Origin of the sequence: Aestuariivirga sp., from assembly GCF_020252395.1 — a bacterium.
Classification (GTDB): domain Bacteria; phylum Pseudomonadota; class Alphaproteobacteria; order Rhizobiales; family Aestuariivirgaceae; genus Aestuariivirga.
Window position 1 is genome coordinate 55,179 of record NZ_JADCDB010000021.1, and the last position, 103,897, is coordinate 159,075.

Below are 103,897 nucleotides of genomic sequence, written 5' to 3' on the forward strand. Positions count from 1 at the left end.
GCCCCCGACGGCGCATGGGACTATTATTCGAGCTACGTCACCGGCGGCCAGCACCCGCGCTATTGCCGCAAGCCCCGCGGCCAGGATGGGCCGGAGCAAGTGCTGCTTGACGGCAATGAACTCGCCGGGGGCCGCAGCTATTTCCGCTTCGGCGGCATCGACCTCTCGCCTGACCAGACCCTCATCGCCTGGTCCTTCGACGGCAATGGCTCCGAGTTCTACGAGCTTCACGTGCGCGATGCTGCGACGGGCGCCGAGCACAAGGACGTTCTCGAAAACACCGCGGGCGAGGCGACATGGGCCGACGACGGCAAAAGCTTCTTCTACACGCTGCTGGACGATAACCACCGCCCGCTGAAGACCTTCCGCCATGTTCTGGGTACGGAGCAGTCGGCCGACCAACTGATCTACGGGGAAAAGGACACCGGCAAGTTCACCGGCGTGGGCAAGACCAATTCGGAAAAGTGGATCACCATCGACATCCACGACCATGACACCTCCGAGATCTGGCTGATCGACGCCGGGAAGCCAGACGACAAGCCGCGCCTCGTGGCGCCCCGCGTCGAAGGCATCGAATATCACATCGAGCACCGGGGCGGCCAGTTCATCATCCGCACCAACGAAGGCGGTGCTGAGGACTACAAGCTCGTCACTGCGCCTGTTTCCGATCCACGCAAGGAGAACTGGCGGGACCTGATCCCGCACCGGCCCGGCATCTTCATCGTCAGCTACATCGTGCTGAAGGACTGGCTGATCCGCATGGAGCGCGAGAACGCGCTGCCGCGGATCGTGGTGCGCAACATGGAGTCGGGCGAAGAACACGCCATCGCCTTTGACGAGGAAGCCTATTCGCTGGGCTTCGGCGAGATGCGCGAGTTCGACACTGGCACGCTGCGCTTCACCTATTCCTCGCCAACGACCCCCACCCAGGTCTTCGACTATGACATGCGGAGCCGCAGCCGCGTGCTGCGGAAGACACAAGAGGTGCCGAGCGGCCATGACCCGTCGCAATACATCACCCGCCGCCTGATGGCGCCGGCCCATGACGGCGAGACGATTCCGGTGACGCTGCTCTATCGCAAGGACGCGAAGATCGACGGCTCCGCGCCCGTCTGGCTCTATGGCTATGGCTCCTACGGCATTTCCATGCCGGCCGGCTTCAACGCCAACATCCTCTCCCTGGTGAACCGCGGCTTTATCTATGCCACCGCCCACATCCGCGGCGGGCAGGAGAAGGGCCGCCGCTGGTACAAGACCGGCAAGATGGAGATGAAGCAAAACACCTTCCGCGATTTCATCTCGGTGGCCGAATTCCTCATCAAGGAGGGCTTCACGCGCAAGGGCAACGTCGTGGCGCAGGGCGGCTCGGCCGGCGGCATGCTGATGGGTGCGGTGGCCAACATGGCGCCGGAGCTGTTCCGCGGCATCATCGCGGAGGTCCCCTTCGTCGACGTGCTCACCACCATGCTCGACGACACGCTGCCGCTGACGCCTCCTGAATGGCCCGAGTGGGGAAACCCCATCGAATCGAAGCAGGCCTACGAGAACATCATGGCATATTCTCCTTACGACCGGGTGGAGGCCAAGGCCTATCCGAACATCCTCGCGGTCGGCGGCCTCACCGACCCGCGCGTCACCTATTGGGAGCCGGCCAAATGGGTGGCAAAACTCCGTGAACTGAAGACCGATGACAACCTGCTCCTGCTCAAGACCAATATGGGGGCAGGCCACGGCGGCGCTTCCGGCCGCTTCGACCGGCTGAAGGAAGTCGCTTTCGTTTATGCCTTTGGCCTCAAGGTGGCGGGGCTGGTTTGACGAAGTTTGCCTCCCCCTTATGGGGAGGGGAAATACAACGGACAGATGAGGAAACGCCCAATGCTCGCCGAAGCCAGCAAATCCACCCTTCTCCTCGTTGACATGCAGGAGCGCCTGCTGCCCGCCATGACGGGGGGAGCGGAAGCGGAGGCGCGCTGCGCCATCTTGCTCAAGGCGGCGCAGGCGCTTGCCGTGCCCGTCACGGTCTCCGAGCAGTATCCCAAAGGCCTTGGCCGCACCGTGCCAGGCCTCGCGGCCGAACTGGGCAATGCGCCGGTCTTCGAGAAGACCGCTTTCTCCTGCTGGCGCGACCAGGGGCTGAAGGACCACATGATCGAGCACTACGAGGCCGGGCGCCCGCTTGTCATCCTGGCCGGCATCGAGGCCCATGTCTGCGTCATGCAGACCGCCGCGGACCTCTCGGCCGCGGGTTTCGGCGTGATGGCGGTGGCGGATGCCATGGCGTCCCGCAGCCCCTCCTCCCACGCCCTGGCGCTGGAGCGCATGCACCAGCACGGGGTGCAGGTGGTGAACACCGAAATGGTGGTGTTCGAGCTGCTGGGCCGGGCCGGGACGGCGGAATTCAAGGCGCTCTCGGCACTTGTGCGCTGAGCGCCAAGAACCCGGTCATTTCGCCGAATTGACAATTCGGCCCGCCGTTGCTCATTAGACGCTGATCCAAGGGAGTTTGTTATGGCCACCGCCGAATTCAACTGGGAAGACCCGCTCGACCTCGAATCCCAGCTTACCGACGAAGAACGCATGATCCGCGACGCTGCCCGCGCCTTCGCGCAGGATAAGCTGTTGCCGCGCGTCAAATCCGCCTTCCGAGAGGAGCGCTTCGACCGCGAGATCATGAACGAGATGGGCGAGATGGGCTTCCTCGGCGTCATGACCTCCACCGGCTTCGGCGGCTCCGGCCTGGGCTACGTCGCCTACGGTCTCGTGGCGCGCGAAGTCGAGCGCGTCGACTCCGGTTACCGCTCCGCCATGAGTGTCCAGAACTCGCTCGTCATGCACCCGATCGAGGCCTATGGCGCCGATGCGCAGAAGAAGAAATACCTCCCCAAGCTCGCCACCGGCGAATGGGTGGGCTGCTTCGGCCTGACCGAGCCCGATGCCGGATCCGACCCCGGCGGCATGAAGACCCGCGCCAGAAAGGTCGGCGGCGGCTATGTGCTGAATGGCGCCAAGATGTGGATTTCCAACTCGCCCATCGCCGACGTGGCCGTGGTGTGGGGCAAGACCGAAGACGGCGTGATCCGCGGCTTCATCGTGGAGCGCGGCATGAAGGGCTTCTCCACCCCCACCATCGAAGGCAAGATTTCGCTGCGCGCCTCGATCACCGGCGAGATCGTGCTCGACAATGTGGAAGTGCCGGACGCCAACCTGCTGCCCAATGCCAAGGGCCTGGGCGGCCCCTTCGGCTGCCTCAACAAGGCACGCTATGGCATCGCCTGGGGCGTCATGGGTGCGGCGGAAGACTGCTGGCGCCGCGCACGGCAATACACGCTCGACCGCAAGCAGTTCGGCAAGCCGCTGGCCGCCACGCAGCTGGTGCAGAAGAAGCTCGCCGACATGCAGACCGAAATCGCCTTGGGCCTTCAGGGTTGCATGGCGCTTGGCCGCGGCCTCGAGCGCGGCACGGTGGCGCCGCCCGCGATCTCGCTGATGAAGCGCAACAATTGCGGCAAGGCGCTGGACATCGCCCGCATGGCGCGCGACATGCACGGCGGCAATGGCATCTCGGAAGAATATCACATCATGCGCCACATGGTGAACCTCGAGACGGTGAACACCTATGAGGGCACGCATGACGTTCATGCCCTGATCCTGGGCCGCGCCCAGACCGGCCTCCAGGCCTTCCAGTGACCAGAGCCGTCATTACCATCGCCGACCCGGCGCACCCGCCTGTTCGCGCGATGGTGGAGCAACTCGATGCCTATCTCGTGCCGCTCTATCCGGCCGGGTCGAACCACCTCCTGGACATCGAGACGTTGCGCCAGCCCGAGATGCGCTTTTTCGCCGCGCATCGTGGCGACGAGGTCATCGCCATCGGCGGCTGCTGGCTGCATGACGACTATGCCGAGGTGAAGCGCATCTACGTGACGCCCTCGGCGCGCGGGCTGGGTCTCGCCAAGCTGATGATGCAGCGGATCGAGGAAGAAACCCTCGCCTGCGGCCGCCTGCTGGCGCGATTGGAAACGGGTATCCACCAGCCGGAGTCGCTGGGGCTTTATCGCCGGCTTGGTTACGTCGATCGCGGCGCCTTCGGAGATTATCCGGCGGATGACCCGAACAGCGTGTTCATGGAGAAAATTCTCTCCCCTTAGCTGCGTCACCCGGGGGGAACTTCAGCCCCTTGAAGGCCTTCGTCTGTTCCACCAGCGCCACTTCCGCTGGCAGCCTCTCCATGGACGATGCCCCGTAGAAGCCGTGGCAGTTCTTCGTGTTGCTCAGGATGAACTGCGCATCTGCCGGCATGGAGACGGGGCCTCCATGGACGATGATGATAACGTCCTTGTTCACTTTCAGCGCGGCCTCCGCCCACTCGTCCACCAGCGCGGGGCATCCGGCAAGCTTCAGCGCCGTCTGGGAACCGATGGAGCCGCCAGTGGTAAGGCCCAGATGGCAGACGATCATGTCCGCCCCGGCCCTGGCCATCGCCTCTGCCTCGCCAGCGTTGAACACGTAAGGCGTCGTCAGCATGTCTTTGGAGCGGGCGAGCCTGATCAGGTCCACCTCGAGGCCATAGGACATGCCGGTCTCTTCGAGATTGGCGCGGAACACGCCGTCGATGAGGCCCACGGTGGGGAAGTTCTGGATACCGGAAAAGCCCATAGCCTTGAGCTGATCGAGGAAGGGATCGAAAAGGCAGAAGGGATCCGTGCCGTTGACGCCCGCCAGCACCGGCGTGCGCTTCGTCACCGGCAGCACTTCGCGCGCCATATCCATGACGATCTCGTTGGCATTGCCATAGGCGAGAATGCCGGACAGCGAGCCGCGGCCTGCCATGCGGTAGCGCCCGGAGTTATAGATGACGATGAGGTCGATGCCCCCCTCTTCTTCGCACTTGGCGGAGAGGCCGGTTCCCGCCCCGCCGCCCACAATGGGGATTCGGCGGCGCTTCATATCCTGGAACTTGTCCACCAGCTCTTTGCGGTCGAAGCGCGGCACGTCAATTCCTCCCGTTTTTCGATGACTATGATGCAAGCCCGTCGCGCAGCGCAACGAAGTAATCGCCGCCGCCCAATTGGCCGCCCTTCATGGCGATCTCGATGCCATCGAGCCGGGCGTCGGAGCTGGCCGCGGTGCAGAGCGGTGAACCGGGCGTTGCAAGCAGCGGAAAGCGGGTGGTGAGAGCCAAGATGTCGAGCTCGCCCAAGGCGTGGCTCGACGTGTCGCCGCCAGCAAGAATGGCGCGGCGGAGCCCGAATTCCTCGATGCAGGCGCGCGCGATGCGGCCCAGCCCCTGCCCCACGCGGTGGCGGCCGCCGGGAATGGCATCGAGCGCCCCGCCGCGATCGCTCTCGGGATCGAGTGCCGTATAGACCAGCACGCTGCGCCCCTCGCCCATCAGGCGCTTGGCTTCAGACGAGAGATGCGCAACGGCGGCATCCGGCATGCGCGCGAGGTCGAGCGGGTCGGCATGGAGGCCGGTGAATCCGTGGGCCAGCGCGTGGCGGATCTGCCGTGCGGTGGTGGGCGAGCAGCTTCCCGAAACGGCAATGGTGCGCTCGACCCTGGGCAGCGCGGGGAAGCTGGCGGTGCCGGGAATTTCGCCCGCCGCCGCCAGCGCCTTCACCAGCGCATAGTTGACGCCCGACGAGCCCGCGATGAAGGGGCCGACGCGGCCTGACATGCGCAGCACCTGGCGGCCCACCTCAAGCTGCGTTGCCTTGTCGAAGACGTCGAAGAGCACGATGCCCTTGGCTGCATCGATCACCTGATCGACAGTTGGGTCATTCAGGGCATTGGCCGGCACGAGGTCGACGGGCAGCTGCGTCTGCCGCGCGAGGTGAAGCCTCAGGTCCGCCTCGTCCATGGGCGTCACCGGATGGCGGCTCATCACCGGGTGGCGGTCGATGCGGTAGACCTGTCCCTGATAGCCGGCGAAGAGATGGCCGAAGGCCGTGTAGCGCCTGAGCTGCGGGGCGCCGACGACGAGCGGCGTCACTTGCTGGCGGAAGACCCGCCGCCCGATCTCGATGGCGCGCCCGATGTTGCCGGCATGCGGCGCCGAGTCGAAGGTGGAGCAGACCTTGTAATGGCAGAAGCGCGCGCCGAGCTGCTGGAGCCAGATGAAGTGCCGCGGCAGGTTTTCGTCCATCCACTCCGGCGTCTGGCTGCGGCTGGTGCCGGCGATGCCCACCGCGTCGACGCCCGCGAAGCGCGCCTGCTCTTGCAGTGTCGGAATGCGGGTGAACAGCACTGTCTTCACGCCGTGCAGCGCCAGAGACTCCATGACATCGGTGGAGCCGGTGAAGTCGTCACCGTAATAGGAAAGGAACATCAGCCGGCTTTCCGGTCACCGAAGAAGGCAAGCGACTGTGCAAGTTCCGTGTGGTCCTTTGCATAAGTCTCGAGCGGAATGCCGGCCACCGCCGCTTCCCAGGCTTGGCTTACCGCGCGCGCACCGGCGGCGGGGCCGGACGGATGGCTGACGATGCCGCCGCCACAGAGATAGAGCAGATCCACCGTCTTTCCTGTGCGCTCGTAAGTCTCCGGCGCCTGGCCGCCCCATTGGCCGGAACCGGCCACGGGCAGCGGGCAATCGGCCTCGGAAAACAGCGGTTGCCTGAGCGCCTTGAACGAGGCGGCGAAACTTTCATCCGGTTCCCAGTACTTGACCTTGATGCCGTTGATCTGGAACTGGTCGACGCCGAGCAAGCGCCAGAATTGCTGGTAGACGGCGAAGTCCATGCCGATGCCGGGATGGCGCGTGAGCAGATCCCAACCGTTGCGGTGGGCATGCAGAACAAGGCCGGAGCGCTTGCGCAGGAAGCTCATGCCGCCGAAGCCAACAGAGTTGATGTTGATGACGGCGCAATTGCCGCCGTGCTTCAGCACGAGATCGTGGTTCCTCATCATCACGTCCGGGTCGGCATGGCTGATGCCGAAGGCATACATGACTTTCTTGCCGGCCTTCTGCTCATGGTCAAGGATCAGCGGCATGATCGCCTTCACGCGCTCCGAGAGCGGCGAATAGGACGGGCTCGCCAGCTTCTCGTCGTCCTTGATGAAGTCGACGCCGGCCTCGATCAGCTCCTTCACGAGCGCGGCCGTCTCCGGCGGGCGGAGGCCCAGCGCGGGCTTGACGATGGTGCCGATGATCGGGCGGCCCTGAACCCCCGTCAGCCCGCGGCTGCCAGTTATGCCGAACTGCGGGCCGGGGTGCGCGCCCCGGAATTCCTGCGGCAGCTGCATGGCCGTGACCCGAATGCCGGTGAAGCCGCGGATCGACCAGACGCCGCCCATGGTGATGGTCATCAGGGCCGCGAGGTCAGTGCCGATGGCCGCGAAGGGGAAGTCGATATCCGCCTCGGCGCGGTTGAACGGGCCGGGACGATCCGATGGAAAGGAGGGCGTCTTTGTGGGCGGCAGGGGCCGCAACGCCACCATACGCGCCGCCACCCGCGCCTTCAGCTCTTCCGTCTCGCCCGGCACGGGGACGAAGGTGCCGGTCGACTGGTCGGCGGCGATCTTGGCCGCCAGCCTCTCCGGACTTCCATCCGTTTCGATAAGATAGGTGAGGCGGATCATGTGAGGCGGCACGTTGCGCATTGGTGAAGAACTGGTATGATGAGTTAAACTCAGGTCAAATTAGCAGCCAAAGCGATGGCGATGCAAACCGAGCGTATCACCCGCCGCAAATTGTCCGACGAGGTGCTGGAGCGCCTGCTGCGGCTGATTTCGAACGGAAACCTCAAGGCGGGCGACGCCATGCCGTCGGAGCGCGAGTTGATGGAGCGCTTCGGGGTGGGCCGGCCGGCAATCCGCGAGGCGATGCAGTCGCTGGCCAACATGGGGCTCGTGTCGATCAGCCATGGCGAGAGGGCGCGCGTTCAGGATCTCACCGCGCAGTCAATCATCCGCCAGGTGGACGTTTCGGCGCACCTCATGCTGCAACGGTCGCCGGATTCGCTCGAGCACCTGAAGCAGGCGCGGCTCTTTTTCGAGCGCGGCATGGTGCGGGAAGCGGCGGTGAAGGCGACGGCCGAAGACGTGGCGCGGCTGCGCGCCAACGTGGAGGAGCAGCGCGCGGCGCTCGGCAGGGCGGAGGCCTTCATGGAGGCCGACATGCGGCTTCACACACAGATCGCCGCCATCTCCGGCAACCCGATCTTCGTCTCGGTCAGCGAGGCGATGCTCGGCTGGCTCAAGGCCTATCACACGGAACTGCTGATCTGGTCCGGCAAGGAGAATTACACGCTGGCCGAGCACATGGTGATCGTCGACGCCATCGCGAAGGGTGACGCCGATGCCGCGGAGGCCGCGATGGTGCAGCATCTGCAGCGGTCCAGCGGTTTGTATGGGTTGAAGGGATAGGCGTTCCCAGTCCCCTCCAAACTCATCACACGCGGGCCTGACCCGCGTGTCTTTTTTGCCGGCAACCATCGGATGCCCGGGACGAGCCCGGGCGTGATGATGGAGTGGGAGACTAAGCTGGAGCCAAGCCCAATATCTCCCGCGCTTCGGCCGCACTCGCCGCGTGCCGCCCATATTCCGGGCACATCTTTGCCACGCGTGTCACCAGTTCGGCATTCGATGCCGCGAACCTGGTCTCGTCCCAGCGGATGTTGTCTTCCAATCCCGTGCGGCAGTGGCCGCCGCGTTCGAGGCACCAGCGGTTGACCTCGAGCTGGTGCTTGCCGATGCCGGCGGCCACCCAGGTTGCCTCGGGTGCGAGTCTCGTCACCTCGTCCACCATGAAGTCGAAGGCCTGGCGCACCACGGGCATGGCGTTCTTGACGCCCATGACGAACTGCACGTGCAGCGGCTTCCTGAGTACGCCCTCGTCCGCGAGGCGCAGGGCTTGATAGAGCATGGAGAGATCGAAAACCTCGATCTCCGGCTTGACGTTGTATTCCATCATCTTGCCTGCGAGCTCGCGGACCAGGTCCGGGTGGTTCTCGTAGATGATGGTGGGGAAGTTGCAGGAGCCCGTCGACAGCGAGGCCATGTCGCAGCCCAGATGCAGCATGCCGCCGCGCTCCGAGCCCTTGCCGGAGCGGCCGCCGGTGGAGAACTGCACGATCATGCCGGGGCAATGCTTGCGCAAGCCTTCGAGCAGCGCCGCGAAGCGGTCGGGGTCGGAGGTCGGCGTCTGGTCGTCCTTGCGCACATGCACATGCGCGATGCTGGCGCCCGCCTCGAAGGCAGCCTGTGTGGATTCCACCTGCTCGGCGATGGTGATGGGGACGGCCGGGTTATGCTCCTTGCGTGGAACGGAGCCGGTGATGGCGACGGTGATGATGCACGGCGTGGTCATGCCGCGAGCTTACGTCAATCCCAGCTCCGCATCCAAGAGGGATTGATGAGGCGAAGGTTGCGGCTGCCGAGCGCCGAGATAGCGTCCATCTCGTCCGGCGTGAGCGTGAACTCCGCGGCGCGCAGGTTGGAGGCGGCATTCCCGCGCTTTCGCGTCATGGGGATCGCCGCAACGCCCTGCTGTATGATCCAGCGCAGCACGATCTCGGAGGCCGGCCGCCGGTGGCGCGCGGCAATCTCCTGCACCACCTTCTCCTCCATGCACTTGCCGCGCGCCAGCGGGCTGTAGGCGGTGATCACCATGTTGAGCTCCCTCGCCGTGGCGAGCCATGCCGACTGGTCGAGCAGCGGGTGGAATTCGATCTGGTTGCAGATCAGCTTGCCGCCCGCCAGCGCTTGCGCGCGGCGCATCAGGCGCGGGCTGAAGTTGCTCACCCCCAACTGCTTCGCCATCGCGCGCTCGCCCGCGTGCAGCAGGCGCTCGACGGGACCGTCGATTTCACCATCCGCCGGCGGCCAGTGGATGAGCAGCAGGTCCGGCGCCGTGCCGAGCTTATCGACCGAACGCTTCACCGAGTCCGCGAAGCGGTCCGCGCCGAGGTTGGACGGATCGACCTTGGTGACGAGGAAGATGTCGCCGCGCGCGACACCCGAAGCGGCGATGCCGCGGCCAACCTGGGCTTCGTTGCCATACATCTGCGCCGTGTCGACGTGGCGGATACCCACCTCGAGCGCGGTGGCAACACAGCGTTCTGCCTCCGCGCCCGACAGCGGATAGGTGCCGAGGCCGATGGCCGGAATGCCGTTGAAGCGGTCCATGGTTATTCTCTCCCATAGGTCACATTCTGGTATAGCGCGCGGGCAAGGCCTGCAAGGGGAAGAACGGCCAAATCCGCGGCTGTTTGCGCCGGTGGCGGCGAGGGCTGGCGTTACACTTTCGCCGGCAGCGATTCCACTCGCTTGCACGGTGTTCTAAGGTCTACGCCAATCGCCTGTGAGTCGCAGCGGGGAACGCCCATGCCGAAATTTGCCGCCAATCTTTCGATGATGTTCACCGAATGGGACTTCCTCGACCGCTTCGCCGCCGCCGCGGACCATGGCTTCACCGCGGTCGAATTTCTGTTTCCCTATGCCTTTCGGCCAGAGGACATCGCGCGGCGGCTTGCGGCAGCGGGCCTCACCCAGGCGCTGTTCAACCTGCCGCCGGGCGACTGGGACAAGGGCGAGCGGGGCCTTGCCTGCAGGCCGGAGCGCGCGGCGGAATTCAGCGCTTCGCTGGAGAGGGCGATCCCCTATGCCAAGGCCACCGGCGTCAGGCGCCTGCACCTGATGAGCGGCCTTGGCGACCGCAACGACCCGCATGCGCTCGCGGCCTACAAGGCGGCGATCCGCCATGCCTGCGCCACCGTAGAACTGTTCGGCATCGACATTCTGATCGAGCCGATCAACGGGCGGGACATGCCAGGCTATTTCCTCAACGACTTCCCCTTCGCGGCCGCCCTCATCAGCAAACTGGCGTTGCCCAATCTAAAGCTCCAGTTCGACATCTATCATCGCCAGATCCTGCATGGCGACGTGACCGAGGGACTCGGCGCGCTATTGCCGGTCACCGGTCATGTGCAGGCCGCCTCGGTGCCGAAGCGCAACGAGCCCGGCACCGGCGAGCTGGACGATGCGCGGATCTTCCGCCACCTCGATCAGCTGGGATATGAAGGCTACGTGGGCTGCGAATACCGCCCCGCGGCGGGCACCGTGGAAGGGCTTGGCTGGTTCAGGAATGCCTGAGGGCCACACCATCCACCGCGCCGCGCGTGACCAGCGGCCGATGCTGGCGGGCAAGGTGCTTGACGTGTCTTCGCCGCAGGGCCGCTTCATGGAGGGCGCGGCGCAGCTCGATGGCCGGCGCTGCACCGCCATCGATGCCTATGGCAAGCACCTGCTCTACCGCTTCGGCGAATTGAGCCTGCACATTCACTTAGGCCTCTTCGGCCGCTTCCGCTGCGCCAAGCGCCCCGCGGCCGAACCGAAGGGCGAAGTGCGCGTGCGCATGATGAGCGACACGCATGTGGTTGACATCAACGGACCCAACAGCTGCGAGGTGATGGACCCCGCAGAGGCCGCAGCCCTGGTCCGGCGCATCGGGCCCGACGTGCTGCGGCCCGATGCCGATCCGGAGCGGGCGTGGCAACGCATCTCGCGCAGCCGCAGCTCGGTCGGGCAGCTCATCATGGACCAGTCGGTGATGGCGGGGATCGGCAACATCTATCGCAGCGAACTTCTTTGGCGCCAGAAGATCCACCCGGACTTGCCGGGCAATCGCCTGCCGCGCGAGGCCTTCGACCGCATCTGGGCCGATGCGGCGGACCTGCTGGCGCTGGGAGTCAGGACCAATGCCATCATCACGGTCGACGGCGCGAAGAAATCGAAGAGCCGCTATGGCGAGCGGGTGAACATCTTCGCCAAGAACGCCTGCCCTGCCTGCGCGGGCAAGATCACCGCTTTCGAGATTGCCGGGAGGCGCGCCTTCGCCTGCAAGCGCTGCCAGCCGAAGGCTTAGGTAACGCGCGTGCTGACGGCTGCGGTGGCGACCAGTTCGTCGAGCAGCGCCATGGTGGCGGAGCCGGAGCCGGCGAAGGGATCGAGCACGGCGCGCTCGCCATATTTCAGCAGCAGGCCGGGATTGACCTTGGAAAGGTCGACGTGGCCCATGGTCCAGTTGCAGAACTTGCGCTCGCGGATTTCCTCGAAAACCAGGAGCCGCACATGGGTGTGGCGGCCGTCGCGGACGATGGCGTTGTAAAGCTCGCACACCTCGTCGCGCCCGCCTTCCAGCACCTGAATGAAGACGTCGCCGCTGTAACAAAGGACTCCGGTGATACCGCTCGCCGGGTTGTGGCCGCGCGACTTTTCGAGGATGTCCTCCACCATGGAACCGGTGAGGCTCGTGGCGGCACGGCTGGCATAGACACAGCGAACGATCATCTGGGAATTCAGTCCTTGAGATTGACGAGGGCGAGGAATTCGCGGCGCAGCGAGGCGTTCTTGAGGAAGGCGCCACGCATCACGCTGTTGATCATCTTGGTGGCGTTGTCCTTCACGCCGCGCCAGTGCATGCAGAAATGGTCCGCCTCCATCACCACCGCGAGGCCATCGGGCGCCACCTTGCTCATCAGCAAGTCCGCCACCTGGGCGATCGCCTCTTCCTGGATCTGCGGACGCGACATGATCCATTCGGCGAGACGGGTGTATTTCGACAACCCGATGAGGTTCGAATGCTCGTTGGGCAGAAGCCCGATCCACAGCCGCCCCATGATCGGGCAGAAGTGATGGCTGCAGGCGCTTCTCACCGTGATGGGGCCAACGATCATCAGCTCGTTAAGATATTCGGCATTGGGGAACTCGGTGACAGGCGGCTGGCCCACGTAGCGGCCGCGGAACACCTCGTTCAGATACATCTTGGCGACGCGGCGCGCCGTGCCCTGCGTGTTGTGGTCGTGATCGACGTCGATGACCAGGCTTTCGAGCACGCCCTGCATCTTGCCCGCAACCTCGTCGAGCAGCGCCTCGAGTTCGCCGGGTTCGATGAAGGCGGAGATGTTGTCATTGGCGAAATAGCGCTTGTTGGCCTTTTCGACCCGGGCGCGGATCTTGGCGGAGACGGGCCCGGCCTGTCCGTCCTGCTGTGCCTTCGGCGGTTTGTCCATTGCCATCCGATCCATATGGGACTTCCGTGTTGTAGCAGGCCGTTCTGCCCGAGACAACCGAAGGCCATGATCAACCGGCACGCGCGGCGCGGGGCCGTGGACCAGTGGACCTCAGTATCCCGTCATCTCCACATACCCCACGCCCGGATGCGTGCCTTCGATCCGCACCGGCCCTTCCCAATAGGCGACCTGCGTCGCCATCCACGCATCCTCGTTCACCGGCGCCGTCGTCACCTCGATCCCCTTCGCCGGCAAGGACACCTTCCACCGCACCGGCACGCGGTGGCCCTTCACCTCTGCCCAGGCGAGCGGGCTTACCTTGAGTGCGCCCGGCAACTGCGGCTCGGGCGTGCCCCCGGCATTGATCCAGGTGGCCGATGTGAAGCCCTCGCCCGCATCGCGCAGGCGGAAGCCCATCAGTTTCGCGCCACTCGCGAAGTGGAAGGAGAACCAGTCCCAGCCCGTCTGGTCCTTGGCCAGGGGCTGGGAGGACCATTCATGGTCAAACCACGCCTGCCCCGTCACCGCGATGTCCCTGCCCCCGGCGGCGATGGTGCCCGTCACCGCATAGAAGGGCTGCGAGTAATAATAGCTCGCCTGTCCCTGGGCGGACTTCACCGAGTAACCTTCTTCGCCCTGCCGCACGAGCGGCCCATGAGAATCGAGCGTGAGGGCGTAGGAGAAGTCCTCGCCCGCGGCGGTGATGGCGAGTGCGGAGAGTTCATCCGCCGGCGGCGCGGCGCGGCTTGTCATGCTCCAATCGTCGATCGTTGCGCTGAAGGGCGAAAGCGTCACGCCCGCCTGCCCAACGCCGCCGCGCGCCACGCGTTCGGCGGAATGATGCCGCTCCGCCGTGGTAATTGCGGCGTGGCCCATCCACAGCTGCGGGCTTTGCCAGCCGGGCTTCTCTTCCGGCGCCAATGCCGAGCGGAACAGCGTCCACTGCGCGCCATAGTCCTTGCCATCCGCGCCCTTGAGGTTGGCGGTGAGGTACCACCACTCGATGCGATAGTCCGGATGCGCGCCATGATCCTGCGGGAAGGACAATGCGACGCCCCGCTCCGGCGCCGCAAAGCCCTGCGCATCGCCGCCCAGCCCTGCGAAGCCCTGGGCCAGTGCGGGCGCCGCCATCATCAGCAGCATCAGGAAGATCGCTCTAACGTTCATTGGCGAACACCTTCACGAGATCGGCGGGGGAGCGGTGGGTGAGCCACAGCGCGGGCAGCAGCGCCGCCAGCACCGCGCTCGCCACCGCGAGAATGAACAGCCGCAGCCAGTCCAGCGGGAAGAGATGCATCGGCAGCAGCCAGCCGAAGGCCTCGACATTGATGACGGCCAGCAGCATCCAGGCGAGGCCCAGCCCCACCGGCACCGCCGCCAGCATGGTGAATGACGCGAGTGCAGCGCTCCTCAGGATTTCGAGCAGCGCCAGCTTCCTCAGCGTCAGTCCCGTGGCCCAGACGGGCGCGAGCTGCGCCAGCCGCATGCCGGACAGCGTGAGCAGGCTCGCGAAGATGGCGAGTCCCGCCACGCCCAGCGTCAGCACGTTGAGTGCCGCCGTCACCGCAAAGGTGCGCTCGAAGACTTTCAGCGAGAAGGCCTTCACCGCCGCCTGGTTCACCACGTTCTCGGGCGCCAGTCCGAACGCGGCGCGCAAATCCCCTGCCAACTGCGGCGCCCTGTCCGGGGCGATGCGCACGGCATAGCGCAGGCGGCTGGCATCGGGGAAGAGCTTCACCAGCGCGTCCACGCCGAGGATCACCTGCCCCTTCGGATTGCCATAGTCGGAGAAAACGCCGACCAGCGGCAGGCTCGCGCTCCCTTCCAACGGAATGACGTCGCCAAGCTTCAGCTTCTGGCGGCGCATCAACTGCTCGTTGGCGAGCACGCCTTCGCCTTTCGCGACGCGGTTCCATGCATCGGGCACGGACTCCAGCATCGGCCAGTGGTCGCGATAGGTGGCGTGATCGGCCACGCCATAGACCTGCACCGGCTGGCCGGACGTCCGGAGTTCCGCATTCCAGATCGGCAGCACCGCATCGCTGCGGCGGCTGAGCCAGTCGCGCACCTTCTGCGATTCCTCCAGCGAGCGCGTGGTGACATAGAGTTCCGGCGCCAGCCGCTGGTCGAGCCAGCCTACGAAGGTCTCGCGGAAGCTCTGCACCATGGTGCCCACCCCGGCATTGGCGGAAAGCGCCAGAAGCAGCGCCATCAGCGCCAGCGACAGGCCCGGCAATTGCTGGCGCGTATCGGCCCAGAACCATTGCGCCACCACGCCCCTCGACAGCCTGCCGCCGAGATCCAAGAGCAGCGACAGCGTCAGCGGCAGGATCAGCGCCGCGCCCAGCAGCATCGCGCCCAGCGCCGCGAAACCCGCAACGAGCCCGGTTCCCAACTGCGCGGCCAGCCATGCCACAACGAGCAGCAGGAGGCCGCCCACGGCCTGAAGGCGCAGCGCGCTTTCCGAGGCGAGGCTCCAGGCGCGTGGTCTCGCGGGCGCCAGCAGCGGCATGGAGGCGATGCGCCACAGCCGCGAGGCCGCCGAGGCCAGCGTGCCCGCCACCGCAATCGCCAGCCCCAACCCCCACACCGAAGGCCGGATTGACAGCGCGCCCGGCACCTCCGCGCCATAGAGCCCGCGCAGGCTCGCCGCCACATCGGGCAGCAGCAGCGAGGCCACGCCATAGCCCAGCGCCACGCCGGCCAGCCCCGCGGCGGTGGACAGCACGAGAAGCTCCGCCACCATCAGGGCGATCAGCGCGTTGAGCGGCAGGCCCACCGCGCGCAATGTGCGGATCGCCGGCAGGCGCTGCTCGAAGGCAAGCCCGATTGCCGAATGCACGATGAAAAGCCCCACCGCGAAGGCGAGGAAGCCGAAGGCCGTGAGGTTGAGGTGAAAGCTGCCGGTGAGGCGCGAGAGATCGCTCTCCACTGCCGGCGCGCGCCGCACGAGATCCGGCGCCACCGCCGCCAGCGGCCTTGCATGTGGCGGCTGGCGGGGCACAATCAGCAGGCGCGAGACCTGCCCCGGCGCATCGAGCAATGTCTGCGCGATGCCGATGTCGGTCAGCGCCGTGCCCGGCGGCAGCGCATCGCTGATGCGCAAGGGAGGCGTATCCATACCCTCCAGCCGCTTCGCCGTCTCGGGCGAAACGATGAACACGCCGGGCGGGGTGATGAAGCGTTGAAGGCCAATGCCGGCCGCGCCCACATTCACCTGCGCGGCCTCGGAAGGCAGTGTCACCGGGTCGACGCCCAGAATGCGCAGGCGTTCAGCCCCGAAGCGCTTCTCGCCTTCGATGACGGGCGAGACGAGCCAGCCCGCCTTGCGCAGCGCGATGTAGCCGGATTGCGGAAAGCGCGCGCCATCGGCGCGGACGAGCTGCTCCAGCCGGTCCTGCCCCACCACGGCGGCGGCGCGCGCATAGCTGGCGCGGGCCTCCTCATTGATGGCCTGCACGGCAGACCACAGGGCGGTGGCCAGCGCCAGCCCCGAGAGCAGCATGGCGAACTGCAGCTTGTGCCGCCACCAATGCGAGAGGAGAACGGCGAAACCCTGTGCGAGCATCAGGAAAGCTTTCCGGCCGCAAGATGCAGACGCCGCCCGAGGCGCGACGCAAGCCTCGTTGAGTGCGTCACCATCAGCAGCGCTGCCCCCGTCTCGCGCATCAGCGCCAGCATGAGGTCCAGCACCGCATCCCCCGTCGCCTCGTCTAGATTGCCGGTGGGCTCGTCGGCAAGGATCAGCCGCGGCCGTCCTGCCAGCGCGCGCCCGATGGCGACACGCTGCTGCTGGCCGCCGGAGAGTTGCTCGGGGTAGCGGTCGAGGAGGCTCGCCAGCCCCAGCCGCTCCGTCAGGCGCCCGGTCCACGCCGCATCGTATCGGTCTCCTAGCCGCGCCTGGAAGGCCAGGTTGGCGCGCACATCGAGCGACGGGATGAGGTTAAACTGCTGGAAGACGAGGCCCACGCTCACCCTCCGGAAGGCCGCCAGCTCCTTGTCGCCCAACCGGGCAATGTCTTTTTCCTCAAAGCGGATCGCGCCTGAATCCGGCCGGTCGAGCCCGCCCGCGAGGTGCAGCAGCGTGCTCTTGCCGCTGCCGGACTCGCCCGTGAGCGCCAGGCTCTCACCCGCGTCGAGCGCCATGCTCACGCCGCGCAGCACCTGCAGCACGCCTTCGCCGGTGGGGTAAGACTTGCTGACTTCCTGGAGGGCTAGAAGCATCACGGTTCCTGTTGTCGTGCGCTGTACTTACGCATGAGGCGCGGCTTCGGACCCGTGGTTCCTTGCCGCAAGCATTGCCGGTCCGTCACTTCCGCCATCATCCGGCATGGTCTAGTCTTGTGGCATCGACAAGGGGGAATTCCGATGCCGGCCGAGCCAGACCAACACGCGCGCATGCCCTACCAGCTGCCATTCCCGCCCGATGCGCTGGCCGAGATCGTGGTGCCGGACGCCATTCCCCAGGACGAGCGCTTGTGGGTGCCACAAGCCGAAAATGTGTGGTTCCGCCCGCTCTGCCTCAATCGCAGCCAGGGCTATTGGATGAACCTGCTGAAGGTGCGGAAGGCCGGCGTTCTCTCCCGCCACCGCCATCCCAATCCGGTGCACGGCTTCGTGCTCAAGGGCCGCTGGCACTATCTCGAGCATGACTGGGTGGCCACCGCCGGAAGTTATGTCTTCGAGCCGCCGGGCGAGACGCATACGCTGGTGGTGCCAGACAATGTGGAGGAGATGATCACCCTCTTCCAGGTTCACGGGATCATGTATTACGTCGACCCTTGGGGAAGGAACCTTGGGTATGAGGATGTTTTCACTAAGATCGACATGTGCCGGGCACATTTCGAGAAGGTGGGGCTGGGAGCGGACTACGTGGTCCGCTTCATCCGATGAGCATCTGGCCCAGCGGCTGCTTTGCCGGGAAACAGGTGCTCGTCACCGGTGGCACCTCCGGCATCGGTGCGGCCATCGCAGCGGCTTTTCTCGATGAGGGCGCCATCGTCACCGCCACGGGTGTCTCGCTCGAAGAGCCAGCGCTGGCGGCCCAGTCCATGCCCGGTCTGCGCACCACCGTGCTGGACGTGCGCAATGCCGCCGATATTGAAAGCCTCGTCGCCTCGCTTCCCGCGCTCCATAATGTCGTGAACTGCGCCGGCGTCATCAGGCGCGGCGCCGAGCATGATCTGGACGTCTTCGCCGACGTCATTGACATCAACCTCACCGGCGCCATGCGCATCTGCACGGCGGCGCGCACCAAGCTCGCGAAAACGAAGGGAACCATCGTCAACACCGCCTCGGTGCTGAGCTTCTTCGGCGGCGGGCTGGTGCCGGGCTATGCGGCATCGAAGGGTGGTATTGCGCAGCTCACCAAGTCGCTGGCGATTGCCTATGCGCCGGACGGCATCCGCGTCAACGCAGTGGCGCCGGGCTGGATCGAAACCCCGCTCACCGCCGCCCTGCGCGAGAACGCCGAGCGCAACGCGTCCATCCTCGCCCGCACGCCCTTGGCGCGCTGGGGAAAGCCGGAGGATATCGCGGGTGGCGTTCTCTACCTGTCCTCCCCGCTCGCCAGCTTCGTCACCGGCACGGTGCTGGCGATCGACGGCGGGTATATGGCGGCGTGATTCGCGGAGGTCTCCGCCCCTGCCCCCGGTCTCAACACCCGCGAGGGGTTTTGATTCACGGCGGCCTCACGTCTCCAGCAGCAGTTCCGCCATGGTCTCGTTGGTGATCAGTCCATTGATCAGCTTGCCGCGTATCGCGCCCTTCACCGCGCGCAGGCGCGGAGTTGCCATGGCGACGCCGATCACCTTTTTTTGCGCCGGCTGGTCCAGCGGCACGCTCAGCACGCGGTCATTGGTGAGGCCCTCGATCAGGGCCCCTTGCGCATCGAAGGCCCAGCCGGTGATCTCGCCCACCGCGCCTGCGCGCATCAGGGCGCGTATCTCGTCATGGCGCACGAAGCCGTCGCGCAGCAGGGCGGCTGTTTCGTCCACAGTGCCGATGCCGATGAAGGTGACATCGGCCTGGCGGGCGAGCTCGATCACGTTCCTCAGCGTCTTCTGCGACAACAGCAGCGTCTTTTCATGCACCGTCGGCGCGATGACGGGTAGCGGCATCGGGTAGTGCGGCGCCTTCACCCGGTCGCCGATGCGGCTCACCACGTCGAACAGCGAAGCCGATCCATCGGGCGCGATGTTTCCGACAAGGGAGACCATCTTGTGCTGCGGGCAATCCATGGGGCTCACCTGCTCCACCATGGCGCGCAGCATGCGCCCCGTGCCCATGGCACAGATCACCGGGTGCTGGGAGACGAGATAACGCTCGAGTTCGGCCGCGGCTGCTTCGGCGACACCCAGCGTGTCGGACGTCGAGGCGGGGTCGGCTGGCGCCACCTCGCACATGATGAGACCGTAGACCTGCTTCAGCCGGCCGGAGAGTTCGATGCAGCGGCCGATGGGATGATCGAGCCTCACTTTGATCAGCTTCTCGCTCACCGCGAGCGACACGAGGCGCTGTGCGGTCTGGCGGGAGACGCCCAGCTTCTTCGCGATCTCGTCCTGCGTGTTGCCGGCGATGTAATAGAGCCAGCCGGCGCGTGCCGCATCGTCGAGCCTGTCGCTGTCCGCGTCGATCTTCCGGGTCATGCCGTCACCTTTCAGCGCTACAACTAAGGCGAGGCGGCGGAAGAGGAAAGCCCCAATTCGCGGAACGCCGCGCCCAGCTCCGGCATGCCCGCCACCACGCGTTGCGGCGTCACGCCGCCGGGCAGGCGATAGCCCGCCAGCACGTGGCAGCCACCGGCGAAGTGCCACACCTCCATTCCCGCCGCGAGTCCGCCCCTCACGCCCAGCTCGCTGTCCTCGATTACAAGGCACTGCGCGGGCGCAACGCCCATCCTCGCGGCGGCATGCAGGAACAGGTCCGGCGCGGGCTTGCCCCTCGGCACCTCGGATGCCGTGAAGCAACGCCCCTCGAAATAGGAAGCGAGGCCGGACGCGTGCAGCGACAGCGCCAGCCGCCGCGGGCTCGAACTGGTGGCGAGGCAGAAGGGCACACTGAGCGCCCCCAGCACCTCCGCAACTCCGTCCATCGGCTTCAGCCCGGCCGCGAGCGCCGCGAACAACCGGTCGCGGTAGCGCGCCTCGAAATCCTCAGGCAGCGGCCGCCCGAAGCGCTCCTTCGCGCGCAGCGCAGCGGCGGCGAAACTGCGGCCCAGGAAATCGCTGCGGAAGGCCTCTTGCGACAGCGGGAAGCCCTCCTCCGTCATCATGGCCATCAGCACGCCGGCGCTCAGCATCTCGCTGTCGACCAGCACGCCGTCGCAATCGAAGATGACGAGCTCCGCCGCGCTCACCGCGCCCTCATGCGCCGCCCTGCGCCGCAGCGATGCCGCGGGTGACGCCGATCACCGCTCTGACCGGCAGGTGGTCGGAGGCGATGCGCGAGAGTTCCGTCTCCACCGCCTGCATCTCATAGACCGTCACATGCCGGTTGGTCAGCACGCGGTCGAGCGGCCACAGCGGAAAGCGCGAGGGGAAGCTGGCGATGGTCATGTCGACGTCGGAGAGATGCGGGTCGAACGGCCTCAAGGCCGAGCGCCCGCCGGTTCGCCACTCGTTGGTGTCGCCCAGCAGGATCACCGCGCGGTCGTCCACCGGGTGCGCCGCATGGAGGATTGCCTCCGCCTGCCGCGCGCGGGAGGACTTTAAGAGCCCCAGATGCGCGCCGATGATGCGCAGCGGCAGGCCGGAGAATTCGAAATCGACCAGCACCGCGCCGCGCGGCTCGAAGCCCGGCAGCGTCATCTTGTGGACGTTGGCGACGTTCCCCGCAGTCTCGCGATAGAGGATCACATTGCCATGCCAGCCGTGGCTCAGCTTGCGCGAGCCCTGGTCCAGCACCGAGCGGTAGCCGCCTTTCTCGTACAGCGCCTTCAAGTCCAGCAGGCCCTTGCGGCTGCCGAAGCGCTGGTCCGCCTCCTGCAGCGCCACGATGTCGGCCCCGAGTTCCAGCACCACATTCAGAACGCGGCCTGGGTTGAATACGCCATCGGTGCCCACGCATTTGTGCACATTGTAGGAGGCAACCGAAATGGTGAGAGCAGGCTCATGCCCGTCATGAGTGGGGCGCTTCTGGCCCTTGGGCGCGGGCTCCCGGCCGGCCGCGTGTGTGAGGTTCCGGCGCAGTGCAGGAACGATATGTTTCATCGTTTATTCATCCTTGCCATCAGGACCCTGCTCCGTCCCGGATGACATATGTTTCGCAGCCTGACAAGGTGCCTAACCGCCACTGCAGGTTCAAGAGCCTTCTTGGCGCAATGATGACGGCAGCGGGCCGCGGGTCACGCTATCGCCGGGGCTCCCAGCAGCCACAAGCCGAAGCCCGTGTAACCTACCATGCACAGCGCCAGCGGCAGTTCGAGCCGCATCACGCGCGGCGCGGAGAGCCCCTCCTGCACCGCGGCCGAATGCGCCACGGCCACGCCGATCACGTGGCCGATGACCAGTGCCGAGGTCTGCGTGGCATAGATCGCGAAGGCGCCCGAGGCCGTGTTCTGGAATGACATTATCACATGCGCATGCCCGATGCCGAGGAGATCGGCGCCGGTTTCCAAAGGATCGTTCAACGCCAGCAGCAGGTATTGCGACTTCACGATCGTGTCACTCAGATAATGCGCGGCGTGATAGGCGATAGAGATCGGGATCAGCGAATAGACCAGCCGCCCGCATAATCTCCCCAGCGAATCCGGCTTTCCTGACCATACCCATCCGGCCCACACCGCCGCGAAGAAACCCGCCGCCAGCACGCCGCTCACTAGCAGGATTCCTGCCGTGTTCGCACCCATCAGCGGCGTGCGGCCGGGATAGTCGAGCGGGTTGATGCCGATCATCGAGAGCCACAGGAAGGTGTTGGCGAAACCATCGAAGGTGATGGCGCCGAGCGTCAGCAGCACGAAGATGACGCCGCTCACCGGCAGCACGGGAAGCGACAGCAAGCCCGCGCCAGGCCAGCGCAACCCACCGCGCCCGAAGGGTGCTGCCGCACCGAGCTGGGCGAGGAACACCGCGAAGGGGTCGGCCTTGCCCAGCCAGTCCTTCACGCCGAACACCAGCAAGCCCGCAAAACTCACCGCAAGATAGATGCAGACGGCCGCCGCCAGGATCGCCGGGTCCTCGGGCGCGGGCCACACCAGCTGAAACCACGCGAAGCCGAAAAAGATCAGCACCGCGGGCCAGTATGAGGCCCATGCCGGATAACGCAGCGGCGGCGGGCCCTCCTCGCGTCCGAAGCGCCCCGTCAGCAGCGCGTGAGGCCCGGTGAAGGGATTGAGCGCCTCCCACAGATTGCCGAACAGCGGATGCAGCATCACGATCCCCACCCACCACAGCGTCCAGATGGCGAGCGGCAACAGGTTCTCGACCGGGTCGCGCGGCCCTGCGAAGCCCAGCACGATCAGTCCGCCAAGCATGAGCGCCGAGATCAGGCTCACCCCTTGCGCCACGGCCGGCCACAGCGGCAGCACGGGCGGCGGGGCCTTCATGGCCAGCCGCGGCAGCAGCGTGACGGCGATGAAGGAGACGAGCACGGCGGCGGCACCGCCCGCGATCACCCAGCCCGTCGGCAGCAGCATCACGAAACCGCGCCCCGCGGCATGGGCGAAGGCGGGCAGCGTGAAGAGGCAAAGCGCGGCAAGGGCGAGGACCAGCCGACGCATGATCAAATTCCCACGTAGCGGTCGATGAGCGCGCGGTCCTTGGCGAGGTCCGCCGCACTCTCGAGCCCCGTGACGCGGCCGTTCTCGACGAAGGCCACGCGGTCGGCAACCGGCAGCACCGCATCGACGCGCTGCTCCACCAGCAGCGTCGTAACGCCATGTTCTTTGAGGTCCAGCACGGATTGCCGGATACGCGCGATCATCGCGGGCATCAGGCCCTCGGTGGGTTCGTCGAGCAGCAGCAATTTCGGTGCAATGCAAAGCGCGCGCGCCATGGCCAGCATCTGCTGTTCACCGCCGCTCATGGTGCCAGCGCGCTGGGTCAGGCGGTCCTTCAACAGCGGGAACAGGCTCAGCACATGTTCCAGAACCTCCGGTCCCGAATTGCGCGTCATCAACCCGACGCGCAGGTTCTCCATCACGGTCAATTCCGAGAACAGCCGCCGCCCCTGCGGCACATAGCCCACGCCATGGCGCGGAACCTCATGCGCCGGCAGGCTCGAAAGCTCCGTGCCGTCGAGCACGATCGACCCGCCACGCGCCGGAACGAGCCCCATGATGGCCTTGAGCGCCGTGGTCTTGCCCGCCCCATTGCGCCCGAGCAGGCACAGGATCTCGCCCTTCCCGGCGGCAAGCGAGAAGGAGCGCAGCACCTGCGCCTGTCCATAGAAACAGTCGACGCCACACATCTCGAACATTAGCCGGTTCCCAGATAGGCAGCCTGCACGGACGGATTGGCGCGGACCTCCTCCGGCGTCCCCTCGGCGAGGATCATGCCGCGGTCCAGCACGGTGATTCGGCTGGCGAGTTCCATGACGAGTGGCATGTTGTGCTCGATCAGCAGCACCGTCCCGTCCTTCGCCAAATCGCGCACCAGGCCGATGAAATCAACGATCTCGGCATCGGAGAGGCCCTGCGTGGGCTCGTCGAGAATGAGCAGCTTCGGCTTCAGCGCCAGGCCCATCGCCACTTCCAGCAGGCGCTGGTGGCCGTAGGCCAGTGTCCCGGCGATCTGCGAGGCGCGACCCGCCAGCCCAACCCGCTCCAGCGGCTCGAGGCTCGCCCTGCCGCCAGGCTGGTGCGCAGCGAGCGCCACGTTCTCAGCCACCGAGAGGTTCTGGTAGATCGAGGTGATCTGGAAGGTATAGGCAATACCCTTTTGCACGCGGCGGAAAGCGCGAAGAGCCGTGATGTCATCGCCCTCGAACAGGATTGTCCCGGCACTGGGTGCGATGCGGCCGGATATGAGGCTCACGAATGTGGTCTTGCCCGCGCCATTGGGCCCGATCACGGCGCGCACCTCGCCCTTCTCGACGCGGAAGTCGACACCGCTCACGGCCTTGAGCCCGCCGAAGCTCTTCGACAGCCCACGCGTTTCGAGCAGCACCGTCATGGCAGCCATCGCCAGTATCGCTGCCGCAATGTGCCGAGAATCCCCTTGGGAAAGAACAGCACCAGCAGGATGAGCGCCACGCCGACGAAGAGAAGACTGGCCGAGGTGAAGCCAGACGCGAAATCGACGAGCAGGAACATCAGCGCCGTGCCCAGAACCGGACCCAGTACGGTGGCGGCCCCGCCCAGCAGCGTCCAGAGCAGCGGGTGGATCGAATACTGGATCGAGGCCAGTGTGGAGCCCGCATAGGCGAAGAGCAGCGCATAGGCCGCACCCGATACGGCCGCGAAGCTCCCCGACAGCACGAAGGCAATGAGCTTGTAGCGCTTCACGTCATAACCCAGCATCGCTGTGCGGCTCTCGTTCTCGCGGATCGCCACCAGCACGTGGCCGATCTTCGAGCGCACGGCGATCAGACACAGGACAATCGCCACCGCGAGGAAGGCCAGGGCGATGTTATAACGCAGCACCGGGTCCGCGAGGTTCATAGGCACGCCGAACAGCGGGAACATGCGCTGGCCGTCCTTGATGACGATGCCCTCGTCTCCGCGCGTGATATCGCCGAAATAAAGTACCGCGAGGAAGGCGGCCTGGCTGAACATCAGCGTCACGATCATGAAGGCCACCCCGCTTGCCCTGAGCGCGACGAAGCCGATCACGATGGAGACGATGACGCCACAGAAGGTAGCGAACAGAAAGGCCTCCGGCGCCGCCATGCCGAGCCGCGTGACGCCCAGAGCTGCGCCGTAAAGCCCGGTGGCGAAGAACATCGCATGGCCGAGGCTCAGCAGCCCCGCATAGCCGAACAGGATGTTGTAGCCCAGCGCATAGACCGCCAGCACCATGATGCGGGTGATGGTCAGCACCGCATAGTCGCTCGCCACGAACTGGGCGAGGAACAGCGCCACGATCACCGCGCCATGCAGAGCCACGATGCGCGCGGTCATCGGGCCGGAACCCCGAACAGGCCTTGCGGCCGGAACACCAGAACCAGCGCCACGGCGAGTGTCGCGATGATCGAGGCCAGTGTCGGCGAGAAGAAAATGGAGATCACGCCATCGCTCAAGCCGATGATGACGGCGGCAATAACGCTGCCCTTGATCGAGCCCAGCCCGCCGATGATGACGACAATGAAGCTCATCAGAAGGGGATCGAGCCCCATCAGGTAATGCGCCTGCTGGATGGGCACGATCAGCACCGCGGCGATGGCGACGAGCGCCGCCCCCGCCACGAAGACAGCGGAATATACCTGGTTCACCGGAATGCCGAAGGCCGTCGCCGTCTCGCGGTCGAACTGGGTGACGCGCATGATGAGGCCGAGCTTGGTCTTTGCCAGCACCCACCACACGCCGAGCAGCAGCGCCACGGAGGCCACCACCACGAACAGCTTGTAACCCGAGAAACCGAACCACGGCAGTGCGATGCGATAGCTGAAGGGCGCCGGCACCGCCTTGGCATCGGCGCCGAACACGCTGAGCGCCAATTGCTGGATCACGAACATCAGCCCGATGGTGGCGACGATGGTTGCCTCGGGGTCATAGTTGATCCGCCGCAGCAGCAGACGCTCGGTCACAAAGGCCAGCGCACCCACCAGCAAGGGCGCCACGATCAGCGCCGCGAGGAAGCCCACCGCCGGCCCGCCCGGCGCCATTTTCGCCACGAACCAGGCCAGCATGGCGCCCAGCATGAAGAATTCGCCATGCGCCACGTTGACGACGCGCATGACGCCGAAGACCAGCGACAGGCCCAGCGCCGAGAGCGCGAGGACGGCAGCGGCCACCGTGCCTTCGAGAAGGGCGAGCAGGAGGTGCGGGAAGAAGGCCAAGCTTTACGCCGTGCGCGAGGAAAAGGATGGCCGGGGCAACGCCCGGCCATGATGACCGTATCAGAGAGGCATCGCCGTATAGTCGGCCTCGGGCTCGTACATGCCTTCCTCAATGGTCGTGCGATAGACCAGTTCGCCCACGCCGCCCTTCACCTGGGTGATGTTCTGGTGGCCGAAGACCTGGTGGATCTTGCCGTTGAAGACCTTGTCGCCCTGCGGGTGCTCGTTGCCCTCGGGAATGGTGGTGATGGCTTCCGCGGCCTCGATGAGCTTGGCGCGATCATCCGGCCCCTTGTAGCCCGCCGCCTCCATCGCCTGCTTGATGATGTAGAGCGTCTCCCAGCAGCCGAACATGTGGGAATAGGTCGAAACATCGTTGGGGTCGGACACGCTCGAACCATACTGGTCAACGCCCACCTTGCCGCGATAGAAGGTGTCGGCGTCGGCCGGCTTGGCGCCGGCATTACGCGGATACGCCTCCCAGAAATAGGAACCCTCGAGGAATTCGAGGCCCGGACTCTTGAGGCTCACTGCCTCGAGGCTGTCGATGAAGCCGAAGAGCGGCGGGTGGTTCGAGCCATAGAACTCGCCCAGTTCCTTGACGAAGGTCAGCACCGCGGGACCCACCATCACGTGGTAGATCACTTCGGTGCCGGACGGGATCTGCGCGAAGTAGCGCGAGAACGAGGTTTCGGTCGGCGGAATGGGGATCAGCGCATTCACCTCGCCGCCTTGCGCCTTGATGGCGGCGGAGAAATAATCGCGGTGGTCATAGCCGAAGGCAAAGTCCGGGAAGATCATGGTGACCTTCTTGCCCAGGTTCTTGGCGATCCACGGCGCCATGGAGATGACCTGGCTCCGCACATCGGTGATGCCCGGCTGGAAAGTGTAGCGGTTGAGCTTGCCGGACGCCACGTGATGGCCCTCGGACACGACGAAATAAGGGATCTTCAATTCGCCGGCGCGCGGCGCGGAGCCCATCACCACATGACTGAACAGCGTGCCGAAGGCGACGTCGCATTTGTGCTGCGTGGCGAATTTCTCGACGACTTCAGCACCGCGGCCGGGGTCTGTCGCATCGTCCTCGGCGACGATCTCGACCGGCCGGCCGCCGATGCCGCCCGCCTCGTTGATGAGTTTCACCGCGGCATTGGTGGTCTGCTCATACCACTTTCCGTAGGCAGCGCCGATACCTGTCTTGTGCACCTGGAAGCCAATGCGGATGGGTTCGGAAGATTGCGCCTGCGCATAGCGCATGAAGCCAGGCCCCATCGTCGCGGCAGCAGCACCCGCGCCTGCAAGCTTCAGGGCGGAGCGGCGCGAGATGAGCTTCTTGTCAGGCACGATCAGCTTACGTTCCGGCATGATTTCCTCCAGTGATGTGTTTGCCCCCAAGGGGGTCCGGTCTGACGCCGGGCAGGATCATATCAAAAGAAACGCGGGCGGATAGGGGCTTGCTCAGCCAATGCGTTTCAGCAATTCCACCAATCGGCGGCGCTCGGCGGCGTCCAGCGGCTTCAGCGTTTCGGCTGTTATGGCGGTTGCGGCGGGAGCGCCGCGTTCCACCGCCGCGAGCCCAATGCGGGTGATCGACACGCGCATGCGCCGTGCATCGTCGGGGTCGGGGGAGACGGCCACAAAACCGCGCTTCAGCAGGCGGTCGACGACCCCCTTGATGGTGGCGGCATCCATGGCCGTTTCGCGGCCGAGCAGGTTCTGGGAGAGCGACTCGAATTCGGCAAGCTTCACCAGGGCGGCCCATTGCGTGGGCGTCAGGTCGTCGGTGATGCGGCCGGCGAAGATCGCGGCGTGGCGCTGAGCCGCACGGCGCAGATGAAAGCCCACCTGATCTTCGAGGCGGTAGCCGCCAAGGGCGGCCGCCTTCGCTCGCGCCCCGGCCATGGCCTATTTCTCCACGAAGGCTTTTTCGATGACGTAGCTGCCCGGCCCGTTGCTTGAACCCTCGCTGAAGCTCATGCCCTTCAACAGGCCCACGATGTCGGCGAGGAAGGCAGGGCTTCCGCAGATCATCACCCGGTCATACACGGCATCGACGGGCGGAAGCCCCAAATCCTGAGCCATCTTGCCGTTGCCCATCAGCAGCGTGATGCGGCCACGGTTGCGGAAATCCTCGCGCGTCACGGTCGGGTAATAGAGCAGCTTGGCGCGCACCAGTTCACCCAGCAACTCGTCGTTCGGCAGATGGTTCTCGATCTCGCCGGCATAGGCCAGTTCCGCCACGGTGCGGCAGCCATGGACGAGGATCACCTTCTCGAAACGTTCATAGACGGCGGGGTCCTTCACCAGGCTCATGAAGGGCGCAAGCCCCGTGCCCGTGCCGAGGAGATAGAGGTTGCGGCCCGGCAGCAGGTTATCGAGCAGCAGTGTGCCCGTCGGTTTCTTTCCCACAAGGATCTTGTCGCCCACCTGGATGTGCTGGAGCTTGGAGGTGAGCGGACCATCCGGCACCTTGATCGAGAGGAACTCAAGCTCGTCGGCGTAGTTCGGGCTTACCAGCGAATAAGCGCGCAGCAGCGGCTTGCCGTTCACCTCGAGGCCGATCATCGTGAATTGGCCGTTCTCGTAACGGAAGGCTGGCGAACGGGTGGTCTTGAAGCTGAACAGCCGGTCGGTCCAGTGGTGGACGCTCAGCACTTCTTCCTCGTACAACGCACTCATGGGCTGCCCCGTCCTGAAATTTGTTTGTATACATACAAAAAATATGGGATCATAGGAGTCCTGTCAACAGCCGTTTCGCAGTTGCGAAGGATTGCCATGGACACCCTGACGGACAAGATCCGCTGCGATGCCTGCCCCGTGCTCTGCTACATCCGGGAGGGCATGTTGGGTGCCTGCGACCGCTATGCCAACAAGGGCGGGGTGCTGACCCGTGTCGACCCCCACGTGCTGCTGGAGCGCACGGTGCAGAAAGGCGGCAGCCTGGCGCCCTTCCTCCCCGCCTCGCAGGACTGGGACGGCCGCGTGGTGCGCGAGCCTGAAACCTTCGTCACTGCCGTCGGTGCGGGCACCACATACCCCGACTACAAACCCGCGCCCTTCATCGTCTCCTCGGAGGTTGATGGCGTCGACATGGTCACCGTGGTGACGGAGGGCATCTTCAGCTACTGCGGCCTCAAGGTGAAGATCGACACCGACCGCCACCTCGGCGCGGAGACCGCCGCCGTGCGCGTCGATGGCGAGCAGATCGGCCATGTCACCACTGCTGAATACGGCTCGCAGATGCTCTCGCTCGGCGGCGTGCGCCACCTCACGGGCGGTTCCAAGAAGGAGGGCCGCGTCACCTGCGAGGCCATGCTGGCGCTTGCCAATTGCAAGCCTGTGGAAGTCTGCGTCGATGGTGGCGCCACGCTCATCATCGAGGCGGGCAAGGCGCCGATCATCAATGGCGTCAAGGAAGAGCGCATGCGGGTGGGCTGCGGCTCCGCCACCATCGGCATGTTCGCGAAACAATGGATGGGCCTCGTCGATGAGGTCGTCGTGGTGGACGACCACATCACCGGCGTCCTCTCGGAGCACCAGGCCGGCAAGTTCCTTGGGCTTCCGGACACCGGCATCAAGATGAGGGGCCACCGCTCCACGCCGGGCCGCTACTTCAAGGTGGCGCAGCCCGGCGCCGGATGGGGCGGCACCGACCTCACCGACCCACTCGCCATCCTCAAGCCCTTCGACCCGAAGGAGGCATGGCCGGGCCTGCGGCTGCTGATGGTCTCCACCACGGGCGAGCATTACGCCTACTTCGAACTCGATGGGGCGCTGGCCCCTATCGAGAAGGACCTGCCGCCGGCGCTGAAGCTCTCTATCGACCGCATCCAGGAAAACTGCGAGCCGGCCCTGTCCTCCGTTCTCTTCATGGCGGGCGCCGGCGGCTCGCTGCGCGCCGGCGTCACCGAGAACCCTGTGCGTCTGACGCAATCGGTGAAGCAGGCCGTCACCCGCGTCACCGCCGGCGGTGCGCCCTGCTACGTCTGGCCCGGCGGCGGCATCACCTACATGGTGGATGTCACCACGCTCCCGGAGAATGCCTTCGGGTCGGTGCCCACGCCCGCCCTCGTCGCCCCCATCGAGTTCACCATGACGAAGACTGCTTACGGGTCGCTCGGCGGCCACATGAACGAGCTGCGCGCGCTGGCCGACATTATACGCGACGGCACGAAGAAGCGCATCGCCGTCTGAGGCGCGAAGGGCCGATCGTTCAAATGTAATCGATTTGCTCAGCAGGCCCTAACCACCCGCCCAGCTGCCACTTGCCCGTTTCGTCAGGAAACCGTCAGCTTGACCCATCTAATTGGCAGCCGAGACGAGAGGTTGCACCGCCGCAGCCGGTCCGGTGCGGCACGGCGAAACGAAGGGACAGGCATTGATGGCGCAGATTTCATTCAAACTGAACGGCGTGGCGAAGACCGTCACGGTCGACTCACCGGAAACGCCTCTGCTCTGGGTGCTGCGCGACCAGCTCGGCCTCACCGGAACCAAATATGGCTGCGGCATTGAGGTCTGCGGCGCCTGCACCGTGCTCATCAATGGTGAGCCTGAGAAATCCTGCGACGCATCCATCGGCGAAGTGGCGGGCAAGTCGGTGATGACCATCGAGGCCCTCAAGACCGATCCGCTGGGCGCCAGGCTGCAGGCGGCCTGGCTCGAGCACCAGGTGCCGCAATGCGGCTTCTGCCAGTCCGGCATGCTGATGGCGGCTTTCGGGCGCCTCAAGGCCGGCGAGTCGCGCGCCTCGACCGCATCCTCGCTCTCCAACATCTGCCAGTGCGGCACCTTCCAGCGCATGAAGGAGGCAATCCTCGGCCTCCCCGGCGTCGCCTGAACCACCCCAGCGGGAGATCACACCATGTCCGCCAAGCGCACCACTGACACAATGGTCCTCGACCGCCGTAGCTTTCTCGGGGGCGCGGCTGCCGCCGTCCTGATGCCGGTCACGCTCGGCTTCGCCGCCGGGCGGGCCGATGCCGCCGCCGCGGTCGGCGCCTATATCCGCATCGACGCCTCGAACACTGTGACGCTCATCACCGGCCAGACCGAAATGGGCCAGGGCATCGGCAGCGGACTTGCCCAGATCATGGCCGAGGAACTGATGCTGGACTGGGCGCAGGTGCGCTTCGAACATGCCCCCGTCAACCCCGCGCTCTATGGCTTGCCCGGTTGGGGCCTGCAGCTCACCGGCGGCTCGACCTCCACCATGATGTGGTACGCGCCGCTGCGCAGTGCCTCCGCCATCGCGGCCTGGCGGCTGCGCGCCGCGGCCGCCCTCACCTTCGGCGGCCTGGTGGAGCAATGGACTCTCGTCGCCGGGGGCAATGTGAAGCACGCGAGCTACGGCGTCAAAACCTTCGCCTCGGTCCTCGGCAAGGTGGCCAGCACGCCCGTCCCGGGCAGCGCGCCCTTTGCCGGCACCAAGCGCATCGTCGGCCAGCGGGTGCGCCGCATCGACCTCGCGGCCAAGGTGGACGGCTCGGCCAAGTTCGGCATGGACGTTATGCTGCCGGGCATGGTCTTCGCCAGCGTGGTTCATTGCCCCGCCCTCACCGGCACGGTGAAGAGCTGCCCCACCAGGGCCAGCGGCGCGCTGGCCGTGGTCAATCTCGGGAACGCCGTGGGCGTGGTGGCCAGCAACACATGGAACGCCATGCGCATCGCCAGTACGTTGCAGTCCAAGATCACCTGGACACTGCCCGCCAACCCCGCCTTGCTCGATTCCGGCTCCCTCGCTAGCGCCGCGCAGGCGCTGCAGGCGGCGGCCACCCCCGCCAACCTGAAGGTCTTCGAAACCGCCGGCAGCCCCGATGGCAAAACCGGCACGATCGACGCCACCTATATCGCTCCCTTCCTCGCCCATGCCTGCATGGAGGTGATGAACGCCACCGTGTCAGTCACCAAGACCAACGGCGCAGTCACACTGGTAGAATTGTGGCTGCCGACCCAGGGCCAGAGCTTCGTGCCGGGCACCGTGCGCAGCGTGCCGGGCCTCGCCAACCTCGCCGACGCGCAGATCAAGGTCAATTCCATGCTCTGCGGCGGCGGCTTCGGCCGCAAGATCGAGCAGGACTACGTGCTGCAGGCTGTGAAGCTGGCGCTCACCGTGGGCAAGCCCGTCAAGCTCACGTGGTCGCGGCCGCAGGACTTCAAGAACGACAAATACCGCCCCTATGCCTCGATGCGCGTACGCCTCGGCGGCGACGCCAATGGCATCGGCGGCCTCGTCTACCGTAACGTGTCGGCCTCGATCAGCTTCCAGCAAGGCGCCAACCCGGAGGACACGGGCGCCGTGGCGGGCGCGGTGAAGCTGCCCTATGCCATTGCCAACCGCCGCATCGAATTCGCGCCGCTGCCCACCGCGATCCCGCTTGGCTACTGGCGCTCGGTTGGCGAATCCTACAACACCTTCGCCATCGAGAGCGCCATCGACGAACTGGCGCTGGCGCTGAACCAGGACCCAATCGACTACCGCCTGCGTATGCTCGGCGCCGACCCGCGCGCTAGCCGCGTGCTGCAGACGCTGAAGGCCTCGCCGCGATACACGGGCATGGCGGCGGCAAAGCGCGGGGCCGCTTTTCTCAAGGGCTTCAACAGCTATGTGGCGCTGGCACTCGAGATCGCGCCCGACAATGGCTCGCGAATCCGGGTGACGAAGGCGCATTATGTTATCGACTGCGGCCTCGTCATCAACCCGGATGCGGTCGAGGCGCAAATGCAGGGCGGCCTCGCCCACGGCCTCTATTCCGCGCTCTACAACCGCGTGACCTTTGCCAACGGCGTGCCGCAGGTGCAGAATTTCTCCAATTACCGCGTGCTCACCGCGCGCGACATGCCGCAGGTGACGGTCGACATCATCGAGGGCGATCCCACCACTACAATGCCGGGCGGCGTGGGCGAAACCGGCGTGCCCTGCGTGGCGCCCGCCCTCGCCAATGCCTATCACCGCCTGAGCGGCACAAGGGTGCGGGAGCTTCCCTTCTACCCCGGCGCCACAATGTCGGAAGACTGACCGGGGGACCGGGGGACCGGAACCCGCTCGCGCTGCGCGCGCTCAGGGCGCCTCGGCCGGCGGCAGCACATCGACATTGACCGCCAGCACCACTGCCACCACCGCCCCGCCGATCACCAGCCCGTTCTTGCCCAAGCGATTCTTCCCGAGGCCATGTTTCAAACGGCGCGACACTCCTAATTGCGGAGCAGACGTGTCATCATCGCAAGACGCGCGCACCGCCCCTCTTGCGAAGCTTGACACAAATTTGATGCAACTTAACGTATAGTTTGATAGCGTTACAGAATGAATACCTCACGGAGCCCGCAAAATGACTTGCTTCCCGCGCCCTCTTGCACTGCCAGCCGCCCTCTCCGCACTGGTGCTGGCTGCCGCCAGCCTGCCGGCGTCGGCAGGCACCCCCGCCCCGGTGAGCGGCCCCAGCCCATTCGCCGCCTGCAAGATCAGGGGCGAGAAGGGCAAGAACTACCTCAATGCCGTGGTGGAGCCGTGGGTTGACGTTCACCCAACCGATTCCACGCGCCTCGTGGCGGCCTGGCAGCAGGACCGCTGGAGCAATGGCGGTTCCCGGGGCATCGTTTCGGCCAATTCCACCGACGGCGGCGCGAACTGGACCAGGGTGGTCGTGCCCGGCATCAACAAGTGTTCCGGCGGCACGGGAGACTTCGCCTATAACCGCGCCAGCGACCCCTGGACGGCCATTTCGCCCAACGGCAACGCCTATGTGATGAGCCTCACCTTCACGGATCCCGTAGGCAATAAGCCGGGCGTCAACGCCATGCTGGTCAATCGCTCCACCGACGGCGGCGCCACTTGGGGCAACCCCACCGTGCTGAGGCGCGACACCGACCCCACAATCTTCAACGACAAGAACGCCATCACCGCCGACCCGGCGGATTCGCGCTATGTCTATGCAGTCTGGGACCAGTTGAAGGGCGGCGTGGACGCCGATGGCGGGGAGGGGGCTGGCGGCGCAGCCGGCGTGGCCGGCGCGCCTGACGGCTACCCAGACGGGGTGGTGATTGCCCGCGAGCGCTTGCGCGCCAAAATGGCCGCAAAGGCCAGCGGTATGACGCCCGCCACAAGCGCCTCCACCTTCGGCCCTACCTTCTTCACGCGGACCATCGATTCCGGCCAGACTTGGGAAACTGCCAGGATCATCTATGATCCCGGAGCCAATGCCCAGACGATCGCCAATCAGGCCGTGGTGCTGAACAATGGGGATGTGCTGGTGTTCTTCACCGACATCCCAGAAACCGGCCCCGTCAAGATCCGCTACGTCAAGTCGACCGACCATGGCGCCAGTTTCGGCGCGCCCGTCGATGCCGCGGCGATCAATGGCAGCCTCACCGGCACCATCACGCCCGACCGCAAGAAATCGGTGCGCGACGGAAGTATTCTCTTCGATGTCGCCTATGACCGCAACAGTGGCCGGCTCTATCTGACCTGGCAGGACACTGGCGGCGGCGGCGTCGAACGGGTCGCCTTCGCGATGTCGTCCAACTCCGGCGCCAGCTGGTCGCCGCCGGCGATTGTCAACAAGACACCGCCCAGTCCCGACAAGTACCGCACGCAGGCCTTCGTGCCCTCGATCGCGGTCGATGGCAATTCCCGCGTCGTCATCACTTACTATGATTTCCGCAACGATCCGCCCAGGAGCAGGAGTAAGGAATTGGCCGACTACTGGGCCATTTCCTGTATGCCCAGCGAGGCGGATTGCCGTTCGGCCGGAAGCTGGGGCAACGAGACGCGCCTCACCTCAACCTCCTTCAACATGCTGAATGCTCCCTATGCCAATGGCCTTTTCGTGGGGGATTACCAGGGCCTCGTCAGCCAACCCGCCAGACTCCGCGCTGTCTTCGGCATTGCGACCAAGCTGAACAAGACGAGCATCGTGACCAGCGTTGTTCCCTGACACGTTGCCTCCCTGCGCGTCTTTATCTTTCCCATCCCTCCCACACGTGTGTATAGACGGGGAGATGGCGGGAGTGCTTGCCAGGTAGGGCAATCACGTGCATTCCGGCGCCATAACTCCGGAGTGCCGTGTTCATGTTCACGCCCGCCCTACTCGATACTGTCCGCGCCCGTTTCGCGCATGTCGAGGCCTGCCCCTTCTCCGGGCCCCGCGTGTTTTTCGAGAATGCCGGGGGCGCCCTCACACTGAAGTCGGTGGTGGAGACCTCCGCGCTCTATGCCGCCATCCCCGACAATCAGGGCCGCGACAACCCGGCGTCCAAGGCCCTGATGGCGGCGATCGACAAGGCCAAGGCCGACATGCGGCTGTTTTTCAATGCTTTTTCCGGGCAGGTCTTTGTGGGCGAGAGCGGCACCGAAGTGCTGTTCCGCCTCGTCCGCACGGCAGCGCTGGGTGCGGCCCCCGGCGGTATCCTGCTGTCGACGACACTGGAGCACCCCGCCTCGCGCAGCGCCATGGCGCGCTGGGCGGAGGTGACGGGACGTGCCCATGTGCTTGTGCCGCATGAAGATGCCACAGGATGCGTCGAGGCTGCCGCCTATGCACGCTACATCACGCCGGATGTCCGCGTCGCCACCCTCGTCCACACCTCGCCGGTCACCGGTATGACCGTGGATGCCGGCGCCATCGCTGCAGCCATCCGCAAGGTATCGCCTGATTGCTTCATCATCGTCGATGGCATCCAGCATGCGAGCCATGGGGCAGTGGACATTGCCGCCCTCGGCATCGATGGCTATGCGATTTCGCCCTACAAGGTGTTCTCGCGCCACGGCTATGGCGTGGGCTGGGCGTCGGACCGTCTCACGGCCTGCACGAAGGAAACCGTCATTGGCGGCCCCGCGACCAGCTGGGAGATGGGCACGCGCGACACGGGGAGCTATGCCACCTTCTCCGACGTCGTCACCTACTTCGACTGGCTCGGCAGTCACTTCACCAAGAGCGATGACCGCCGCGCCCGCCTCGAGGCCGCGGCGCAGGCCATCCACGGTCACGAGCATATGCTCGCTGAGGCCATGGTCAACGGCACCGGTAACCTGCGGGGACTGAAGGACATTCCCGGCCTCCACATCATCGGCGGGGCGGATAATGCTCGGCGCGAGGGCGTCGTTTCGGTATGGCTCGAGGGCATCACCAGCGAGGAGGTGGTCAGCTTCCTCAACGGCCGCGGCATCCGCACCCACACCCGCAAGGCTGACCATTACAGCGGCAATGTGCTGGCCCCGATGGGCCTCAAGGACTGCATCCGCATTTCCTTCAGCCATTACAATTCGCCGGCCGAGGTGGGGCAGTTCCTCACCGCAATCGACGAGTTCACCTCCGCCCGGTGATGGGCTAGCCTGCCCGGAGCAACCGGGACGGAGCGCCATGATCGATTTTCCCATCACCGATACCCATGTCCACCTGCTCGACACCTCCAAGTTCAAGTATGGCTGGGCGAGCGGCGCGCCCAAACTGGGGCGCGACTGGACGATCCACGATCTCGAACAGGCGGCCAAACCCTATGTCATTGAAAACATGGTCTTCGTCGAGGTCGACGTCGACTATCCCCAGCACATGGAAGAGGCCGCGTGGGTGCAGGAGTTGGCCCGCAGCGACTTGCGGCTCAAAGGCTGTGTCGCCTCCCTGCCGCTCGAAGAGGGGCTGAAGCTCGAGGCCGATCTCGAAAAGCTCTCCCGCTTGCCCGTCGTGCGCGGCATCCGCCGTCTCATCCAGAACAAGTCCGACCCCGAATTCGTGTTGCGTCCGGACTTCATTGCAGCAACAAAACTACTGCCTAAGTATAACTTTAGCTTCGATATTTGCATTTACCATCATCAGTTCGGCAACGTCATCGAGTTCGTCCGCCACTGCCCCGAGGTGTCTTTCATCCTCGACCATATCGGCAAGCCAGGCATCAAGGACGGTCTGATGGAACCGTGGAAGCGACACATCCGCGAGCTCTCGCAACTGCCCAATGTGATGTGCAAGCTCTCTGGCCTAACCACCGAAGCTGACCACGAAAACTGGAACCGCGAACAGCTGCGGCCCTACATCGACCACGTCATCGGCAGCTTCGGGTTCGACCGCATCATGTATGGTGGCGACTGGCCGGTGGCGGAGCTGGCAGGAAAATATACCGATTGGATTCAGGTGCTTGACTGGGCAACCGCGGGCTGCACTCCCGAAGAAAAGCGCAAGCTGTTCCGCGACAATGGGAGACGGGCCTACCGGCTCTGATCAGTTCGACGGCGGCGGCGATGCGAGGGTTACGTCCTTGCCGGTGCAGATGGGCGGCAAGTCCTTGTCGCCGAACCAAATTTCGAAGGTGTTGGGGCGCACTTTCCTGGCGCCGTCCCAGATCTTGGTGAGGTTGACCACCTGGATGTCGAAGCCGATGTTGCGGAGCCATTCGGCAATGGCCTCGGCCTTCGGCACGTCATGGTCGTTCATGGCGCGGATTTCATTCACCTTTCCGTCCCACTTCGCCATGGCGATGGAGGGCACGGTGATGGCGGCTCCATCATTGTCCTTGAGGCCAGTCAACAGCTTCGAGAAACAGGCGCGCTGCTGCTCGTTGAGAACATTGACGAAAACCCGAGACGGCAGGCGCTCGACCGCTTCTTTGAAGACGGCCTGAACATTGGCGTTGGACTGCGCCGCCTTGGTCAGCGCGCGCTCCATGGCGGGCAGCAGCTGCGGGTCGGAGGCGTTGTTGGCATAGTCAAGCTGAGCCGCCACGAACTCGACCGGCACCTTGTCGTTCTTCAGCAGGTACTCGAACATGGCGATGCCGTATTTCTGGCGCTCCGGCTTGTTGTCCGAGACCAGATCGATCATCGTCTTCAAATCATTCACATTCTGCTGCCAGCGGGTGTAGTAGAGGCCCATCCCGGCAATGGTCAGCGGGATCATGATGGTGGCCGTCATCTGCAGCATGATGTCACGCCAGGCGCGGGCGCGCTCGCGGATCTCGGATGCCTTCTGCGATTCAGCCATGGTGATCCCTGATATTCCCGGCCGCCGTAACACCAAGCCATTGCAGCGAAAACGTGACGGAACCCCGACTCCTGGGCTCCGGCCACAGGCTTACACGGTTTGCGGGCGCATGTCCTTGGCGTCAATGCCGGCGACCGCGACCGGCTTCTTCATGGCGTCGCGGCGGAAGGGCTCGCCCAGTTCCTGGTTGATCATCGCCTCGATCAGCGTGGTCTTGCCGTGCTTCATCTGGTCCTCGACCGCCTTGGCGAGGGCATCGCGCAACTCGTCCATGGTATAGGCGGCAACTCCTTGAAGTCCGCAGGCTTTTGCAATGCCGGCGTAGCTCACCTGTGTGTCGAGTTCGGTGCCCACGAAATTGTCGTCATACCAGAGGGTCGAGTTGCGCTTCTCGGCGCCCCACTGGTAGTTCCGGAACACGACCTGGGTGATGGCCGGCCATTCCTTGCGGCCAATGGCGGTCAATTCCGTCACCGCGATGCCGAAGGCGCCGTCACCGGAGAAGCCCACGACCGGCACGCCGGGACAGGCGATCTTGGCGCCGACGACCGATGGCAGGCCGTAGCCGCAGGGGCCAAAAAGGCCTGGCGCCAGATACTTACGGCCCTGCTCGAAGGTCGGGTAGGCGTTGCCGATGGCGCAGTTGTTGCCGATGTCGGAGGAGATGATGGCCTCCTTGGGCAGCGCCGCCTGGATGGCGCGCCAGGCCATGCGCGGGCTCATCCAGCCGGGCTTGGCCTTGCGGGCACGCTCGTTCCAGGTGGTGCCCGGATCGTCGTCCTCGTGGTCCATGGAGGAGAGCTGCTGGGCCCAGCGCGACTTGGTCTGGGCGATCAGGTTCTTGCGCTCTTCCCGGCCGGAGTCGCCGGCGGAGGGGGACAGCTTGGCCAGGATACCTTCCGCCACCTTCTTGGAATCGCCCACGATTCCGACCGTGACCTTCTTGGTGAGGCCGATGCGGTTGGGGTTGATGTCGACCTGGATGACTCGTGCCTCCTTGGGCCAGTAGTCCAGGCCATAACCGGGGAGGGTCGAGAAAGGGTTGAGGCGGGTGCCGAGTGCGAGCACCACGTCGGCCCGGCCGATCAGTTCCATGGCGGCCCTGGAGCCGTTGTAGCCGAGCGGACCGGCGAAGAGCGGGTGCGAGCCCGGGAAGGCATCATTGTGCTGGTAGCCCACACAGACCGGGGCAGAGAGCCGCTCGGCCAGCGCCTTCGACGCTGGAATGGCATTGCCGAGGACGACGCCCGCGCCATTGAGGATGACCGGAAACTTGGCCTCCGACAACTGCTTAGCGGCAGCCGCAATAGCGTCCTCACCGCCCGACGGGCGCTCGAAGACGACAACGGCGGGAAGCTCGATGTCGATGACCTGGGTCCAGAAATCGCGCGGCATGTTGATCTGGGCCGGGGCCGAGAGGCGCTTGGCGTTCATGATGACGCGGTTGAGGACCTCCGCCACGCGGGAAGCGTCACGCACCTCCTCCTGGTAGCCCACCATGTCCTTGAACAGGTCCATCTGCTCCACTTCCTGAAAGCCGCCCTGGCCGATGGTCTTGTTGGCGGCCTGAGGCGTGACCAGGAGGAGTGGTGTGTGGTTCCAATAGGCTGTTTTTACAGCGGTAACGAAGTTGGTGATGCCCGGGCCGTTCTGGGCGATTATCATGCTCATCTTGCCCGACGCCCGGGTGTAGCCGTCGGCCATCATGCCGCCGGAGCCTTCGTGGGCGCAGTCCCAGAAGGTGATGCCGGCCTTGGGGAAGAGGTCCGAGATCGGCATGAAGGCGGAGCCGATGATGCCGAAGGCATGCTCGATGCCGTGCATCTGGAGAACCTTGACGAAAGCCTCTTCGGTGGTCATGCGCATGGGGTCAGTCCTCGCGTGAAATCGGGTTGGGTGCCTTCTAGCGCCACCGTCCACCTGGAGCCTAGAACCAGAGGGCGGGGACACCGGGGTCCATAACCGGGGAGATCGGGTGATGCAAATGCGGTGCTGCGTGTTGCCGGCGGACGCTTTTTGGGATGCAAAAGCGTTGTCGCCGTTGACACGGCTCCGGCGCGCACGGTGCAACCGCGGAGGGTTGCGAAATTTTGTTGCGCGACGCGGGAAGCCGGGATGCGGACACGAAAGGGACATAATTGGGCAAGCGTTGCGGAATTTTGTTGCCCAACCAGGCGGCCACACACTCCCTGCCGTCAGCCCGGCGAAAGCTGGGATCCAGCTCTCCGCAGGGCCGATGCCCGAAGCTGGACCCCAGCTTTCGCTGGGGTGACGGTTCTTTGGTAAGAGACTGGCCCTATTGCCCTGCCCCGCCCCCTGGCCTAGAGGTGAAGTCGCGTCGATGCCGTCACCGGGTCCGCTTGGGGCCGGCGCGATCTTGCACAGGAGTTTTCCGATGACCTTCGATCTGCGCGCCGGCGGCCTGGCGCTTGCCATCATGGCCGCCTCGAGCGGTCTGGCCTGGGCCGATGCCTATCAGGACGGGCTCACCGCCTTCCAGGGCGAGGACTATGCCAAGGCGCTGTCGCTGCTGCTGCCCTATGCCAAGGATGGCAATGCGGAAGCCGCCTACCTCATCGGCGAAATGTATGGGCCGCGCAGCTGGGGCCAGAAGGGCGAGAACCGCAACGGCGTGGAGCTGGACAACAAACAGGCCATCTTCTGGTGGGGCGAAGCCGCCAAGACGGGCAATGTGGAAGCCCAGCTGAGGCTCGGCTGGTGGCTGATGAAGGGCCAGGACGTGGTGAAACAGGACGAGGCGGCGGGCATGAACTGGCTGCTGCTGGCGGCGAACCAGGGCGAGCCGCAGGCCCAGTACGAGGTGGGGCTTGCCTATTGGAAGGGCCGCGGCGTGAAGCCGGACCCGATCGCCGCCTACATGTGGCTCGACCTCTGCGCCAACGAGCCGGGCTTCGACAATGCCGCCAGTTACCGCGACCAGATCGCCCAGGGCATGACGGAAGACCAGGTGAAGCAGGCCAGGCTGATGGTGCAGGCCTTCACGCCGAAGATCGCGAAGTAATGATCCTGCATCAGTTCACCGCCAGGCACTGGGTGATCGCCTGCATCATCATCCTGATCGCGGTGGGAGCGTTTGCGGCGAGCTGGGCGTAATCATCTTCTCCAGCGCCAGCGGGAGAAGACCCCGCTGCGATCAGCAGCGGGAGATGAGGGGGAGTGAAGCCTGCTGCTGGTGACTGCCTGACTTCCCCTCACTGGCCCCAACTGCGTTGGGGCGTTCTCTCCCGCTTTGCGGGAGAGATTGTTGTGGGGGGCTCAGGGCAGCGCCGGTGTGCGATAGAGAGAGACCCGCAGGCCGCCGTTGAGGACGGGCGGCGCGATAGGAAGAAATGGCAGCGCCGTGGCCCGCGCCAGCGCGGCATCGGCGGTGATGAGGCCCACGCGCCAGCCGGAGAAGCGCTGCTTCAGCACCTTTCCCAGCGCGCCGTAGAGCGCGAACAAGGGTTTCTTGTCGCCGATGCGCGCGCCATAGGGCGGGTTGACGATGACGAGGCCGGGCGGGCCTTGCGGGGCCACGAGATCGCTCACCGATTGCTGCCTGAATTGCGTGAAGGCGGAGACGCCGGCGCGCTTCGCGTTCTCCGTTGCCATGCGGATGGCGCCCGCATCGCGGTCGCTGCCGAAGAAGGTGAAGGTTGGCTGGCGGGGCGAGGCTGCTGCCTTCATCGAGTCCCACATCGCGGCATCGAAGGTGGCGAGCTTCTCGAAGGCGAAGGACCGCGTGCGGCCGGGAGCGAGATGAGCCGCGATCTCCGCGGCCTCGATGACGAAGGTGCCGGAGCCGCACATCGGGTCCACCACCGGCTCATCTCCGGTGAAGCCGCATTGGCGCAGGAAGAGAGCCGCGAGCGTTTCACGCAAGGGCGCCTTGCCCACGCCCGCCTTGTGGCCGCGCTTGTGCAGCGACTCTCCCGAGCTGTCGATGCTCAGCGTGCACAGATCGTCCTCGATGCGGGCCTTGACGATCACCTCCGCATCGTCACGGAGCGGTGCGTCGAACTCCTCCGCGATGGCGCGCGCGATGCGCTGGACCACCGCGCCCGAATGATAGATCTTCGAGCGTGAGCAGCTGGCCTCGACGCGCACCGGAACATCCTTGCGCAATACATTGCCCCAGGGAAATGCACGCGCCAGCCGGTCGAGCTCCGCCAGATGCTGGACGCGGAAGGACCCGATGCGGGCCAGCACATGGCCGCAGCCGCGAAGCACGAGATTGGCGCGCCACACGTCCTTCCACGCGCCCTTGATCATGACGCCGGCCGCCACCTGTTTTGCGGCCTTGAAGCGGTGCTGGCGCACTTCCTCGTAAAGTGCTGCCTCAAGCCCGGGCGGGGCCATGAGGAAGATGTCGAAGTCTGGGGGCGTGGCCATGCCGAGCGCTTATCGCGAAAGCCCCGGCGGGGCGACTGTTTTTCAAATGGGATTGAACGGGCAGCTGCGTCAATCGCGGGGCGGCAACCCTAGCATGCGGCGCATGTGGGCGAGGATCAGGCCGCGGCCGCGCGCGCCCGTTTCGGCAGAGGCGTCATGGGCGCTGGCGGTGTACCAGCGCTCGGTGTCGCGTTTTTCCATGTCCACCGCCTCCGGGCACAGGGCGAGCATCAGCGAGGTCTCGCCCTCGCCCGCGTGGTCGAAGGGATATTGGTCGATGGTCTCGCGCGTCATGAGGGGGTGGATCTTGATCCAGTTGAAGGGATCGCTGCCCCACGCCTGGTGGGCGTAGTAACCCGCCATCTTCGCATCGCCCCACCAGCCTTCGCCGCGCGTCTTCTCGAGGAAGGCAAAGATCGCCTGGCGGGCGCCGAATTTGAAGGCAAGATCAGTGGGCATGCCGGTGGCGAAATTCTCCGTCTGGTGATGGATGAAGGCATGGATGTTGCGGAAGCCGACGCGCATGAGACCGGTGAACAGCTCGCGCGCGAAGAGATGAAGGGCAGTCGAATCGACCTGCACCGAACCGGTGCCCTCCGGCGGCTCCACCGCATAGCTCGCCGCGCCATAATAGAAGGGCGGCAGAATGACGATTTCGGCCTCCTGTTCGAGGAGGTCCAGCGCGCGGGTGACGGCCAGCGTATCCATGCCGACGGCCATATGCTCGCCGTGATATTCGAGCACGCCCAAGGGCAGGACGACGGGTGTATTGGCCGCGATCGCCGCGCGGATCTGGTGGGGGAGCATCATTTCATAGCGCATGGAAATCCTTTGGCGAGGAAGCACTCGACGGAGTGGAAAAGCTGCCCTAGTCTCCGCCCTCGGCAAGCGGGGCGCAAGACCCCAGGCAGGTTCAAGGGGGGCGTGACTTGGCTTCGGTCGAAATCATAGACGTGCGCAAGAGCTATGGCGACCAGGCGGTCATCCATGGCGTGTCGATCCCCATTGCCGATGGCGCGTTCGTGGCCCTCGTCGGGCCCTCCGGTTGCGGCAAATCAACCCTGCTGCGCATGATCGCGGGGCTGGAGGAGATCACCGGCGGCGACATCAAGATCGGCGACAAGGTGGTGAACGCGCTGCCGCCCAAGGACCGCGACATCGCCATGGTGTTCCAGAACTACGCGCTCTACCCGCACAAGACGGTGGCCGAGAACATGGGCTTCGCGCTGAAGCTGCGGAAGACGCCCAAGGCGGAGATCGATGCGCGGGTGAAGCGCGCGGCCGAGATCCTGGACCTCATGCCCTATCTCGCGCGCTATCCGCGCCAGCTTTCGGGCGGGCAGCGCCAGCGCGTGGCCATGGGCCGCGCCATCGTGAGGGCGCCCCAGGTGTTCCTGTTCGACGAGCCCTTGTCCAACCTCGACGCCAAGCTGCGCGTGCAGATGCGCGCCGAGATCAAGGAGCTGCACCAACGGCTGAAGACCACGACGATCTACGTTACCCACGACCAGGTGGAGGCCATGACCATGGCCGACAGAATCGTGGTGCTGCATGACGGGATCGTGGAGCAGATGGGCTCGCCGCTCGAGCTTTATGACCGACCGTCCAACCTCTTCGTCGCGGGCTTCATCGGCTCGCCCGCCATGAACATGTTCAAGGGCACGATCCGCGGCGGCAGCCAGCCGCATTTCGAGGCAGCGGACGGCACGAAGCTGCCGCTTGCGTCAGCCCCGCCCGGATCGGATGGCCGCGAGGCGGTCTATGGCATCAGGCCCGAGCACCTGGTGCTGGGCGGGGATGTGAGATCGCAGGTGACGGTGATCGAGCCGACGGGCGCCGAGACGCAGGTGGTGGCGAAGCTGGCGGGCGAGAAGATTACCGGCGTGTTCCGCGAGCGGGTCTCGGTGGCGCCGGGCGAGATGATCGCCATGACGCCGGATGTTTCGCTGGTCCACCTGTTCGATGCGAAGACGGGCAGCCGGATATAGGAGAGGAGCGAATAGCGAATAGTGGGTGAGGCACAGTGTTCGATATTTCATCTCCGGGATTTGAAAACCCTATTCGCTACCCGCTATTCGCTCCCAACCCCGCCGCTTGTGCGCCGCACATATTGCGGTGCACGACAAGTTGACCGCGGCGTGCCTGTTTCGCGCTTGCGCTTCGTTGACTTTGCAAATCGCTGTTGCATAGTCGGCGCGGCGTTCCACCACGATCCCTGTGAGCCTCATGAAAAAAGCGAGGCAGCCGGGAGAGATATCGCAACAACCTGCAACGGACGCTCCAGGGAGGACCCGAACTCATGAGAATCGATCTCTACAACTACATGCTGAGCCGCCGCGCCATGCTGAAGGGCGCGGCCGGTGCGGCCGCCATGGCCGCCGTGGGCGGCCCGGCGCTGAACGTCTCCACCGCTTTCGCGCAGGACGACATTCGCGCCGCCATCCTGAAAATCCCCGGCGTGGGCAAGGGCCAGCCGACGGATGCCGACTGGCAGAAGGTCGGCGAGATGACCCTTGGGCCGACGAAGCAGAACGTGCAGGAAGGCGAGTTCAAGGGCGTCGAACTGTCGTTCATGGGCCTCAACAACCAGAACGTCCATAACGTGCTGTTCCGCGGCCTGTCCAAGGCCTGGGCGGACTACACCGGCGCCACCATCAACTGGATCGACCTGGCGCAGGCCGACTATAACGCGCGCCTGCAACAGTCGATCGCCACCGGCACGGTGGACTTCGACGTCATTGAAATGGGCGCCCCCTTCGAGGGCGACGTCTGCGGCAAGGGCCTTGCCTCCGAGATGCCGGACTGGGTCAAGAAGCAGATCGACATGGATGACTATGTCGGTTACCTCAAGGCCCCCGTCGGCACCTGGGACGGCAAGACCTATCGCGTCTCCTGCGACGGCGACTGCCATAACTTCAACTACCGTTCCGACGTGTTCGAGAACGCGGCGCTTGCCGAGGAGTGGAAGAAGGCTGGCGGCCAGGGCGACTGGAAGGCGCCGCGCACGTGGCAGGAGGTCAATGCCGCGACCAAGTTCCTGAAAGGCAAGCAGATCGACGGCCAGGACCTTTATGGCTATCTCGATCCGGCCAAGGGCTGGGGCGGCTTCGGCTTCTACTTCCTCGGAAGCCGCGCCACGGCTTACGTGAAGCACCCCGACTCCAAGGCCTTCCTGTTCGAACCGGACACGATGAAGCCGATGGTCAACAACCCCGGCTGGGTGCGCGCCATCCAAGACGTGCTGGACTGCCTGCCCTTCGAGCCGGCCGACCAGCTCAACGCCGACCCCGGCACCACGGGCTTCCAGCAGTTCCTCGCCGGCACGGGCTCCATGCTCTCCTGGTGGGGCGACATCGGCTCGAACGTCAACACCAATGACAGCTCCGTCATCCAGGGCAAGACGGCCTTCGACATTCTGCCCGGCTCGCCGGATGTCTATAACCATGCCGCCGGCAAGTGGGAGACGCTCGCGTCGGGACCGAACTACGCGCCGAACATGGCCTATATCGGCTGGGGCATCTATGTGATGGCCCGCGTCGATGCCGACCCGAAGAAGCAGAAGGCAGCCTGGTCGCTTGCGGCTCACTTGGGCGGCAAGGACATCTCGCTGTGGATGGCGGCCTATCCGTCGGGCTTCCAGCCCTACCGCCAGAGCCACTTCAACATTCCGGAGTGGGTGGGGGCGGGCTATGACGAGAAGTTCATCGCGAACTACCTCGCCTCGCAGGCCAATTCCTACAACCACCCGAATGCCGCGATCGAGCCGCGCATCCCCGGCATCTTCCAGTATTATTCGGAAGCCGAGGATATTCTCTCCAACATCTACGCCGGCAAGATGACGGCGCAGGCGGGCGCCGACGCCATCGCCGCCGCCTGGGAGAAGCGCACCGACCAGCTCGGCCGCGACAACCAGATCAAGCTCTACAAGAAGTCGCTCGGCATGTAAGCCACGCGAGGGGGCCGGCAGCGCGCCATGCTGCCGGCCCTTTTTCATTTCTCGGAAGGACCTTTTTTCCGCTCCATGACCTCTTCCGCCGCAGCCACGGGCCACGAGGCCGTCGCACAGCATGTCCCGCCCGGACGCCAACGGCTGGGGAGCCTGCTGATCCGCGGGGCGACGCTGCTGCTCTGTGCGATTGCGGCCGTGCAGCTTCTCTATGTGACGGGATATTTTTCCTGGGGCTTTTCCAACTGGCAGCCTGTGTTTCTGGCCTATATCGCGTGGAGTATCGCCTTCTGCTGGGGTTTGGTGCTGCGCGACGGGGAGGCAGGCTGGCGCGCCGTATTCGTGCTGCCCGCCGTGTTCTTCACGCTCGCCCTCGTCATCTTCCCCACATTTTTCGGATTCTACATCGCCTTCTCCGACTGGAACCTGCAATCGGCCGGCGGGCGCAGCTTCAACGGGCTGGCCAATTTCTGGCAGCTGATCGCCGATCCCTATTTCTGGAACGCGCTCGGCAACATGGTGTTCTATGTGGCGACCGTGATCGTGCAGTACGCGATCGCCTTCGGCCTTGCCATGCTGCTCAACGCCGACATCAAGGCGCAGAAGTTCTTCCGCGTCGCCTTCCTGCTGCCATTCATGCTCTCTCCCGTTGCGGTGAGCTGGATGATCGGCAAGTCGATGCTGGAATACCGCTTCGGCCCCGTCACCAACCTGCTGCGCTGGCTCGGCTGGGAACAGCCCACACTGCTGACCACGCCCTGGCTCGCCAAGACGACGATCGCGCTGATGGATGCCTGGGTGTGGATCCCCTTCATGATGATCATGATCCTGGCCGGCCTGCAGGCGCTCCCCAAGGACGTGCAGGAGGCGGCAAAAGTCGACGGCGCCACCGGCTGGCAGGGCTTCTGGCAGATCACATTCCCGCTGATGCTGCCGGTCTCGGTCACCACCATCGTGCTGCGCATCATCTTCCAGCTGAAGCTTGCCGACATCGTGATCAACACCACATCCGGCGGTCCGGGCGGGGCCACCGACACGATCTCGAGCTATATCTTCCGCGTCTACAAGGACCGCTCCAACGTCGGCTATGGCACGATGATCGCCGAGGTCTATCTGATCCTCATCATCATCTTCGTGGCGCTGCTGCTGAAGTTCACCAGCCGCTACATGCAGAGGGCAACGTGATGCCCCATGCCCTGAAGCGCATCCTCATCTATGCGGCGCTGATCCTGTGGACGATCATTGCGCTGTTCCCGATTTTCTGGACCTTCTCCACCACCTTCAAGGTGGCGAAAGACGTGCAGATGGGCAACATCATCCCCTGGGTGGACTACAAGCCCAACTGGCTGGGCCTGCGCGCCATCGGGCTTTCGCCCGACACGATCTTCACCGAGTCGACGCCCCGCGCCGAATTCATCAAGCGCTTCTGGAACTCGATCCAGGCCTCGGTGGGGGCTTCAATCCTGGCGCTGATCCTGGGCTCCATGGCGGCCTATGGCCTGAGCCGCTTCTCCTACCGCTGGAAGATCTGGAAGAACCGCGACATCTCGTTCTTCTTCCTCTCCCAGCTCATCCTGCCGCCCGTGGTCCTCGCGATGCCCTTCCTCGTGCTCTACAAGGAGCTCGCACTCCTCGACTCCATGGTGGGGCTGATCCTCATCTACACGCTGTCGGTGCTGCCCATCGTGATCTGGATCATGAAGGATCAGTTCGACACCATTCCGCAGGAGCTGGAACAGGCGGCCCTGGTCGACGGCTGCTCCACCTGGGGCGCCTTCTTCCGCATTATCCTGCCCATCGCATTGCCAGGCATGGTGGCGGCCTTCATCCTCTCCGTCATCCTGTGCTGGAACGAGTATTTCTTCGCCGCGCTGCTGACCTCGAGCTACGCCAAGACGCTGCCGGTGATGGTGGCGAGCCAGACGGGCTCCCAGGGCATCTCGTGGTGGTCGATGGCCGCACTGTCGTCCGCCGCCATCCTGCCGCTGATCGTCATCGGCGTGTTCCTCGAGCGCTACATCGTGAAAGGGCTGACCTCGGGGTCGGTGAAGTAGGCCGCCTTACGCCTTGAAGCGGCCGTCCGGTTCCACCTGCAGCGCATGGGCCAGCGCGTTGGTCTGGCTGGCCAGCGCCACCACGCGCAGGAGCTCCGCGTGCTGGCCCGGCGTCATGCCCCTGGCGCGTGCCGCTGCCGTGTGGGAGTGGACGCAGTAGCTGCAGCCATTGACGGTGGAGACCGCCACATAGATCAGCTCCTTCACCAGCGGGTCCAGCTCGCCCGGCGCCATTACCTCCTGCACGCGCTCCCAGGTGGATTTGAGAAGGGCCGGGTCATGCGCGAGCGCGCGCCAGAAATTGTTGACGTAATCCGTGTTGCGCCTCGCGCGGATGTCGTCGAAGACGGCGCGGGCTTCCGCCCCCACCGCCTCGTCGTCGAGCAAGGGAAGCGTTGCCATCAGAAGGCCGCCATCACGCGCGCCGGGCCACCGGTGCCACCGCGGTGCTTGGGCGCGCCCACGAAGATGGTGGCGCCCTTCACCGGCAGGAGATCAAGATTGGCGACATTCTCGATGCCATAGCGCCCGCCGGGCAGCCAGGTATTGTGCACGGCGAAATCCTGCGAGTTGCCGGGATCGAGCGACAGCGTGTCGACCGCGATGGCCGCGGCGCCGGCCTCCGCCAGGAGTTCCACCGCCTCCTTCGAGAAGCCGGGGAAGGCGAACTTGCCATCGGGCAGCGTGCGGTAGCTGGGGTCACCCACCCTGGCGGACCAGCCGGAATTCATGGCGACGCAGGCGCCCTTGGGGAGCGCGCCATTGGCCGAAACCCAGGCCTCGATATCCGCCTTGCTCACCATGGCGTTGGGATCCTCCTTCGCCTTGGCCTTGATGTCGACGATGCAGAGCGGGCAGACGAGGTTTTCCGGCGCGAGATCCGCAACCGATGTGCCATCGGCCGTGAAATGCAGCGGCGCATCGATGTGGGTGCCCGAATGCTCGAAGATGGTGAGCTTGAAGATGGTGTAGCCGTTGGTCTTGAAGTCCTCGACCTTCTCCATGGCGATGCCGGGCTTGCCATCGAAGGTGGGGAACTTGTCGTCGAAGGTGTGGGTGAGGTCGACGACCTTGCCCGAACTCTGCGCCAGCGTTTCCCGCGCGCTCACGGCGCTGGCGGCGAGTGCCGCAACCCCCGCCGCCGCCGAGCGCGCGAGGAAGGACCGGCGTGACTGGGCCTGCTGCCGCACGCCCTCGATGATACAGGCATTGCACATGGTGTTTCTCCGTTGATGGACCAAGATTAAACTAGGTCAGGACTGGGGCGGTGGCAACGGGTTCACGCCCCTCCCCTCCCATTCGTCATTCCAGCGAAAGCTGGGACGACGGAACATCGAGGCTTCAAAGAAACCCCTTCGTCGCCGGATAGAGACCGCGGAACACGGCGTGCTGGCGGTCGTACATGGCCTTGAGCTCCGGCCTGGGCGTGATCGACGAGGCCACGGGGTTCCAGTTCTCGATGTCCGCGGGCGTCACATCGCCCAGCGCCAGCGCCGCGAGGAAGGCGTCGCCGTATGACGCGCCGATGGTCTTCTGGCGCAGCACCTGGGTGCTGCCGGTGATGTCGGAGGTGGCTTGCCCCCACACGCGGTTCTTCGTGCCGCCGCCCACGGCATAGACAATCCGCGGAGCCTGGCCCGCTTCCGCATAGGTTTCGAATACATGGCGCGTGCCATGGGCGATGCCTTCGAGCACGGCGCGGAACATGTCGCCGCGATCATGCGTGAGGTCGAGACCGAAGAGGATGCCCCTGGCCTTCGTGTCATGGATGGGCGTGCGCTCGCCGGAGAAGTACGGCAGCAGCACGAGGCCCTTGGCGCCGGGGGGCGAGGCTTCCGCCTCTTTTGCCAGTTCGATCACCGCCGTCTCGCGCGGCAGGTCCTTTGCAAAATTGCCGCGGAACCAGTGGGTGAGCGTGCCGCTGGTCGAGAGGCCCGCCATGGAGCCATGCTGACCGGGGAACAGCCATGGCGCATACCACAGCCGCCCATCGCGCACGCGGCTCCCGGTGATGAGGATGATGAAGATGGTGGAGCCATACATCAGCATCAGGTCGCCAGCGTTGAGCACGCCGACGCTGACGGCCTCGGCTGCCGCATCGATGGTGCCGGCGATGACGGGCGTTCCCTCCGCGAGGCCGGTCTCGGCTGCGGCCCTGGTGGTGACGTGACCGGCGATTTCGGTGGTCCACATCAGCTCCGGCAGCTGCTCCATGGCGATGATGCCGGGGGCGAGTTCGCCGCTCCAGCCCTGCCTGTCGACCAGGTAGAAGGGGCTGAAATTGCCCGCCGAATAATGGTCGATGGTGTAGCGCCCGGTGAGGCGGTGAACGAGGAAGGAGCTGGAGTTGAGGATCTTGCGGGTCTTCGCGAAGACCTCCGGCCGGTTGCGCTTGAGCCACAGCATCTTGGGGCCGACGGCCTGAGAGGTGAGCGCGTTGCCGCAGCGTTCGAGGATGACGTCCGCGCCGATCTGGCGCGTAAGCTCTTCGATCTCCCGCGCGGCGCGCGTGTCGACGCCATAGAGCACGGCGTTCATCAGCGGGCTGCCCGCCTCATCGACCGGCAGCATGCAGGGGCCGATGCCGCTGGCGCCGATGCCGGCGACGGAAGAGGGCGCGATGCCGCTGTCAGCCAGCATCTTCCGCGTCACATGAACGAAATCGCCCCACCAGTCCTGCTCGGCGTCATGCTCGGCCCAGCCGGGCTGCGGCACCTGCATCCTGTGGGCGCGCGCCGCCTGCGCCACGATCTCGCCGGTGGCGGAGACGATGACGCCCTTGGTTTCGAAGGTGCCGATATCGACGCCGAGATAGTGTTTCATGCGATGTAATCGTCGCGGTCGAGCGAGAAGCGCGTGCCGATGCGCCGCAGCGCGGCGATGAGCAGCTTCGCCAGGCTTTCGAGGTCGGCGAGGTCGCAGACTTCGAGTGCAGAGTGCGTGTAGCGGGCGGGAAAGCCCATGTCGATCGCGGCCACGCCTTTGCCCACGAGCTGCACATAGGACGTCTCGGTCAAGGCGCCGATGTGGGCGGAGCGCTGCAGGGTGATGTTCTCCTGGTCCGCCGTCTGCTGGAACAGCTGCACGAGGGCGGGATGCGGGATGCAGCCGTTGAGCGTGCCGCGGCCGTGGAAGCTGAACATGCTCATCACCGGCCCGGCGCCAAGGCGCACGTCGCCGCGCTGGCCCATGTCCGGCGTATCGGTGGCGAGCGCCAGATCGAGCTGGATGCAGATATCAGGCTGCAGCACCTGGGCGGCCGTCACCGCGCCACGCAGGTTGAATTCCTCCAGCACCGAGAAGACGAGGTGCACCGTGGGCAGCACGTCCTTCGCGGCACGCGCCAGCTCCAGCAGCACGGCGCAGGCGGCGCGGTCATCGACCGAGGTGCCGCCGATGCGGCCACCCGCCAGTTCGACAAAGTTGGGCGCATAGACGATGGGTGTTCCGACATTGATGCCCGCTGCAAGCGCCTCCCCGGCACTGGCAAAGCCGCAGTCGATGTAGAGCTCCTGATAGGGCACCACGCGGTATTTCTCCTCCGGCGTGGTGGCGTGATGGCTCTTGTTGGCGATGATGCCAGGGAGCGTGCGCCCGCCGCCCACCGACAGAAGCACCTCCTGTGCCGCCAGCGCCCGCTCCGGCACGCCGCCCACCCGCTCGGCCCGGATGAGGCCCGAGGCCTCGATCTTGCGGACGATGAGGCCCAGCTGGTCCATGTGGGCGATGAGCATGACGGAGGGCAGGCTGGTATCGCCCTCGACGGTGGCGATGAGGTTGCCCAGCATGTCGGCGCGGGACTCGATGCCGAGCTTCGAGAGCTCGCCCCTGATGTAGCGCCTGACCGGGCCTTCGAAACCGGAGAGCCCGGGGATCATCATCAGCTCCCTGGTCCAGCGCTTGATCCGCTCCTGCATGGCTGCCACGTTCCCTTTCAATTCCTCGCCTGAATTGGTAACGGAAGGGCACACCCGCCGCAAGCCAAGAGGCCCCCGTGACTGCCGAGAAGACCCGCTTCGCCTATGCCACGAGGCTCAACGGCTTCAGGGCCGATGCCGCGTCGGTGTGGCCCGGCCGCAACCGCATCACCGCGCTGGACCTGATCGAGCGCGCCGCCACGGTGCCGGGGCTGTCCGCCGTGGACTTCAACTTTCCGGACCACCTCGAGGGAACCACCGCGAAGGACATCCGCGCCAAGCTGGACAGCCTGGGCATCAGTCTCAATGGCTTCGCCATGCGTTACTACTCCGACCCCGGATTCAAGAAGGGGGCGCTGACCCACCCCGACAAGGCGCTGCGGGCCAAGGCGCTGGACCTGACGCTGCGCGGGCTCGATGCGCTGGCGGAAGCCGGCGGCGGCCTGATGACGCTGTGGCTGGGCCAGGACGGCTTCGACTATGCGTTCCAGGCCGATTACCTGCGCCTGTGGGACGAGACTGCGGAGGCACTTTCGGCGATCGCCGCGCATAACCCGGCCATCGACATTTCCATCGAATACAAGCCCAACGAGCCGCGCGCCTTCTCGCTGCTGCCCGATGTCGCCACCACGCTGCTCATGGTGTCCGACGTGGGGGCAAAGAACATGGGCGTGACGCTCGACTTCGCCCATGTGCTTTATGCCGGCGAGATGCCGGCCTATGCAGCGGCGCTGATCCACCGGCGCAGCCGGTTGCTGGGCGTGCACCTCAATGACGGCTATGCCAAGCGCGACGATGGCCTTGTGGCCGGCAGCGTGCATGTGATCCAGACGCTGGAGCTGCTCTATACGCTGGAAAAGCTCGGCTATCGCAATGCCATCTATTTCGACACCTTCCCCGATGCGGTGGGGCTCGACCCGGTGGCCGAATGCTCGGCCAACATCTCCGCCGTCGAAGGCATGTGCCGCGTGCTCGACCGCCTGCGCGGCAATGCAGCGCTCGATCAAGCAATTGCGGCGCAGGACGCGGTGGCGAGCCAGCGCATCCTGCAGTCGGCCTTGTATGGTGGCGCATGATCGACGTCGCCGTCGCCGGCAGCCTGCACCTCGACATCATGGTGGCGGCCCCGCGCCTGCCGGGGCGTGACGAGACGCTGATCGGATCGTCGTGGCATTACAAATGCGGCGGCAAGGGCGGCAACCAGGCGGTGGCCGCGGCGCGCTTCGGCGCACGGACAGCGTTTGGCGGCCAGACAGGCGCGGATGATTTCGGCGAGCGCCTGCGGGCCAACCTGGTGGCGGCGGGGGTGGACATCGCGCATGTCGGCATCGATGCCGCGCAAGGCAGCGGCATGAGCGTCGCCATCAGCGAGGCGGGTGGCGAATATGGCGCGGTGGTGGTGTCTGGCGCCAATCTCACCATCGATGCCGGCAGCGTGGCGGCGCGATGGGCGCCGCTGTGGGACGCGAAGGTGCTGCTGCTGCAAAACGAAATCCCGGAGCCGGTGAGCCTTGCCGCGGCACAGGCGGTGAAGGCAAGGGGCGGACGCGTGGTGCTCAACGCCGCGCCGGCGCGAAAAATGTCCGCGGCGTTCCTCGCCCTTGCCGATGTGCTGGTGGTGAACCGCGTCGAGGCCGCCATGCTGTCGGGCGCTGAGGACTTGGCGCAGGCGCTCGCCTTGCTGCATGCGCCCAGCCGCGACGTGGTGCTGACGCGCGGCGGCGACGGGTTGATGCTGATGACGCGCGATGGGTCTCGCGTGGATGTCCCCGCCCTGCCCGTCAAACTGGTTTCCAGCCATGGCGCGGGTGACTGCTTCTGCGGCGCTTTGGCCGCGCGGCTGGCGGCGGGGGACGGGATCGAGGCTGCTTGCAGGTTTGCAACAGAGGCGGCAGGCCGGTTCGTGTCGGCGGTGCAATCACCCTAGGCCCGTTTCGTCTTCTCCCGCTTCTTCAGCGGCAGAGGACACTCAGGGCTTCTCATCTTCCGTCGAAAATCACGCCCATGGTGAACAGGAAGCAGCCGTAGGGGCGGAACTCGCTGGTGCGCACCACGCAAAAACCCTTCTTGGCGGCTTCGTAGAAGGCGAAGCGCTCCAGCGCCTCCATGCCAACGTCGCGGCCTTCCGCGTCCTTCGCGATCTGGTGGACTTCCGCCTGCATCGGCAGCAGCTTCTCCGGATCGCCCACCACCTGCATGCGCGAGACGGGATCGGGGATGAAGTCGTCGAGCGGCATCACCGAGAGGATGGCGCGGGCGGCCTGCGGAATATCAAGGCCGGGCAGTTCGATGAGCTTGCCGGTGGAGGTATGCCGCGCCACGTCATGGGCGGGGAAGTTCCGGTCCACCAGCACCAGGCGCTCGGCATGGCCCATGGAGGCGAGGCACCACAGGAGATCGGGGCTGAGGGTGGACGGAATATTCCTGAGCATGCGCCATGGTGCCGTTCAAACCCGGGCGAGCGCAAGCGAAATTCCCTGCCCCACGCCCACGCACATGGTGGCAAGCGCCAGCTTGTGCCCACCGAGGCTCAGGTCCAGCGCCGCCGTGCCGGCAAGCCGCGCGCCCGACATGCCGAGCGGGTGGCCCAGTGCTATGGCCCCGCCATTGGGGTTCACATGCGGCGCATCATCGGCAAGGCCGAGCTGGCGTTGCACCGCGAGCGCCTGCGCGGCGAAAGCCTCGTTGAGCTCAATGACGCCGAACCGATCGGCCTTGAGGCCGAGACGCGCGCAGAGCTTCTGCGTGGCGGGCACCGGCCCCAGCCCCATGATGCGCGGCGCAAGGCCCGCTGTGGCCGCACCCAGGATGCGCGCCAGCGGCTGCAGACCATGACGCTTCACCGCTGCTTCCGAGGCGATGATGAGCGCGGCCGCGCCGTCATTGACGCCCGAGGCATTGCCCGCCGTCACGCTGCCGCCTTGCCGGAAGGGTGTTGGAAGCTTTGCCAGGGACTCGAGGCTGGTGGCGCGCGGGTGCTCGTCCTTGTCGAAGATGACCGGGTCGCCCTTGCGCTGCGGGACGGTGACCGGCGTGATCTCGCGGGCGAAGCGGCCATTGCCTTGTGCGGCCAGCGCGCGCGTCTGCGAACGGAGTGCGAAGGCATCCTGATCGGCGCGCGAGATGGCGCAGCCGGCGGCGACGTTCTCCGCCGTCTCGGGCATGGAGTCGATGCCGTATTGCGCCTTGATCACGGGATTGACGAAGCGCCAGCCGATGGTTGTGTCATGGATCTCGGCATGGCGCGAGAAGGCCTCGGTGGCTTTGGGCATCACGAAGGGTGCGCGCGACATGGATTCGACACCGCCCGCGATGGCGAGATCGATCTCGCCAGCCTTGATGGCGCGCGCGGCCATGGCGACAGCGTCCATGCCGGAGCCGCAGAGTCTATTGACGGTGACGCCAGGCACGCTCTCGGGCAGGCCCGACAGCAGCACCGCCATGCGCGCCACGTTGCGATTGTCCTCGCCTGCCTGGTTGGCGCAGCCGAGGATCACCTCGTCCACCGCCGTCCAGTCGAGCGAGGCGTGCTTCTGAATCAGCGCCTTGATGGAGATCGCCGCGAGGTCATCCGTGCGCACCGAGGACAGCGCGCCGCCGAAGCGGCCGATGGGTGTGCGCAGGTAATCGCAGATGAAGGCGTCCATGAAATGTCCTTTCAGCCGCCGATGCGTGGCGCGAGCGCGGGGCTTGGCGTGTAGCGGCCCTTGAGATGTGCAGGCGCGGCGGACTCGCATGCGGTGAGCGTTGAGAGGATTGCGGCGGCCCCGTGACTGCGGGCCGACTCGAAGGGGCCGCGCGGGAAGTTGAGGCCGAGCTTCAAGGCCGTGTCGATGTCGTCCGGTGCGAGACCGCTCTCCTGCGCGAGGAAGGCCGCCTCGTTGGCGAGCGCCGCCTCGATGCGGCGCGCGATCGCCTGCCAGTCGGCAGGCGCTTCACCGGGCGTTGCGGGGTGGAGAAAGCCCCGGCCGGACTTGCGGCCGAGATGGCCCTGCTCCACCTGTTTCACGAGCGCGTCGAAGACGTGGTAGCGCGGGTGGCCAGCCATCGCCGCCGACAGCCCGCGCGTGGCGGCGAGGTTGATGTCGGCGCCGATCAGGTCGATGAGGCTGAAGGGGCCCAGCCTGTATCCCGCCTTCAGCATGGCGGAATCGATGCCGGAGGCGGAGCGCCCTTCCTCCAGCATCGCCAGCGCCTCGCCATAGTAAGGCCTGGCACAGCGGTTGACGATGAAGCCCGGCGTATCGCGGCAGGCAATCACCGTCTTGCCGGCGGCTTGCGTAAGGCTGCGCGCCAGTTCGGTGGCTTCATCCGATGCGCCCTGCGGCACGGCGAGCTCGACGAGCTTCATGACAGGCGCGGGATTGAAGAAGTGCAATCCGATGCCGCGCGCCGGACGGGCGAGCCTGGCCATGATAGCGGCGACGGAAAGGGAGGAGGTGTTCGTGGCCAGCACTGTCTCCGCTGACACATGGCGCTCCACCTCGGCGAACAGCGCCTGCTTGACGGCAAGGTCTTCCACCACCGCCTCGATCACCAGCCGCGCCTTGCTCAGTTCAGCCATGTCATCCGTGACGGTGAGGTTGCCGAGCGTCGCATCTCGCTCTGCCTCGGGCAGCTTGCCAGCCTTCACCCGCGCATCAAGCGACTGTGCAAGCCGGTCCTTCGCGGACTCGCGCGCGGCTGCAACGGCGTCGAATGCGATCACCCGGCGCCCGGCCTCAGCATAGAGCTGGGCGATGCCGAGACCCATGGTGCCCAGGCCCAGCACGGCGATGACGGGCTTGGTCATTGACTCTTGAACTCCGGCTTGCGCTTCTCGCGGAACGCGGCGATGCCTTCTGTCTTGTCGGCGCTGTCGAGAAGCTTTTCGAACAGCGTGCGCTCCAGCGTGAGGGCCGCGGGGTTATCATCGCCATTAACCAGCGCGCGCTTGGCGGCCTGCAGCGCCAGCGGCGCGCGGGTTGCGAGTTTGGCCGCCAGCTTCTCACCCTCGGGGATGGCCGAACCTTCGCTCTTCCACGCCGCGATGCCCCAGGCCTCCGCCGTGGCGGCATCGATGATCTCGCCCGTCAGCACCATGCGGCTGGCGCGCGCCCGGCCGGCGAGCGACATGAGGCGCTGGCCGCCGCCGGCACCCGGAATGAGGCCAAGGTTGGTTTCCGGCAGGCCGAAGCGCGCCGTCTCGCCGGCGATGACCAGGTCCGACATGAGGGCGAGCTCGAAGCCGCCGCCCAGGGCGAAGCCATCGACGGCAGCGATCAGCGGCTTGCGGAAGCCGCGGATCGTCTGCCAGTGCGCCTTGCGCGGGTCAGCCGCACCTTCCGCACGGGTCTTGTGCTCGATTTCGCCGATGTCCGCCCCGGCGGCGAAGTTGCCCTCCGCCCCGCAGAGCAGCACGGCGCGGCAGGAGGCGTTCGCCGCCGCCCCCATCAGCGCCGCGGCGAGCTGGCTCAACAGTTCCGTGTTCAGCGCATTGCGGGCGGCGGGGCGGTTGAGCGTCAGCTTCAGCCAGCCTTCATGGCGGTCGATCAGCAGGTCATCCATGCCCGCATGATGCCCGCGCGTGGAGAAATTTCAAGTTCGAATATTTTGAACTTGAAATACTACCGGCGCCATGCCAGCCTCCCAATGCCCTGCAGTCCCGGGAGATTTTCGCATGCGCATTCTGTGTCTCGGCGGCGGCCCCGCCGGCCTTTATTTCGCGATCTCGATGAAGCTGCGCGACCCGGCGCATCAGGTGACGGTGCTGGAGCGGAACCGCGCCAATGACACTTTCGGCTGGGGCGTCGTCCTCTCCGACGATGCCCTCTCCCGCATGCAGAAGAACGACCCCAAGAGCACCGGCGCCATCCGCAGCCATTTCGCCTATTGGGATGACATCGCGGTGGTGCACAACGGCCAGCGCACCGTCTCCGGCGGCCACGGCTTCGCCGGCATTGGCCGCAAGCAGATGCTGATCCTGCTGCAGGCGCGGGCCCGCGAGCTGGGCGTCGACCTGCAATTCCAGACCGAGTTCAAGTCGGCGGCGGAATACGCCAAGGACCATGACCTGGTGGTCGCCTGCGACGGCATCAACTCGCTGGTGCGCACGGAATTCGCCGAGGTGTTCAAGCCCGATATCGACATGCGGCTGTGCAAGTTCATCTGGCTCGGCACGCACCAGAAATTCGACGATGCTTTCACCTTCATCTTCGAGCAAACCGCGCACGGCTGGGTCTGGGCGCATGTCTACCAGTTCGATGCCGATACCGCGACCTTCATCGTCGAATGCCTGCCCGGGACGTGGAGCCGCTGGGGCTTCGCGGAGATGTCGAAGGAAGAGACCGTCGCCACCTGCGAGACGATCTTCGCCAAGCACTTAGGCGGCCATGCGCTGATGTCGAATGCCGCGCACCTGCGCGGTTCCGCGGTGTGGATGCAGTTCCCGCGCGTTATCTGCGAGCGCTGGTATCACAACAATGTCGTGCTGATGGGCGATGCGGCGGCGACGGGGCATTTCTCCATCGGCTCCGGATCGCGTCTCGCCTTCGACAGCGCGATTGCGCTGGCGGACTACCTGCACTCGGAACCCACGATGGAGCAGGCCTTCCAGCGCTATCAGGACGAGCGGCGCGTCGAGGTGCTGCGCTTGCAGTCCGCCGCGCGCAACAGCCTCGAATGGTTCGAGCAGGTGGAGCGCTACCTCGATCTGCCGCCCTTGCAATTCGCCTATTCGCTGCTGACGCGAAGCCAGCGCATCAGCCACGAGAACCTGCGCCTGCGCGACCCGCAGTGGCTGCGCGCGGCGGAGGACTGGTTCCAGGAACAGGCCGGTGGTAGCAAGGGCCGTGCGCCGATGTTCGCGCCCTTCCGGCTGCGCAACATGCAGCTCAAGAACCGCCTCGTCGTCTCGCCCATGGCGCAATACAAGGCCGTGGATGGCTGCCCCACCGACTGGCACTTCGTGCATTACGCCGAGCGCGCCAAGGGCGGCGCCGGTCTGGTCTATACCGAGATGGCCTGCGTGTCGCCTGAGGGCCGCATCACGCCCGGCTGCCCCGGGCTTTATGCGCCGGAGCATGAGGCGCAGTGGTCGCGTCTCGCCGATTTCGTGCATGCCGAGACCACGGCGAAGATCTGCTGCCAGATCGGCCATGCGGGCCGCAAGGCCTCGGTGCAGGCGCCGTGGGAGGATGACGAGATGCCGCTGGTGACGGGCGGCTGGGAGACGATCGCCCCGTCCGCCATCGCCTGGTCGCCGAAACACAAGGCGCCGCGCGAGATGACGCGCGCCGACATGGATAAGGTGACGGCGCAGTTCGTGGCGGCGACAGAAATGGCGAAGCGCGCGGGCTTCGACATGGTGGAACTCCACGCCGCACACGGCTACCTGATCTCAAGCTTCATCTCGCCCACGTCGAACCGCCGCACGGATGAATATGGCGGCAGCCTCGAGAACCGCATGCGCTGGCCGCTCGAGGTGTTCCGCGCCATGCGCAAGGCGTGGGGCGAGGCTAGCCCCATGTCGGTGCGCATCTCCGCCAATGACTGGGTGGGGGCCGACGGCATCACGCCGGGCGATGCCGTGGAGGTGGCCAAGCTGTTCCACGCGGCGGGGGCGGACATCATCGATGTTTCCGCCGGCCAGACCAGCATCGCGGCAAAGCCCGTCTATGGCCGCATGTTCCAGACGCCGTTCAGCGACCGCATCCGCAACGAGGCTGACATTGCCACCATGGCGGTGGGCAACATCACCGAGGCCGACCAGGTGAACTCCATCCTGCTCGCTGGCCGCGCCGATCTCGTCTGCCTCGCCCGCCCGCATCTGGCGGACCCCTACTGGACGCTGCATGCGGCGGTTCAGATGGGGGACGAGGCGAGCGAGTGGCCAGCCCCCTATCGCGCCGGGCGCGACCAGGCCTTCCGCCTGCGCGGGAAATCTGCTGAGGCGATCCGCGTATGAACGCACCCGATACGGATCCGCTCTCCAAGCGCCGCCTGAAGATGTGGATCAGGCTCTTGGGCGTCGCACGCGCCGCAGAGAGCAGCCTTCGCGAATATCTCCGCGTCGAGCACGGCACCACGCTGCCGCGCTTCGACGTGATGGCGGCCCTTTATCGCCGCCGCGACGGCGCCACCATGTCGGAGCTGAGCCGCATGCTGCTTGTCTCCAACGGCAATGCCACGGCGGTGGTGGACCGGCTGGAGAAGGACGGGCTGGTGCGCCGCACGGCCTCCGAAACCGACCGCCGCACCGTCCATGTGGCGCTGACACCCGAAGGCCTGCGCCAGTTCGAGCGGCTCGCGGCGGACCACGAGCGCGAGATCAACACGCTGTTTGCCGGCCTGAGCGACAGTGACGTCGAGCAGGTCACCGCGCTGCTGAAGCGCATGAGCAAGGGAGACAAGCCATGACGACGCTTGCCGCTTATCAGCCGCAGCATTTCCTGTGGGAGGTGACGGATCGCGTCGCCACCATCCGCCTCAACCGCCCGGACCGCAAGAACCCGCTCACCTTCGAAAGCTATGCCGAGCTGCGCGATACCTTCCGCAGCCTCGCCTCTGCCGAGGACGTGGACGTCGTGGTTTTCGCCTCCAATGGCGGCAACTTCTGTTCCGGCGGCGACGTGCATGACATTATCGGGCCGCTGATCGGCCTCGACATGAAGGGCCTGCTCGCCTTCACGCGTATGACGGGTGATCTGGTCAAGGCGATGATCTCCTGCGGCAAGCCGATCATCGCAGCGGTTGATGGCGTGTGCGTGGGCGCGGGCGCCATCGTCGCCATGGCCTCCGACCTGCGCCTTGCGACGCCGGAGGCCAAGGCGGCCTTCCTCTTCACCCGCGTGGGCCTTGCCGGCTGCGACATGGGCGCCTGCGCCATTCTCCCGCGCATCATCGGCCAGGGCCGCGCCGCGGAACTGCTCTATACCGGCCGCGTGATGACGGCGGCGGAGGGCGAGCGCTGGGGCTTCTGGAACGCGCTGCATGATGCGGCGTCACTGGAGGCGGAAGCAATGAAGCTCGCGCGCGCCATCGCCGCGGGCCCCACCTTCGCGCATGGCATGACCAAGACGCAGCTGAACCAGGAATGGAACATGGGGCTGGAACAGGCGATCGAGGCGGAGGCCCAGGCGCAGGCCATCTGCATGCAGACGAAGGATTTCGGGCGCGCCTACCGGGCTTTCGTGGCCAGGCAGAAACCCGTGTTCGAGGGGAACTGACATGGGTGACACCAGCTATCTCGACTGGCCCTTCTTCGAGCCGCGCCACCGGGCTCTGGCGGTGGAGCTCCATGGCTGGTGCAAGGAACACCTGACGGGACATCATGCCGATGTGGATGCAGCCTGCCGCTCGCATGTGAGGAAGCTCGGCGCTTCGGGCTGGCTCAAATACACGGGCGCTGGCGATGGCGAAAAGCTCGACGTGCGCACGCTGTGCCTGATCCGCGAGATCATCGCGCAATATGACGGGCTCGCTGAATTCTCATTCGCCATGCAGGGCCTCGGCATGGGAGCGGTGACGCTGTTCGGCACGCCCGAGCAGAAGCAGTGGCTGGCCCGCACGCGCAGCGGCGAAGCCATCGCCGGCTTCGCCATCACCGAGCCCGAAGCGGGCTCCGATGCGGCGGCAACGAAGATGACGGCCACCCGCGTGCAGGGCGGCTTCGTGCTGAACGGCGAGAAGACCTATATTTCCAACGGCGGCATCGCCGATGTCTATGCCGTCTTCGCCCGCACCGGCGAGGCGCCCGGCGCCAAGGGGCTCTCGGCGTTTCTGGTGCCCGCCGACACGAAGGGCCTCACGGTGGCCGGGCGCATCGACGTGATGGCGCCGCATCCCCTCGCCCTGCTGAACTTCGAAAATGTCGAAATCCCCGAGGGCGCGCTCATCGGCAAGCCGGGGGATGGATTCAAGATCGCCATGTCGGTGCTCGACGTCTTCCGCTCCACCGTGGGCGCCGCCGCTGTCGGCTTCGCGCGCCGCGCGCTGGATGAAACGCTGGCGCGGGTGAAGGCGCGCAAGGTGGGTGGGGCACCACTCGCCGAGCTTCAGATGGTGCAGGGCCACATTGCCGACATGGCGCTCGACATCGATGCCTCGGCATTGCTCGTCTACCGCGCCGCCTGGACCAAAGACATGGGGCAACCGCGCATCACGCGCGAGGCCTCCATGGCCAAGCTCAATGCGACGGAGGCCGCTCAGCGCGTCATCGACATGGCGGTGCAGCTCCATGGTGGCGATGGCGTGAAGCACGGCGCCGTGGTCGAGCGTCTCTACCGTGAAATCCGCGCGTTGCGCATCTATGAGGGGGCGAGCGACGTGCAGCGCGTGATCATCGCCCGCGCCGTGCTGGGAGGCTGAGCATGACCGGATCGCCGCATGAATTCCTCCACCCGCGCGACTGGAAGCCGGCGCTGGGCTATGCCAATGGTGTCGCCGCCTCGGGCCGCATGATCTTCTGCGGCGGCCTCATCGGCTGGAATGCCCAGCAGGAATTCGAGTCCGACGACTTCATCGACCAGGTGGCGCAGACGCTGAGGAACATCGTGGCAGTCTTGGCGGAGGCGGGCGCCGGGCCGGAGCACATCGTGCGACTCACCTGGTATGTGACCGACAAGCAGGAATATCTGGCGCGGCTGAAGGAGCTGGGCCGCGTCTACCGCGAGATCATCGGCAAGCACTTCCCCGCCATGGCGCTGGTGCAGGTGGCGGCGCTCGTCGAGGACCGCGCCAAGGTGGAGATCGAGGCAACGGCGGTGGTCCCGCAGGCCTAGCCGCATGTTCCGATGAGATGGAATCATCTCATCGGAACATGCGCCAGATCAAAAGCTTGAGCATGATCTTATCGCAAAAGTGGTTCCACTTTTGCGGATCATGCTCTAGAGCATCGTGCGAGCAAGTGGAATCGCTTGCGAAGCGAAAGATGCTCCAGAGTCAAAAGCTGGCGCAACTTTACGCCCTCAAGTGCGAATGCACTTGAGGGCCCGTTGCGCTAGCCGCGCTTCACCGGCTGGTGCGGATTGGCGTCTTCGTCCTTCGGCAGAAAGCTCATCAGCTTGGCGCGCACATCGTCGGGCCAGCTCATCGACGTGTGCTTGTCCAGCCAGCTGGCGGCCAGAACCTGATTGACCGTCCAACGCAATTCATCGCCGCACCAGATTTCATGGTCGAGCGCCACCGAGGAGCGGCCCACCTTTTTCACCGTGACGCGGAAGGTGAGCTTGTCGCCGAAGAAGGAGGGCTTGGAGAAATTGCAGGTGAGGTGCACCGTGGGCGTGCCCCAGCGCTCCTTCCAGATGATCTCGTGCCAGGGATAGCCGATCCAGGTCCAGAACTCCTCCACCACGCCGTTGAGCAGGTTGAGATAGGACGGGTAATAGGCGGTGCCCGAGATATCGCAGTCGCCGAAGCGGAGCATGCGGTCGGTGGTGAAGCTGACAGCCATGGCGGGGTCCCGAATGTGAAGAGCCGGGCATGCTGCCATGCCCAGCCCGACTGTAACATGGGCTATCGTAAACGCCAGCTTACTTGGCCGGGTCCTTCGGCGACCACAGCACCGGGCCACCGTCTTTCTCATAGGCCATACCGCTGGGATAGGTGATGGCCTCGAGCTGCAGGCCCCAGGGCGACTGGAAATAAAGGATGGCCTGTCCGGCGGCGGGCCCCTGGTCCACCGGCAGCGGACCCAGACGCGTGGCGACACCCTTCTCGTCGAGGAAGGCCTTCGCCGCCTTGATGTCATCGACATAGAAGGCGATGTGGAAGGCGCCGATGTCGCTGTTCTTCTGGTTCAGCGTGCGCTGGTCTGGCGCCTTGTACTTGAACAGCTCGATGTTGGAGCCGAAGCCGCAGCGCATCATGGTGATCTGCTCGATGACGGCCTTGGAGTCGACGCCCAAGAGGTCGGTCATGAAGGTGCCCTTGTCATCGGCGAAGGGGCCGAAGGACATGGCCTTCTGGCAGCCGAGGATGTCGCTGAAGAAAGTGACGGCCTGGTCCATGTCAGGCACGGTGATGCCGGTGTGGTCATGCCCGCGCATGCCGGGCATGGCAGCGTGGGCGGCAGAGAGGCTCAGCAGCAGCGCAGAGGCTGCCAGCAGGGCGCGCTTCATCATGGGTGGTTCCTCCAATCGGTGGCCGGCCGGCTTATCTGCAGGCTCGCCGGCAATTCGGACACAAAACATCCATTTGCACAAGATTGATTCTGCAATAACCTGAATTATGTGCAGTGCAATATGGCGTTTCCATGCACTTGCACGAAATTTCGGATTGACCCTCCAGGCCCGCTGTTGGAAGCTTCGCGCAAAGGACGGAGCATCCGGCATGGCGACTTCCACATTCGATGCGGCGATCATCGGCGCGGGCCATAATGGGCTGTCCGCCGCGATCCACCTCGCCAAGCGCGGATGGCATGTCGGCGTCTTCGAGGCGAAGGCGGAGGCCGGCGGTGCGGTGAAGACGCGTGAGGTGACGCTGCCCGGTTTCCGGCACGACCTCGCCGCCATGAATCTCTCGATGTTTGCGGGCTCGCCCTTCCTGCGCGAGCATGGCGAGGGGCTTGGCCGCCACGGCCTCGCCTTTGCGCCTGCCGCGCATTGCTTCGCCTCGGTATTCCCGGACCGCACATGGTTCGGCGTGTCGAAGGACGCTCGCCTCACCATGGCGCGGCTCAATGCGCTGGACCCGGGCGATGCGGAGGCCTGGGACGCGATGATGCAGCGCTTCGGCAAGGACGCGCCGCATATCTTCGGGCTGCTCGGCAATGTCATGCCCTCCTGGGCCATGGCAAAGCTGATCTACAAGGCCTGGCGCGAGAACGGCACGGCCTGGACGCTGGACATGCTGCGCTTCCTCACCATGTCAACGCGCAGCTGGGCCGACATGCATTTCCGCAATGACAAGGTGAAGGCAACGCTCGCCGCCTGGGGCCTGCATCTCGACTTTCCGCCGGATGTTTCGGGCGGTGCGCTGTTTCCCTATCTCGAGTCGATGACCAACCAGGCCTTCGGCATGGCGATCGGCCAAGGCGGAGCCGGCATGATGATCCGTGCGCTGACGGGTTATCTGAAGGAGCTGGGTGGCGAGCTTCACCTCGATGCGCCGGTGGCGGAGGTCATCCAATCCGCCGGCAGCGCCAGCGGCATCAGGCTCGCCAATGGCCGGACCATCACGGCGCGCCGGGCGGTGATTGCCAATGTCACGCCGCACGTGCTGTTCGGCAAGCTGCTGCCCAATGGCACGGGCAAGCCTGCGGTGGACGCCAAGTTCAAGGCCTTCCGCCCCGGTCCCGGCACCATGATGGTGCACCTCGCCATGGACGGGCTGCCGGACTGGGCGGCGGGAGCCGAACTCAAGGACTTCGCCTATGTCCACATCGCGCCCGGCTTCGCCTACATGAACCGTGCCTATGGGGAGGCGATGGACGGGTTGCTGCCGGAGAAGCCCGTGCTGGTCGTGGGCCAGCCGACCGCTGTCGATAAATCCCGCGCGCCCGCGGGCAAGCATATCCTCTGGGTCCAGGTGCGCGTGCTGCCGAAGCTCGTGAAGGGCGATGCGGCGGGCCTCATCAAGGGCACGCAGTGGGCCGCAATCAAGGAGGCTTACGCCGACCGCGTTGTCTCCATCATCGAGGACTTTGCGCCGGGCACGCGGGCGAAGATCCTCGGCAGTGCGGTGTTCTCACCGGATGATCTCGAAGACGAAAATCCCTGCCTCGCTGGCGGCGACAATCTCTCGGGCAGCCACCAGCTGGACCAGAATTTTCTGTTCCGCCCCGTGGCCGGTTACTCGCGCTACAAGATGCCGCTGGAGCGCCTCTACATGTGCGGCGCCGCCACCTGGCCGGGGGCCGGCACGGGGGCGGGCTCGGGCTATCTGCTGGCCAAGATGCTGGGCGGCGGCTGATCTGTGCCCGCGCATGGATCATGTTGTTGCGATTGCGAAAACGCGAGGCCTCGGGCCCGTCCCGATGCTTGCGTTTTCATGGGAATGAAATAGCTTCCGGCCATCAACCAACGAGGAAAAGCCCATGTCCAACCCCGTCACCGAACTTGCTTCCGCGCTGCTGTCGGGCCGCGTCGAGGTGGTCGATCTCACCGCCGTGCTCGGCCCCGAGACGCCGCTGATCAAGCTGCCGCCGCAGATTGGCCTCAACACGCCGCAGGTCGAAATCCACACCATTTCGCATTATGACGACAAGGGTCCCTTCTGGGCCTGGAACTGGCTGAAGCTGGGCGAGCATTCGGGCACGCATTTCGATGCGCCGCAGCACTGGATCACCGGCAAGGACTATCCGGATGGCGCCACCGACACGATCCCCGCGCGGAACTTCGTCGGCCCCGTCAACGTCATCGACTGCAGCGCCGAAGTGGCGAAGAACCCCGACTTCCTCTTGACCGTCGATCACATCAAGGCCTGGGAAGCCAAGCACGGCGAGATCGAGAAGGGCTCCTGGGTCGTGATGCGCACCGACTGGTATAAGCGCAATGGCAGCGAGAAGGACTTCCTCAACGCCGACGAGACCGGCCCGCACTCGCCGGGGCCGACGGCCGAGGCGATCCAGTACCTGATCGACAAGGGCATCATGGGCTGGGGCTCCGAGACGGTGGGCACCGATGCGGGCTCCGCTGGCGGCATGACCCCGCCCTTCCCCGCCCATAATCTGATGCACAAGAACAACCGCTACGGCCTCGCCTCGCTGTGCAACCTTGACAAGCTGCCGGCCAAGGGGGCCGTCATCATTGCCGCACCCTTGAAGATCAAGCATGGCACGGGCAGCCCGCTGCGCGTTCTGGCGCTGGTGGGCAAGTAAGACGCAAGGCAAGAGAAGGAACGCGGCATGGCCGACTATGTGATCGCCGGCAGCGGCATCAACGCGCTCGTCGCCGCGTCCCTTCTCGCTCTCAAGGGCCGCAAGGTTCTGGTGCTGGAACGCAATGCCGTGACGGGCGGCTGCATGCGCACGGAAGAGGCGACGGCGCCCGGCTTCACGCATGACGTGATGGCGACGACCTTCGTGCTGTTCCTGCTGTCGCCGGCCTATGCCGCACTCGGCAAGGAGCTGGAGAAGCGCGGGCTTTCCTTCGCGCATCCGGACATCCCCACGGGCGTGCTCCGCCCGGATGGTTCGCACCTCGTGCTGACGCGCGACCGGGCAAAGAACATCGCGGCCTTCAACGCCCTGGCCGAGGGCGATGGCGCGCAATATGCCGCCGACATGGATGCGCTGGGCGCCAATGCGCCCTTCCTCTTCGCGCTGCTGGGCGGCAAGCTGTGGTCCTGGGACATGGCGAAACTGGTGGCGCGCGAGGCGTGGAAGCGCGGGCCGGCTGGACTTTCCGCCTTCTTCGGCGCGGCGCTGATCCCGGCGCGGCGCTGGCTGCAGCCCTATTACAAGTCCGACCGCTTCCACGCGCTGATGGCGCCCTGGGTGCTGCATTGCGGGCTGGGGCCCGAGAGCACCTATTCCGGCCAGATGGCCAAGGTAATCGCCTTCGCGCTGGAAGCCGCGGGCGCGCCCATCGTCAAGGGCGGTGCGCGGACTATCATCACGGCTTTCGAGCAGCTGATCCGCGACCATGGCGGCGAGATCCGCACCGGAGCCGACGTGGCGGAGGTGACTGTCGACGAGGCGGGCCGCGCCACCGGCGTGGTGCTGGCTTCGGGGGAGCGCATCGCGGCAGCCGAGGGCGTGATCTGCTCCATGACGCCCAACCAGCTCTATGGACGCTTGCTGAAGAACTGGCCCGGCGCCGCCCCACAGCGCGAGGAGACGCGCGGCTTCGTCTATGGCAAGGGCAACATGCAGATCCACTACGCGCTGAAGGCGCCCCCGCAGTGGAAAGACCCGGAGCTTGCGAAGGTGGCGCTGCTGCATCTCACCCCCGGCCTCGACGGCGTGTCCAAGGCGGTGAACGAGGCGGAGCGCGGCATGCTGCCGGCGGAACCAACCATCTGCCTCGGCCAGCCGGCAAGCTTCGACCCCTCGCGCGCGCCCGCAGGCCGGGCAATCCTGTGGCTGCAGCTGCCCGAATGCCCCCGCCACATCAAGGGCGATGCCACAGGCGAGATTGCGGCTCCCGCCGACGGCCGCTGGACGGAAGCTGTGCGCGAGGCCTATGCGGACCGCATCGAGGCGATCCTTGCCCGGCATATTCCCGATTTCAAATCACTGGTGCTGGCCCGGCGCTGCTATTCGCCCGCCGATCTCGAGGCGATGAACGTCAATCTCGTGGGCGGCGATCCCTATGGCGGGGCCTGCACCATCGACCAGTTCTTCCTGTGGCGGCCGCTGCGCGGGCTCAAGAACCATGAGACCCCGGTGAAGCGCCTGTGGCAGATCGGCGCTTCCACGCATCCGGGCCCCGGCCTTGGTGGAGGCTCCGGTTTCCTGCTGGCCTCGTCGCTGAAATGACGCGCGACCTCGCCTTCCTCAGCGGCGTGCTGCACCGCGAGGCAGATGGCGACACCTCGCTCCCGTCGCTGGCCGAGATTGGGCTCAATTACTTCGTGCCCTATCTCATCAACCGCATTGCGGCGACATGGAATGCCGGTCTTGCGGGGGAGCTCCGCAAGTTCGGCCTCACCACGCCGCAGATGCGGGCACTCGCGGTGCTCGGCATCAATTCCGGCCTTACCATCAACGAGCTCTCGACGCTGACGGTCACCGAGCAGTCCACCATGAGCCGAACGCTCGATACGCTCGAGGCCCGTGGCTTCGTCGGCCGCCGCCCGCGGGCGAGCGACCTGCGCGTGCGCGAAATCGAGATCACCGCGGCGGGCCGGGAGGCCTTCGATGCCTTCTGGCCGGTGATGTTCCAGCACTACGATCAAATGTTCCGCGGCATCGGCGAGGAGGAGTTCTCGCAGCTTGTGGCGACATTGCAGAAAGTGCTGCGGAATATCAGGCTGTCTGGCGAGACCGAGGGGTGACGTCTTAAAGCTCGCGCAGCGTTTTCAGCGCGCCGTCGAGCGCGTCGCCGTTCTCGTCCTTCAGCGCCGCGGAGATCAGCCGGTCCATCCATGCGCCGCCGTCAGCGCGGGCTTCGAGCAGCGGCGCGGCTGACAGCACGCGGTCGAACTTCGAAAGCCCGCGGGCATGGGTGTCGGAATAGCCCTTGATGAGGCGGCGCGCTGCGAGGATGGCGCGGGCGAGGCCGTAATTGTTAGGCAGCGTGCGCGTGGCGAGACCGAGCCAGGCTTCCATGTGGCGCATCTCAGCCTCGTGGCGCAGCAGCTTGCGGCGGAAGCGGCGCAGGCCCGCCACAATGTGAAACTGCAGGAAGCCCCGGACGGAATGCGTGCGGATGCGCCGGTCGCGGTTCACCAGCCAGTCGATGCGGGCCATCCAGGCGCGACTCGCCATAACTTTACGGCCCCATGCCGCAGGCAGCAGGCTCACCACCTCATCGCCGCGCGGATGCACGAATTCGGTGAGTTGCAGCGGGTCCTCCCCCGCCTTCATCTCGGTGGCGATGCGCGCGAAGCGGGCGGAGCGGATCTTGAGGTCGGCCACGCCGATCACGTCGTCATAGGCCATGGCATTGGCGACATGCTTCGCCGCGGCGGCGGTGAAAGCGAAGCCATGGGCTTCGCCGCCCTGAGCCCCATCGAGGCCACGCAGTGCTTCCAGCCGCGACAGATATTCATCGCCATAGGCGAGGTCCTGATAGTCGATGCAACGCTTGAGGCCGGCGAGCGCCGCCGTCTGCGCCGGCGCCGGCAGTGCACGGACGCGGGCGAGGCGCCGGTCGAGTTCGGCTGCGCCCAGCGTGTCCGGGATTCCCTGCACCTTCTTGCGTGAGATGCGCGCCTCCGGCAGTTCGTTCACCGTCGCGCGTGCGAAGCCCTCGGCAAAGCCCTTGAGCGAGGCCTTCACGCCGCGCCCGCCTTCCGAGATCACCGCCTCGAAACTCGCCCGGCCGAAGGGCAGCGCACCGGAACCTGCCAGCGCGCCAAATAGGGGTGCGGAGATCACTGTGCCTGACTCACGCGCCGCCTCGTCCTTGTCGAAGGCGATGACGCGCCGCGCCGCGATGCCGGCGGCGGCATTCACCGCCTGCGGGTCGGCAATCGACTCGCCGGGCTTTTCCTTTTCCGCCACGGCATAGGCGCGGTGGGTGGAGGTGATGAGCAGTGTCCGATCCGGCGTGACGAGGCCGCGCAGGATGGAGCGGCCAGCCTCCATCAGCTCCGCCGCGATGACGATATCGACATCGCCCGGTGACGGCATCAGCGCCAGCACGGGCGCGCGGCCATCCTTCGGCGGCAGCATCTCGATGTAATAGAGCGTGGCGCCGGTGCGCTGGGCGACGCCGGGCACGGAGGTCGACTGGGCGTGCCAGCCATTGGCCTCCGCCACCGAGACGATCCAGTCCGACAGCACGCCGCCGCCCTGGCCGCCCATGGCGAGAATGGCGATCGTCAGCGGTTTGTCGCGCGGGATCGAGGCGTCGAACATCAGGCCTCAACCCGCGCGAAGAGGTGGCGGCCACGCTCACGCCGGCGCTGCAGGAAGGAGATGACATTGGCACGCAGCTTCGCCTTGAAGCGCACCCAGCCGCTCGCATTGCGCAGCACGTCTGCGCGGTAGAAGGACGGGCAGAGGATCGCGGCCTCCGCCACCTCGCCGCAATTGCCGCAGGCCACACAGCTGTTGTCGATCGCCGCCACCGGGTCATCACGCAGCGGATCGTCGAGCTGCTTGACCGACAGCGACGGGCAGCCGGACAGCCTGATGCAGGCATGGTCGCCGGTGCAGATGTCCTCGTCCACGCCGAAGCGCTGGCGGACAACGGGTTCGCCGCCCTGCTCCGCCTTGTCGATCAGAGGCTTCACCCGGCGCTGCTTGTTGAGCATGCATTCGGAGGAGGCGACGATGATCTTCGGCCCCGGCTCCTCCGTGGTCAGCGCCTCGCGCAGGGTGTCGCGCATCTTTGCCACATCATAGGTGTGGTCGATCTGGCGCACCCATTTGGCGCCGACACCCTTCACGGCATCGACGATGGAATTGTTGGTCGCCCGCTTCTTATTTTCGGCGCGGGATGACAGAATGTCCTGCCCGCCGGTGGCGGAGGAATAGTAGTTGTCGACGATCAGCATGACGCCGTCATGCTTGTTGAACACGGCATTGCCGACGGAGGACGACAGCCCATTGTGCCAGAAGCCGCCGTCACCCATCACCGAGATGACACGCTTGCCGGCCTTGACGTTGAAGGCGGAGGCCGCTGCGGGGCCAAGGCCGTAGCCCATCGTCGTGGCGCCGATGTTGAAGGGCGGCAGGATGGAGAAGAGGTGGCAGCCGATATCGGCCGAGACATGGTGGGCGCCCAGTTCCTTCTCGACCAACTTCATCGCCGCGAAGATCGGCCGTTCCGGGCAGCCGGTGCAGAAACCCGGCGGGCGCGGCGGCACCACATTCGCCAGCGCCTGGACTTCCTGGCTGCCGAGAACGGGCGACGCGTCGGGCAGCGGCGGACGGTTGCCGAGAAGGCGCGGCGCGTGCTTCTCCAGAAAGCCCATGAGGCCCTTCTGCATCACGGCCGCGGTGTATTCGCCGGCCATGGGGAATACATCCTTGCCCGAGATGCGCGTGTTCATGTCCCGCCTTCTCAGCAACGTGTTCAGCGCCTGTTCGATGAATTCGGGCTGGCCCTCCTCCACCACCACGACCGCCGGCTTGCCCGCGCAGAACGAGACGACCTCTTCATCCACCAGCGGATAGGTGACGTTGAGCACATAGAGGGGCACGCGGGTATTGCCATAGGCGTCCGAAAGGCCCAGCTGCTGGAGCGCGCGGATCACGCCATTGTACATGCCGCCCTGCAGGATGATGCCGACATCGGCCTCGGCAGGCCCGAAGAATTCGTTGAGCTTCTGCTCGCGGATGAAGTTCACCGCGGCAGGCCAGCGCTTCTCGATCTTCAGCTTCTCGTGGATGAAGGAGGCCGGCGGCAGCACGATGCGGTTGACGTCGCGCACCGGGTTCTCCAGCGCCTGCTTCAACGTATAGGCGGGCCTCTTGTTATCCTTCGTCTTGAACCGGCCATGCACGTGGCAGCCGCGGATGCGCACCTCGACCATCACCGGCGTGTTGGAGGCCTCCGACAATTCGAAGGCCTTCTCCACCATGTGCACCATGGTGGGAAGATCTGGCCGCGGGTCCATCAGCCAGATCTGCGACTTCATCGCATAGGCGTGGCTGCGCTCCTGCATGATCGAGGAGCCTTCGCCGTAATCCTCGCCGATGATGATGACCGCGCCGCCATTCACACCGCCCGAGGCGAGGTTGGACAGTGCATCGCTTGCGACGTTGGTGCCGGCCGTCGACTTCCACGTCACCGCCCCACGGATCGGATACATGACGGAAGCCGAGAGCATGGCGGCGGCGGTGGCTTCCGACGCCGAGGATTCGAAATGGACGCCGAGTTCCGCCATATAGTCCGAGGCATCGGCCAGCACGTCCATCAGATGCGAGATCGGCGAGCCCTGGTAGCCGCCCACATAGGAGACACCCGACTGCAGCAGCGCCTTGGTGATGGCGAGAATGCCCTCGCCGCGGAATTCCTGGCCGTCACCCAGCCGCAGATCCTCCACCTCACGCGCAAAAGACCGTTCCGCCATCTTCCGCTTTGCCCCGAATTACATTCGAATGCATGTATTCTGGTGTTGACGGCCGGCTTCCGGCAGCCTGCCGCAACCCCGGAATACTGACCTTACTTGGCCTGTTTATCAAGCAGTATCGAAATTCTTGTGCAGCGCATCATGACTTCTATGCGTTTGCATGGTCAAACCGCCATGCGGCCCGAAAAATGCACTTGAATATTTTCCACGCTCAGCCCCAAAATGCTGTTCAATCCGGCGTTAACCAAACGCACGGCACAACAGGGAGGACACCATGATCGACGTTTCACGCCGCCAGCTGCTGCAGGGCGGCCTGGCAAGCCTGCTGCTCGGACCGGGAGTGATGGTCACCGCGGCCCATGCCGAGGGCAGCACTGTCACCATTGCCTACAACGTGAATCTGCCCTCGTGGGATCCCACCACCGGCCTGTCTGCCGTGAACCCGACGATCCAGGCGATCTACCGCTCGGTGTTCGACCAGTTCATCGGCCAGAAGCCCGACCTCGAATTCCAGCCGGGCCTGCTCACGGAGTGGGGCTGGTCCGACGACAAGAAACAGGTGCACATGACGGTGCGCGACGGTGTCAAGTGGCATGACGGCACGCCCTTCACCGCCGAGGACGTGGTGTGGTCGCTGGAGCGTGCGGGCAAGATGGATGGCGGCAACCCCATCGCCTTCATCTGGTCGAAGATCGGCAACTTCAAGATCGACGGCAACAAGATCACCGCGGACGTGCTGCAGTTCGAGCCCACCCTGTTCAAGTGGATGGCCTTCCTGACGGGCTATGTGATGCCCAAGGCCTATTACGAGAAGGTGGGCGCGGAAGGCTTCGAGGCGAAGCCCATCGGCACCGGGCCCTATATGGTGGACCAGTTCGAGCGCAACGCCTTCGTGCGCCTCAAGGCCAACCCCGATTACTGGGGCGGCAAGCCCGCCTTCGACACCGTGGTGTTCAAGTTCGTGCCGGACGCCACGAGCCGCGTGGCCGAGATCGAGTCGGGATCGTCCGACGTCACGGTGGATGTGCCCTTCGAGGAGTATGACCGCCTGAAGGCCAAGGATGGCCTGGCCGGCGTGGTGACGCCCGTCTCCGACATCGGCATGATCTTCCTCAACAACGATGGCCCGATGCTGGACAAGAACGTGCGCATGGCGGCTGCCATCTCGATCGACAAGAAGGCCATCGTCGACAAACTGCTGCGCGGCTATGCAACGCCCATCAGCACGCTGGAAGCGCCGGAATACACCGCCTTCGATCCGTCGATCGTGGTGCCTTATGATCCGGAGAAGGCCAAGGAGCTGCTCAAGGCATCCGGTTTCGGCCCGGACAATCCGGTGAAGTTCGCCATTCAGACCACGCGCGGGTTGAAGCCCAAGGACTACGAGATGGTGCAGGCCATCGTCGGCATGTGGCGCAAGGTCGGCATCGAGGCCGAGATCGAGGTCTACGAGATCGCCAAGCACTACGAGCTGCGCGCCGCCGATAAACTGGCGCCGGCCGCCTTCTACAACTGGGGCAATGCCATCGGCGATCCCACCACCTCCACGGGCTTCGCCATGTTCGGCCCGAGCCCGCACTCGGTGTGGAACACGGATGACCTTGACGGCATGATCGGCCCGCTGTGGGGCGAGGCCGACGAGCAGAAGCGCATCGGCGGCTGGAAGGCGGTGGACAAATACATCGCCGAGAATGCCTATGTGATCCCGCTGATCCAGTATCAGCAGCCGATCCTGTTCAAGAAGACCGTCAAGGTCACGCCGAACGTGGCGGGCTCGCCCGAGCCCGCGCAGATGTCGTCGGCGTCCTGATCCGGCCGACATGGCGCGAGGCCCGGTGTCCTGCCGGGCCTCGTTGCTTGCAGAGACGAGAATGCCGTTCAGCCTCATCCTCTCCCGCGCGCTCTCCGCCCTCGTCACGCTGTTCGGCGTGATGGTGGTGGTCTTCGTGCTGGTGCGCGTGGCGCCGGGCGACCCAATTTCCATGATGATCGCGCCGGGGGCGACGGACGCCGACATCGCGGCGCTGCGCGCGCATTATGGCCTCGACCTGCCGGTCTGGCAGCAGTTCTGGATCTGGTTCGGCCAGGTGCTGCACGGCAACTTGGGCACCTCGATCTCGATGAAGCAGGGTGTCATCACCATCATCGGGCAGCGCCTGCCCGCCACGCTGGAACTGGCCATCTTCGCCCTCGCCATGGCGGTCGTGTGGGGCGGCTTCATCGCGCTCGTCTCCACCGCCTGGCGCGGCGCCTGGGTGGAACGCCTCATCGACAATTTTAACGGCATCATGCTCGCCGTGCCGGACTTCATCTGGGGCCTCGCCTTCGTCCTCGTGCTGGGCGTTCTGGCGCCGGTGCTGCCGATCTCGGGCCGCAGCGATCCGTCCATCGACGCCGGTCTCACCACCCAGTTCTACATTCTCGAGGGCCTCCTCAGGGGCAAGTTCGCCTTCGTGTGGGACGTTCTGAAGCACATGCTGCTGCCGGCCTGCGCGCTGGCCTTCCCGCTCGCCGCCGTCATCGGCCGCGTGCTCAAGAACACCATGATGGACGTGATGGTGCAGGACTACATCACGCTCGCCCGCATCAAAGGCCTCTCCAGCCTCCGCATCCTGCTGCAGGAGGCGCTGCGCAACGCTGCCGTCCCCGCGCTAGCCCTGACGGGGGTGCAGTTCACCTTCCTCATCGGCGGCACCGTGATCACCGAGCGCATCTTCTCCTACCCCGGCATCGGCAACCTCGCGATCGACGCCGTCATCAACCGCGACCTGCCGCTGATTCAGGGGCTGGTGCTGACCTTCGGCATCATCTTCATTACCGTGAACATGCTCGTCGATGCGCTGACCGTCTGGCTGAACCCGAGGCTCCGCCATGCCTAGGGACCCGCGCATCTGGCTCGGCGGCGGCTTCATCCTGTTCCTCGCGCTGGCCGCGATCTTCGCGCCGCTCTTGGCGCCCTTCGATCCGCTGGAACAGGACCTGATGGCGGCAACCGCCGCCCCCGGCGCCGAGCCCGGCCATTGGCTGGGCACCGACAGCCTCGGCCGCGACCTGCTCTCGCGCCTCATCCATGGCACGCGCATTGCGCTCACCGTGGCCTTCGTCGCTGCCACGCTGGCCTGCCTGCTCGGCACCACGCTTGGGCTGCTTGCAGGTTACTACCGCGGCTGGGTGGACGCCGGCGTGAGCCGCCTGATCGACATCTGGATGGCCTTTCCGCCGGTGCTGCTGTCGATCCTGCTCGTGGCCGTGCTGGGCGCCGGCCTCACCTCGGTGATCGCCGCCATCGTGGTCATCGACTGGACGCGCTTTGCCCGCGTGGTGCGCGCCGAAACGCTGCAGCAAGCGCGGCTCGAATATGCCGAGGCCGCATCCGCGCTGGGCATGGGGCGCGGCGCCATCTTGTGGCGCGAAGTGCTGCCCAACGTGCTGCCCGTGGTGCTGGTGCTGCTGTCGCTCGAAATGGGCATCGCGGTGATCGTCGAGGCGATCCTGTCCTTCGTCGGGCTCTCGGTCTCGACCGACACGCCCACCTGGGGCGGCATGATTGCGGAAGGCCGGCAGATCATCTATCAGGCCTGGTGGGTGCTGGTGTTCCCGCTGGGCGCATTGTTCCTCACCGTGCTCGCCTTCAACCAGCTGGGAGACGGATTGCGCCAGTGGCTCGATCCGATTCTGAAGCGATGAGCCCTGTGATCGACATCCGCAATCTCTCCGCCCGCACCGCGGCGGGCCCCATCCTGCGCGACGTCTCGCTCCCGGTGAATGCCGGGGAGGTGATGGCGCTGGTGGGCGAGAGCGGGGCCGGCAAATCCACCATCGCTAAAGCGGTGCTCGGCATCCTGCCCGCCGGCATCAAGGTGACCGGCGGCAACATCTTCTTCGAGGGCGCCGACCTTCTCGCGCTGACGCCTGCAGGGCTGCGCGAGCTGCTGGGCGTGCGCATCGCGCTGATCCCGCAAGACCCCCTCACGTCGCTGAACCCCGCCCGCCGCATCGGCGACCAGCTGACGGATGGCCTGCGCCTGCGCGCCGGCATGAACTTCCGGGCCGCGTGGGACAAGGCGCTTGGCCTTCTCAACGACGTCCACATCCGCGAACCGGAGCAGGTGCTGAAACGCTATCCGCATGAGCTCTCCGGCGGCATGCGCCAGCGCGTTCTCATCGCCCAGGCCTTCTCGCTGAACCCGCATGTGATCATCGCCGACGAGCCGACCACGGCGCTGGACGTGACCGTGCAGAAGCAGGTGCTGCGGCTGATCCGCGACATGCAGCGCGAGCGCAAAACCACGCTGCTCTTCGTCACCCATGACCTGGGCGTCGTCGCCCAGATCTGCGACCGCATGACGGTGCTCTATGGCGGCAAGGTGCTGGAACAGGGGGCCACCGCCGAGATCCTGCGGAACCCGCGAAGCCCCTATACCAAGGCCCTGCTGGCGGCGAGCCCGCGCTATGACCAGCCGGAGCAGAGCCTGAAGCCCGTGCCAGAAGCCCTCATCGCCGAGCTCAAACGGGAGATCGGCGCGTGACGCTGATCGAGGCCCGCAACATCTCGCTCGACGTGCCGGACATGAGCCATCAGGCGCTCATCGGTCAGCGCCGCAAGCTGCGCATCCTGAAGAACGTGTCGCTGTCGCTCAAGAAGGGCGAGACGGTGGGTCTCGTGGGCGAGTCGGGTTCCGGCAAGACATCGCTCGGCCGCTGCCTGCTGCGCCTCCATGAGCCCAGCGAAGGCACGCTGGCCTTCGACGGACAGGACATCACCCATGCGTCGCCCGCGCAACTCAAGCCGCTGCGCCGCCGCATGCAGATGATCTTCCAGGACCCGCAGTCCTCGCTCAACCCGCGGCACACCATCGGCAGCATCCTCGCCACCGCGCTGAAGCTGAATGAACTCGATGCGGGCGAGACATCCATCGCCGCCATCCTCGGCCGCGTGGGCCTGCCCGCCTCCGCCAGCCGCCGCTATCCGCACCAATTATCGGGCGGCCAGCGCCAGCGCGTGGGCAGCGCGCTCGCGGTGGCGCTGAAGCCGGAATTCGTGGTGGCGGACGAGATCGTCTCCGGCCTCGATGTGTCGACCCAGGCCCAGGTGCTGGACCTGCTCAAGGGCCTGCGCGACGAAATGGGCCTGGCGCTGGCCTTCATCAGTCACGATCTGTCGGTGGTGCGCTCGCTGTGTGAGCGCGTGGTAATCATGAAAAATGGCGAGATCGTCGAGGAAGGCCTAACGGCAGATGTCTTCGCCAACCCGAAGACCGGCTTCACCCGAACGCTGATCGCCTCCATTCCCCTGCCCGAGGTGCGGCCCGGCTGGCTCGACCAATAGATGGCAAGGATGCGATGCCCATTCCGGGCGTCAACCCCTCATGCCTGGCGCATCCCCGGACGGTCGGTCCTGTCTTAACCTTGCATCTGCCCGTCTACGAAATTGCGGGAACGCAGTGGTCAACAAACGATACATGAACATGCGGCCACGGTTTCAGGCCGATGAAAACCCAACCGAAGCCGCCATCGCCTGAAAACATGTGCGAAAGATTCTGGACACTACGTTCCTATCTCCACTGAAGCGCCAGCAGGCCTTCGGCGGACGCCTCGTCGGTGACAAGCACTCGCGCCAGACTCTGCTGCAATACAGCATGCATGACGGGTATCTTGTAGGAACCGCCTGCTGCAAGAATGGTGTTCGGGATCTGGCGCATATCCTCGATCCCGATACCGACGACCCTCTCGTTGATCGGGTGATCTATGGGCTTTCCGTTCTTGTCGACGATGGTGCCTAGAACATCGCCCACGGCGCCGGCCCTGATCAAGTCCTGGGTCTTGACATCGGCCGGAAGACCGTCCCTCACGAGGAGAGACCGCTGGGAGATGTCGCTGCAGGCCACCGCCATGCCGTCGATTTTCCTGATCTTTGACAGCACCTCGTTGAAGACGTCCAGATGCATTATCGTATCGCGCGACCGTCTCGATCCAGCATAGAGAGGCGCCGGAAAATAACTGTGCTGCGCCCCAAGAAGGTCGGCCAGTCTGGTGGTGATCTCGAAGCTGTTGAAGTCCGATCCGCGCGTCAGACCGCCCATGACCGAGATGATTTCCAGGTCGCCGCGCTTGAAAGAAGCCACGAACCTCGTTGCAAGATTGAGCGTGTTTCCCCAGCTCAGGCCAAATCTCCTGACTTTTGGATTCGCGAGCTTGCTGGACAGGACTTGCCCCAGGGCGGCGCCCACGATCATCTGAAGGTCCTCAGGCCGCTGCGGCGAAGGCGCAACATAGGCCTGATCCAAACCGTAGACCTTGCAAAGCCTTTCTTCCAACTCAGGACAGGCGGAAAAGGGTGTGTTGAGCGTTATGCGCACCATGCCGTTCTTGCGCGCTTCAGCCAAAGCCTTGTTGACACGCAAGCGCGTGACATCGAGCTTGGCTGCAACCTGCTCCTGTGTCAGACCCTCGATGTGATAGGCCCAGGCCACCTGGGCCATCAGGCGCTCTTCCGCGTCGATCCTCGGAAGCTTCGGAGCACGGGACATTCGCCGGCCGCTACTTCACGGCGCCCATCGTCAGGCCTCTGACGAGATGCCGCGACACGATGATTGCAAAAATCAGCACGGGCACCACGATCAGGGTCGCCGTGGCCATGATCTTTCCGTAGGGCACGTCATAGCCCTCCATGAAGGTGATCGCCATCGCCGGCGCGGTCTTCGCGGCTTTTGGAGCGAGGATGTAGGCGAACAGCAATTCGTTCCATGAGAAGATAAAGGAAAAGATAGCGGATACCGCGACCCCAGGCATGGCGAGAGGAAGGCAGATCGACCAAAAAATGCGCCAATGCCCCGCGCCCTCGAGGCTTGCAGCCTCGTCAAGGTCATAGGGAATCGAACGGAACTGGTCAGTGCAGATCCAAATGACGATCGGCAGACAGAAGGTGATGTACATGAGCACAAGCGCAAGGTGGGTGTCACGCAAGCCGACCTGCCGGGCGATCAGAAACACCGGGAAAACCAGGACAACCGGAGACACGAAGCGGTTGGTGATGAACCAGAACCAGAGATCCTTCTTGCCGCGGAATTCGAAACGCGCGAGCGCGTAGGCGGCGGGGCAGCCGAGCCCGATGGACAGCACCGTCGTCGCAACCGCCACAATGAGCGAATTGATCAGAGACGCACCGACCCTGTCCTCGAACAGGACCTCCCAGTAGTTCGCGAGCGTCGGCGTGAAAATCCAGGCGGGCGGCGACTGCAGCGCAACCACCTGCGTCTTCAGGCTCGTCGTCACCATCCAGTAAAACGGAAAAACGCAGAACAGGCAGATCAGGCACAGCACGATTGCCTCCGCCGCAACTGGCTTTCGCGGTCCATGCCGGTTGGGCCGGCTGAATTTGCCCGCCATCAGCGCACCTCCCTGTAGAACAATCTGATGTAGGCGCGCGCCAGAAAAACGGTCAGGACGAGAAGGATGATGGCCTGCGCCGAGGCGAGGCCGATATCGAACTGACGGTTACCGGTCCGCTCGATCAGGATCGCGATGAACTCGGTCGCCGACCCGGGTCCGCCGCGCGTCATCGTAAAGACCATGTCGAAAAGCTTCAGGGTATCGGCCGTTCGAAGAATGAGCACGGCCACGAGACCCGGCACAAGAAAGGGGAGCTGGATATGGCGGAGAATGGTCCACCACCTGCCGGTTTCGAGCCGCGCGGCCTCCTCGATCTCCGGCGGAACGCTGGAAAGACTGGCGAGCATCACCAGCGCCACAAATGGAGTCCATTGCCAGACATCCCAGAAGATAACGGCGATGTAGGCATTGACCGGATCCCCGATCCAGTTGACTGGCGCAATTCCGGCAAAGCCCAGAAACTGATTGATGACGCCGTACTTGATGTTGAACATCACCTGGGCGAGAAGCCCCACCACCGCATAGGTCGTCGCCATCGGAAGCACCAACGCCAGGCGGGTCAGCGCCCGCAGGGCGCCGAGTCCCGGGCGGTGGAGGAGCAAGGCGATCCCCACGCCTAAAACGATCTGAGTGGGAACGGAGACGAAGAACAGCACGGCAGTTCGGTACATGGACTGCCAGAAGACGGGATCGGTCAGAACCGTGGCATAATTCGCCAGGCCGACGAATTCCTGCTGGTTTGCCTTCGTCAGATTGAAGAAGTGAAGGCTCTTCCAGACACCGTAAAGCAGAGGCGCAATGCCCACGAGGGCAAGCGCAAATACGGAAGGCCCAAGGAAGGCGGCAATCGTCGACGCTCTCACGCGGGTCGTCATGACATGTTTTCCCCGGGGGTCCGCAGTTCGCTAAACGGCGGGGGTGGCGCCCCCGCCGCTGCCGTCCTGCCGGCGCAGCCTTACTGCGCGAGAGGCTTCTTGCCGTCGTAGTAGCCGGCCTTCTGAAGCACTTCTTCCATCTTGGCGCCGATGGTCTTGGCGCCCTCCTCGACCGAGACTTCGCCCAGCATCATCTTGGAACCCCATTCCTGGACGATTTCCGTGATGGTCGGCCACTCCGCGAAGCGCGGGCGGAACTCCGGAACGCCATCCTGCCAGCTCTCGACAAGGGCGGGGATGTAGGTGAACCTCTTCGCGTTGTCCGCATTCTGATACACCGACTGCCGCGCAGGCACGCCACCCTTCTCGAGATAGGTCTGGGCGTTGGCCTTCGAGGTCAGCCACTGGATCATGAGCCAGGCAGCGGCCTTTTCATTGTCATCGGCCTGCGTTGCAACGGCCAGCGAGAAGCCGCCCAGCGCGGGCTTGCGGCCCGCGGGGCCTTTCGGCTCGGGAGCGATCGCGAGGCAGTCGCCGATCTTGGACGTGTCCTTGTTGGTGAGCGTCGAATAGAAGGCCGACCACTCCGTGATCATTGCGACATCGCCCTGCGCAAGGGCGTTGACCGCTTCGGCATGATCATAGGAGACGATGCCCGGGGGCATGTACTTCATGAGATCCTGGCGGAAGTTCAGACCGGCCTGGCTCTCGGGCGAGTTCAGGTTCGACTTGAAGTCCTTCGTCAGGAAGGAACCGCCGAACGGCCACAGCATGCGGGCAAAACTGTCCGCCGACTGGGTCTCGTTGCGCTTCGACTGGAGAGCGAAGGCGAACTTTCCATCCTTCGTCAAAGCCGGGCCGTATTTGTCCTTGAGATCGGCCCAGGTCTCCGGCGGACCGTCGAAGCCTGCATCCTTCAGCATGCACTTGTTGTAGAAGAGAAGGCCGGAGTAGTTGTCGAACGGCAGGCCGTAGATCGTCCCGTTCCAGCCGCCGAATGCATTGAGCACAAGCGGGAAGAAATCGTTCATGTCGAGATCCGGATCGGCGAGCTTCGGATCCTTGGTAAAGGTGTCGGCAGGAACGATCCAGCCGTTTTCGGCGAAGTTTCCGATCCACACAAGGTCGATCAGCGCGGCGTCGAGGTCTCCCTGCGCAACGAAGTCGCGCACTTGCTCGCCGAGAGCGTTTTCGTAGGGAAGCGTGGTGATGTTTACCTTGATGCCAGTCTTCGACTCGAACTCTGGCAGCATTTCCTTCGCGGCGTTGTAACCCGGACGGTCGAGGAACACGACGTCCACGGTCGTTCCCGCATAGGGCTTGGCGGCCTCCTCCAGAGACCAGGCGGATGCCGCTTGCGAGCCGGCAGCCAATCCCAAAGCCATGAACGCAAATGCGCTGACGCAATTTCTGAGCTTCATGAAGTTTCTCCCTTTGAGCGACCAAAGCATCTGTTTACATTTGTATCGCTATCCATATAAATGTATTTCCGGGAAGCGAAGTCAACTGATTTTTGGAAAGCATTGCGGGAGGCAAGCATGGCGCGGGTGGAATTGTCGAACATCGACAAGTCGTACGGCCCGCAGCAGGTTTTGCACGGCGTCTCTCTCGAGATCGCCGACGGGGAGTTCACGGTCTTCGTCGGACCCTCCGGTTGCGGCAAGTCCACACTGCTTCGCTCGATCGCGGGGCTGGAAGACATATCGCGTGGCAGGATCGTCATCGGCAGCGAAGACGTGACGCAAAAGCTGCCCTCCGAACGCGACATTGCCATGGTGTTCCAGTCCTACGCGCTCTACCCCCACATGACCGTGCGCGAGAACATGGAATTCGGCATGAAGATCAATAACTTCCCTCCGGCGGAGCGGAGCCGCCGCGTGGCGGAGGCGGCGCGGATCCTCCAGTTGAACGACTACCTGGACCGGAAACCGGGCCAGCTTTCCGGCGGCCAGCGGCAGCGCGTCGCGATCGGGCGCGCCATCGTCAAGAATCCCAAGGTCTTCCTCTTCGACGAACCCCTCTCCAACCTCGACGCAAAGCTCCGCGTGCAGATGCGTGTCGAACTCGAGGCGCTGCACCGGCAGTTGCAGGCGACCATGATCTATGTGACCCACGACCAGGTCGAGGCCATGACCATGGCGGACAAGATCGTCGTTCTCAACGCGGGCCGCATCGAACAAGTGGGAACGCCAATGGAGCTTTATCACCACCCGCGGACCCAGTTCGTGGCCGGTTTCATCGGCGCCCCGGCCATGAACTTTCTCGACATCGGCTCGATTGGCTTCGCAGCCGGGGGCAGCCTTGGGAACCGGCTGCCGCAAATGGCAGGCGCAGCCGTGACCGCCGGGATAAGGCCGGAACACATAGCACTGTGCGAGGCCGGAAAAGGCGATGTCGATGCGACGGTGCGGCTTCGCGAGACGCTCGGCGGCGATGCCTACCTCTACGCCAACCTCAAGGACGGCTCCAGCGTCACCGTCCGTACCGAGGGTGACACAGCGATCGACGCTGGGCAAGTCATCGGGCTGGGTCTTCCCCAACACAGACTGCACGTCTTCGACAGGCAGGGCCTGGCCCTGGGTTCCGGAGGGGCACGTCATTGAGCAACGCACAGGCCGTCATCGAGCGCGGACTTCGTTCCTCGAAATCGGTCGCCGAAATCGCCCTGGACCAGGGTGTCCTCGCGCGGGCGCCTCAGCTGCTGTCAACGCATTTTGGCGCATCCGCGGCATGCCTCGTGGCCGACGAGAACACCTGGAAGGCTGCAGGCGCGGCGGTGGAGAGCCATCTTGCGGCGGCAGGTAAAGCCGTGACGAAGATCGTGCTGCCGGCCAGTCCCAAGCCGAAGCCGTCGGTTGAGCTTGCGTCGGAACTGGCCAGCTTCCTGACGTCCTCCGGGGGTGTTCCCGTCGCTGTAGGTTCTGGCGTGATCAACGACGTCGTGAAACACGCAGCCTTCAGCTTGCAGAGACCCTATCTCTGCGTCGCGACCGCAGCCTCGATGGACGGTTACACCTCGGCGGGCGCGCCGCTGTCGGAGAAAGGTTTCAAGAAGACGATCCAATGCCGCCCGGCGCGCGTCATCGCCGGGGACCTCGAGGTGCTACGCAACGCACCCAAGAAGATGTCAGGATGGGGCTTCAGCGACCTCGCCGGCAAGATTCCTGCCGGCGCGGACTGGATCCTGGCCGACGCCCTCGGGATCGAGCCGATCGACAACGCCGCCTGGCCAATGGTGCAGGAGCACCTGAGGGAGTTCCTGGCCGATCCGGAGGACGTGGCGCAAGGGCAAGCGCAGGCCATCGGGAAACTGTTCGCAGGGCTTGCGGCCGTCGGGCTTGCGATGGAGGCGCACGGCTCGTCGCGCCCGGCCTCGGGCGCGGATCATCAGATTGCTCATCTTTGGGAGATGGAAGGGCTTTCGCATGGTGGCGAGCCCGTCAGCCACGGAGCCTGTGTCGCCATCGGCTCGCTTGCGGTATTGCAGCTCTACCAATGGCTTCTGCGGCAAGACTTGAGCAGCCTTGACGTCGAACACGCCCTGCACCGCGCCAAAACCCTTCCAGAGAAGGTTGACGACGTCAGGCGGGCGTTCGGCTCCAGCGAGATTGGCGAGCGGTCCATCGAGGAAGTCCGCATGAAGCACGTGGAACGCGATGAACTGCGCGCCAGACTTTGCCGGTTTAAGCACGACTGGACCGGCCTCAAGCCGCGTCTGCAGCGCCAACTGATGACCCCGGACGCGTTTGCCACGATGCTTGCCGCGGCCGGCGCACCCAACTCTCCCGCGGCGATCGGCGTCAACGGCTCCCGCCTTCGCAAGACAGTGCTCGAAGCGCGCTTCCTTCGCAGCAGATACACCATTCTCGATACACTTGAGGAAACAGGCCTGCTGCACCGTGCCGTTACGGAGCTGTTTCCGGAAGGAGAGGACTTGCGCCTGGTGTCATAGGATCTGACGGGGACCAGGCGCCCATCAAGAGGAGCAGAGGATCATGCTGGACTATCGCGATACCGTCGTGAAGGCGGCCGACGAGATGAAAGCCGCCGCAATGGCAGCCAGCGAGGATGAACTCGACAGGCTGGCGCGTGAAATCACCCGGGCAAAGCGGATCGTGCTTCACGGCGTCGGCCGCGAAGGCCTGATGATGCGCGCGCTGGCCATGCGCCTTTACCATCTGGGTCTGGACGCCCACGTTGCAGGCGACATGTCTGCCCCGCCCGTGGGGCGCGGAGACCTCTTGCTGGTCAGCGCCGGGCCTGGCCACTTCCCGACCATCCAGGCGCTTGTCGATGTCGCGGCGAAGGCAGGCGCCCGGACAGCGTGCATCACAGCCCAGCCGAAAGGGCCGGTTCCGCGAGCTTGCGATGTCATCTTCACGATACCGGCCCAGACAATGGCGGATGACACAAAACCTAAAGCGGCCTCGGTGCTGCCCATGGGGTCCCTCTATGAAGGCGCGCAGTACCTGGTTTTCGAGGCCCTGATCCTGCTGCTGCGGGACAGGCTCAAGGTTTCTCCGTCCGCTATGCGGAAGCGGCATACCAACCTCGAGTGAGAGGAGCAGTCCTGACGGCGGCCGGCGACCGCGTCTCGATCGCAGACGGAAAAAGCCCTCGTGACAGGAGCCTCGAAGGGAATGGGCGCGGAGACATGCCGCGTCTTTGCCGGGCGGGGGCGGATATTGTGGCCGCGGCGCGCGAAAGCCCCGTCCACCCGCCATCTAGCTTACAAGGCAGGAACCTGTTGCGTCATGCAATGGATGGCGCCTCCCTGCCTCGGCGCGGCTCTCATGGTGACCGGCACGATTTCCCGGCCGCCAAGAATTGTTCCGAGGTAGGCAACAGCTTCGCGGTCCTTGTCCGGCTCTGCACCAGCAACGGGCACGATTGCAGCTCCGTTGCAGAGATAGAAATTCATATAGGGAGCAATAATCCACCGATTCTCGTCGAGAAACCCGGACATGTAAGGAAAGTCCACCACCTCGATGCCTTCGCGTTCGAGCTGCGCCCGTGATGCCGACAGATGCGGTTCATTCGGATCGCCGGCAGCGGGCCTGAGCATCAGGGCCCTGCGAGGAGCAATAAAGCAGAGGAACATGTCAGCGTGGCCATCTGTGCCGTAATAAATACGGTCGGGGTCACGGACTGAGTCTTCTGCTAGGCCCTGGCCCAGCCAGATGATCTTCTCGAGGCCGAGCGCATGCTTGATGCGGAACTCGACGGTTTGCTTGTCAAGGTACCAGTTCCTCGATGGATGCATCACACAGCCCTCCGGCGCCACCATCAGGCCCGCGCCGTCGACGGCAACCGCGCCGCCTTCGAGAACGACATCCACATCATCAACCGGAATGCCGAGATCCTCCGCAAGCGTGCGCCCGAGACGGGCGTCTCGGTCTCGATTGGCATGACGCTCGCCCCACGCATTGAAGCGGAAATGCCTGGCGCGGCGTGTCTTCCCATCGGTCACAAACAGTGGCCCGTTGTCACGCAACCAAGATCCATCCATCGGACGGACGACGACGGTTACGTTCGCGGCCAGAACCTTGCGAGCAGCGGATGCCTGAACCTCATCCGCGCAGACCATGGTGACGGGTTCAAACTGCGCAATTGCATTTGCGACCGCTGCAAACTCGCGGCGGCCCTGCTCAAGCGTATGGCCCCACGAGGACTGGCGGCAAGGCCAACCCATCAAGGTGCGATCATGACGCTCCCATTCGGCAGGCATATGAAAACTGTTTCGCATGTCCTGCTCCCTACTGGCGGCCGCCGGCCACTCCTTTCAGAATGAGGTTCTTCGTGAGTTGGAGATGGCGGGTGAGCGAGGCCGCTGCGGCTTCCTCGTCGCGCTTCAGCGCAAGATCGACGAGCTCCTGATGCTCCGCGGTGACGTCCCTCCTCACCACCTCGAAGGGCATCGACCAGCGCCGGTAGACCTCCGCGGCAGCACGCAGCGACTCCGCAATGCCGATGAGGCGCTTGCTCTTTGCCGCGCTCAGAAGGGCCATGTGGAAGTCATGATGGGCCCTTGCCCAGGCAGCAGTCACCGGCGATCCCTCCTCGGGATCATGCTTGGGAGTGCGCTCCATGCGGTGATGGGCAGAGACGATGCGAGCCTCCCAATCGATGTCGCCATTCCGAATAGCATCCTTGAAGACCAGGCTTTCGATGGTGCAGCGCGTTTCCGTTAGGTCAATCAGATCCTCGAGTGAAAGGGTCATCACCTTGAAGCCGAGCTGGGACTGGTTCACCGTCAGCCCTTCTGCCGTCAGGCGCATGAGCGCCTCTCGCAGCACGCCCATGCTGGCGCCATAATCCGTCTTGAGCCTTGCGAAGGGCAATTGGCTGCCCGGTTCGATATGGCCACCCAGTATGTCGGCCTTGATGCGATGGTAGACTTCTTCGGTGCGGGTCTGGTTTGTCGCCATTTCTCTATTGTCCTAGTGGGCCGCGTTCGTGAGGAAGCGATCGAACCTGGCCGATTGTCCGCGCCGGAAGTCATCGGAGGGCTTGCCCTCCAGTTCAACCTGCCCCTGATGCAGAAACACTATGCGAGATGAGACATCCCGCGCAAAACCGATCTCGTGGGTAACCACCATCGTCCGTCCCTCCTCCGCCAGTCCTCGCATGACGCGGAGGACCTCACCCAGAGGCTCCGGAGCCAGGACGGATGTAGGTTCTGCGTCACGATCAAGCGCGACCAAAGATTGAAGCTCCGCAAGATAAAGCCGGTACTGCGCCGCAGCGAAAGAACCTTCTCCTTGCCCGCCCTGCCTGACGGAGGACCAGGAAGATCTATCCCGATGCCATTCACCTCCATGTGCCCGGCATCCCCCGTTTTCAGGAAGTTGATGCAGCAGAGAAACGCGCTCCTGCCCGACCCCGAAGCCCCGGGGATGGAGATCGCCTCCCCCTTGTGGGCCTCGACGGTCACACCCTTTAGGATTTCGAGGCCACCGAAACTCTTGTGGAGATCCCGGGCCAGCAGCGCGCGTTTTGGCGGGGCGGCTTTAGCCATTCCGGATCCCATCATATCAATTGCGTCTGGATGCGATTTGTAGCGCTTCGCAGAGCCAAATGCTTGAGAGTTTTGCGTTCGACGAATCCGAGAATGCGCGTGATGCCGAAGACAAGGACCATGTAGATAACCGTTGCCGCCAGGAAGCCCTCATAGGCAAGATAGTACTGGGCATTGAATCTGCGGGCGGCACCCAGAACGTCGATTACGGTCAACATGGAGGCTATGGCAGAGCCATGAAGCAGGAAAATCGACTCGTTTGCCATCATCGGTAGACAGCGGCGCAAGGCGGATGGAAGGATGATCCGGCGCAGCGCCATGGTTCGCGACATACCGATCGCTGCCGCGGCCTCAATCTCCCCTCTTGGCACGGCGTTGAGGCCTCCACGGTAAATCTCGACCTGATAGGCGGCCGAATTGATCGCGAAGGCGATCGCGGCACAGAACCAAGGGCTCTTCAGAACGGGCCAGACAACGCTCTCCCGCACGGCCTCGAATTGCGCAAGTCCGAAGTAAAGGATATATGCCTGCACCAGCATGGGCGATCCGCGTATGACATAGACGAAGCCAGCAATGGCTTCGGACAGAATCGCTATCCGTCGCCATCGGGCAATAGCCATCGGCAAGGCAACGATAGCCCCGAACACGAGGCCAAACAGAACCAGCAATATGGTGTTCTTGATACCGGTGAGGAAGATGTCCCAGTGCGAAAGGATCAGGACGAAGTCGATAGGCGACTGTTTCTCAGAGAACTCCGCGATCAGCGCCAGCAGTTCCGGCGGGCTCATACCTCCCGCCTCCGTCCACGCGTATAACGCGCCTCGAGTGCACGAAGGACCGCTTCTGACGCTGCGGTGAAGAGAAGATAGATCGCCATGATGGCGAGGAGAAAGATGAACGGGTTACGCGTGGTGTTTCCGGCCGACATGCCATAGGAGACGAGGTCTTTGAGCCCGATGACCGAGACCAACGCCGTTGTCTTGAGGAGCACCATCCAGTTGACGCCAATAGACGGCAGCGCGTAGCCCATGAGTTGCGGAAAGGTAATGAGCCGGAACACCTGCCCATGGGTCATGCCGATGGCGTGTGCGGCCTCAAGCTGTCCGGGAGGAATGGATACATATGCGCCACGGAAGGTTTCGGTCATATATGCACCGAAAATAAACCCGATGGTGATGACGCCCGCAAAAAATGCATTCAGCTCGACATAGTCCCACCAGCCGGTGACGGTACCCAACTTGTTCAGGAGCGTCTGGCCCCCGAAATAGAGGAGCAGCATCATACAGAGGTCGGGAACAGATCGCACGAAGGTCGTGTAGCAACCCGCAATACGCCTGAGTGCGGAGCCGCCGCCGATCTTCGCGGCGGCGCCAGCAAGGCCGATCACCAGGGCCAGGCAAAGGCTGCAGATGCCAAGCAGAAGCGTTATGCCGCTGCCCTGAACCAGAAGCCATTTGTAGTTCCATAGGCTGTCCATCTGGACGTATCCTGTCTGCAGAATTGCGACGCCTCGCTGGTGGAGCAAAACGGCACCGGATGGGTCTCCGGCGCCGCCGTGCTTCAATTGCCGTAGATATCGCGGCCAAAGTATTTGTTGGACAGGGCGATGTAGCTGCCATCCTCGCGCGTCTTGGCGATGGCGGCGTTCAACTTGCCCTTGAGCGCTTCATTACCCTTACGCAGCGCAATTCCGCTACCGACTCCGAAGCACTGATCGTCATAAAGATCTGCCTTGATCGGGGCGAATTTATCCGCGTTCTTGGGATCAGACTTCAGCCAGACTTCGCCCGGTATGGTATCGACAAGCACGGCGTCGATGCGGCCAGCCTGCAGATCGAGATAAGCCTCTTCCGAAGTCGTGTACTGGCGCATATCGGCATTCGCCATGTGCTTCTTCAGATAGCATTCATGCGCCGAGGCGCGAAGAAGGCCGATGGATTTTCCTGCCGTGCCTGCCTCATCGGCAGTGAAACCGGCATCCTTGAGAGCAATGAGAGCGGAGGGTCCCTTATAGTAGGGATCGGTGAAGTCGACCTGCTTCATGCGTTCTTCGTTAATCCCCATGGAGGAGATGATGACATCGAATTTCTTGGCCAAAAGCCCCGGAATGATGCCGTCCCACTCTATGTCGACGAATTCGCACTTGCGGTTGATGCGCTCGCACAGAAGATTCGCATAATCCACATCGAATCCACCGAGTGTGCCGTCAGAATTGAGCACGTCGAAGGGTGGATAGCCCGACGAGATGCCGACCCGCAAGACGTCCTCGGCTTGAACGATGGGCGGCATCAGAGACATGGCGGCTGCTGCCAGAACTCCAAGGAAGGCAATGCGTCGTTTCATGGGTTTTCCTCCTGTTGCTTATTCTTCAAGTCAGCTTTTCATCCTGCTCGCAGTGGGATCGAATGCCGCGGCGGAGAGCAGTCTTACGCTGCGGCGCTTTCCAAGAATGTCGATGCTCAGGGGTTCAGCGGTTCCCGCATGGGTGCCCTTCATGTAACCAAGCGCGAGGCTCCTGGAGACGCGGAAGCCATAGGCCGCTGATGACAGAAAGCCGACGACCTCCTCGCCGGCGAGGATTGGCTCGTCACCCCACGGATCGGCATCGTCCGCGTCGATTTCGAAGAGCGAATAGACATATCGCTTGGACCGGTCCCGCAGCTTGAGCGCGGCCTCGCGGCCCACGAAATCGGGCTTGTCGAACTTCACCAGGGCACCCATGCCCGACTCGAAAGGGGTGTAGTCGAGGGCATATTCCAGACCCCACGCGCCATAGCCCTTTTCGATGCGGAGACTATTGAGGGCACGGATGCCGGCGAGGGACACACCGAGGTCCTTGCCCGCCTCGATCAAAGCCTCGAGCAGCGGCAGGTGTGACTCTGGCCGAACATAAATCTCGTAGCCAAGTTCACCTGTATAGGCGACCCGGAGAAGAATGGCTTCGGCCGCAGGGCCCATCTGCACGCGACCGGTCCGGCGATAGGGCCATGCATCGCCCGAAAGGTCTTGGTCACAGAGCCTGGACAGCAAGCTCCGCGCATGAGGGCCTGAGACCGAAAGACCACAGAGGCCAGAGGTCATGCTCTCGACCGAAACGTCATGGCTCGGCAGAAACTGTTCCCACCAGCGGTGATGGTAGCGGTCGACGACACCCGACCCGATCAGCAGGAATTCCGCTTTGCCCAGCTGCGCGACGGAGAACTCTCCCATCAGATGCCCAGTGTGGCTGAGCATAGGCGTCAGGACCAGCTGGCCATCGCGGGTCGGCATCCTGTTGGCCATCACATGGTCGAGCCATGCCCGGGCGCCGGCGCCTTTGACGACATGCTTTCCGTAAGTGGAAATGTCGATGATGCCCACACCCTGCTGAAGCGCCAGGCACTCCCCTTTGACAACTTCAAACCAATTCGGGCGCCTGAAAGTGAGGCTCTCCTCGGGCTTGGTGCCACTGGGCGCAAACCACAGGGGGAACTCCATACCATCGCTCGCGCCGAAGACCGCTCCCTTTTCACGGTAGAGTGCATAGGCAGGCGTCGTGAGGACAGGCCGTCCTGCACTGCGATGTTCGTAGGGATAGAGTGTCTTGAAGCGCGTGGCGTACATGTCGCCCGTCCGCGCCTTCACATAGGCCTTGCCCGCCCATCGACCGTAGCGGGCCACGTCCCACATGAAAACGTCGAAGAGAGGCTCTCTCTCCTTCATCCAGCCGGCGAGCACCATGCCGATCGCGGCAGACTGACTGAAGCCGGTCATCACCCCGCAGGCACACCAGTAGTTTGGCACTCCCGGGTAAGGGCCGATGAGCGGATTGAGGTCAGGCGAGAAGATCATCGGGCCGTTGATGATGCGCTTGACGCCGGCTGCACCCAGCACGGGCACGGCTTCGACAGCCTGGAGGAAGTTCTTGTCGATGCGCTCCAGTTGGTTTGGCAGCAGTTCGTGCCCGAAATTGAGAGGCGTTCCCTTCTCGGCCCAATGCGTGCAGGGGTCCTCATAGACGCCGAGGAGAAGACCTTTTCCCTCCTGGCGCATGTAGTATTCCGAATCGGCATCCCCGATGAGGGGAAGTTCGAAATCTAGGCTCTCGATCTCGGGAATGCTCTCGGTCACGAAATAATGGTGCTCGACGGGCATGAGCGGGAGCTGGATACCCGCCATGGCCGCAACTTCGCGGGCCCATAGTCCAGCCGCATTCACGACCCGGTCTGCCCGGATGGTTCCATTCTTGGTGACGACATCCCAGCTGCCATCGGGCCTCAACCTGGTGTCGATCACCGGGTTGTGCCGCACGATCTCGGCGCCCATGTCCCGGGCGCCTTTGGCAAAGGCCTGAGTCACGCCACTGGGGTCGACATGCCCGAAATGTGGTTCGTCAAGAACACCCTTGATGGTGGAAGGATCGAGAATGGGGCAGCGCTTCAACGTTTCTTCGATCGTAAGCCAGCCAGTCTCGAGACCCGCACGGCGCGCTGCCATGTGATGCCGCTGCAACTCATCCATGCGCTCGTCGGTACGCGCCAGAGCCAGGGCTCCGACATGATGGAAACCACAGGACTGGCCTGTTTCCCGCTCGAGTTGCGGATAGATGCTGAAACTGTAGTTGTGGAGATAAGTGGCATTGGCACCACCTCCAAATGCGCCCGTTCCGCCCGCAGCATGCCAGGTGGAGCCCGCCGTGAGCTCAGCGCGTTCGATCAGCAGCACATCCTTGAAGCCTGCCTTCATAAGATGATAGGCGATAGAACAGCCCGTTACCCCGCCGCCAATGATCGCAACTTCGACATGGGATTTCATCACACGGCCTCTGCAATGCGATTGCGGAGCAAGCCTATGCCCTCAATTTCGACCTCGACGACGTTGCCGCTCTTGAGGAAGCGCGCAGGCTTGTGAGCCGAGGCGACCCCCGCAGGTGTGCCTGTCGCGATGATGTCCCCTGGTTCAAGTGTCATGATGCGTGACAGAAAGGCAATGATCTGAGCTACGGAAAAGATCATCGATGAGGTATTCCCGTCCTGCAGCACATCTCCGTCCACGCGAGTCCTGACGGCAAGATTCTGGATGTCGGCGATCTCGTCGAGAGTGACGAGCGCAGGGCCGCAGGGGCCGAAGGTGTCGATCGCCTTTCCGCCCGTCCACAGTTGATTAGCCAGCTGCAGATCGCGAGCGCTCACGTCGTTGAAAGCCATGATGCCTGCAACATGATCGAGCGCCGATGACTCTTCGATGTAGCGGCCACGCCTTCCGATAATGACGGCGAGCTCGGCTTCATAGTCGACCTTGCTGGTATCGCGCGGCGGGACGACCTCATCCTTCTCTCCCACCAGCGAGTTGGGATACTTGGCGAAGAAGATTGGTGCCGTGGGAGGTGTTGCTCCTACCTCCTTTGCATGATCATGGTAGTTGAGGCCAATGCAGACGATCTTCTGCGGATCAGGGATTGGAGGCCCAAGTCTCAGACTTGCGCGGGCCATTGACTTCAGATGCCCGCTCTTATTGCGGGCGACGCCATGGAGTTGGTGCACTGCATCGAGCCCAAGTTTGAGAAGCGTCCGGTTTGTTCGCGCCGCGGCAACGCCTTCCGCGTTCCAACCCGCGAGCCTTGCGACTTCGGCGGTGTCCACAACGGAACCTTCGAGCTCGATTCCACTCGTCCAGGCTCCGGGCTTTCCATAACTGACAAGACGCATCCCGAGGCTCTCAGATGAAGGTCAGATCAATGGCGCCCAGGGGGCCAAATCCCGCGTGCAACCGCGAGCCGGACTTCACTTCGACTGAACGGACAGGTGCGCCCGTGATGACAATGTCACCTGCCTTGAGGTGGCCGCCGAGACCACGAAGTTCCGTGAGTTTTCCCGCCAGAAAGGCCAGCGGTGCGGCGGGATGGCCCATGACATCTGTCGCAGGCGCAGCCTGGTGCTGGCCGTCCACATCCATGCTGAGCGTAAGGGCCGTCAGGTCTACCTGGTCTGGCCGCAGCGCTGTCTTCCCGAGGATGACCCAGCCAGCCCCGGCATTGTCGGCGAGCGAGTCATTGGCCCTCGCCTTCATCGCGCCAACGCGGCTGTCGATAACTTCTACAGCCGCCCTCAGGCACGCCGTGGCGGCAAGTACATCAGGCACCGTAAGGCCTGCCCCTTCGAGAGGCCTCGCAAGCTCGAAGGCGATTTCGGGCTCGGCACGCGTGTTGGAGAGATGCGTTACGCGCACGGGCTGATCTTCCGGCGCGAACATATTGTCGAGAAGGATGCCGAAGTCCGGACCAGTCATGCCGTACATCTTCTGCATGGCTTCGGACGTGAAGCCGATCTTGTGGCCTTTTGGCCTGCCGCCAGCGGCAATCAGGCGGTCGACAAGCCGACGCCTCACTTGGTAGGCATCCTCGAAGTCGTAATCGATGGTGTTTGATGGCGGATCGATTCCCTGACCTCTCTTCAGGGCCTCGAACAGCCGGTCAGCAAGTGCCTGTTGCTGTTGCGCGGTAAGCTTCATCAGGCAACCTCCACCCAGCTTGAATAACGCGGGTCCTCACCGCGCACCGCGTTCCTGAAGGCCTGTCGCACCGCGGTTCCCACTGGTCCCGGATATCCGACGCTGCGGTCATCGACCGATTCCACCAAGTTGACTTCCGAAGCCGTTCCGCAGACGAAGATTTCATCTGCGATGTAGAGATCCGAGCGTGAGAGTTCGGTGGCACGCACCTCGTAACCTAAATCGCGTGCGATGGTGCGTACGGAGTCATGCGTAATGCCCTCCAGACCACCGGCTGAAAGCGGTGGGGTGTGGATGACGCCGTTGCGGACCACGAAAATGTTCTCTGCAGTGCATTCCGCTATGAAACCCTGCGGGTTGAGCATGATGCAGTCGTCATACCCAGCCTTTCGCGCCTCGGCCTTGGCAAGCGACGAGTTGACATAGTTGCCGACCGTCTTTGCCTCCGGGGGCATGATGTTGTGGTCATGCCGCCGCCAGCTTGACACCTTGAGCCTCAGGCCACGAGCATCCGTTGCCGCGCCGCGAACCGAAGCCCAGCCCCAGGCCATGATGGCGATGTCGACCTCGCAGGGCCCGGTATCGAGACCCATCTCGCCGTAGCCGTAGTAGGCGAGCGGCCGGACATAGCAACTGTTAAGGCCCGTGGTGCGCACGACCTGCTTGGTGGCTTCAACGATCTCGAAGACCGAGAAAGTCATCGGCATTCCGAGAATGTGTCCGGAGCGGTAAAGCCTTTCGATGTGGGGCGTCAGACGAAAGAGGCCAGGCCCCTGAGCGGTCTCGTAGGCGCGCACGCCCTCGAAGATGCCAGTTCCATAGTGCAGCGTATGGGTACCCACGTGCACCATTGCCTTGTCCCAGTCCACGAGCCTTCCATTCATCCAGATGCTAGGTGTGGGCGTGATCGGCATGAGGACCCCAAGTGCTATAGGCGGATGCGCATCCGATTATTCAGCATATCTTCGACATCTCAATGCATTTTCGACATTACGGCAATCTACTGAAATCACGTTCTTTTCTGCTATCCGGATGTCTGATTGATGTTCAAGGGCGGAAAATCGAAGAGTTCCGACATACCCTGCCCCCGCCTCTCGTTAGGTCGCCAAGCAACCTCGTCCGCTGGTTCTATTCTCCTGGCTGCTTAACGTCATGCAGCAGGCAATAGCCACCTTTTCTCTCACGCACGGAACTGGATCCAGCAAGAGAAACTAAGGCGTTCGAACCTCTTGGGTGGGTGCCCAGAAGCCGCCCGGTCCTCGCATCGAAGATGGTCGTGATCAGGTCCTGATCCTCGTCCAGCGCAATGGCCTTGCCATTGGCGAGGAAGGGGAAGCGGCCCACTTTCAGCTCATGGCCCGCCGCGCCATGTCCATCGAGGCATCGAAGGCGCGGCAGCGGTTGGCGAACTTGATGTCGTTGGTGCCGAGCGGGATGATGACGAGGTCCAGCGGCGTGTGGGTCGAGAGCAGAACCGCCCGCGCCTTCGCTCCGTTGCGGTGATCCAGCGTGGTCGGATCGCCGGAACACCGTGGTGCGCCCATTGTGGCCCTCCTCGATGACGCGGGCCTTGCCGTCCAACCGGGCGGCCAGAACGTTGGGCCAGCAGCTTGTCGAGCCGGCAGCCGGCGCTGAGGTAGAAATGCGGCACCGTTCTCTTCGCCTCGACGGGGCGGCGGGCGATGGCGAGGCGCATCTTGTCATGCGCGATCTCGCGGCAGGAGTTTTCGGCGAAAAGCTTTCGCAAGCCTGCTTCTGACGCGCCCGGCGCCTCCATGGCCTCCGTTACACGCGGTTCCAACCGGTTCTTTCCGTCCATGCTCCACCTCCGTCTACCGCGCATTGCCGGTACCCAGTGGCCAACAATACGGTGCATGAACATGCGGCCGTTGTTTCAAGCCGATGAAAACCCAACCGGAGCCGCCATCGCATGAAAAAATGTGCGAAAGAATCTGGACACTACAGCCGTTCCCACTGATCGTCACGAAGCTCATCACGATTCATGGCCGACCTCCACTAATCATGCTTGAATCTGATATGCGCCCTACTTGGACTCCCCATTACTTAAATGGTCACCACAGCCTGGCGGGAGAGGACGATACTCCTCACGCCAGCTTCTTCAGCTCGCCGAGGATCGCGGCGCCCATCTGCGTGGTCGTTGCATTGGCGGGCTGGCTGCCGGCGATGTCCTTGGTGCGGATGCCCTGGGCCAGAACCGCGGCGATGGCCTGATCGAGCTTGTCCGCCCAGTCGCCGAGGCCCAGAGAATAGCGCAGCGCCATGCCGAAGCTGGCGATCATGGCGATGGGGTTGGCAGCGCCCGTGCCGGCGATGTCGGGGGCCGAGCCATGCACCGGCTCGTAAAGCGACTTCCGCCGCCCCGTCTTCGCATCGGGAGCGCCCAGCGAGGCCGAGGGCAACATGCCCAGCGAGCCCGTCAGCATCGCCGCCACGTCGGACAGCACGTCGCCGAAGAGATTGTCGGTGACGATCACGTCATATTGCTTCGGCCAGCGGACCAGCTGCATGGCGCAGTTGTCGGCCAGCACATGCTCAAGCTGCACGGAGGGATATTCGGCGGCATGGATGCGGGTGACCACCTCGTTCCACAGCACGCCCGTTTTCATCACGTTGCGCTTCTCGGCGGAGGACACCTTGTTGCGGCGGGTCTTCGCCAGGTCGAAGGCGGCGCGGGCGATGCGCTCGATCTCGTAGGTCTCATAGACCTGCGTGTCGATGCCGCGCTTCTGGCCATGCCCAAGATCGGTGATAGTCTTGGGTTCGCCGAAATAGACGCCACCCGTCAGCTCGCGGACGATCAGGATGTCGAGGCCCTCGACCACCTCGCGCTTGAGGGAAGAGGCATCGGCAAGTGCGGGATAGCAGATGGCCGGGCGCAGGTTGGCGAAGAGGCCCAAGTCCTTGCGGAGCCGCAGCAGGCCCGCCTCGGGGCGCACGTCGTAAGGAACCTTGTCCCACTTCGGTCCGCCGACGGCGCCGAACAGCACGGCGTCCGACGCCATGGCCTTGGCCATGTCTGGTTCCGAGATGGCCTGGCCATGGGCGTCATAGGCGGAGCCGCCGACGAGGCCGCGGTCGACCTCGAACCTGGCAATGCCTTGCGCATTGAACCAGGCGATGATCGCCTCGACTTCCGTCATCACCTCCGGGCCGATGCCGTCGCCCGGAAGCAGAAACAGATTGTAACTCGCCATGAAAAACGCCCCGATGGATTAAAATCGGGGCGATGGGTAGCGGCTCAAGCTACAGGACGCAAGTGCCTATTGGACAGGCTGCACCCGCACCACGCGGAAGGTGCGCAAGCCGTCCTCCTCGCGGATCGAGACATATTCCCCCAACTTGAAGGCGTGGTCGCCGAAGCGGTAGCCGGCCTCGTCGTCGTCCTCGTCGGAGGCGATATCATAGTGGAAAGCCCAGCTGCCGCCGCCCTTGCGGATCAGGTGGCCGATATCGTCCGCCTCGCCCGGCCGGAAACGCACCACGCGGCAATTCTCGCGGCGCTTATGCCATTCGGCGGGGTCGATCTTGCCGTTGCCGTCCAGCGGCGCTGCGAACTCATAACCGATGGCATGGGAGCCCTCGGGATGGTCATGATCGCGGGCCAGTTCGAGACGGATCTTGGTCAGCATTTCATTCTCCTCAGTGAGACATCAGCACGGGGCAGACCAGGCGTTCCAGCACGAAACGCGTGGCGCCGCCGAAGATGAACTCCGCAAGCCGGCTGTGTCCATAGGCGCCCATCACAATGAGGCCTGCGCCCGCATCCTCGGCACAGCGCATCAGCGCCTGGCCCTCGTCCTGGCCGTCGGTGGGGTAGCCCTGCGCCTCCGCCTTCACGCCATGGCGGGCCAGGGCTTCGGCCAGATCGGCGCCGGCGACGCTGCCGCGCAGGTTCGGGTCCTTCTGCGGGTCGATGCGCACCACGCGCACCTTGGCCGCTTTCTTCAACAGCGGCAGCGCGTCAAAGGCGGCGCGCGCCGCTTCCCGCCCGCCATCCCAGCCGACGATAACTTCGTTGAACGAGATATCCGCCTTGCCCTTGTAAGGCAGCACGATCGCCGGCCGGCCCAGCGCCATCACCGTCTGCTCGACGAAATCGCGCTCGACACCGGTGACCTCCTCCGGATCGGAGGCGGACAGGATGACGAGATCGGCCACGCGGCCCGAGGCCACAACCTCGTCGGCGATCACCGGCGTGCGGGCGTCAACCAGATGGAAATCGTGCGGCAGGCCCTCGCGCTGCATTGCCGCTTCGAAGGCCTGCTTCACACGCCCGGCGTTGTCCTTGAAATAGCTGCGGTTGCCTTCGAACACCTGGGGTGCTGCCTCGAAGCCCACCGACGGATATACCTGCACGGCGGGCACCACATAGAGGCCCGAGACATGCGCGCCCGTCTCGCGCGCAAGGACGACGGCGGCCGCGACCAGTTGGGAGAGGCGGCCCACTTCGTTCAGGGAAACCAAGATCGTCTTGTAACTCATCGCTTCATCCTCCAGTTTGCATTAAAATTATGGGGAGGAGCCTGCTCCCGGTCCTTGACCCGGATCAATGCCGGTGGCTGTCCTGTCCGGCAGCCTGCGCAAGGCGGTCGAGGTCCGGCACCATGATCAGGCGGTTGGTGCTGAGCTTCACGACATTCGACGTCTTGAGGCGCGTCAGCTGGCGGCTCACCGTTTCGATGGTGAGGCCAAGATAGTCCGCGATGTCGGAGCGGGTGAGCGGCAACTCGAATGCCGCGGCGCCGGGATTGGCCTTGTGCACGCAACCGGTCAGCAGACTGCGGCGGGCAAGCATATAAAGGAAGCTCGCCACCTTCTCCTCCGCCGTCTTGCGGCCGAGGAGGAGCATCCAGTCGCGCGCCGCGTCGAGTTCGTCGAGCGTGTGCTGGAACAGGCGCTGCTGCAAGCCGGGATATTCGCCCACGAGGCGCTCGAAGGCGGCATGGGGGAAGGTGCAGATTTCGACATCCGTCGCCGCTTCCGCCGTGTACGGATTGTTCTTGGAATAGGCGCGGCCGAGGAAATCGGGCGCAAACAGCAGGCCCACGATCTGCTGGCGGCCATCGGGCAGCGTCTTGGTCAGCTTGATGGCGCCGGAGATCACATTGGCGAAGAAGTCGACCGGCTCCTCGTCCGAGATGATGGTCTGCCCGGCGGGCACCTTCTTGCGGTGGGCGATCTGCGCCAGCTTCCTGACTTGCACGTCGTCCATGGCGCCGCAGACAGCCTGATGCCTGACCCCGCAGTGCTCGCAGCGCTGCATCACGTCGGGTAGGGTGCTGGTGGGCGTCCCGTGCATGGTGTCAACTTAGCGTGACTTGTGGCCACCGGCAAGCGCTCGTCCCGCCGGCGTCAATATCCTCGTGAACCGCGCCTCCCGTGCAATACGCTCGCGGCTATTCCGCGGCCTTCAGCGCCATCGGGTTATTGGGGTGGGTTGTCCAGTTGGCATAATCCGGGTTGATCTTGCGGCGGGTGCGCGGGTCAACCCCCTCGGTCTGCCGCACCATGGTGATGCAGTTGTCCACCGGGCAGACTTCCACGCAGAGATTGCAGGCCACGCATTCGGCGTCATTCACCTCGAAGTGGCGCTTGCCGTCCTTTTCCTTGAAGATGGCCTGGTGCGAGGTGTCCTCGCAAGCGGCATAACAACGGCCGCACTTGATGCAGAGGTCCTGGTCGATGTGGGCCTTGGTCACATAATTCAGGTTGAGGTACTGCCAGTCCGTGACGTTCGGCACGGCCCGGCCGCGGAAGTCCTCGATCGTGGCATAGCCCTTCTCGTCCATCCAGCGGGCCAGACCTGTCTTCATTTCCTCGACGATGCGGAAGCCATAGGTCATGGCCGCCGTGCACACCTGCACGGTGCCGGCCGACATGGATATGAACTCCGCCGCATCGCGCCAGGTGGTCACACCGCCGATGGCGGAAATCGGAAGTCCGCGCGTCTCGGGGTCGCGTGCGATCTCGGCCACCATGTTGAGGGCGATGGGCTTCACCGCGGGCCCGCAATAGCCGCCATGGCTGCCCTTGCCGTCAATCGTCGGCACGGGCGCGAAATTGTCGAGGTCGACGGAGACGATGGAGGAAATGGTGTTGATGAGCGACACCGCATCAGCACCCCCCTTCTTCGCCGCACGCGCGGGGTAGCGGATGTCGGTGATGTTGGGGGTCAGCTTCACGATCACCGGCATGCGCGAGTACTGCTTGCACCAGCGGGTGACCATCTCGATGTATTCGGGCACCTGGCCCACGGCGGAGCCCATGCCGCGCTCGCTCATGCCATGCGGGCAGCCGAAATTGAGCTCGATACCGTCGCAGCCCGTCTCCTCGACCTTCGGCAGGATGGCCTTCCACGAGTCCTCGTTGCAGGGCACCATGATCGACACGATCATGGCCCGGTCCGGCCATTCGCGCTTCACCCTTTTGATCTCCTGGAGGTTCACCTCCAGCGGCCTATCGGTGATGAGCTCGATGTTGTTGAGGCCGAGGAGCCTGCGGTCCGCCCCATGGATCGCACCGTAGCGCGGGCCATTGACGTTGACGATGGGCGGGCCTTCTTCTCCAAGCGTCTTCCACACCACACCGCCCCAGCCCGCCTTGAAGGCGCGCACCACATTGTATTCCTTGTCGGTCGGCGGCGCGGAGGCCAGCCAGAACGGGTTGGGAGACTTGATGCCGATGAAATGCGAGCGAAGGTCAGCCATGGCTTCGTCCTTTACGCCTTGAGGAAGAGGTTGATCGATTCAGCAGCGCGGCGGCCGTCGTCGACGGAGGCCACCGTCAGGTCCTGGCCTCCCGCCACGCAGTCGCCACCCGCCCACACGCCGCGCACACTGGTGCGCTTCTCGTCGTCTACCTTGATGCGCCCGCCCTCGAGCGCCAGCTTGCCGCCGGTGAAATCGACGTAAGCTTGCCCGATTGCGCGGAAGATCATGTCGGCGGGAAGGTCGAAAGTCTCGCCCGTGCCGGTGAGCTTGCCGTTCGCCTCGCTGGTATATTCGCAGGTCAGGCCCACGGCCTTGCCGTCCTTGACGATCACGGCCTTCGGCATGGCCCAGTGCTTGATGCGCACGCCGCGCGTCTGCGCGACCTCCTGTTCATAGGCGCTGGCCTTCATCTGCTCAGGTCCGCGGCGATAGACGATGGTCACGTCCTCGGCTCCCAGCAGCTTCGACTGCACGGCAACGTCCACTGCCGTCATGCCGCCGCCGATCACCACCACGCGGCGGCCTACGGGGAGGGCCGAGAGATCGGAGGCCTGGCGGAGGTCCGCGATGTAGCCGACAGCGTCCTCGACGCCCGCCGCATCATCGTTCTGCGCGCCAAGGGCATTCACGCCCTGAAGGCCGATACCGAGGAATACGGCATCATAATCCTTCTGCAGGTCGGCGAGGTCGAGTCCGGCGCCGAGCTTCTTGCCGTTCTGCACGGTGATGCCGCCGATGCCAAGAATGAAGTCCACTTCCTTCTGCGCGAAGTCATCCGTGCTCTTGTAGGCGGCGATGCCGTATTCGTTGAGGCCGCCGGACTTCGGCCGCGCCTCGAACACCGTCACCTCATGGCCATGCATGGCGAGGCGGTGCGCGCAGGCAAGCCCAGCCGGGCCGCCGCCGACGACGGCCACCTTCTTGCCCGTTGGCTTGGCGCGTTCATAGGGCTGCCCGCCATCGGCCATGAAGGCATCGGTGGCGTAGCGCTGCAGCAGCCCGATCTTCACCGGCTTGCCCTCGGCCTCCATGCGCACGCAGGCTTCCTCGCACAGCGTTTCGGTGGGGCAGACGCGGGCGCACATGCCGCCGAAGATGTTCTGGTCGAAAATGGTCTTGGCCGCTGACTTCGGATGCCCGGTCTGGATCTGGCGGATGAACATCGGGATGTCGATCGCGGTCGGGCAGGCCACCTGGCAGGGCGCGTCATGGCAGAAGTAGCAGCGGTCCGACTCGACCAGCGCCTCATGAGCATCGAGAGGCGGGTGAATATCGCCAAAATTCACGGCATAATCCGATTGGGACAGCCGTCCGCCCGAAATCCCGGGCTTCACATCCGCCATGGTCGCTCCCTCCAAGAAGCTTGTGTTTTGTCGTTTTGCGGGAGGATGACAGGATTTGTTCAAATGGTCAAATTTTGGTCGCTGTGGCCGGGATGTGAACCAGAACTTGCGGCTTGAGAAACTTCCTCGCCGGTGCCGCCTCTACACCGCCACTAGCTCGGCTATTTTCTCAGCGACGCCTTTCATCGATTCTTCTGCGGTGCTCAAGCCACTCCGGGAGGCAAGCAATGGGCTTACCTCGCGGAGGGCTTCGTACGTGGTGTCGTGGACGACTGGAACCAATCGTTCAGTGTGGAGCAGTGCCGAAAGCTCTTTCTCCGCAACTCCTTCATGTGCGATGCGATTTAGCAGCGCCGGAGTGACCAACACGATGCCAATTCGCGAATTTGCCAGGCCTTTGTCAATGGCACGAAGTAGCGGCACTCCCAGCACCACATCCTTTTCGCTAAACCATACCTTTACTTTCAAGCCCTCAAGTAAGTCATGAAGGTCCTTGGCGGGGCCTTTCCGATCATCCCAGGCGTGACAGAGAAACACGTCACGGCGGTCCAGATCTGCAAGCCTTTCCACGGATTCGCGGATCGGTGTGAGCGCCCTGACTTGAGCATCTGTGTAAAATACGCCGGAGCCAGTTTTGGACCAGCGCGGCTTCGCGCTCCTGCTAGTCCCCCCACTGCTTCCGCCGCTTGTGGCGGAAACAGTCGCAGGGGAGGAGTACGACTGATAGGGAGAGGAATAGCTCGAGTAGGTGCTATAGCCTCGATACCCATACCCTCCGCGACATGCCGGACAAGCCGCCGCTGCGCTTGCAGTTCGATGGCCATAGACAGGTGCCGTGCATCTCGCCATGTTCGCCTAACAGCCCGCTTCAGTTGAGTTGGTCGCAGGATATGGGTGACGAGAGTGCATTTTCAAGGGGCAGGCAAGAAGTTGTTAACGCTGCATTCGCCGAGGCCGCCGGGCACACTGAGTATTCCGAACCAATCGTGATGATGCATTTATCTGCTGAGTTGCGCTGAACGCCAAACCCCGCCTGAGCATTTCTGCTGAGGCAGGGTTATGTGGTTGAGAAGGTATTGCGTGATGAAGGGATTGTCTCTGTTCTTTGCGGGCCTGGCAGCGGCCTACTCTTCCGCGTCTTGAGACGAAGTACCATTGGCGCTGGGGCGATTTACGGCCGAGTTCGGGATGGGATCGGGTATGGACGCCCCGCCAGAGCCA

General features: G+C 64.5%; 97 protein-coding genes, 1 rRNA gene and 2 pseudogenes (1 of these 100 running past the window's edge). 39 read left to right on the forward strand and 61 right to left on the reverse strand.

Annotated elements, in window-relative coordinates:
* The 4 genes from IOC82_RS10895 to IOC82_RS10910 all read left to right on the forward strand — a co-directional run.
* A protein-coding gene (locus IOC82_RS10895; protein WP_290546217.1) for a S9 family peptidase crosses the window boundary here: on the forward strand, positions 1-1,815 show its 3' portion. Its footprint begins 273 nt before the window's first position; the window shows 1,815 of its 2,088 coding nt (coding positions 274-2,088); its start codon lies beyond the left edge, outside the window; the stop codon is at positions 1,813-1,815.
* Between the two features lie 60 nt (positions 1,816-1,875).
* A complete protein-coding gene (locus tag IOC82_RS10900) occupies positions 1,876-2,427 on the forward strand; it encodes a hydrolase (protein WP_290546218.1) in 552 nt (183 codons plus the stop codon).
* Between the two features lie 81 nt (positions 2,428-2,508).
* Entirely contained in the window at positions 2,509-3,687 is a 1,179-nt protein-coding gene (locus IOC82_RS10905) for an acyl-CoA dehydrogenase (protein WP_290546219.1), read from the forward strand.
* A complete protein-coding gene (locus tag IOC82_RS10910) occupies positions 3,684-4,148 on the forward strand; it encodes a GNAT family N-acetyltransferase (RefSeq protein WP_290546220.1) in 465 nt (154 codons plus the stop codon). The genes IOC82_RS10905 and IOC82_RS10910 overlap by 4 nt, the downstream gene beginning before the upstream one ends.
* Here the strand turns inward: IOC82_RS10910 and IOC82_RS10915 are convergent.
* The 3 genes from IOC82_RS10915 to oiaX are packed head-to-tail and all read right to left on the reverse strand — an operon-like array spanning position 4,123 to position 7,578.
* Positions 4,123-4,992 carry a phosphoenolpyruvate hydrolase family protein gene (locus IOC82_RS10915; protein ID WP_290546221.1) on the reverse strand — a complete coding sequence of 290 codons (870 nt, stop codon included), beginning with the start codon at positions 4,990-4,992 and terminating at the stop codon, positions 4,123-4,125. The two genes, IOC82_RS10910 and IOC82_RS10915, sit on opposite strands and share 26 nt — an antisense overlap.
* Before the next feature lie 25 nt (positions 4,993-5,017).
* Entirely contained in the window at positions 5,018-6,328 is a 1,311-nt protein-coding gene (locus tag IOC82_RS10920; protein ID WP_290546222.1) for a four-carbon acid sugar kinase family protein, read from the reverse strand.
* Entirely contained in the window at positions 6,328-7,578 is a 1,251-nt protein-coding gene (gene oiaX, locus IOC82_RS10925) for a 3-oxo-isoapionate-4-phosphate decarboxylase OiaX (RefSeq protein WP_290546223.1), read from the reverse strand. Before oiaX ends, IOC82_RS10920 begins: the two co-directional genes overlap by 1 nt.
* 75 nt (positions 7,579-7,653) lie before the next feature.
* On the opposite strand from oiaX, the gene IOC82_RS10930 reads away from it, so the two are divergent.
* Positions 7,654-8,364, forward strand: a complete 711-nt coding sequence (locus tag IOC82_RS10930; protein WP_290546224.1) for a transcriptional regulator NanR — start codon at positions 7,654-7,656, stop codon at positions 8,362-8,364.
* Between the two features lie 112 nt (positions 8,365-8,476).
* Here IOC82_RS10930 and IOC82_RS10935 read toward each other — a convergent pair whose 3' ends face one another.
* Together IOC82_RS10935 and IOC82_RS10940 are read right to left on the reverse strand one after the other, a co-directional pair.
* Positions 8,477-9,307, reverse strand: a complete 831-nt coding sequence (locus IOC82_RS10935) for a 3-keto-5-aminohexanoate cleavage protein (protein ID WP_290546225.1) — start codon at positions 9,305-9,307, stop codon at positions 8,477-8,479.
* A gap of 14 nt (positions 9,308-9,321) precedes the next feature.
* Positions 9,322-10,125, reverse strand: a complete 804-nt coding sequence (locus IOC82_RS10940) for an aldo/keto reductase (RefSeq protein ID WP_290546226.1) — start codon at positions 10,123-10,125, stop codon at positions 9,322-9,324.
* Between the two features lie 198 nt (positions 10,126-10,323).
* Between IOC82_RS10940 and otnI the strand changes: the two genes are divergently transcribed.
* Both otnI and IOC82_RS10950 read left to right on the forward strand, forming a co-directional pair.
* A complete protein-coding gene (gene otnI / locus IOC82_RS10945; RefSeq protein ID WP_290546227.1) occupies positions 10,324-11,091 on the forward strand; it encodes a 2-oxo-tetronate isomerase in 768 nt (255 codons plus the stop codon).
* Positions 11,084-11,863: a DNA-formamidopyrimidine glycosylase family protein gene (locus IOC82_RS10950; protein WP_290546228.1), complete on the forward strand. Its 780-nt coding sequence runs from the start codon at positions 11,084-11,086 to the stop codon at positions 11,861-11,863. Before otnI ends, IOC82_RS10950 begins: the two co-directional genes overlap by 8 nt.
* Here the strand turns inward: IOC82_RS10950 and IOC82_RS10955 are convergent.
* The 5 genes from IOC82_RS10955 to IOC82_RS10975 all read right to left on the reverse strand — a co-directional run bounded on the left by IOC82_RS10955 (position 11,860) and on the right by IOC82_RS10975 (position 17,234).
* Positions 11,860-12,288, reverse strand: coding sequence for a BLUF domain-containing protein (locus IOC82_RS10955; protein ID WP_290546229.1), 429 nt, complete (start codon positions 12,286-12,288; stop codon positions 11,860-11,862). The genes IOC82_RS10950 and IOC82_RS10955 overlap by 4 nt on opposite strands.
* Positions 12,289-12,296: 8 nt before the next feature.
* On the reverse strand, positions 12,297-13,010 hold the full coding sequence (gene folE, locus IOC82_RS10960) for a GTP cyclohydrolase I (RefSeq protein WP_290546230.1): 714 nt from the start codon (positions 13,008-13,010) through the stop codon (positions 12,297-12,299).
* 111 nt (positions 13,011-13,121) lie between these two features.
* Complete coding sequence (locus tag IOC82_RS10965) at positions 13,122-14,177, reverse strand: lipocalin-like domain-containing protein (protein WP_290546231.1); 1,056 nt, start codon at positions 14,175-14,177, stop codon at positions 13,122-13,124.
* The gene (locus IOC82_RS10970; protein WP_290546232.1) at positions 14,167-16,578 is read right to left on the reverse strand and encodes an ABC transporter permease; all 2,412 of its coding nucleotides are present in this window, start codon (positions 16,576-16,578) and stop codon (positions 14,167-14,169) included. The genes IOC82_RS10965 and IOC82_RS10970 overlap by 11 nt, the downstream gene beginning before the upstream one ends.
* Positions 16,578-17,234 (reverse strand): ABC transporter ATP-binding protein, encoded by a 657-nt coding sequence (locus IOC82_RS10975; protein WP_290546233.1) that lies wholly within the window; start codon positions 17,232-17,234, stop codon positions 16,578-16,580. Before IOC82_RS10975 ends, IOC82_RS10970 begins: the two co-directional genes overlap by 1 nt.
* A gap of 144 nt (positions 17,235-17,378) precedes the next feature.
* On the opposite strand from IOC82_RS10975, the gene IOC82_RS10980 reads away from it, so the two are divergent.
* Both IOC82_RS10980 and IOC82_RS10985 read left to right on the forward strand, forming a co-directional pair.
* Positions 17,379-17,903 carry a 2,4'-dihydroxyacetophenone dioxygenase family protein gene (locus IOC82_RS10980; RefSeq protein WP_290546234.1) on the forward strand — a complete coding sequence of 175 codons (525 nt, stop codon included), beginning with the start codon at positions 17,379-17,381 and terminating at the stop codon, positions 17,901-17,903.
* Positions 17,900-18,634, forward strand: coding sequence for an SDR family oxidoreductase (locus IOC82_RS10985; RefSeq protein WP_290546235.1), 735 nt, complete (start codon positions 17,900-17,902; stop codon positions 18,632-18,634). Before IOC82_RS10980 ends, IOC82_RS10985 begins: the two co-directional genes overlap by 4 nt.
* Positions 18,635-18,700: 66 nt before the next feature.
* Here IOC82_RS10985 and IOC82_RS10990 read toward each other — a convergent pair whose 3' ends face one another.
* From IOC82_RS10990 to IOC82_RS11040, 11 genes are all read right to left on the reverse strand, one after another.
* On the reverse strand, positions 18,701-19,657 hold the full coding sequence (locus IOC82_RS10990) for a sugar-binding transcriptional regulator (protein ID WP_290546236.1): 957 nt from the start codon (positions 19,655-19,657) through the stop codon (positions 18,701-18,703).
* Between the two features lie 23 nt (positions 19,658-19,680).
* A complete protein-coding gene (locus IOC82_RS10995; RefSeq protein WP_290546237.1) occupies positions 19,681-20,367 on the reverse strand; it encodes an HAD family hydrolase in 687 nt (228 codons plus the stop codon).
* A 7-nt stretch (positions 20,368-20,374) separates the two neighbouring features.
* Positions 20,375-21,220: an endonuclease/exonuclease/phosphatase family protein gene (locus IOC82_RS11000; protein WP_290546238.1), complete on the reverse strand. Its 846-nt coding sequence runs from the start codon at positions 21,218-21,220 to the stop codon at positions 20,375-20,377.
* A 134-nt stretch (positions 21,221-21,354) separates the two neighbouring features.
* Positions 21,355-22,728 (reverse strand): hypothetical protein, encoded by a 1,374-nt coding sequence (locus IOC82_RS11005; protein WP_290546239.1) that lies wholly within the window; start codon positions 22,726-22,728, stop codon positions 21,355-21,357.
* A 2-nt stretch (positions 22,729-22,730) separates the two neighbouring features.
* A complete protein-coding gene (locus IOC82_RS11010; RefSeq protein ID WP_290546240.1) occupies positions 22,731-23,426 on the reverse strand; it encodes an ABC transporter ATP-binding protein in 696 nt (231 codons plus the stop codon).
* Complete coding sequence (locus IOC82_RS11015; RefSeq protein ID WP_290546310.1) at positions 23,426-24,121, reverse strand: ABC transporter ATP-binding protein; 696 nt, start codon at positions 24,119-24,121, stop codon at positions 23,426-23,428. Before IOC82_RS11015 ends, IOC82_RS11010 begins: the two co-directional genes overlap by 1 nt.
* Complete coding sequence (locus tag IOC82_RS11020) at positions 24,118-25,068, reverse strand: branched-chain amino acid ABC transporter permease (protein WP_290546241.1); 951 nt, start codon at positions 25,066-25,068, stop codon at positions 24,118-24,120. Before IOC82_RS11020 ends, IOC82_RS11015 begins: the two co-directional genes overlap by 4 nt.
* Entirely contained in the window at positions 25,065-25,946 is an 882-nt protein-coding gene (locus tag IOC82_RS11025) for a branched-chain amino acid ABC transporter permease (protein WP_290546242.1), read from the reverse strand. The genes IOC82_RS11020 and IOC82_RS11025 overlap by 4 nt, the downstream gene beginning before the upstream one ends.
* A 60-nt stretch (positions 25,947-26,006) precedes the next feature.
* A complete protein-coding gene (locus IOC82_RS11030) occupies positions 26,007-27,311 on the reverse strand; it encodes an ABC transporter substrate-binding protein (RefSeq protein ID WP_290546243.1) in 1,305 nt (434 codons plus the stop codon).
* A 93-nt stretch (positions 27,312-27,404) separates the two neighbouring features.
* The gene (locus IOC82_RS11035) at positions 27,405-27,848 is read right to left on the reverse strand and encodes a MarR family transcriptional regulator (RefSeq protein WP_290546244.1); all 444 of its coding nucleotides are present in this window, start codon (positions 27,846-27,848) and stop codon (positions 27,405-27,407) included.
* Positions 27,849-27,851: 3 nt separating this feature from the next.
* Positions 27,852-28,625, reverse strand: a complete 774-nt coding sequence (locus tag IOC82_RS11040; protein ID WP_290546245.1) for a ferredoxin--NADP reductase — start codon at positions 28,623-28,625, stop codon at positions 27,852-27,854.
* 96 nt (positions 28,626-28,721) lie between these two features.
* Between IOC82_RS11040 and IOC82_RS11045 the strand changes: the two genes are divergently transcribed.
* The 6 genes from IOC82_RS11045 to IOC82_RS11070 all read left to right on the forward strand — a co-directional run bounded on the left by IOC82_RS11045 (position 28,722) and on the right by IOC82_RS11070 (position 37,153).
* A complete protein-coding gene (locus IOC82_RS11045) occupies positions 28,722-30,140 on the forward strand; it encodes a 6-hydroxynicotinate reductase (protein ID WP_290546246.1) in 1,419 nt (472 codons plus the stop codon).
* A gap of 187 nt (positions 30,141-30,327) precedes the next feature.
* Positions 30,328-30,783 carry a (2Fe-2S)-binding protein gene (locus tag IOC82_RS11050; RefSeq protein ID WP_290546247.1) on the forward strand — a complete coding sequence of 152 codons (456 nt, stop codon included), beginning with the start codon at positions 30,328-30,330 and terminating at the stop codon, positions 30,781-30,783.
* 24 nt (positions 30,784-30,807) lie between these two features.
* Positions 30,808-32,961 (forward strand): molybdopterin cofactor-binding domain-containing protein, encoded by a 2,154-nt coding sequence (locus IOC82_RS11055; RefSeq protein ID WP_290546248.1) that lies wholly within the window; start codon positions 30,808-30,810, stop codon positions 32,959-32,961.
* Positions 32,962-33,271: 310 nt separating this feature from the next.
* Entirely contained in the window at positions 33,272-34,876 is a 1,605-nt protein-coding gene (locus tag IOC82_RS11060) for a sialidase family protein (RefSeq protein ID WP_290546249.1), read from the forward strand.
* A 134-nt stretch (positions 34,877-35,010) separates the two neighbouring features.
* Positions 35,011-36,264, forward strand: coding sequence for an aminotransferase class V-fold PLP-dependent enzyme (locus IOC82_RS11065; protein ID WP_290546250.1), 1,254 nt, complete (start codon positions 35,011-35,013; stop codon positions 36,262-36,264).
* 37 nt (positions 36,265-36,301) lie between these two features.
* On the forward strand, positions 36,302-37,153 hold the full coding sequence (locus tag IOC82_RS11070) for an amidohydrolase family protein (protein ID WP_290546251.1): 852 nt from the start codon (positions 36,302-36,304) through the stop codon (positions 37,151-37,153).
* Here IOC82_RS11070 and IOC82_RS11075 read toward each other — a convergent pair whose 3' ends face one another.
* A complete protein-coding gene (locus tag IOC82_RS11075) occupies positions 37,154-37,912 on the reverse strand; it encodes a hypothetical protein (protein WP_290546252.1) in 759 nt (252 codons plus the stop codon).
* A gap of 90 nt (positions 37,913-38,002) precedes the next feature.
* Entirely contained in the window at positions 38,003-39,778 is a 1,776-nt protein-coding gene (gene xsc, locus IOC82_RS11080; protein ID WP_290546253.1) for a sulfoacetaldehyde acetyltransferase, read from the reverse strand.
* A 529-nt stretch (positions 39,779-40,307) separates the two neighbouring features.
* On the opposite strand from xsc, the gene IOC82_RS11085 reads away from it, so the two are divergent.
* Positions 40,308-40,934: a tetratricopeptide repeat protein gene (locus tag IOC82_RS11085; protein ID WP_290546254.1), complete on the forward strand. Its 627-nt coding sequence runs from the start codon at positions 40,308-40,310 to the stop codon at positions 40,932-40,934.
* A gap of 254 nt (positions 40,935-41,188) precedes the next feature.
* Here the strand turns inward: IOC82_RS11085 and IOC82_RS11090 are convergent, their stop codons facing one another.
* Together IOC82_RS11090 and IOC82_RS11095 are read right to left on the reverse strand one after the other, a co-directional pair.
* Positions 41,189-42,304, reverse strand: coding sequence for a class I SAM-dependent RNA methyltransferase (locus IOC82_RS11090; protein ID WP_290546255.1), 1,116 nt, complete (start codon positions 42,302-42,304; stop codon positions 41,189-41,191).
* A 69-nt stretch (positions 42,305-42,373) separates the two neighbouring features.
* Complete coding sequence (locus tag IOC82_RS11095) at positions 42,374-43,126, reverse strand: creatininase family protein (protein WP_290546256.1); 753 nt, start codon at positions 43,124-43,126, stop codon at positions 42,374-42,376.
* Positions 43,127-43,233: 107 nt separating this feature from the next.
* Here IOC82_RS11095 and ugpC (IOC82_RS11100) point away from each other — a divergent pair, with 107 nt between their 5' ends.
* The 4 genes from ugpC (IOC82_RS11100) to IOC82_RS11115 all read left to right on the forward strand — a co-directional run bounded on the left by ugpC (IOC82_RS11100) (position 43,234) and on the right by IOC82_RS11115 (position 48,304).
* Positions 43,234-44,292 carry a sn-glycerol-3-phosphate ABC transporter ATP-binding protein UgpC gene (ugpC, locus tag IOC82_RS11100; RefSeq protein ID WP_290546257.1) on the forward strand — a complete coding sequence of 353 codons (1,059 nt, stop codon included), beginning with the start codon at positions 43,234-43,236 and terminating at the stop codon, positions 44,290-44,292.
* 311 nt (positions 44,293-44,603) lie between these two features.
* Entirely contained in the window at positions 44,604-46,250 is a 1,647-nt protein-coding gene (locus tag IOC82_RS11105) for a sugar ABC transporter substrate-binding protein (protein ID WP_290546258.1), read from the forward strand.
* Positions 46,251-46,325: 75 nt separating this feature from the next.
* Positions 46,326-47,435 (forward strand): carbohydrate ABC transporter permease, encoded by a 1,110-nt coding sequence (locus IOC82_RS11110; protein ID WP_290546259.1) that lies wholly within the window; start codon positions 46,326-46,328, stop codon positions 47,433-47,435.
* Positions 47,435-48,304 (forward strand): carbohydrate ABC transporter permease, encoded by an 870-nt coding sequence (locus tag IOC82_RS11115; protein WP_290546311.1) that lies wholly within the window; start codon positions 47,435-47,437, stop codon positions 48,302-48,304. Before IOC82_RS11110 ends, IOC82_RS11115 begins: the two co-directional genes overlap by 1 nt.
* A 6-nt stretch (positions 48,305-48,310) precedes the next feature.
* Here the strand turns inward: IOC82_RS11115 and IOC82_RS11120 are convergent, their stop codons facing one another.
* The 4 genes from IOC82_RS11120 to IOC82_RS11135 all read right to left on the reverse strand — a co-directional run bounded on the left by IOC82_RS11120 (position 48,311) and on the right by IOC82_RS11135 (position 52,221).
* A complete protein-coding gene (locus IOC82_RS11120; protein ID WP_290546260.1) occupies positions 48,311-48,706 on the reverse strand; it encodes a carboxymuconolactone decarboxylase family protein in 396 nt (131 codons plus the stop codon).
* Complete coding sequence (locus tag IOC82_RS11125) at positions 48,706-49,521, reverse strand: cyclase family protein (RefSeq protein ID WP_290546261.1); 816 nt, start codon at positions 49,519-49,521, stop codon at positions 48,706-48,708. The genes IOC82_RS11120 and IOC82_RS11125 overlap by 1 nt, the downstream gene beginning before the upstream one ends.
* A gap of 124 nt (positions 49,522-49,645) precedes the next feature.
* Positions 49,646-51,127 carry an FGGY-family carbohydrate kinase gene (locus tag IOC82_RS11130; RefSeq protein WP_290546262.1) on the reverse strand — a complete coding sequence of 494 codons (1,482 nt, stop codon included), beginning with the start codon at positions 51,125-51,127 and terminating at the stop codon, positions 49,646-49,648.
* The gene (locus IOC82_RS11135; RefSeq protein WP_290546263.1) at positions 51,124-52,221 is read right to left on the reverse strand and encodes a M42 family metallopeptidase; all 1,098 of its coding nucleotides are present in this window, start codon (positions 52,219-52,221) and stop codon (positions 51,124-51,126) included. The genes IOC82_RS11130 and IOC82_RS11135 overlap by 4 nt, the downstream gene beginning before the upstream one ends.
* 77 nt (positions 52,222-52,298) lie before the next feature.
* Between IOC82_RS11135 and IOC82_RS11140 the strand changes: the two genes are divergently transcribed.
* Both IOC82_RS11140 and IOC82_RS11145 read left to right on the forward strand, forming a co-directional pair.
* Positions 52,299-53,297: a sugar phosphate isomerase/epimerase family protein gene (locus tag IOC82_RS11140; protein ID WP_290546264.1), complete on the forward strand. Its 999-nt coding sequence runs from the start codon at positions 52,299-52,301 to the stop codon at positions 53,295-53,297.
* Positions 53,294-54,148, forward strand: a complete 855-nt coding sequence (locus tag IOC82_RS11145) for a PfkB family carbohydrate kinase (RefSeq protein WP_290546265.1) — start codon at positions 53,294-53,296, stop codon at positions 54,146-54,148. Before IOC82_RS11140 ends, IOC82_RS11145 begins: the two co-directional genes overlap by 4 nt.
* 52 nt (positions 54,149-54,200) lie before the next feature.
* On the opposite strand, the gene IOC82_RS11150 is transcribed toward IOC82_RS11145, so the two are convergent.
* Genes IOC82_RS11150 through IOC82_RS11165 form a run of 4 tightly spaced genes read right to left on the reverse strand, consistent with a single transcriptional unit; the run spans position 54,201 to position 57,768 of the window.
* Positions 54,201-54,653, reverse strand: coding sequence for an RbsD/FucU domain-containing protein (locus tag IOC82_RS11150; protein ID WP_290546266.1), 453 nt, complete (start codon positions 54,651-54,653; stop codon positions 54,201-54,203).
* Between the two features lie 15 nt (positions 54,654-54,668).
* Complete coding sequence (pcaF, locus tag IOC82_RS11155) at positions 54,669-55,868, reverse strand: 3-oxoadipyl-CoA thiolase (protein ID WP_290546267.1); 1,200 nt, start codon at positions 55,866-55,868, stop codon at positions 54,669-54,671.
* A gap of 11 nt (positions 55,869-55,879) precedes the next feature.
* Positions 55,880-57,013: a 3-hydroxyacyl-CoA dehydrogenase NAD-binding domain-containing protein gene (locus IOC82_RS11160; RefSeq protein WP_290546268.1), complete on the reverse strand. Its 1,134-nt coding sequence runs from the start codon at positions 57,011-57,013 to the stop codon at positions 55,880-55,882.
* Positions 57,010-57,768 (reverse strand): enoyl-CoA hydratase-related protein, encoded by a 759-nt coding sequence (locus tag IOC82_RS11165; RefSeq protein WP_290546269.1) that lies wholly within the window; start codon positions 57,766-57,768, stop codon positions 57,010-57,012. The genes IOC82_RS11160 and IOC82_RS11165 overlap by 4 nt, the downstream gene beginning before the upstream one ends.
* A 112-nt stretch (positions 57,769-57,880) precedes the next feature.
* Here IOC82_RS11165 and IOC82_RS11170 point away from each other — a divergent pair, with 112 nt between their 5' ends.
* From IOC82_RS11170 to IOC82_RS11190, 5 genes are read left to right on the forward strand one after another with little or no spacing between them, the layout of a single operon-like run.
* On the forward strand, positions 57,881-60,166 hold the full coding sequence (locus tag IOC82_RS11170) for a bifunctional salicylyl-CoA 5-hydroxylase/oxidoreductase (RefSeq protein ID WP_290546270.1): 2,286 nt from the start codon (positions 57,881-57,883) through the stop codon (positions 60,164-60,166).
* Positions 60,163-60,618, forward strand: a complete 456-nt coding sequence (locus IOC82_RS11175; RefSeq protein ID WP_290546271.1) for a MarR family transcriptional regulator — start codon at positions 60,163-60,165, stop codon at positions 60,616-60,618. The genes IOC82_RS11170 and IOC82_RS11175 overlap by 4 nt, the downstream gene beginning before the upstream one ends.
* On the forward strand, positions 60,615-61,427 hold the full coding sequence (locus IOC82_RS11180; protein WP_290546272.1) for an enoyl-CoA hydratase family protein: 813 nt from the start codon (positions 60,615-60,617) through the stop codon (positions 61,425-61,427). Before IOC82_RS11175 ends, IOC82_RS11180 begins: the two co-directional genes overlap by 4 nt.
* A gap of 1 nt (position 61,428) precedes the next feature.
* A complete protein-coding gene (locus IOC82_RS11185) occupies positions 61,429-62,568 on the forward strand; it encodes an acyl-CoA dehydrogenase family protein (protein ID WP_290546273.1) in 1,140 nt (379 codons plus the stop codon).
* A gap of 2 nt (positions 62,569-62,570) precedes the next feature.
* Positions 62,571-62,981, forward strand: coding sequence for a RidA family protein (locus tag IOC82_RS11190; protein WP_290546274.1), 411 nt, complete (start codon positions 62,571-62,573; stop codon positions 62,979-62,981).
* Between the two features lie 218 nt (positions 62,982-63,199).
* Here IOC82_RS11190 and IOC82_RS11195 read toward each other — a convergent pair whose 3' ends face one another.
* Complete coding sequence (locus IOC82_RS11195) at positions 63,200-63,652, reverse strand: thioesterase family protein (RefSeq protein WP_290546275.1); 453 nt, start codon at positions 63,650-63,652, stop codon at positions 63,200-63,202.
* 79 nt (positions 63,653-63,731) lie between these two features.
* Positions 63,732-64,319, reverse strand: a complete 588-nt coding sequence (locus tag IOC82_RS11200; protein WP_290546312.1) for a VOC family protein — start codon at positions 64,317-64,319, stop codon at positions 63,732-63,734.
* A 211-nt stretch (positions 64,320-64,530) separates the two neighbouring features.
* On the opposite strand from IOC82_RS11200, the gene IOC82_RS11205 reads away from it, so the two are divergent.
* The 4 genes from IOC82_RS11205 to IOC82_RS11220 all read left to right on the forward strand — a co-directional run bounded on the left by IOC82_RS11205 (position 64,531) and on the right by IOC82_RS11220 (position 69,138).
* Positions 64,531-66,111: an NAD(P)/FAD-dependent oxidoreductase gene (locus tag IOC82_RS11205; RefSeq protein ID WP_290546276.1), complete on the forward strand. Its 1,581-nt coding sequence runs from the start codon at positions 64,531-64,533 to the stop codon at positions 66,109-66,111.
* A 124-nt stretch (positions 66,112-66,235) separates the two neighbouring features.
* The gene (locus tag IOC82_RS11210) at positions 66,236-67,018 is read left to right on the forward strand and encodes a cyclase family protein (protein ID WP_290546277.1); all 783 of its coding nucleotides are present in this window, start codon (positions 66,236-66,238) and stop codon (positions 67,016-67,018) included.
* 27 nt (positions 67,019-67,045) lie between these two features.
* Positions 67,046-68,620: an NAD(P)/FAD-dependent oxidoreductase gene (locus IOC82_RS11215; RefSeq protein ID WP_290546278.1), complete on the forward strand. Its 1,575-nt coding sequence runs from the start codon at positions 67,046-67,048 to the stop codon at positions 68,618-68,620.
* Entirely contained in the window at positions 68,617-69,138 is a 522-nt protein-coding gene (locus IOC82_RS11220; protein WP_290546279.1) for a MarR family winged helix-turn-helix transcriptional regulator, read from the forward strand. The genes IOC82_RS11215 and IOC82_RS11220 overlap by 4 nt, the downstream gene beginning before the upstream one ends.
* A gap of 4 nt (positions 69,139-69,142) precedes the next feature.
* Here IOC82_RS11220 and IOC82_RS11225 read toward each other — a convergent pair whose 3' ends face one another.
* On the reverse strand, positions 69,143-70,666 hold the full coding sequence (locus IOC82_RS11225; RefSeq protein WP_290546280.1) for an indolepyruvate oxidoreductase subunit beta family protein: 1,524 nt from the start codon (positions 70,664-70,666) through the stop codon (positions 69,143-69,145).
* Entirely contained in the window at positions 70,666-72,828 is a 2,163-nt protein-coding gene (locus tag IOC82_RS11230; RefSeq protein ID WP_290546281.1) for an indolepyruvate ferredoxin oxidoreductase subunit alpha, read from the reverse strand. Before IOC82_RS11230 ends, IOC82_RS11225 begins: the two co-directional genes overlap by 1 nt.
* 274 nt (positions 72,829-73,102) lie before the next feature.
* Between IOC82_RS11230 and IOC82_RS11235 the strand changes: the two genes are divergently transcribed.
* From IOC82_RS11235 to IOC82_RS11255, 5 genes are all read left to right on the forward strand, one after another.
* Complete coding sequence (locus IOC82_RS11235; protein ID WP_290546282.1) at positions 73,103-74,638, forward strand: ABC transporter substrate-binding protein; 1,536 nt, start codon at positions 73,103-73,105, stop codon at positions 74,636-74,638.
* Positions 74,639-74,699: 61 nt separating this feature from the next.
* On the forward strand, positions 74,700-75,707 hold the full coding sequence (locus IOC82_RS11240) for an ABC transporter permease (RefSeq protein ID WP_290546283.1): 1,008 nt from the start codon (positions 74,700-74,702) through the stop codon (positions 75,705-75,707).
* Complete coding sequence (locus IOC82_RS11245) at positions 75,700-76,515, forward strand: ABC transporter permease (protein ID WP_290546284.1); 816 nt, start codon at positions 75,700-75,702, stop codon at positions 76,513-76,515. The genes IOC82_RS11240 and IOC82_RS11245 overlap by 8 nt, the downstream gene beginning before the upstream one ends.
* On the forward strand, positions 76,512-77,357 hold the full coding sequence (locus IOC82_RS11250; RefSeq protein WP_290546285.1) for an ABC transporter ATP-binding protein: 846 nt from the start codon (positions 76,512-76,514) through the stop codon (positions 77,355-77,357). The genes IOC82_RS11245 and IOC82_RS11250 overlap by 4 nt, the downstream gene beginning before the upstream one ends.
* Positions 77,354-78,157 (forward strand): ATP-binding cassette domain-containing protein, encoded by an 804-nt coding sequence (locus tag IOC82_RS11255; protein WP_366935673.1) that lies wholly within the window; start codon positions 77,354-77,356, stop codon positions 78,155-78,157. The genes IOC82_RS11250 and IOC82_RS11255 overlap by 4 nt, the downstream gene beginning before the upstream one ends.
* Before the next feature lie 226 nt (positions 78,158-78,383).
* Here the strand turns inward: IOC82_RS11255 and IOC82_RS11260 are convergent, their stop codons facing one another.
* From IOC82_RS11260 to IOC82_RS11275, 4 genes are all read right to left on the reverse strand, one after another.
* Entirely contained in the window at positions 78,384-79,310 is a 927-nt protein-coding gene (locus IOC82_RS11260; protein ID WP_290546286.1) for a sugar-binding transcriptional regulator, read from the reverse strand.
* Positions 79,311-79,368: 58 nt separating this feature from the next.
* Complete coding sequence (locus IOC82_RS11265; RefSeq protein ID WP_290546287.1) at positions 79,369-80,217, reverse strand: carbohydrate ABC transporter permease; 849 nt, start codon at positions 80,215-80,217, stop codon at positions 79,369-79,371.
* Positions 80,217-81,095: a carbohydrate ABC transporter permease gene (locus tag IOC82_RS11270; RefSeq protein WP_290546288.1), complete on the reverse strand. Its 879-nt coding sequence runs from the start codon at positions 81,093-81,095 to the stop codon at positions 80,217-80,219. The genes IOC82_RS11265 and IOC82_RS11270 overlap by 1 nt, the downstream gene beginning before the upstream one ends.
* Positions 81,096-81,175: 80 nt before the next feature.
* Entirely contained in the window at positions 81,176-82,516 is a 1,341-nt protein-coding gene (locus IOC82_RS11275) for an extracellular solute-binding protein (protein WP_290546289.1), read from the reverse strand.
* A gap of 117 nt (positions 82,517-82,633) precedes the next feature.
* Here IOC82_RS11275 and ugpC (IOC82_RS11280) point away from each other — a divergent pair, with 117 nt between their 5' ends.
* From ugpC (IOC82_RS11280) to IOC82_RS11290, 3 genes are read left to right on the forward strand one after another with little or no spacing between them, the layout of a single operon-like run.
* Entirely contained in the window at positions 82,634-83,698 is a 1,065-nt protein-coding gene (ugpC, locus tag IOC82_RS11280) for a sn-glycerol-3-phosphate ABC transporter ATP-binding protein UgpC (protein WP_290546290.1), read from the forward strand.
* Positions 83,695-85,047: a sn-glycerol-1-phosphate dehydrogenase gene (locus IOC82_RS11285; RefSeq protein WP_290546291.1), complete on the forward strand. Its 1,353-nt coding sequence runs from the start codon at positions 83,695-83,697 to the stop codon at positions 85,045-85,047. Before ugpC (IOC82_RS11280) ends, IOC82_RS11285 begins: the two co-directional genes overlap by 4 nt.
* Before the next feature lie 43 nt (positions 85,048-85,090).
* Positions 85,091-85,654 (forward strand): SIS domain-containing protein, encoded by a 564-nt coding sequence (locus IOC82_RS11290; RefSeq protein ID WP_290546292.1) that lies wholly within the window; start codon positions 85,091-85,093, stop codon positions 85,652-85,654.
* A 170-nt stretch (positions 85,655-85,824) separates the two neighbouring features.
* Here the strand turns inward: IOC82_RS11290 and IOC82_RS11295 are convergent, their stop codons facing one another.
* From IOC82_RS11295 to rrf, 20 genes and pseudogenes are all read right to left on the reverse strand, one after another.
* Complete coding sequence (locus IOC82_RS11295) at positions 85,825-86,841, reverse strand: agmatine deiminase family protein (protein WP_290546293.1); 1,017 nt, start codon at positions 86,839-86,841, stop codon at positions 85,825-85,827.
* 10 nt (positions 86,842-86,851) lie between these two features.
* The gene (locus IOC82_RS11300) at positions 86,852-87,523 is read right to left on the reverse strand and encodes a GntR family transcriptional regulator (RefSeq protein WP_290546294.1); all 672 of its coding nucleotides are present in this window, start codon (positions 87,521-87,523) and stop codon (positions 86,852-86,854) included.
* Between the two features lie 119 nt (positions 87,524-87,642).
* Positions 87,643-88,128 carry an ATP-binding cassette domain-containing protein gene (locus tag IOC82_RS11305; RefSeq protein ID WP_366935675.1) on the reverse strand — a complete coding sequence of 162 codons (486 nt, stop codon included), beginning with the start codon at positions 88,126-88,128 and terminating at the stop codon, positions 87,643-87,645.
* On the reverse strand, positions 88,125-88,901 hold the full coding sequence (locus IOC82_RS11310) for an ABC transporter permease subunit (RefSeq protein ID WP_290546295.1): 777 nt from the start codon (positions 88,899-88,901) through the stop codon (positions 88,125-88,127). The genes IOC82_RS11305 and IOC82_RS11310 overlap by 4 nt, the downstream gene beginning before the upstream one ends.
* On the reverse strand, positions 88,898-89,590 hold the full coding sequence (locus tag IOC82_RS11315; protein WP_290546296.1) for an ABC transporter permease subunit: 693 nt from the start codon (positions 89,588-89,590) through the stop codon (positions 88,898-88,900). Before IOC82_RS11315 ends, IOC82_RS11310 begins: the two co-directional genes overlap by 4 nt.
* Positions 89,591-89,673: 83 nt before the next feature.
* Positions 89,674-90,456: a transporter substrate-binding domain-containing protein gene (locus IOC82_RS11320; protein WP_290546297.1), complete on the reverse strand. Its 783-nt coding sequence runs from the start codon at positions 90,454-90,456 to the stop codon at positions 89,674-89,676.
* Between the two features lie 30 nt (positions 90,457-90,486).
* Positions 90,487-92,907, reverse strand: a complete 2,421-nt coding sequence (locus IOC82_RS11325; RefSeq protein WP_290546298.1) for an FAD-dependent oxidoreductase — start codon at positions 92,905-92,907, stop codon at positions 90,487-90,489.
* On the reverse strand, positions 92,907-93,800 hold the full coding sequence (locus IOC82_RS11330; protein ID WP_290546299.1) for a fumarylacetoacetate hydrolase family protein: 894 nt from the start codon (positions 93,798-93,800) through the stop codon (positions 92,907-92,909). The genes IOC82_RS11325 and IOC82_RS11330 overlap by 1 nt, the downstream gene beginning before the upstream one ends.
* A 10-nt stretch (positions 93,801-93,810) precedes the next feature.
* Positions 93,811-94,602, reverse strand: coding sequence for a fumarylacetoacetate hydrolase family protein (locus IOC82_RS11335; RefSeq protein WP_290546300.1), 792 nt, complete (start codon positions 94,600-94,602; stop codon positions 93,811-93,813).
* Positions 94,602-95,516: a branched-chain amino acid transaminase gene (locus IOC82_RS11340; RefSeq protein WP_366935676.1), complete on the reverse strand. Its 915-nt coding sequence runs from the start codon at positions 95,514-95,516 to the stop codon at positions 94,602-94,604. The genes IOC82_RS11335 and IOC82_RS11340 overlap by 1 nt, the downstream gene beginning before the upstream one ends.
* 319 nt (positions 95,517-95,835) lie before the next feature.
* Positions 95,836-95,967 (reverse strand): annotated as a pseudogene (locus IOC82_RS11345) (hypothetical protein); the annotation flags it as partial.
* Between the two features lie 44 nt (positions 95,968-96,011).
* Positions 96,012-96,207, reverse strand: a pseudogene (locus IOC82_RS11350) (arylesterase); the annotation flags it as partial.
* A 500-nt stretch (positions 96,208-96,707) separates the two neighbouring features.
* Positions 96,708-97,817, reverse strand: a complete 1,110-nt coding sequence (gene leuB, locus IOC82_RS11355; RefSeq protein WP_290546301.1) for a 3-isopropylmalate dehydrogenase — start codon at positions 97,815-97,817, stop codon at positions 96,708-96,710.
* A 66-nt stretch (positions 97,818-97,883) separates the two neighbouring features.
* Positions 97,884-98,252, reverse strand: coding sequence for a hypothetical protein (locus tag IOC82_RS11360; RefSeq protein ID WP_290546302.1), 369 nt, complete (start codon positions 98,250-98,252; stop codon positions 97,884-97,886).
* 10 nt (positions 98,253-98,262) lie between these two features.
* On the reverse strand, positions 98,263-99,105 hold the full coding sequence (locus IOC82_RS11365; RefSeq protein WP_290546303.1) for a universal stress protein: 843 nt from the start codon (positions 99,103-99,105) through the stop codon (positions 98,263-98,265).
* Between the two features lie 64 nt (positions 99,106-99,169).
* Positions 99,170-99,922 (reverse strand): Crp/Fnr family transcriptional regulator, encoded by a 753-nt coding sequence (locus tag IOC82_RS11370; RefSeq protein ID WP_290546304.1) that lies wholly within the window; start codon positions 99,920-99,922, stop codon positions 99,170-99,172.
* A gap of 97 nt (positions 99,923-100,019) precedes the next feature.
* Positions 100,020-101,330: an NAD-dependent dihydropyrimidine dehydrogenase subunit PreA gene (gene preA, locus IOC82_RS11375; protein WP_290546305.1), complete on the reverse strand. Its 1,311-nt coding sequence runs from the start codon at positions 101,328-101,330 to the stop codon at positions 100,020-100,022.
* Positions 101,331-101,341: 11 nt separating this feature from the next.
* A complete protein-coding gene (locus IOC82_RS11380; RefSeq protein ID WP_290546306.1) occupies positions 101,342-102,676 on the reverse strand; it encodes an NAD(P)-dependent oxidoreductase in 1,335 nt (444 codons plus the stop codon).
* 141 nt (positions 102,677-102,817) lie between these two features.
* A complete protein-coding gene (locus IOC82_RS17170; protein WP_366935677.1) occupies positions 102,818-103,246 on the reverse strand; it encodes a toll/interleukin-1 receptor domain-containing protein in 429 nt (142 codons plus the stop codon).
* A gap of 541 nt (positions 103,247-103,787) precedes the next feature.
* Positions 103,788-103,897 (reverse strand): 5S ribosomal RNA (rrf, locus tag IOC82_RS11390); the annotation flags it as partial.

Bases quoted from the DNA above. Each gene is read 5' to 3' on its own strand.
- IOC82_RS10900 (WP_290546218.1), top strand. From the start codon at position 1,876: ATGCTCGCCGAAGCCAGCAAATCCACCCTTCTCCTCGTTGACATGCAG.
- IOC82_RS10905 (WP_290546219.1), top strand. From the start codon at position 2,509: ATGGCCACCGCCGAATTCAACTGGGAAGACCCGCTCGACCTCGAATCC.
- IOC82_RS10920 (WP_290546222.1), bottom strand. From the start codon at position 6,328: ATGTTCCTTTCCTATTACGGTGACGACTTCACCGGCTCCACCGATGTC.
- oiaX (WP_290546223.1), bottom strand. From the start codon at position 7,578: ATGATCCGCCTCACCTATCTTATCGAAACGGATGGAAGTCCGGAGAGG.
- IOC82_RS10930 (WP_290546224.1), top strand. From the start codon at position 7,654: ATGGCGATGCAAACCGAGCGTATCACCCGCCGCAAATTGTCCGACGAG.
- IOC82_RS10935 (WP_290546225.1), bottom strand. From the start codon at position 9,307: ATGACCACGCCGTGCATCATCACCGTCGCCATCACCGGCTCCGTTCCA.
- IOC82_RS10940 (WP_290546226.1), bottom strand. From the start codon at position 10,125: ATGGACCGCTTCAACGGCATTCCGGCCATCGGCCTCGGCACCTATCCG.
- otnI (WP_290546227.1), top strand. From the start codon at position 10,324: ATGCCGAAATTTGCCGCCAATCTTTCGATGATGTTCACCGAATGGGAC.
- IOC82_RS10950 (WP_290546228.1), top strand. From the start codon at position 11,084: ATGCCTGAGGGCCACACCATCCACCGCGCCGCGCGTGACCAGCGGCCG.
- IOC82_RS10955 (WP_290546229.1), bottom strand. From the start codon at position 12,288: ATGATCGTTCGCTGTGTCTATGCCAGCCGTGCCGCCACGAGCCTCACC.
- folE (WP_290546230.1), bottom strand. From the start codon at position 13,010: ATGGACAAACCGCCGAAGGCACAGCAGGACGGACAGGCCGGGCCCGTC.
- IOC82_RS10965 (WP_290546231.1), bottom strand. From the start codon at position 14,177: ATGAACGTTAGAGCGATCTTCCTGATGCTGCTGATGATGGCGGCGCCC.
- IOC82_RS10970 (WP_290546232.1), bottom strand. From the start codon at position 16,578: ATGCTCGCACAGGGTTTCGCCGTTCTCCTCTCGCATTGGTGGCGGCAC.
- IOC82_RS10975 (WP_290546233.1), bottom strand. From the start codon at position 17,234: ATGCTTCTAGCCCTCCAGGAAGTCAGCAAGTCTTACCCCACCGGCGAA.
- IOC82_RS10980 (WP_290546234.1), top strand. From the start codon at position 17,379: ATGCCGGCCGAGCCAGACCAACACGCGCGCATGCCCTACCAGCTGCCA.
- IOC82_RS10985 (WP_290546235.1), top strand. From the start codon at position 17,900: ATGAGCATCTGGCCCAGCGGCTGCTTTGCCGGGAAACAGGTGCTCGTC.
- IOC82_RS10990 (WP_290546236.1), bottom strand. From the start codon at position 19,657: ATGACCCGGAAGATCGACGCGGACAGCGACAGGCTCGACGATGCGGCA.
- IOC82_RS11000 (WP_290546238.1), bottom strand. From the start codon at position 21,220: ATGAAACATATCGTTCCTGCACTGCGCCGGAACCTCACACACGCGGCC.
- IOC82_RS11005 (WP_290546239.1), bottom strand. From the start codon at position 22,728: ATGCGTCGGCTGGTCCTCGCCCTTGCCGCGCTTTGCCTCTTCACGCTG.
- IOC82_RS11010 (WP_290546240.1), bottom strand. From the start codon at position 23,426: ATGTTCGAGATGTGTGGCGTCGACTGTTTCTATGGACAGGCGCAGGTG.
- IOC82_RS11015 (WP_290546310.1), bottom strand. From the start codon at position 24,121: ATGACGGTGCTGCTCGAAACGCGTGGGCTGTCGAAGAGCTTCGGCGGG.
- IOC82_RS11020 (WP_290546241.1), bottom strand. From the start codon at position 25,068: ATGACCGCGCGCATCGTGGCTCTGCATGGCGCGGTGATCGTGGCGCTG.
- IOC82_RS11030 (WP_290546243.1), bottom strand. From the start codon at position 27,311: ATGCCGGAACGTAAGCTGATCGTGCCTGACAAGAAGCTCATCTCGCGC.
- IOC82_RS11035 (WP_290546244.1), bottom strand. From the start codon at position 27,848: ATGGCCGGGGCGCGAGCGAAGGCGGCCGCCCTTGGCGGCTACCGCCTC.
- IOC82_RS11040 (WP_290546245.1), bottom strand. From the start codon at position 28,625: ATGAGTGCGTTGTACGAGGAAGAAGTGCTGAGCGTCCACCACTGGACC.
- IOC82_RS11045 (WP_290546246.1), top strand. From the start codon at position 28,722: ATGGACACCCTGACGGACAAGATCCGCTGCGATGCCTGCCCCGTGCTC.
- IOC82_RS11050 (WP_290546247.1), top strand. From the start codon at position 30,328: ATGGCGCAGATTTCATTCAAACTGAACGGCGTGGCGAAGACCGTCACG.
- IOC82_RS11055 (WP_290546248.1), top strand. From the start codon at position 30,808: ATGTCCGCCAAGCGCACCACTGACACAATGGTCCTCGACCGCCGTAGC.
- IOC82_RS11060 (WP_290546249.1), top strand. From the start codon at position 33,272: ATGACTTGCTTCCCGCGCCCTCTTGCACTGCCAGCCGCCCTCTCCGCA.
- IOC82_RS11065 (WP_290546250.1), top strand. From the start codon at position 35,011: ATGTTCACGCCCGCCCTACTCGATACTGTCCGCGCCCGTTTCGCGCAT.
- IOC82_RS11070 (WP_290546251.1), top strand. From the start codon at position 36,302: ATGATCGATTTTCCCATCACCGATACCCATGTCCACCTGCTCGACACC.
- IOC82_RS11075 (WP_290546252.1), bottom strand. From the start codon at position 37,912: ATGGCTGAATCGCAGAAGGCATCCGAGATCCGCGAGCGCGCCCGCGCC.
- xsc (WP_290546253.1), bottom strand. From the start codon at position 39,778: ATGCGCATGACCACCGAAGAGGCTTTCGTCAAGGTTCTCCAGATGCAC.
- IOC82_RS11085 (WP_290546254.1), top strand. From the start codon at position 40,308: ATGACCTTCGATCTGCGCGCCGGCGGCCTGGCGCTTGCCATCATGGCC.
- IOC82_RS11090 (WP_290546255.1), bottom strand. From the start codon at position 42,304: ATGGCCACGCCCCCAGACTTCGACATCTTCCTCATGGCCCCGCCCGGG.
- IOC82_RS11095 (WP_290546256.1), bottom strand. From the start codon at position 43,126: ATGCGCTATGAAATGATGCTCCCCCACCAGATCCGCGCGGCGATCGCG.
- IOC82_RS11105 (WP_290546258.1), top strand. From the start codon at position 44,604: ATGAGAATCGATCTCTACAACTACATGCTGAGCCGCCGCGCCATGCTG.
- IOC82_RS11110 (WP_290546259.1), top strand. From the start codon at position 46,326: ATGACCTCTTCCGCCGCAGCCACGGGCCACGAGGCCGTCGCACAGCAT.
- IOC82_RS11115 (WP_290546311.1), top strand. From the start codon at position 47,435: ATGCCCCATGCCCTGAAGCGCATCCTCATCTATGCGGCGCTGATCCTG.
- IOC82_RS11120 (WP_290546260.1), bottom strand. From the start codon at position 48,706: ATGGCAACGCTTCCCTTGCTCGACGACGAGGCGGTGGGGGCGGAAGCC.
- IOC82_RS11125 (WP_290546261.1), bottom strand. From the start codon at position 49,521: ATGTGCAATGCCTGTATCATCGAGGGCGTGCGGCAGCAGGCCCAGTCA.
- IOC82_RS11130 (WP_290546262.1), bottom strand. From the start codon at position 51,127: ATGAAACACTATCTCGGCGTCGATATCGGCACCTTCGAAACCAAGGGC.
- IOC82_RS11135 (WP_290546263.1), bottom strand. From the start codon at position 52,221: ATGCAGGAGCGGATCAAGCGCTGGACCAGGGAGCTGATGATGATCCCC.
- IOC82_RS11145 (WP_290546265.1), top strand. From the start codon at position 53,294: ATGATCGACGTCGCCGTCGCCGGCAGCCTGCACCTCGACATCATGGTG.
- IOC82_RS11150 (WP_290546266.1), bottom strand. From the start codon at position 54,653: ATGCTCAGGAATATTCCGTCCACCCTCAGCCCCGATCTCCTGTGGTGC.
- pcaF (WP_290546267.1), bottom strand. From the start codon at position 55,868: ATGGACGCCTTCATCTGCGATTACCTGCGCACACCCATCGGCCGCTTC.
- IOC82_RS11160 (WP_290546268.1), bottom strand. From the start codon at position 57,013: ATGACCAAGCCCGTCATCGCCGTGCTGGGCCTGGGCACCATGGGTCTC.
- IOC82_RS11165 (WP_290546269.1), bottom strand. From the start codon at position 57,768: ATGGATGACCTGCTGATCGACCGCCATGAAGGCTGGCTGAAGCTGACG.
- IOC82_RS11170 (WP_290546270.1), top strand. From the start codon at position 57,881: ATGCGCATTCTGTGTCTCGGCGGCGGCCCCGCCGGCCTTTATTTCGCG.
- IOC82_RS11175 (WP_290546271.1), top strand. From the start codon at position 60,163: ATGAACGCACCCGATACGGATCCGCTCTCCAAGCGCCGCCTGAAGATG.
- IOC82_RS11180 (WP_290546272.1), top strand. From the start codon at position 60,615: ATGACGACGCTTGCCGCTTATCAGCCGCAGCATTTCCTGTGGGAGGTG.
- IOC82_RS11185 (WP_290546273.1), top strand. From the start codon at position 61,429: ATGGGTGACACCAGCTATCTCGACTGGCCCTTCTTCGAGCCGCGCCAC.
- IOC82_RS11190 (WP_290546274.1), top strand. From the start codon at position 62,571: ATGACCGGATCGCCGCATGAATTCCTCCACCCGCGCGACTGGAAGCCG.
- IOC82_RS11195 (WP_290546275.1), bottom strand. From the start codon at position 63,652: ATGGCTGTCAGCTTCACCACCGACCGCATGCTCCGCTTCGGCGACTGC.
- IOC82_RS11200 (WP_290546312.1), bottom strand. From the start codon at position 64,319: ATGAAGCGCGCCCTGCTGGCAGCCTCTGCGCTGCTGCTGAGCCTCTCT.
- IOC82_RS11205 (WP_290546276.1), top strand. From the start codon at position 64,531: ATGGCGACTTCCACATTCGATGCGGCGATCATCGGCGCGGGCCATAAT.
- IOC82_RS11210 (WP_290546277.1), top strand. From the start codon at position 66,236: ATGTCCAACCCCGTCACCGAACTTGCTTCCGCGCTGCTGTCGGGCCGC.
- IOC82_RS11215 (WP_290546278.1), top strand. From the start codon at position 67,046: ATGGCCGACTATGTGATCGCCGGCAGCGGCATCAACGCGCTCGTCGCC.
- IOC82_RS11220 (WP_290546279.1), top strand. From the start codon at position 68,617: ATGACGCGCGACCTCGCCTTCCTCAGCGGCGTGCTGCACCGCGAGGCA.
- IOC82_RS11225 (WP_290546280.1), bottom strand. From the start codon at position 70,666: ATGTTCGACGCCTCGATCCCGCGCGACAAACCGCTGACGATCGCCATT.
- IOC82_RS11230 (WP_290546281.1), bottom strand. From the start codon at position 72,828: ATGGCGGAACGGTCTTTTGCGCGTGAGGTGGAGGATCTGCGGCTGGGT.
- IOC82_RS11235 (WP_290546282.1), top strand. From the start codon at position 73,103: ATGATCGACGTTTCACGCCGCCAGCTGCTGCAGGGCGGCCTGGCAAGC.
- IOC82_RS11240 (WP_290546283.1), top strand. From the start codon at position 74,700: ATGCCGTTCAGCCTCATCCTCTCCCGCGCGCTCTCCGCCCTCGTCACG.
- IOC82_RS11245 (WP_290546284.1), top strand. From the start codon at position 75,700: ATGCCTAGGGACCCGCGCATCTGGCTCGGCGGCGGCTTCATCCTGTTC.
- IOC82_RS11250 (WP_290546285.1), top strand. From the start codon at position 76,512: ATGAGCCCTGTGATCGACATCCGCAATCTCTCCGCCCGCACCGCGGCG.
- IOC82_RS11260 (WP_290546286.1), bottom strand. From the start codon at position 79,310: ATGGCCCAGGTGGCCTGGGCCTATCACATCGAGGGTCTGACACAGGAG.
- IOC82_RS11265 (WP_290546287.1), bottom strand. From the start codon at position 80,217: ATGGCGGGCAAATTCAGCCGGCCCAACCGGCATGGACCGCGAAAGCCA.
- IOC82_RS11270 (WP_290546288.1), bottom strand. From the start codon at position 81,095: ATGACGACCCGCGTGAGAGCGTCGACGATTGCCGCCTTCCTTGGGCCT.
- IOC82_RS11275 (WP_290546289.1), bottom strand. From the start codon at position 82,516: ATGAAGCTCAGAAATTGCGTCAGCGCATTTGCGTTCATGGCTTTGGGA.
- ugpC (WP_290546290.1), top strand. From the start codon at position 82,634: ATGGCGCGGGTGGAATTGTCGAACATCGACAAGTCGTACGGCCCGCAG.
- IOC82_RS11290 (WP_290546292.1), top strand. From the start codon at position 85,091: ATGCTGGACTATCGCGATACCGTCGTGAAGGCGGCCGACGAGATGAAA.
- IOC82_RS11295 (WP_290546293.1), bottom strand. From the start codon at position 86,841: ATGCGAAACAGTTTTCATATGCCTGCCGAATGGGAGCGTCATGATCGC.
- IOC82_RS11300 (WP_290546294.1), bottom strand. From the start codon at position 87,523: ATGGCGACAAACCAGACCCGCACCGAAGAAGTCTACCATCGCATCAAG.
- IOC82_RS11305 (WP_366935675.1), bottom strand. From the start codon at position 88,128: ATGATGGGATCCGGAATGGCTAAAGCCGCCCCGCCAAAACGCGCGCTG.
- IOC82_RS11310 (WP_290546295.1), bottom strand. From the start codon at position 88,901: ATGAGCCCGCCGGAACTGCTGGCGCTGATCGCGGAGTTCTCTGAGAAA.
- IOC82_RS11315 (WP_290546296.1), bottom strand. From the start codon at position 89,590: ATGGACAGCCTATGGAACTACAAATGGCTTCTGGTTCAGGGCAGCGGC.
- IOC82_RS11320 (WP_290546297.1), bottom strand. From the start codon at position 90,456: ATGAAACGACGCATTGCCTTCCTTGGAGTTCTGGCAGCAGCCGCCATG.
- IOC82_RS11325 (WP_290546298.1), bottom strand. From the start codon at position 92,907: ATGAAATCCCATGTCGAAGTTGCGATCATTGGCGGCGGGGTAACGGGC.
- IOC82_RS11330 (WP_290546299.1), bottom strand. From the start codon at position 93,800: ATGCGTCTTGTCAGTTATGGAAAGCCCGGAGCCTGGACGAGTGGAATC.
- IOC82_RS11335 (WP_290546300.1), bottom strand. From the start codon at position 94,602: ATGAAGCTTACCGCGCAACAGCAACAGGCACTTGCTGACCGGCTGTTC.
- IOC82_RS11340 (WP_366935676.1), bottom strand. From the start codon at position 95,516: ATGCCGATCACGCCCACACCTAGCATCTGGATGAATGGAAGGCTCGTG.
- leuB (WP_290546301.1), bottom strand. From the start codon at position 97,817: ATGGCGAGTTACAATCTGTTTCTGCTTCCGGGCGACGGCATCGGCCCG.
- IOC82_RS11360 (WP_290546302.1), bottom strand. From the start codon at position 98,252: ATGCTGACCAAGATCCGTCTCGAACTGGCCCGCGATCATGACCATCCC.
- IOC82_RS11365 (WP_290546303.1), bottom strand. From the start codon at position 99,105: ATGAGTTACAAGACGATCTTGGTTTCCCTGAACGAAGTGGGCCGCCTC.
- IOC82_RS11370 (WP_290546304.1), bottom strand. From the start codon at position 99,922: ATGCACGGGACGCCCACCAGCACCCTACCCGACGTGATGCAGCGCTGC.
- preA (WP_290546305.1), bottom strand. From the start codon at position 101,330: ATGGCTGACCTTCGCTCGCATTTCATCGGCATCAAGTCTCCCAACCCG.
- IOC82_RS11380 (WP_290546306.1), bottom strand. From the start codon at position 102,676: ATGGCGGATGTGAAGCCCGGGATTTCGGGCGGACGGCTGTCCCAATCG.